Source organism: Blautia caccae (assembly GCF_040095955.1).
GTDB classification, from domain to species: Bacteria; Bacillota; Clostridia; order Lachnospirales; family Lachnospiraceae; genus Blautia; species Blautia celeris.
The window spans coordinates 1-115,343 of sequence record NZ_JBBMFP010000019.1 but is presented as its reverse complement, the minus strand read 5'-3'; the positions used below and the strand labels follow the sequence as shown (position 1 = coordinate 115,343).

At 46.4% G+C, this 115,343-nt stretch carries 100 protein-coding genes, 1 tRNA gene and 1 other RNA gene (1 of these 102 running past the window's edge); 13 read left to right on the top strand and 89 right to left on the bottom strand.

The window, feature by feature from the left end; translation table 11 throughout:
- The 8 genes from smc to WMO65_RS18940 all read right to left on the bottom strand — a co-directional run.
- Positions 1 to 3,091 carry the 5' portion of a chromosome segregation protein SMC gene (smc, locus tag WMO65_RS18975; protein WP_148393567.1) on the bottom strand. 470 nt of this gene lie to the left of the window's left edge, so the window shows 3,091 of its 3,561 coding nt (coding positions 1-3,091); it begins with the start codon at positions 3,089 to 3,091; the stop codon falls past the left edge of the window.
- Positions 3,082 to 3,792, bottom strand: coding sequence for a ribonuclease III (gene rnc, locus WMO65_RS18970; RefSeq protein ID WP_033143394.1), 711 nt, complete (start codon positions 3,790 to 3,792; stop codon positions 3,082 to 3,084). The genes smc and rnc overlap by 10 nt, the downstream gene beginning before the upstream one ends.
- 121 nt (positions 3,793 to 3,913) lie before the next feature.
- Positions 3,914 to 4,144: an acyl carrier protein gene (gene acpP / locus WMO65_RS18965; protein WP_033143383.1), complete on the bottom strand. Its 231-nt coding sequence runs from the start codon at positions 4,142 to 4,144 to the stop codon at positions 3,914 to 3,916.
- A 12-nt stretch (positions 4,145 to 4,156) separates the two neighbouring features.
- Positions 4,157 to 5,182 (bottom strand): phosphate acyltransferase PlsX, encoded by a 1,026-nt coding sequence (gene plsX, locus WMO65_RS18960; RefSeq protein ID WP_148393566.1) that lies wholly within the window; start codon positions 5,180 to 5,182, stop codon positions 4,157 to 4,159.
- A gap of 118 nt (positions 5,183 to 5,300) precedes the next feature.
- Positions 5,301 to 6,101 (bottom strand): hypothetical protein, encoded by an 801-nt coding sequence (locus tag WMO65_RS18955; RefSeq protein WP_052099689.1) that lies wholly within the window; start codon positions 6,099 to 6,101, stop codon positions 5,301 to 5,303.
- A gap of 167 nt (positions 6,102 to 6,268) precedes the next feature.
- Positions 6,269 to 6,454 (bottom strand): 50S ribosomal protein L32, encoded by a 186-nt coding sequence (gene rpmF / locus WMO65_RS18950; protein WP_018597460.1) that lies wholly within the window; start codon positions 6,452 to 6,454, stop codon positions 6,269 to 6,271.
- Between the two features lie 2 nt (positions 6,455 to 6,456).
- Positions 6,457 to 6,984 carry a YceD family protein gene (locus WMO65_RS18945; RefSeq protein WP_054352460.1) on the bottom strand — a complete coding sequence of 176 codons (528 nt, stop codon included), beginning with the start codon at positions 6,982 to 6,984 and terminating at the stop codon, positions 6,457 to 6,459.
- A 58-nt stretch (positions 6,985 to 7,042) separates the two neighbouring features.
- Positions 7,043 to 8,245, bottom strand: coding sequence for an acetate/propionate family kinase (locus WMO65_RS18940; protein ID WP_033143381.1), 1,203 nt, complete (start codon positions 8,243 to 8,245; stop codon positions 7,043 to 7,045).
- A gap of 264 nt (positions 8,246 to 8,509) precedes the next feature.
- On the opposite strand from WMO65_RS18940, the gene WMO65_RS18935 reads away from it, so the two are divergent.
- Entirely contained in the window at positions 8,510 to 9,760 is a 1,251-nt protein-coding gene (locus tag WMO65_RS18935; protein WP_148393565.1) for a tRNA(Met) cytidine acetate ligase, read from the top strand.
- Between the two features lie 22 nt (positions 9,761 to 9,782).
- On the opposite strand, the gene WMO65_RS18930 is transcribed toward WMO65_RS18935, so the two are convergent.
- The 32 genes from WMO65_RS18930 to WMO65_RS18775 form a co-directional block, all read right to left on the bottom strand.
- Positions 9,783 to 9,941 (bottom strand): FeoB-associated Cys-rich membrane protein, encoded by a 159-nt coding sequence (locus tag WMO65_RS18930; protein WP_054352493.1) that lies wholly within the window; start codon positions 9,939 to 9,941, stop codon positions 9,783 to 9,785.
- Positions 9,942 to 9,976: 35 nt separating this feature from the next.
- Positions 9,977 to 12,169, bottom strand: coding sequence for a ferrous iron transport protein B (feoB, locus tag WMO65_RS18925; protein ID WP_148393564.1), 2,193 nt, complete (start codon positions 12,167 to 12,169; stop codon positions 9,977 to 9,979).
- Positions 12,170 to 12,263: 94 nt separating this feature from the next.
- Positions 12,264 to 12,485 (bottom strand): FeoA family protein, encoded by a 222-nt coding sequence (locus WMO65_RS18920; protein WP_033143378.1) that lies wholly within the window; start codon positions 12,483 to 12,485, stop codon positions 12,264 to 12,266.
- Between the two features lie 66 nt (positions 12,486 to 12,551).
- Positions 12,552 to 12,761 carry a FeoA family protein gene (locus tag WMO65_RS18915; protein ID WP_054352457.1) on the bottom strand — a complete coding sequence of 70 codons (210 nt, stop codon included), beginning with the start codon at positions 12,759 to 12,761 and terminating at the stop codon, positions 12,552 to 12,554.
- 394 nt (positions 12,762 to 13,155) lie between these two features.
- Positions 13,156 to 14,520 (bottom strand): PFL family protein, encoded by a 1,365-nt coding sequence (locus WMO65_RS18910; RefSeq protein WP_033143376.1) that lies wholly within the window; start codon positions 14,518 to 14,520, stop codon positions 13,156 to 13,158.
- A 33-nt stretch (positions 14,521 to 14,553) separates the two neighbouring features.
- A complete protein-coding gene (locus tag WMO65_RS18905) occupies positions 14,554 to 14,826 on the bottom strand; it encodes an ACT domain-containing protein (protein ID WP_033143375.1) in 273 nt (90 codons plus the stop codon).
- Positions 14,827 to 14,853: 27 nt separating this feature from the next.
- Positions 14,854 to 15,651, bottom strand: coding sequence for an MBL fold metallo-hydrolase (locus WMO65_RS18900; protein ID WP_033143374.1), 798 nt, complete (start codon positions 15,649 to 15,651; stop codon positions 14,854 to 14,856).
- On the bottom strand, positions 15,638 to 16,240 hold the full coding sequence (coaE, locus tag WMO65_RS18895; RefSeq protein WP_033143373.1) for a dephospho-CoA kinase: 603 nt from the start codon (positions 16,238 to 16,240) through the stop codon (positions 15,638 to 15,640). Before coaE ends, WMO65_RS18900 begins: the two co-directional genes overlap by 14 nt.
- A 143-nt stretch (positions 16,241 to 16,383) precedes the next feature.
- Positions 16,384 to 19,029 carry a DNA polymerase I gene (gene polA / locus WMO65_RS18890; RefSeq protein WP_148393563.1) on the bottom strand — a complete coding sequence of 882 codons (2,646 nt, stop codon included), beginning with the start codon at positions 19,027 to 19,029 and terminating at the stop codon, positions 16,384 to 16,386.
- A 31-nt stretch (positions 19,030 to 19,060) separates the two neighbouring features.
- Positions 19,061 to 19,531 carry an acyl-CoA thioesterase gene (locus WMO65_RS18885; RefSeq protein WP_033143371.1) on the bottom strand — a complete coding sequence of 157 codons (471 nt, stop codon included), beginning with the start codon at positions 19,529 to 19,531 and terminating at the stop codon, positions 19,061 to 19,063.
- Between the two features lie 130 nt (positions 19,532 to 19,661).
- The gene (gene galT, locus WMO65_RS18880) at positions 19,662 to 21,152 is read right to left on the bottom strand and encodes a UDP-glucose--hexose-1-phosphate uridylyltransferase (protein ID WP_148393562.1); all 1,491 of its coding nucleotides are present in this window, start codon (positions 21,150 to 21,152) and stop codon (positions 19,662 to 19,664) included.
- 17 nt (positions 21,153 to 21,169) lie between these two features.
- The gene (locus tag WMO65_RS18875; RefSeq protein WP_054352456.1) at positions 21,170 to 22,339 is read right to left on the bottom strand and encodes a galactokinase; all 1,170 of its coding nucleotides are present in this window, start codon (positions 22,337 to 22,339) and stop codon (positions 21,170 to 21,172) included.
- 115 nt (positions 22,340 to 22,454) lie between these two features.
- Positions 22,455 to 23,366: an ArsR/SmtB family transcription factor gene (locus WMO65_RS18870; RefSeq protein WP_148393561.1), complete on the bottom strand. Its 912-nt coding sequence runs from the start codon at positions 23,364 to 23,366 to the stop codon at positions 22,455 to 22,457.
- 152 nt (positions 23,367 to 23,518) lie between these two features.
- Entirely contained in the window at positions 23,519 to 25,660 is a 2,142-nt protein-coding gene (locus WMO65_RS18865) for a DUF6449 domain-containing protein (RefSeq protein ID WP_033143367.1), read from the bottom strand.
- On the bottom strand, positions 25,635 to 26,537 hold the full coding sequence (locus tag WMO65_RS18860; protein ID WP_033143366.1) for an ABC transporter ATP-binding protein: 903 nt from the start codon (positions 26,535 to 26,537) through the stop codon (positions 25,635 to 25,637). The genes WMO65_RS18865 and WMO65_RS18860 overlap by 26 nt, the downstream gene beginning before the upstream one ends.
- The gene (locus WMO65_RS18855) at positions 26,530 to 26,904 is read right to left on the bottom strand and encodes a GntR family transcriptional regulator (RefSeq protein WP_033143365.1); all 375 of its coding nucleotides are present in this window, start codon (positions 26,902 to 26,904) and stop codon (positions 26,530 to 26,532) included. Before WMO65_RS18855 ends, WMO65_RS18860 begins: the two co-directional genes overlap by 8 nt.
- 246 nt (positions 26,905 to 27,150) lie before the next feature.
- Entirely contained in the window at positions 27,151 to 27,561 is a 411-nt protein-coding gene (locus WMO65_RS18850) for an acyl-CoA thioesterase (protein ID WP_054352454.1), read from the bottom strand.
- Positions 27,562 to 27,577: 16 nt separating this feature from the next.
- On the bottom strand, positions 27,578 to 28,048 hold the full coding sequence (locus tag WMO65_RS18845; RefSeq protein WP_054352453.1) for a hypothetical protein: 471 nt from the start codon (positions 28,046 to 28,048) through the stop codon (positions 27,578 to 27,580).
- A gap of 24 nt (positions 28,049 to 28,072) precedes the next feature.
- Positions 28,073 to 29,014 (bottom strand): 2-hydroxyacid dehydrogenase, encoded by a 942-nt coding sequence (locus tag WMO65_RS18840; protein WP_033143362.1) that lies wholly within the window; start codon positions 29,012 to 29,014, stop codon positions 28,073 to 28,075.
- A gap of 67 nt (positions 29,015 to 29,081) precedes the next feature.
- Positions 29,082 to 30,404, bottom strand: a complete 1,323-nt coding sequence (locus tag WMO65_RS18835; protein ID WP_033143361.1) for an aspartate kinase — start codon at positions 30,402 to 30,404, stop codon at positions 29,082 to 29,084.
- An 86-nt stretch (positions 30,405 to 30,490) separates the two neighbouring features.
- Entirely contained in the window at positions 30,491 to 31,660 is a 1,170-nt protein-coding gene (locus WMO65_RS18830) for an aminotransferase class I/II-fold pyridoxal phosphate-dependent enzyme (protein WP_148393560.1), read from the bottom strand.
- Positions 31,657 to 32,151 (bottom strand): Lrp/AsnC family transcriptional regulator, encoded by a 495-nt coding sequence (locus tag WMO65_RS18825; protein ID WP_033143359.1) that lies wholly within the window; start codon positions 32,149 to 32,151, stop codon positions 31,657 to 31,659. The genes WMO65_RS18830 and WMO65_RS18825 overlap by 4 nt, the downstream gene beginning before the upstream one ends.
- Before the next feature lie 172 nt (positions 32,152 to 32,323).
- Positions 32,324 to 33,385, bottom strand: a complete 1,062-nt coding sequence (locus WMO65_RS18820) for a sulfate/molybdate ABC transporter ATP-binding protein (protein ID WP_148393559.1) — start codon at positions 33,383 to 33,385, stop codon at positions 32,324 to 32,326.
- Complete coding sequence (modB, locus tag WMO65_RS18815) at positions 33,382 to 34,068, bottom strand: molybdate ABC transporter permease subunit (RefSeq protein WP_033143357.1); 687 nt, start codon at positions 34,066 to 34,068, stop codon at positions 33,382 to 33,384. The genes WMO65_RS18820 and modB overlap by 4 nt, the downstream gene beginning before the upstream one ends.
- Before the next feature lie 73 nt (positions 34,069 to 34,141).
- Positions 34,142 to 35,062 (bottom strand): molybdate ABC transporter substrate-binding protein, encoded by a 921-nt coding sequence (gene modA, locus WMO65_RS18810; protein ID WP_148393558.1) that lies wholly within the window; start codon positions 35,060 to 35,062, stop codon positions 34,142 to 34,144.
- A 131-nt stretch (positions 35,063 to 35,193) separates the two neighbouring features.
- A complete protein-coding gene (locus WMO65_RS18805) occupies positions 35,194 to 36,135 on the bottom strand; it encodes an XdhC family protein (protein WP_148393557.1) in 942 nt (313 codons plus the stop codon).
- Positions 36,136 to 36,138: 3 nt separating this feature from the next.
- The gene (locus WMO65_RS18800; protein WP_148393556.1) at positions 36,139 to 37,173 is read right to left on the bottom strand and encodes a molybdopterin-binding protein; all 1,035 of its coding nucleotides are present in this window, start codon (positions 37,171 to 37,173) and stop codon (positions 36,139 to 36,141) included.
- A 129-nt stretch (positions 37,174 to 37,302) separates the two neighbouring features.
- Entirely contained in the window at positions 37,303 to 38,202 is a 900-nt protein-coding gene (locus WMO65_RS18795) for a DMT family transporter (protein ID WP_148393555.1), read from the bottom strand.
- On the bottom strand, positions 38,189 to 39,631 hold the full coding sequence (locus WMO65_RS18790; protein ID WP_306799927.1) for an MATE family efflux transporter: 1,443 nt from the start codon (positions 39,629 to 39,631) through the stop codon (positions 38,189 to 38,191). The genes WMO65_RS18795 and WMO65_RS18790 overlap by 14 nt, the downstream gene beginning before the upstream one ends.
- A gap of 195 nt (positions 39,632 to 39,826) precedes the next feature.
- Positions 39,827 to 40,255: a hypothetical protein gene (locus WMO65_RS18785; protein WP_148393554.1), complete on the bottom strand. Its 429-nt coding sequence runs from the start codon at positions 40,253 to 40,255 to the stop codon at positions 39,827 to 39,829.
- Entirely contained in the window at positions 40,252 to 40,827 is a 576-nt protein-coding gene (locus WMO65_RS18780) for a TetR/AcrR family transcriptional regulator (protein ID WP_148393553.1), read from the bottom strand. The genes WMO65_RS18785 and WMO65_RS18780 overlap by 4 nt, the downstream gene beginning before the upstream one ends.
- Before the next feature lie 426 nt (positions 40,828 to 41,253).
- Complete coding sequence (locus tag WMO65_RS18775; RefSeq protein WP_148393552.1) at positions 41,254 to 42,630, bottom strand: MATE family efflux transporter; 1,377 nt, start codon at positions 42,628 to 42,630, stop codon at positions 41,254 to 41,256.
- 715 nt (positions 42,631 to 43,345) lie between these two features.
- On the opposite strand from WMO65_RS18775, the gene WMO65_RS18770 reads away from it, so the two are divergent.
- Positions 43,346 to 43,882, top strand: coding sequence for a GGDEF domain-containing protein (locus tag WMO65_RS18770; protein ID WP_187370678.1), 537 nt, complete (start codon positions 43,346 to 43,348; stop codon positions 43,880 to 43,882).
- 389 nt (positions 43,883 to 44,271) lie between these two features.
- Here WMO65_RS18770 and WMO65_RS18765 read toward each other — a convergent pair whose 3' ends face one another.
- A complete protein-coding gene (locus WMO65_RS18765) occupies positions 44,272 to 45,954 on the bottom strand; it encodes an AAA family ATPase (protein ID WP_052099686.1) in 1,683 nt (560 codons plus the stop codon).
- Between the two features lie 489 nt (positions 45,955 to 46,443).
- Here WMO65_RS18765 and WMO65_RS18760 point away from each other — a divergent pair, with 489 nt between their 5' ends.
- Positions 46,444 to 47,376, top strand: coding sequence for a ketopantoate reductase family protein (locus WMO65_RS18760; protein ID WP_148393550.1), 933 nt, complete (start codon positions 46,444 to 46,446; stop codon positions 47,374 to 47,376).
- A gap of 311 nt (positions 47,377 to 47,687) precedes the next feature.
- Here the strand turns inward: WMO65_RS18760 and WMO65_RS18755 are convergent, their stop codons facing one another.
- From WMO65_RS18755 to WMO65_RS18745, 3 genes are all read right to left on the bottom strand, one after another.
- A complete protein-coding gene (locus WMO65_RS18755) occupies positions 47,688 to 48,125 on the bottom strand; it encodes an aspartate carbamoyltransferase regulatory subunit (protein WP_033143348.1) in 438 nt (145 codons plus the stop codon).
- The gene (gene pyrB / locus WMO65_RS18750) at positions 48,119 to 49,042 is read right to left on the bottom strand and encodes an aspartate carbamoyltransferase (protein ID WP_033143347.1); all 924 of its coding nucleotides are present in this window, start codon (positions 49,040 to 49,042) and stop codon (positions 48,119 to 48,121) included. The genes WMO65_RS18755 and pyrB overlap by 7 nt, the downstream gene beginning before the upstream one ends.
- A gap of 100 nt (positions 49,043 to 49,142) precedes the next feature.
- The gene (locus tag WMO65_RS18745; protein WP_033143346.1) at positions 49,143 to 49,532 is read right to left on the bottom strand and encodes a putative ABC transporter permease; all 390 of its coding nucleotides are present in this window, start codon (positions 49,530 to 49,532) and stop codon (positions 49,143 to 49,145) included.
- A 235-nt stretch (positions 49,533 to 49,767) separates the two neighbouring features.
- Here WMO65_RS18745 and pheA point away from each other — a divergent pair, with 235 nt between their 5' ends.
- Both pheA and WMO65_RS18735 read left to right on the top strand, forming a co-directional pair.
- Positions 49,768 to 50,898, top strand: coding sequence for a prephenate dehydratase (gene pheA / locus WMO65_RS18740; protein WP_148393549.1), 1,131 nt, complete (start codon positions 49,768 to 49,770; stop codon positions 50,896 to 50,898).
- A gap of 20 nt (positions 50,899 to 50,918) precedes the next feature.
- On the top strand, positions 50,919 to 52,217 hold the full coding sequence (locus tag WMO65_RS18735) for an ATP-binding protein (protein WP_033143344.1): 1,299 nt from the start codon (positions 50,919 to 50,921) through the stop codon (positions 52,215 to 52,217).
- 81 nt (positions 52,218 to 52,298) lie between these two features.
- On the opposite strand, the gene rnpB is transcribed toward WMO65_RS18735, so the two are convergent.
- From rnpB to secF, 17 genes are all read right to left on the bottom strand, one after another.
- Positions 52,299 to 52,649, bottom strand: an RNA gene (rnpB, locus tag WMO65_RS18730) — RNase P RNA component class A.
- A 79-nt stretch (positions 52,650 to 52,728) separates the two neighbouring features.
- On the bottom strand, positions 52,729 to 54,396 hold the full coding sequence (locus WMO65_RS18725) for a nucleoside kinase (protein WP_148393548.1): 1,668 nt from the start codon (positions 54,394 to 54,396) through the stop codon (positions 52,729 to 52,731).
- Between the two features lie 196 nt (positions 54,397 to 54,592).
- Positions 54,593 to 55,375, bottom strand: coding sequence for a Nif3-like dinuclear metal center hexameric protein (locus WMO65_RS18720; protein ID WP_118594139.1), 783 nt, complete (start codon positions 55,373 to 55,375; stop codon positions 54,593 to 54,595).
- Positions 55,372 to 56,127: a tRNA (adenine(22)-N(1))-methyltransferase gene (locus WMO65_RS18715; protein WP_181014574.1), complete on the bottom strand. Its 756-nt coding sequence runs from the start codon at positions 56,125 to 56,127 to the stop codon at positions 55,372 to 55,374. Before WMO65_RS18715 ends, WMO65_RS18720 begins: the two co-directional genes overlap by 4 nt.
- Positions 56,128 to 56,138: 11 nt before the next feature.
- Complete coding sequence (gene rpoD / locus WMO65_RS18710) at positions 56,139 to 57,263, bottom strand: RNA polymerase sigma factor RpoD (protein ID WP_033143553.1); 1,125 nt, start codon at positions 57,261 to 57,263, stop codon at positions 56,139 to 56,141.
- A gap of 40 nt (positions 57,264 to 57,303) precedes the next feature.
- Positions 57,304 to 59,088 carry a DNA primase gene (dnaG, locus tag WMO65_RS18705; RefSeq protein ID WP_033143552.1) on the bottom strand — a complete coding sequence of 595 codons (1,785 nt, stop codon included), beginning with the start codon at positions 59,086 to 59,088 and terminating at the stop codon, positions 57,304 to 57,306.
- Complete coding sequence (locus WMO65_RS18700; RefSeq protein WP_033143551.1) at positions 59,089 to 60,096, bottom strand: deoxyguanosinetriphosphate triphosphohydrolase; 1,008 nt, start codon at positions 60,094 to 60,096, stop codon at positions 59,089 to 59,091.
- 214 nt (positions 60,097 to 60,310) lie between these two features.
- Positions 60,311 to 61,144, bottom strand: coding sequence for a deoxyribonuclease IV (locus WMO65_RS18695; RefSeq protein ID WP_033143550.1), 834 nt, complete (start codon positions 61,142 to 61,144; stop codon positions 60,311 to 60,313).
- A gap of 24 nt (positions 61,145 to 61,168) precedes the next feature.
- Positions 61,169 to 61,759: a pentapeptide repeat-containing protein gene (locus WMO65_RS18690; protein WP_054352442.1), complete on the bottom strand. Its 591-nt coding sequence runs from the start codon at positions 61,757 to 61,759 to the stop codon at positions 61,169 to 61,171.
- Between the two features lie 413 nt (positions 61,760 to 62,172).
- A tRNA-Leu gene (locus WMO65_RS18685) sits at positions 62,173 to 62,256 on the bottom strand.
- Between the two features lie 82 nt (positions 62,257 to 62,338).
- The gene (locus WMO65_RS18680; protein WP_306800672.1) at positions 62,339 to 63,310 is read right to left on the bottom strand and encodes an amidohydrolase family protein; all 972 of its coding nucleotides are present in this window, start codon (positions 63,308 to 63,310) and stop codon (positions 62,339 to 62,341) included.
- Positions 63,311 to 64,404: 1,094 nt separating this feature from the next.
- Entirely contained in the window at positions 64,405 to 65,394 is a 990-nt protein-coding gene (locus WMO65_RS18675) for an aldose 1-epimerase family protein (RefSeq protein WP_054352490.1), read from the bottom strand.
- Between the two features lie 226 nt (positions 65,395 to 65,620).
- A complete protein-coding gene (gene glpK / locus WMO65_RS18670) occupies positions 65,621 to 67,117 on the bottom strand; it encodes a glycerol kinase GlpK (RefSeq protein ID WP_033143412.1) in 1,497 nt (498 codons plus the stop codon).
- A gap of 176 nt (positions 67,118 to 67,293) precedes the next feature.
- Positions 67,294 to 67,974, bottom strand: a complete 681-nt coding sequence (locus WMO65_RS18665; protein WP_148393547.1) for a D-lyxose/D-mannose family sugar isomerase — start codon at positions 67,972 to 67,974, stop codon at positions 67,294 to 67,296.
- Positions 67,975 to 68,066: 92 nt separating this feature from the next.
- On the bottom strand, positions 68,067 to 68,315 hold the full coding sequence (locus WMO65_RS18660) for a helix-turn-helix domain-containing protein (protein WP_033143414.1): 249 nt from the start codon (positions 68,313 to 68,315) through the stop codon (positions 68,067 to 68,069).
- Positions 68,316 to 68,439: 124 nt separating this feature from the next.
- Positions 68,440 to 70,431: a KUP/HAK/KT family potassium transporter gene (locus WMO65_RS18655; protein WP_148393546.1), complete on the bottom strand. Its 1,992-nt coding sequence runs from the start codon at positions 70,429 to 70,431 to the stop codon at positions 68,440 to 68,442.
- A gap of 18 nt (positions 70,432 to 70,449) precedes the next feature.
- The gene (gene secF, locus WMO65_RS18650; protein WP_118594138.1) at positions 70,450 to 72,615 is read right to left on the bottom strand and encodes a protein translocase subunit SecF; all 2,166 of its coding nucleotides are present in this window, start codon (positions 72,613 to 72,615) and stop codon (positions 70,450 to 70,452) included.
- Positions 72,616 to 73,210: 595 nt separating this feature from the next.
- On the opposite strand from secF, the gene WMO65_RS18645 reads away from it, so the two are divergent.
- A complete protein-coding gene (locus WMO65_RS18645; RefSeq protein ID WP_103732979.1) occupies positions 73,211 to 74,104 on the top strand; it encodes a SpoIID/LytB domain-containing protein in 894 nt (297 codons plus the stop codon).
- A 128-nt stretch (positions 74,105 to 74,232) separates the two neighbouring features.
- Here the strand turns inward: WMO65_RS18645 and WMO65_RS18640 are convergent, their stop codons facing one another.
- The 3 genes from WMO65_RS18640 to WMO65_RS18630 are packed head-to-tail and all read right to left on the bottom strand — an operon-like array spanning position 74,233 to position 78,495.
- Positions 74,233 to 75,186, bottom strand: coding sequence for a beta-galactosidase small subunit (locus WMO65_RS18640; RefSeq protein WP_103732980.1), 954 nt, complete (start codon positions 75,184 to 75,186; stop codon positions 74,233 to 74,235).
- Complete coding sequence (locus WMO65_RS18635) at positions 75,170 to 77,071, bottom strand: glycoside hydrolase family 2 TIM barrel-domain containing protein (RefSeq protein WP_148393545.1); 1,902 nt, start codon at positions 77,069 to 77,071, stop codon at positions 75,170 to 75,172. Before WMO65_RS18635 ends, WMO65_RS18640 begins: the two co-directional genes overlap by 17 nt.
- 56 nt (positions 77,072 to 77,127) lie before the next feature.
- A complete protein-coding gene (locus WMO65_RS18630) occupies positions 77,128 to 78,495 on the bottom strand; it encodes an MFS transporter (RefSeq protein ID WP_118594137.1) in 1,368 nt (455 codons plus the stop codon).
- A gap of 204 nt (positions 78,496 to 78,699) precedes the next feature.
- Between WMO65_RS18630 and WMO65_RS18625 the strand changes: the two genes are divergently transcribed.
- Positions 78,700 to 79,554: a helix-turn-helix domain-containing protein gene (locus tag WMO65_RS18625; RefSeq protein WP_118743686.1), complete on the top strand. Its 855-nt coding sequence runs from the start codon at positions 78,700 to 78,702 to the stop codon at positions 79,552 to 79,554.
- 176 nt (positions 79,555 to 79,730) lie between these two features.
- Here WMO65_RS18625 and WMO65_RS18620 read toward each other — a convergent pair whose 3' ends face one another.
- From WMO65_RS18620 to WMO65_RS18560, 13 genes are all read right to left on the bottom strand, one after another.
- Positions 79,731 to 80,696: a CehA/McbA family metallohydrolase gene (locus WMO65_RS18620; RefSeq protein ID WP_103731350.1), complete on the bottom strand. Its 966-nt coding sequence runs from the start codon at positions 80,694 to 80,696 to the stop codon at positions 79,731 to 79,733.
- On the bottom strand, positions 80,677 to 81,153 hold the full coding sequence (locus WMO65_RS18615) for a hypothetical protein (protein WP_103731349.1): 477 nt from the start codon (positions 81,151 to 81,153) through the stop codon (positions 80,677 to 80,679). The genes WMO65_RS18620 and WMO65_RS18615 overlap by 20 nt, the downstream gene beginning before the upstream one ends.
- Positions 81,150 to 81,848, bottom strand: a complete 699-nt coding sequence (locus tag WMO65_RS18610) for a glycerophosphodiester phosphodiesterase (RefSeq protein ID WP_054352434.1) — start codon at positions 81,846 to 81,848, stop codon at positions 81,150 to 81,152. The genes WMO65_RS18615 and WMO65_RS18610 overlap by 4 nt, the downstream gene beginning before the upstream one ends.
- Before the next feature lie 5 nt (positions 81,849 to 81,853).
- Positions 81,854 to 82,699 carry an ABC transporter permease gene (locus WMO65_RS18605; RefSeq protein WP_103731348.1) on the bottom strand — a complete coding sequence of 282 codons (846 nt, stop codon included), beginning with the start codon at positions 82,697 to 82,699 and terminating at the stop codon, positions 81,854 to 81,856.
- 19 nt (positions 82,700 to 82,718) lie between these two features.
- On the bottom strand, positions 82,719 to 83,906 hold the full coding sequence (locus WMO65_RS18600; protein ID WP_103731347.1) for an extracellular solute-binding protein: 1,188 nt from the start codon (positions 83,904 to 83,906) through the stop codon (positions 82,719 to 82,721).
- 65 nt (positions 83,907 to 83,971) lie between these two features.
- Positions 83,972 to 84,997 (bottom strand): ABC transporter ATP-binding protein, encoded by a 1,026-nt coding sequence (locus WMO65_RS18595; RefSeq protein ID WP_199687338.1) that lies wholly within the window; start codon positions 84,995 to 84,997, stop codon positions 83,972 to 83,974.
- A gap of 26 nt (positions 84,998 to 85,023) precedes the next feature.
- A complete protein-coding gene (locus WMO65_RS18590; RefSeq protein ID WP_103731346.1) occupies positions 85,024 to 85,869 on the bottom strand; it encodes an ABC transporter permease in 846 nt (281 codons plus the stop codon).
- A gap of 1,107 nt (positions 85,870 to 86,976) precedes the next feature.
- Positions 86,977 to 87,621: a Spy0128 family protein gene (locus tag WMO65_RS18585; RefSeq protein ID WP_158587359.1), complete on the bottom strand. Its 645-nt coding sequence runs from the start codon at positions 87,619 to 87,621 to the stop codon at positions 86,977 to 86,979.
- A 7-nt stretch (positions 87,622 to 87,628) separates the two neighbouring features.
- A complete protein-coding gene (gene srtB, locus WMO65_RS18580; protein ID WP_103731345.1) occupies positions 87,629 to 88,399 on the bottom strand; it encodes a class B sortase in 771 nt (256 codons plus the stop codon).
- A gap of 30 nt (positions 88,400 to 88,429) precedes the next feature.
- Positions 88,430 to 89,407 (bottom strand): DUF7601 domain-containing protein, encoded by a 978-nt coding sequence (locus WMO65_RS18575; RefSeq protein ID WP_054352430.1) that lies wholly within the window; start codon positions 89,405 to 89,407, stop codon positions 88,430 to 88,432.
- 67 nt (positions 89,408 to 89,474) lie between these two features.
- A complete protein-coding gene (lepB, locus tag WMO65_RS18570) occupies positions 89,475 to 90,023 on the bottom strand; it encodes a signal peptidase I (RefSeq protein ID WP_054352429.1) in 549 nt (182 codons plus the stop codon).
- Complete coding sequence (locus WMO65_RS18565; RefSeq protein ID WP_054352428.1) at positions 90,020 to 90,394, bottom strand: hypothetical protein; 375 nt, start codon at positions 90,392 to 90,394, stop codon at positions 90,020 to 90,022. Before WMO65_RS18565 ends, lepB begins: the two co-directional genes overlap by 4 nt.
- Before the next feature lie 33 nt (positions 90,395 to 90,427).
- Positions 90,428 to 92,059: an InlB B-repeat-containing protein gene (locus WMO65_RS18560; protein WP_103731343.1), complete on the bottom strand. Its 1,632-nt coding sequence runs from the start codon at positions 92,057 to 92,059 to the stop codon at positions 90,428 to 90,430.
- Positions 92,060 to 92,451: 392 nt separating this feature from the next.
- Here WMO65_RS18560 and WMO65_RS18555 point away from each other — a divergent pair, with 392 nt between their 5' ends.
- Together WMO65_RS18555 and WMO65_RS18550 are read left to right on the top strand one after the other, a co-directional pair.
- Positions 92,452 to 93,564, top strand: coding sequence for a tyrosine-type recombinase/integrase (locus tag WMO65_RS18555; RefSeq protein ID WP_103731342.1), 1,113 nt, complete (start codon positions 92,452 to 92,454; stop codon positions 93,562 to 93,564).
- A gap of 371 nt (positions 93,565 to 93,935) precedes the next feature.
- Positions 93,936 to 94,121 carry a hypothetical protein gene (locus tag WMO65_RS18550; RefSeq protein WP_054352425.1) on the top strand — a complete coding sequence of 62 codons (186 nt, stop codon included), beginning with the start codon at positions 93,936 to 93,938 and terminating at the stop codon, positions 94,119 to 94,121.
- An 88-nt stretch (positions 94,122 to 94,209) separates the two neighbouring features.
- Here the strand turns inward: WMO65_RS18550 and WMO65_RS18545 are convergent, their stop codons facing one another.
- Both WMO65_RS18545 and WMO65_RS18540 read right to left on the bottom strand, forming a co-directional pair.
- Complete coding sequence (locus tag WMO65_RS18545; RefSeq protein WP_054352489.1) at positions 94,210 to 95,580, bottom strand: MFS transporter; 1,371 nt, start codon at positions 95,578 to 95,580, stop codon at positions 94,210 to 94,212.
- A 20-nt stretch (positions 95,581 to 95,600) separates the two neighbouring features.
- The gene (locus WMO65_RS18540) at positions 95,601 to 97,088 is read right to left on the bottom strand and encodes a sulfatase-like hydrolase/transferase (protein ID WP_054352424.1); all 1,488 of its coding nucleotides are present in this window, start codon (positions 97,086 to 97,088) and stop codon (positions 95,601 to 95,603) included.
- A gap of 179 nt (positions 97,089 to 97,267) precedes the next feature.
- Here WMO65_RS18540 and WMO65_RS18535 point away from each other — a divergent pair, with 179 nt between their 5' ends.
- Positions 97,268 to 98,137, top strand: a complete 870-nt coding sequence (locus tag WMO65_RS18535; RefSeq protein ID WP_054352423.1) for an AraC family transcriptional regulator — start codon at positions 97,268 to 97,270, stop codon at positions 98,135 to 98,137.
- A 14-nt stretch (positions 98,138 to 98,151) separates the two neighbouring features.
- Here WMO65_RS18535 and WMO65_RS18530 read toward each other — a convergent pair whose 3' ends face one another.
- The 10 genes from WMO65_RS18530 to WMO65_RS18485 form a co-directional block, all read right to left on the bottom strand.
- Complete coding sequence (locus WMO65_RS18530) at positions 98,152 to 99,267, bottom strand: anaerobic sulfatase maturase (RefSeq protein ID WP_118594136.1); 1,116 nt, start codon at positions 99,265 to 99,267, stop codon at positions 98,152 to 98,154.
- A gap of 78 nt (positions 99,268 to 99,345) precedes the next feature.
- Positions 99,346 to 100,110: a Fic family protein gene (locus tag WMO65_RS18525; protein WP_103731340.1), complete on the bottom strand. Its 765-nt coding sequence runs from the start codon at positions 100,108 to 100,110 to the stop codon at positions 99,346 to 99,348.
- Between the two features lie 256 nt (positions 100,111 to 100,366).
- Positions 100,367 to 102,751, bottom strand: a complete 2,385-nt coding sequence (locus WMO65_RS18520; RefSeq protein ID WP_103732272.1) for a glycoside hydrolase family 31 protein — start codon at positions 102,749 to 102,751, stop codon at positions 100,367 to 100,369.
- A 66-nt stretch (positions 102,752 to 102,817) separates the two neighbouring features.
- The gene (locus tag WMO65_RS18515; RefSeq protein ID WP_103732271.1) at positions 102,818 to 104,482 is read right to left on the bottom strand and encodes a glycoside hydrolase family 13 protein; all 1,665 of its coding nucleotides are present in this window, start codon (positions 104,480 to 104,482) and stop codon (positions 102,818 to 102,820) included.
- 62 nt (positions 104,483 to 104,544) lie between these two features.
- Entirely contained in the window at positions 104,545 to 105,195 is a 651-nt protein-coding gene (gene pgmB, locus WMO65_RS18510; protein WP_054352422.1) for a beta-phosphoglucomutase, read from the bottom strand.
- Positions 105,196 to 105,209: 14 nt separating this feature from the next.
- Positions 105,210 to 107,543: a glycoside hydrolase family 65 protein gene (locus WMO65_RS18505; protein WP_103732270.1), complete on the bottom strand. Its 2,334-nt coding sequence runs from the start codon at positions 107,541 to 107,543 to the stop codon at positions 105,210 to 105,212.
- A 25-nt stretch (positions 107,544 to 107,568) separates the two neighbouring features.
- A complete protein-coding gene (locus tag WMO65_RS18500; RefSeq protein WP_103732269.1) occupies positions 107,569 to 108,402 on the bottom strand; it encodes a carbohydrate ABC transporter permease in 834 nt (277 codons plus the stop codon).
- Between the two features lie 15 nt (positions 108,403 to 108,417).
- Complete coding sequence (locus WMO65_RS18495) at positions 108,418 to 109,317, bottom strand: carbohydrate ABC transporter permease (RefSeq protein ID WP_103732268.1); 900 nt, start codon at positions 109,315 to 109,317, stop codon at positions 108,418 to 108,420.
- A 123-nt stretch (positions 109,318 to 109,440) separates the two neighbouring features.
- Entirely contained in the window at positions 109,441 to 110,790 is a 1,350-nt protein-coding gene (locus WMO65_RS18490) for an ABC transporter substrate-binding protein (RefSeq protein WP_103732267.1), read from the bottom strand.
- An 83-nt stretch (positions 110,791 to 110,873) separates the two neighbouring features.
- Positions 110,874 to 111,947 carry a LacI family DNA-binding transcriptional regulator gene (locus WMO65_RS18485; protein ID WP_225305299.1) on the bottom strand — a complete coding sequence of 358 codons (1,074 nt, stop codon included), beginning with the start codon at positions 111,945 to 111,947 and terminating at the stop codon, positions 110,874 to 110,876.
- Between the two features lie 296 nt (positions 111,948 to 112,243).
- On the opposite strand from WMO65_RS18485, the gene WMO65_RS18480 reads away from it, so the two are divergent.
- Genes WMO65_RS18480 through WMO65_RS18470 form a run of 3 tightly spaced genes read left to right on the top strand, consistent with a single transcriptional unit; the run spans position 112,244 to position 114,978 of the window.
- Positions 112,244 to 112,858 (top strand): anthranilate synthase component II, encoded by a 615-nt coding sequence (locus WMO65_RS18480; RefSeq protein WP_103733186.1) that lies wholly within the window; start codon positions 112,244 to 112,246, stop codon positions 112,856 to 112,858.
- A complete protein-coding gene (gene pabB, locus WMO65_RS18475; protein WP_118594135.1) occupies positions 112,839 to 114,194 on the top strand; it encodes an aminodeoxychorismate synthase component I in 1,356 nt (451 codons plus the stop codon). Before WMO65_RS18480 ends, pabB begins: the two co-directional genes overlap by 20 nt.
- A gap of 40 nt (positions 114,195 to 114,234) precedes the next feature.
- A complete protein-coding gene (locus WMO65_RS18470) occupies positions 114,235 to 114,978 on the top strand; it encodes an aminotransferase class IV (RefSeq protein WP_103733190.1) in 744 nt (247 codons plus the stop codon).
- Positions 114,979 to 115,343 lie beyond the last annotated feature (365 nt).

The following is a 115,343-nucleotide window of genomic DNA, read 5'->3' as shown; positions in this document are numbered from 1 at the left end:
GCATACCTGTATCCAGCTCATCTATGATCTGGAGAAGGGTCTGCTCCGCCTGTACCAGATCCGCATGCTGTGTGCTTAAGAAGGTATGGCGCTCTGACAGCTCCTTATACTCCTCAATGGCATTTACGTTCACATTGCCCAGCTTTTTGATCTCATCCCTCACGACTCCCAGTGCTTTCTTGATCTCTGTGCGCTCCAAAAGCTTGGCAGGAGCCTGCCCAAGTGCCTGGCCATAGGTCATCTCATATTCTTCCCACATATAGTTGACCTGATTCTCTTGGTTTTCCTCCAGCTTTTCTTTCTGGCTGGTGAGACGGTAGCACTCCTTGTCCAGAAGGTTCATTCTGGCGGACAGCTCATCCCGCTTGTCAAAGAAGGACTTGTGGGTGCGGTTCATCTCCTCTTTGCGCTGAAGGTACTCCTGCATTTTTGCCTCGTCCTCCACCGCTTCCTTCTCTGCCTGTCTGATAGTCTGCCGAATTTCTTCAATGTCCCTGACTTTTTTCTCCATATCGGCCTTACCGTTTTTAAGGCTGCCCTGCAGAGCTTCCATCTGGGACTGTAAATTGTCATTCTCCTCTTTCAGCCTTGACAGGTTCTCCTCCAGGAATCCCCGTTTTGATGTCAGGTTGGCAGTCTCCAGATGGGCCTGTTCCAGACTTCTGGAACGCTCTGATTCCAGCTTTTTCTTCTCGTCCAGAGTCTCCTGGTTCCTGGTGATGGCATCCTCCAGGGCTTTTTCCTGAGCCGCGCTGGTCTCCAGCTCCAGACGGATAGAATCGCTGTTCTCGGATATCTCGGCCACCTGTTTTTCAAGCTCTGCATTCTCTTTTTTCAGGCTTTCATATCCGTCTGCGATCTCCTGCTTTTTGGCTGACATAGACTGCAGATTCATGCGCACGGTGTTGTCGCGCAGATACTGCTCCTGCAGAAGTTCCGAAAGGCGTGCCACCTCATCACGGAAATGGTTTCTCTTTTCCCGGAATCCGTCCAGCTCGGCCTGCTTCTTTTCCAGATCTTTTTTGAGCAGCTCCACACTGTTCTGCAGCTCATCGATTTCTCTTCGGCGCCCCAGCAGATTGCTGTTGTTCTTAAAGGCACCGCCGGTCAGGGAACCGCCGGGGTTTAAAGACTCACCCTCAATGGTTACCATACGGATGGTATACTGGTATTTCCTGGCAATGGCAATACCGTGGTCAATGTGGTCCACCACCAGGGTCCTGCCCAGCAGATAGTTCGTCAGCCCCTCGTACTCCTTGTCCACAGTCACCAGCTCACTGGCCACTCCGATAACACCCGGCTCTTTTAATGCCGCTGCATTGGCAAACGGCTTTTTGTTTTTCATACTGGTGAGGGGAAGGAAGGTTGCCCGGCCGTACTTGTTGCGCTTTAAAAAGGTGATCAGTTCCTTGGCTGTGCCCTCATTGTCTGTGACTATGTTCTGGATGCTGCCGCCGAGAGCGGTCTCAATGGCAGTCTCATAATTTTTCTGGACTTTGATCAGATCCGCCACAACGCCCCGGATGCCCGGAACATTTTTTTTCTGCTCCATGACCCGGCGGATACTGTTGCCGTAGCCGTCATAGCGCTCTGTGATATTCTGCAGGGATTCCAGGCGGGATGCCTCCCTGTGATAGGCGGTCTGTCCGATGTCCAGCTCCCGGCTGGCTTTGGAGATCTGTGCCTGGCAGCGCTTGATCTCATCCTCGCTGTCATTACTCTGTCTGGTGAGCTTTTCTATGTTCTCCTCTATCTCCTGCTGTTCCTTCTCGTAGCGCTCTTTTGCCTCTCTTTGCTGGCCTGCCTCGCTTTTCAGGCGCAGGAGTTTCTGGTTTAGCTCTGTCTTTCTCAGGGATATCTGCTCCATCATGGCATCATAACGCTGCATCTTTCCCTTGGTAGAGGCCCGCATATTGAGGATTTCTATGATCTCATTCTTATCCTCCTCAATCTTCCCTTCCAGTTTGTGGATCTCAATAGCCAGATCCCGGAATTCTTTTTTTGCCGCTTCCTGGGCTGCCTCCGCTTTTGCAAGCCCGGCATCCAGCTCACTTTTTTCCCGGGTGTATTTCTCCGTATCTTCCCGGCGTCTGGCGATCTCGCCTTCCAGGTGCTTTACCCGCTCCCGGTACTGCTCATCACTCTGTCTTGCCGCGTGGATCTGCTCGTTTAAAACATTGATCTGACCTTCCAGCTGCTGCTTGAGAAGGGCCTTCCCGGTGGATTCTTCCCGGAACTGCTGAATCTTCTCCTCCAGTTCCTCCAGCTCCTTTTCAAGCTGCTCGTACTCGGTCTTGGTGGTCTCAAAGCTTTTGATGGTCTCCTCCAGGTCATTTTGGGCAATGGTATACTTGCCCTCCACCTCGCGAAGCTGCTCTTTGATCCGCTCCATCTCGGAGAGGAACATCTGGGTGTCCAGGCCCTTTAATTCCTCCCTTTTCTTTAAATACACCCTGGCTGTCTCGGACTGGCGCTCCAAAGGCGCAAGCTGTCTTGTCAGCTCTGAGAGGATATCGCTGACACGGGTCAGGTTCTGCTGTTCCTCCTCCAGCTTTTTAAGGGCGGAAGCCTTTCTCCGCTTGAATTTCACGATTCCGGCCGCCTCGTCGAAGAGCTCTCTTCTCTCCTCCGGCTTGCCGCTTAAGATCTTGTCGATCTGGCCCTGTCCGATAATGGAATAGCCCTCTTTGCCGATACCGGTATCGTAGAACAGCTCATTGACATCCTTTAACCGGCAGGAGGTGCCGTTCATGAGATACTCACTCTCACCGGAACGGTACAGCCTCCTGGCTATTGTGACCTCCTCATAGTCAATGGGGAGCTGGTGGTCGCTGTTGTCAAGTGTAATGGCAACGTAGGCAAATCCCAGGGGTTTTCTCGTCTCCGTGCCGGAGAAGATAACATCCTGCATATTGCCCCCTCGGAGCTGTTTGGCGCTCTGCTCACCAAGTACCCAGCGGACCGCATCGCCTACATTGCTCTTGCCGCTGCCGTTTGGCCCCACAATGCCGGTAATGCCGTTATGAAATTCAAATGTTATCTTATTGGCAAAGGATTTAAACCCCTGCACTTCAATACTCTTTAGATACATAAATCACCTTTGTCGTTTTTCAGTTTTTTGATGGCGCAGTAGGCTGCCTGCTGTTCGGCTGCCTTCTTGGTGTGGCCGCAGCCCTCACCCAGCACCTTTTCTCCCAGAAGTGCCTGCATATAGAAGGATTTGTTGTGGTCAGGTCCCTCTTCCCTAAGGAGCACATACCGCACATCCTCCTCATACCTGCCCTGTACGATCTCCTGAAGTGTAGTCTTGCTATCATAAAAGAGCTGTTTATTCTCAATATCATTCAGGATAAACCTCTGAACGAACTCTTTTGCATTAGCAAAACCGCCATCCAGGTAAATGGCGCCGATCAGCGCTTCCATGGCATCTGACACAATGGAATCTCTCCTGCGGCCTCCCGTAGCCTCCTCGCCTTTACCTAAAAGCAGATACTCACCCAGTGACAGTTCTCTTGCACAGAGCGCCAGAGTTGGCTCGCAGACCATGCTGGCACGCTTCTTTGTCAATTCTCCCTCAGGCATCTGGGAATACTTTTCAAACAAAAATTCACTGGAGGTCAGTTCCAGCACGGCATCCCCTAAAAATTCCAGGCGCTCGTTGTTTCCCACATAGGAAATTCGATGCTCATTGGCGTAGGAGCTGTGGGTCATGGCATTGATGAGCAGATCGAAATTCTGGAATTTATATCCTGTCTTTGCCTCCAGTTCCATGAGTTTTTTCAAGTTTTTCATATTTTTCCTTTCCGGGACATGTCCCGCATTTTCTGTTTTGATAAGCAAAAGAGGATGCCGCCAAACCCCCGGAAGATTCAGATTGAATCCGGCAGCCGGATTTGGGGCATCCGATATGTCATTAACCAATCAGGTTTTTAATCTCTTCCACCGCATCGCCTACAGATACGATCTTCTCCACCTGTTCTGTGGGAATCTCGATATCAAATTCCTCCTCGATACCCATGATGATTTGAAAAATGTCCAGAGAGTCGGCTCCCAGGTCTTCAACAAATGTGGTATCCATGGAAACCTCCTGTGTATCCACATTCAAAACCTCTGCTATAATCTTCTGTAATTTTTCCAGTTCCATCTCTTTTCCTCCTTACGCTTCTTCCTTTTTATCTGACGAAATGATATTCTCCCGGATCCGTTCGCTGATATTCTGCTCTTTGAACGAAATACACTGGATGATGGAGTTTTTTACCTCCGCAGACTTGGAACTTCCGTGGCATTTTACCACAAGTCCCTTGAGTCCCAAAAGCGGTGCTCCGCCGTACTCGCTGGCGTCAAAGCTTTTTAATGTGGATTTGAGGGCCGGCTTTACCAAAAGCGCGCCTATTTTGCTGCGCAGGCTTGTCATCATGCCCTGTTTCACCTTGGAGATCAGAGTGGCCCCCACGCCCTCATAAAGCTTCAGAATGACATTTCCCACAAAGGCTTCTGTCACGATCACATCCGCCGCACCGTTTGGGATTTCTCTGGCTTCAATGCTGCCTACAAAGTTAATGTCTTCACACGCTTTCAGCAGCGGATATGTTTCTTTCACCAGGGCATTTCCCTTTTCTTCCTCAACGCCTATGTTCACAATTCCCACACGGGGCTTTTTGACGCCCATAACATGCTCCATATAGATGGAACCCATACGGGCAAACTGTATCAGATGGGAAGAGCGGGCATCCACGTTTGCACCGCAGTCTATTAAGAGAGACACACCGTCTCTTGTGGGAATCAGCGGGGCCAGAGGCGCTCGCTCCACACCTTTGATCCTGCCCACAATGGTTGTCCCTCCCACCAGGATGGCTCCGGAGCTTCCTGCGGATACGAAAGCGTCTGCTTCCCCTTTCTTCACCAGCTTCATCCCCACTACGATAGAGGAATCCTTTTTGCCCCGGATCGCGGCAACCGGCGGTTCTCCTGTCTCGATCACCTGGGATGCGGGGACGATCTCAATCTTCTCCCCCGGATTGCCGCAGGCCTCCAGTTCTTTTTTTACGGCCTCTTCCAGACCTACCAGAAGCACCTTCAGGTTTGCTTTTTCTTTCACAGCGTCCACTGCACCTTTGACAATCTCTGCCGGTGCATTGTCGCCTCCCATGGCATCCACTGCCACAATTGTCATATTCTCCATATTCTGCCTCCTGTATTCTGCAGATAATTTTACCAGACATCCTTTAAAACCGCAAGAGGGCTGCTGTAAAAGAAACATCTTTTACAGCAGCCGCCTGCCATTTTTATATACCTGTCTTTTACTGCATCTTTCCGTCGCTGCCCAGATGATAGCCTTCCACATCCGTATCCACTGCCATGGAACCGTCATCCTTCAGATAATACCAGGTGCTGCCTTCCTGGTACCAGCCTTTCCTCATATACCCATGGTCATCAAAGGCATACCATTTGCCGTCGATCTCCAGCCACTGGCTCTTGGGAAATGTGCCGTCCCCGTAATCATACCACCAGCCTTTATCCGATTCTTTCCAGGTTCCGGAGGTCTTTTTCTCCTTCTTCTCTTTCTTTTTTTCCTCGGATTTCTTCTTCTCGGCGTTCTTGCTCTCTGCGTCGTCTGAGACTATGACCTCTGCCGTGTCGCTGGTGATCCCGTTTGTGGAGGAACCGATGGTGCTGGTCGCTACCACATAGTAATACATGGTCTTGGCTTCACCGGTGGGCGGTGTAAAGGTGTTCTTTGTCTCGCCCTCCACAGGGGTGCCGCCTCCGTTGGTGTTGGTCTGGCTCTGATACCACTGGTATGTGATAACGCCCTTGTCCGATGTCTTGGCCTCCACTTTCAGGGCCTCGGCCTTGTCTCCTGTCTTATAGGTAACGGAACCGCTTAAGTTTGTGGTCAGCTCCGGTTTGGCAACCTCAACCTCCGGCTCCTGGGTTTTGTTCTCGTCTTCCTCTTCACTGCTCTTCTCTGTATTGTCCGGCTTGGGGTCTGTCTTCTCCAGCACCTTGTCCATCACCTTTTCCCCGCTGCAGCCTGTCACGGCAAAAGTAAGGCATCCGACTGCAAGAAGCAGAATCCCTTTCTTTAACCATTTATTCATCCATCTTCCTCCTTTAATAGAAATGTAATGTTTTTCGTCTAATCTACGTCATACCAGTTCTATATTAACTTGTTTTTACATAAATCGCAAGGTTTTTTATAAATTTATTACAAAAATATTACAAAAAAGGCCTCCTGGTTGTCCAGAAGGCCTTTCTCATGCATGAATTATTCTTCACCCATTTTGATGATTTCTTTTTTGTTGTAACTTCCGCAAGCTTTGCACACTCTGTGTGGCATCATTAAAGCTCCACATTTGCTGCATTTTACTAAGTTCGGAGCGCTCATTTTCCAGTTTGCTCTTCTTTTATCTCTTCTTGCTTTTGAAGTTTTATTTTTTGGACAGATGGACATAGTTACACCTCCTTAAATTTGCTAAATATATCACGGATTGCTGCCATTCTCGGATCGAGGCTTTCCTGCTCACAGGAACAGGGGCCGTCATTTAAATCTTTGCCGCAATGGCTGCAGATTCCCTTGCAGTCCTCTTGACACAGGACCCGTAAAGGCCAACGGATTAAAATCTCATTATGCACTAACTGCTCAACATCCAGGCTACAACCTGTGACATAATTAATTTCATCTAAGTCTTTTATCCTGTCTTCCTCCGAAACCTTCATATCCATATCTCTTTCCAGTGCAAAGGGAAAATCCACCGGGACCTCTTTTAAACAGCGGTCACAGGGAATGGACAGAGTCACACTGCCTCTTGCTTCCAGGTGCAGAACCTTTTTGCCGGTATTCGTAATTGTAAGAATCACTGGCTCTTTGTCCTTCACAGGAAAGCTGCCCAGTTTCGATTGAAAGGAATCCATGGAAACAGGTGCTTCTATGACCTGTGTCTTTCCTTCCAGGGATAAAATTTCTGATAAATCAATTAGCATAATAGTCTCCTAATCACACCTAGTAAATTATACATAGGGATTTTCTATTTGTCAACTATTATTTCTGATTCTTGACTAATTCTGCTGTTTCCTGACAGATTGCAAGCTCTTCGTTGGTGGGAACTACGGCAACTTTCACTTTGGAATCTGCTGTGGAGATGATCATGTTCTCACCGCGTTTCTGGTTTGCTTCCTCGTCCAGAGTGATTCCCAGGTAGGAAAGGCTCTTCACAACTGTCTCACGAACCGGAATAGCGTTCTCGCCGATACCGCCGGTGAAAGCGATGGCGTCCACGCCGTTCATGGCTGCAACGTAGGAACCGATGTATTTTACAATGCGGTAGCACAGGCAGTCAACAGCTCTCTTGGCATCCGGGTTGCCCTGCTCTCTGGCTTCGTTTAAGTCACGGAAGTCGCTGGACAGGCCTTTTGACAGACCTAACAGACCGGATTCTTTGTTCAGGATGCGTACCATCTCTTTTACATCAATGTTTTCTTTTCCGCAGATGAACTCTAAAACAGCCGGGTCCAGATCTCCGGAACGTGTACCCATAACAAGACCTTCCAGAGGAGTCAGGCCCATGCTGGTATCCACACATTTGCCGTTCACAACAGCGCTGATGGAGGAACCGTTTCCTAAGTGAGCTACGATCACTTTGGAGTTATCCGGGTCAAGTCCCAGGAATTTAATGGTCTCTTTGGATACGAAACGATGAGAGGTTCCGTGGAAACCGTATTTGCGGACTTTGTATTTGTCATAATATTTGTACGGGATTGCATACATGTATGCTTTTTCCGGCATAGTCTGATGGAAAGCGGTGTCGAATACAGCTACGTTTGGTTTGCCCGGCATCAGCTCCATACATGCACGGATACCCATTAAGTTTGCAGGGTTGTGCAGAGGTCCAAGGTCACAGCACTCTTCAATAACAGAGATCACCTCGTCATTGATAATACAGGAGTCAGAGATTTTGGCGCCGCCGTGCAGGACACGGTGTCCGATGGCTTCCACTTCATCCAGACTCTTTAATACGCCTGTTTTCGGATTGACCAAAGCGTCCAAAACCATTTTGATGGCCTCTGTATGTGTTGGCATTGCTGCTTCTGTTGTCTCTTTCTCACCGCCTGTGGGCTGGTAAACCAGTCTTCCGTCGATACCGATACGTTCGCATAAGCCTTTTGCGGCCACTTCTTCTGTGTCAGAATTGATTAACTGGAATTTCAGGGATGAACTTCCGCAGTTTACTACTAATACGTTCATGTTTTTTCCTCCGTTATCATACATCTTCGCGGCCAAAATGACCACGTTTGGTATCATTATACATCTTTTCAAAAAATGGTACAAGGGTACCTGGGAAATTTACGGGGAAATTTTGTATTCTTTTCAAAACATTTTTTCATAATATGCATGTAAACAGTTGTCTGCAGCGGATGATTTTGTTATATTATAGGCATCGCACGGTCAAAAAGACGCAGACCTGAACGGACCAATGCAGCAATCACCAGAAGGGAAACGAAAAATCATATGAGCAGAATCACCGGCATAGTAGCTGAATACAATCCTTTTCACAAAGGCCATGCCTATCACTTGGAAAAAGCCAGAGAACTTACAGATGCGGACTATCTTGTTGTGGTCATGAGCGGAGACTTTGTCCAAAGGGGCGCTCCCGCCCTGTTTGACAAGTATCTGCGCACAGAGGCAGCGCTTCTTGGGGGCGCTGATCTGGTGCTGGAGCTTCCCGCCGCAAATGCATGTGCCAGCGCGGAATCTTTTGCCTGGGGTGCTGTCTCGATTCTGGAGCAGCTTGGATGTGTAAATGCGCTCTCTTTTGGCAGTGAAACCGGGGATACCCAGGCGCTCCTTTCCTGCGCCGAAGTGCTTTTACAGGAAAGTGATGTCTACCGGGAGCAGCTTCGCTCCCTCTTAAAAAAGGGGTACTCTTTTCCCGCAGCGCGCAGGGAAGCAGTGGGTGCCCTGAACCATCCGGGACTTCTGCCGGAGCTTTTGGATTTCCCCAACAATATTCTGGGCCTGGAGTATATCAAGGCCCTCAAAAGGGCCGGCAGCAGCATACAGCCAACTGCCCTGAAACGTGCCGGGGCCGGGTATCACGACGACGCTCTCACTGATTCCTATTCCAGCGCCACTGCAGTGCGGAAGCTTATACGGGATAACGATACGGAAAAAAGGACAGAATCCGTCCACTGGTCCAAACTCCTTGCAGGGGCCATGCCGGAGTCCTCTGCCCTTCTTACAGCCAGGCGCCTGTCCGCGGAGGCTCCTGTGTGGGAGGATGATTTTTCCCTGCTGCTCTGCTATCAGCTTATGCGGCTTTCCCCGAAAGAGCTGGCCGCATATTCCGATATGTCCCCGGAGCTTGCAAGGCGCATACACGCGCACCTAAACGAATTTCACAGTTATTCTCAGTTTTCCGCGCTTCTTAAGACGCGTGAGCTGACTTACACCCGCATAAACCGCGCGCTTCTCCATGTGCTTCTGGGCATAAAGGCAGAAAGGGGCTGTCCCCCGAAAGCCTCCTACGCACGGATTCTGGGGTTCCGTAAGAACGCCGGAGGACTCTTAAAAGAGATTAAGGCAAATACGGATATGACCCTTGTCACCAAGGCCGCGGATTACGGAAAACTTCTTGCCCCGCAGTCTGCGAAAAGATTTGAACAGGATCTGTTTGCCTCCAATCTGTACAGCACCGTGCGCGCACAGAAAAACGGGACAGCCTTTGTAAATGATATACAAAAGTCTCCCGTTATCCTTTGATCTGCGATCTGCATCCGCACTTCTATTTTATTTTCTGCTCTGCTGCCCCATGGCAGCAGCTGCAGTTTCCACTGCAGCTTCCGCATGTTTTGCCGGCCTTTTTGTCTTTCACGATTTTTCTCACGACCAGCCCCACTATACAGAGCAGGACCAGCAGAACCAGGATTGTTCCAGCATTCATATTCATCTTACCTTTCCGGGCGGGACAGGAGGCACTTATGCCTTCACAGCCTTCCCTGTTTTCATTTTTATGTTCCATGTATCTCCTTTTTCCTTATACGGTCTGAACAGCATATACAGGAAGAATACCACAACCAGGATCGCCGCCGCAGTACCTATACCGAAGGCTCCGCCCTCCAGCAGATGTCCGATCTGGTAAACAACCAGGGAGGAGCAGTAAGCCAGCAGTGTCTGGTATCCAATGGCAAACCAGAACCAGCCTCCATTGTTCATCTCCCGTTTGATTGCTCCCATCGCCGCAAAGCAGGGCGCGCACAGAAGGTTAAATACCAGGAAAGAGTAAGCTGCAGCTGCTGTGAAGCTGCCTGCCAGTGTCCCCCATATCTCAGCACCGTCTTCTGCCACCTCGGCAAAGCCATAGAGGATACCAAAAGTGCCGACCACGTTCTCTTTTGCCACCAGTCCGGAAACTGCTGCCACTGCGGCTTTCCAGTCTCCCCATCCAAGGGGGATGAACAGCCAGGAGATGCCTCTTCCGATACCTGCCAGCAGGGAGTTCTCCATATCCTCCACCATACCGAAAGAACCATTCTCGAAACCAAATCCCTGTGTGAACCAGATAAAGATAGTAGAGAGAAGAATCACCGTGCCTGCTTTTTTAATGAAGGACCAGCCTCTCTCCCACATGCTGCGCAGGACATTTCCCACAGTGGGCATATGGTATGTAGGAAGCTCCATAACGAAAGGCGCCGGATCTCCGGAGAATTTTCTGGTCTTTTTCAGAATGATGCCGGAGCAGATGACAGCCAGAACACCTGCAATATACGCACTGGGCGCCACCCACCAGGCCCCGCCGAAGATAGCACCTGCGATAAGCGCGATAATAGGCAGTTTCGCGCTGCACGGAATGAATGTGGTGGTCATAATGGTCATCTTCCGGTCTCTGTCATTTTCAATGGTCCTTGATGCCATGATTCCCGGAACCCCGCATCCTGTGCCGATCAGCATGGGAATAAAGGATTTCCCGGAAAGACCGAATTTACGGAAAATACGGTCCATGATAAAAGCCACACGTGCCATATATCCGCATCCCTCCAGGAATGCCAGGAAGAGAAACAGCACCAGCATCTGCGGCACGAATCCCAGTACGGCGCCTACACCGGCAACAATACCGTCCACGATCAGGCTCTGAAGCCATGCCGCGCAGTGAATGGCTTCCAGTCCGTTGTTCAGCAGTTCGGGTATGGCAGGAACATGCAGGGAGGAGAATCCCAGGAAATTCCACCCGTCAGCGAATACGCCGTCGTTCACCCAGTCTGTGGCCCATCCGCCCACAGTGGAGACGGACACATAATACACCAGTGCCATGACGAGAAAGAAGATGGGAAGGCCGAGGAAACGGTTTGTGACAATTCCGTCAATCTTATCTGAGGTGGTCATTTTTCCCCTGCTCTTTTTGATATACGCTTTTTTTACAACAGCTCCTATGTACGTGTATCTCTCATTGGTGATAATGCTCTCGGAATCATCGTCCAAATCTTTTTCCACGGAAGCGACGATGGTTTCCACGTCCGGCAGGCCGGATATGGTCTCACCGATCTTATAATCTCTCTCAAACAGCTTTACCGCGTAAAAACGTCTCTGCTCTTCCGGGATATTGCCGTCCAGCAAAGACTCGATCTCATCCAGGGCTTCCTCCACACGCTTCTGGAATCTGTGGACCGGGGCGCCTGCGCTTTTCTTTCCGGCAATGCGCACAGCCTTTTCTGCGGCTTCCCGGATACCGGTTCCCTTCAGAGCGGAAATCTCTACCACTTCACAGCCGAGCTGTCCGGACAGTTCACCGATCTTAATGATGTCTCCGTTTTTCACCACCACATCCATCATGTTCACTGCCATAATGACAGGGATGCCAAGCTCCATAAGCTGGGTCGACAGATACAGGTTTCTCTCCAGGTTCGTGCCATCCACAATATTCAGTATGGCGTCAGGGCGTTCTGTGATCAGATAATTTCTGGCTACCACTTCCTCCAGTGTGTAAGGGGACAGGGAATAAATTCCCGGAAGGTCCATGATGACTACATCCTTGTTTCCCTTCAGTTTTCCTTCCTTCTTCTCTACTGTAACACCGGGCCAGTTTCCCACAAACTGATTGGACCCTGTCAACGCATTGAACAGTGTGGTCTTGCCACAGTTTGGGTTGCCGGCAAGCGCAATTTTTACTGACATTCTCTCTTCCTCCTCTATTTCCAAAAAATACGGTTAGAAACCTCTAACCATAAATCCCAAAAAAATGCTGCGGCCGTTTTGGCGGGCAGCTTATCTACTGAATCTCGATCATCTCTGCGTCTGCTTTCCGCAGGGAAAGTTCATAGCCTCTCACCGTCACTTCTACCGGATCGCCGAAGGGCGCTACTTTTCTCACATAGACATCTGTGCCCTTGGTGATCCCCATATCCATGATCCGGCGTTTTACAGCGCCTTCCCCGTGCAGTTTAACCACCCTGACGCTCTGTCCGCATTTTACATTCCGCAGTGTTTCCATGTCTGCATATCCTCCTCTTTCTACATCACCACGCCCGTTATAAGGTGCGGCTTACATCTATTTCTATCAAACCAGGATCCTGTTGGCCATCTCACTGCTGATGGCAACTCTGGAATCCTTTACACTGACGATCACGTTTCCGCCTAACCGGGAAACCACCGTCACGTCTGTTCCTGTCACAAAGCCGAGATTCTCCAGATGGCGTCTCACTTCTTCTTTGCCGCCCACTTTTTTGATCTGCTTTGTTTCTCCTGCTGAAGCCATAGTCAAAGGCATTTTCATCACTCCTTAATTTTCCATCATCCTTACAGTTAGCTTTTTCTAACTAACTATAAGTTAGCACACACTAACACATTTTGTCAATATATTTTTTTACTTATTTTTCCTATTTGCACAAGTTCTTTTTTCTACAAGTTCCTCCAGTACACAGTCACCCGGTCCCTGGCATCTCTCACGCAAACATTTGCCCGCGTCTTTAGCGAAGACGAGATCCACCGTTTACGGAAACTTAGACACGAGGGCTCTCCCGAGTGCTCTTAGTTGGAGTTAACGGTTAGCTCGGCTGAGCGTTGCGGGTGTTTGCGTGAGAGATGCCAGGGCCCGGGTGACGTCCGCTTAGAAACAAAAAAAAGACCGCATTCCACAACCGGAACACGGCCTGACTATTTCTTTAATTTTTAAAGCTGTGAATAGGAGCCGGAATCCTTCCGCCTCTGTTTACAAACGCTTCACAGGAATACGGATTTACCGGCATGATCGGTGCATAGCCCAGAAGTCCTCCGAATTCCACAGTCTCTCCCACACCTTTTCCGATAACCGGAATCAAACGGACAGCCGTTGTCTTCTGGTTCACCATACCGATGGCACATTCATCCGCAATGATGCCGGCAATGGTGCTGGCCTTGGTGTCTCCCGGAATGGCGATCATATCCAGGCCCACAGAGCAGACACAGGTCATGGCTTCCAGCTTCTCTATGGTAAGGGCATTGGCATTGACCGCATCGATCATTCCCTGGTCCTCGCTGACCGGAATGAAGGCACCGCTTAAACCGCCCACATAGGAGGATGCCATAACGCCGCCTTTTTTCACCTGGTCATTTAAAAGCGCAAGGGCTGCTGTGGTACCTGGGGCACCTGCATATTCCACACCGATCTCATGGAGAATATCTGCCACACTGTCCCCGATGGCCGGAGTGGGTGCCAGTGACAGGTCCACGATGCCGAAGGGAATCCCCAGACGCTTGGATGCCTCCTGGGCTACCAGCTGTCCCACGCGTGTTACTTTAAAGGCCGTTTTCTTGATGGTCTCGCAGAGCACCTCAAAATCTTTTCCCCGCACTTTTTCCAGGGCTGTCTTCACAACACCGGGTCCGGAAACACCCACATTGATAATGGCATCCGCCTCTGTCACACCGTGGAAAGCGCCTGCCATGAACGGATTGTCATCCGGGGCGTTGCAGAATACCACCAGTTTGGCACATCCCAGGGAATCCTGCTCCCTGGTCGCCTGGGCAGTAGCAAGAACGATTTCTCCCATAAGCTTCACAGCATCCATGTTGATGCCTGTCTTGGAGGAGCCAAGGTTGATGGAACTGCAGACTCTCTCTGTGGCTGCCAGGGCTTCCGGGATGGAGCGGATCAGCATCTCGTCCGCCTTTGTCATACCTTTTGACACAAGCGCAGAGTAGCCGCCGATGAAGTTCACTCCCACTTCTTTTGCTGCCCGATCCAGAGTCTCTGCCAGAGTCACAAAATCCTCCGGCGCTTTGCAGGCCGCACCGCCCACCAGCGCAATGGGGGTTACGGAGATTCGCTTGTTCACAACAGGGATTCCGTACTCTCCGGAAATCTCGTCACCGGTCTTCACCAGGTTTCTTGCCAGGGTGGTGATCTTGTCGTAGATTTTTCTGTTCACCTGCTGCAGGTCAGAATCTATGCAGTCCAGAAGGCTGATTCCCATGGTAATGGTACGCACATCCAGATTTTCCTGCTCTATCATTTTGTTGGTCTCATTTACTTCAAAAATGTTAATCATATTTTTCTCTTGTCCTTTCCCGGGTTTTCCAGCTTAGATACGGTGCATTTTTGTAAAGATATCCTCGTGCTGTGCGTGGATCATAACACCGATCTCCTCACCCAGTACAGATAATTCTGCAGAAATCTGATCCAGCTTCTTCTCGGATCTGCTGGTATCTGTGATCATCATCATGTTGAAATAACCGTCAATGATGGTCTGGGAAATATCCAGGATGTTAATATTGTTCTCTGCCAGATAGGTGCAGACTCTGGCGATGATTCCTACGGTATCCTGTCCTACTACGCTGATAATTGTCTTTTTCATTATTTTCTCCTCACAGATGTATTTTTTTTATACGGTAATCAGTTCCGACGCGCAGTCCCTGTGCGCTACGGAGATTTTGAAGTCTGAGGAACACCAGGGATTTTCCCCCATGGTCACCTCTGAGCAGACGGTCTCATAAGCCAGTGCTTCGTAATTGTTCTCCCGGCTCAAATGTCCCAGCATGATCTGTTTCATTTTATCATGGAGCAGACGGCACAGAAGCCTGCCTGCTGACTCGTTGGACAGATGTCCTCTCTCGCCCAGGATCCTCTGTTTTAAGTAATAGGGATAACTTCCCACCTGCAGCATATTCACGTCGTGGTTTGCCTCCAGCAAAAGGGCATCCAGTCCCTGGAGCTGTTCCACTATGTAATCATTATACTTGCCCAGGTCCGTTGCGATTCCCACGGACTTGTCCTCATGATTCACCCTGTACCCGACAGGCTCTGCCGCGTCATGGGAAATGTTAAAGGGATGGATGTCCAGATCCCCGATGGAAAATGGTTCATCTGCCCGTATGATCCGGTACAGTCCCTCCGGCATCTTGCCCAGAGTGGTCATGCGCTGCATCTCCTCCATGGTTCCCCTGGTACAGTAGATGGGAATCTTATATTTTCTGGAGATGACGCCCAGACCTTTTATATGGTCCGAGTGCTCATGGGTGATCAGGATACCGTCACAGTCCTTTGTGGTGCGGTCAATGGTGTTGAGCCCTTCCTCAATCTTCTTGCCGCTGATCCCCACATCTACCAGGACGCCTGCGTGGTCACTGCCCACGTAAATACAGTTGCCGCTGCTTCCGCTGGCAATACTACATAGATTCATAATATGTTCTCATCCTTCGCTCAATCTGAAGATAGGTATGTGCCACATCTTCGTCGTTATATAGTAAAAAGTCACATCTGGCTTCAAACTCATCCTCGGACAACTGGTTTTCCATTACTCTTCGGGCTTTTTCCTCAGAATATCCCCTGTCCCGGCGAAGCCTTTCCATGCGCACTTCTTTTTCGCAATAAATATACCACATTTCATCATAAATTTCATCATAATTATCTTCCAATAACAAAGCTGCCTCAATAAAGAAGAATTCCGTCTCCTCTTTTTTGGACCGCTCAATCTCCCGGATGATATATTTCTTCACTGCCGGATGAATGATCTTATTGAGTTTTTCCAGCATATCTTTCTTATCAAACACAATCTGGGCGATGGTTTCCCTGTTAAGAGAACCGTCCTCATTGACGATCCAGTCCCCAAAAAGCCGAACCACCGGCTCATAGCAGGCCTGTCCGGGCATCATCAGCAGGTGTCCCACGTCATCTGCCTTTACCACCCGCGCATCAAAATGCTCCTCAATATAATTCAGTACAAAACTCTTTCCGGAGCCTACCCCTCCGGTCACACCTATGACTCTCATAACAGTTCCTCCTTTATCCATTGTACTCCCCTATGACTGTCCCCATATCCGGATCGTCACCTTCCTCACGCCGGCTGCCCGGGGATTTTCATGCCTTCGGCCTGAAAACACCTGACGGGACAGCGGCGTGTGAACAGCAGCATTTATTTCGCCTCATACCAGTTGCTGCCTGTGTGCATGTCGATTTCCAGGGATACCGCCAGGCTGGCGGCATTTTTCATCTCTTTTTCCAGAATCGCGGATACCTGTTCCTTCTCATCCTCTGCAGTCTCCACCAGAAGCTCATCGTGCACCTGCAGAAGCAGACGTGATTTTAAATGCTGTTCCTTCAGAGCTTTCCATACCCGTATCATGGCGATTTTAATAATATCAGCCGCGGTTCCCTGAATGGGCGAGTTCATGGCCACACGCTCGCCGAAGGAGCGCTGCATGAAATTGCTGGATTTCAGCTCAGGAACAGGACGCCGTCTGCCGAACATGGTGGTCACATATCCCTTCTCTTTTGCTTCGGTCACCAGCCCGTCCAAAAATCCCTTGATCTTCGGGTATGTCTCAAAATAATTCTCGATATATTGGGCAGCCTCTTTTCTGGTAATGCTCAAATCCTGGGATAAGCCGAAAGAGCTGATTCCATAGACGATTCCGAAGTTGACTGCCTTGGCGTTTCTCCTCTGCAGATCCGTCACCTCATCGAAAGGCACGTGGAATACCTGGGAGGCTGTCATACGGTGGATGTCCTGGGCCTCCTGATAGGCCTGGATCAGCTTTTCATCCCCTGACATATGCGCCAGCACACGCAGCTCGATCTGGGAGTAATCCGCGTCGGTAAACACATACCCGTCTTTTGGGATAAATACCTTCCGAATCAGCCTGCCAAGCTCCATGCGGATGGGAATGTTCTGCAGATTCGGTTCTGTGCTGCTGATACGCCCTGTAGCCGTGATGGTCTGGTTAAAGGTGGAGTGGATTCTCTCATCCGCACCGATATAGACAGCCAGCCCATCCGCATAGGTGGATTTCAGCTTTGCAAGCTGTCTGTATTCCAGAATATCTGCTACCAGCTTATGGTCAGGGGCCAGCTTTTCCAGCACGTCCGCCGCAGTGGAATATCCTGTCTTGGTCTTCTTGCCGCCAGGCAGCTGCAGCTTCTCAAATAAGATAACGCCAAGCTGTTTGGGGGAATTGATATTGAACTCCTCCCCTGCCTCCCGGTAGATCTCCTTCTCCAGCTCCTGAATCCTCACGTAAAGCTGGTCCCCATATTCTTTTAAAGCCTGGGCATTCACACGGATTCCCTCCTTCTCCATGTCAGAGAGGGTAAAGAGAAGAGGCATCTCTATGTCCGTGAACAGGTGCAGCATTTTTGTCTCCTCCAAAGCCTTTTTCAGAGGCTCCCTGCTTTTCAGGGCAACGTAAGCCATGTAGCAGACAGACAATGCTGCCTGTTCCTCCTGTTCTTTCATTCCCTTTGTATAATTCAGTTTTCCCAGAAGGTCTTCCTTCGCGGGAAGCATCTCTCCCAGGTACTCTTTTGCAATGTCATCGTAAGTGTAGGAAGATTTCAGCGGATTCAGCAGATAGGCCGCGATCCCCGCGTCAAACATCTTCGTGTGGTTCTCCAGGTTCATCTGACGCAGCATGGATTTCACATCCAGAGAAGATACCATGGCTGCCTCCTGACAGAGCATCTGTGCCTGCTCCAGCAGATAGGCCTCTGTGAGAAAACCCTGGGGCAGGAAGCAGTAGGACACAACGCGCTCCCCATCCCTGCAGGCAAGGCCCATCCCCAAAAATACACCGTTCTCCTTCAGGATATGGAGTCCCAGCTCCGGCGTTGTCCTGGCCTTTGCAAAGATCTCCTCAGCCTTATCAAGCTCTGTCACTGTTGAAAAGCTCTTCTGGGCCTCTGCCGGGGCACTGGTATCCTCAAAACGGGAAAGGAAGTTTTTAAATTCCAGCTCCTTGAAGAACTCATAGGCTTCCTGGGTGTAAAAATCCTTGATCCTGGCACTGTCCCAGTCGTAATCCACCGGACTGTCCGTATTGATAGTTGCCAGCTTTTTGCTCAAAACAGCCAGGTCATAATGCTCCAGAAAAGCGTTCTTCGCCTTGTTGGGCTTGATGTCCTCCGCATGGGCGTGGGCATTTTCCACACTTCCGTATTCCAGCAGGATCTTGGTGGCTGTCTTCTCCCCGACTCCCGGAAGTCCCGGAATGTTGTCAGAGGCATCCCCCATGAGCGCTTTCAGTTCAATGATCTGCTCAGGGCTTAACTGGTATTTTTCTTTCACGTCATCAGCGAAATAATCCTCCACTGTGGTCTTGCCGAATCTGGTCTTTGGGATTCTGATGCAGATATGGCTGCTGGCAAGCTGCAGAAGGTCCCTGTCCCCGGAGAGGACTGTGACCTCCATGCCTTTTGCCTCACTTTTCTTAGCCAGAGTACCCAGTAAGTCATCCGCCTCATACCCCTCCATGGAGATCATACAGACACCCATGGCTGCCAGCACATCCTTCATCACAGGCACCTGCTCCCTCAGCTCCTGTGGCATGGGTTTTCTGGTGCCTTTGTAGGCATCATACATCTGGTGCCTGAAGGTGGGCGCGTGCAGATCAAAGGCTACGGTCAGGTAATCCGGCTTCTCCTCCTCTATGGTCTTGAACAGGATGTTTAAAAAGCCATATATGGCATTAGTGTGAAGCCCCTCTGAGTTGGTAAGCTCCGGCAGGCCGTAATAAGCTCTGTTCAGTATACTGTGTCCGTCTATCAGCAGGATTTTTTCGCTCATCTTTATCTCCTTTATTTATCAATATCTCAACTCAATACCCTTCTATTCGCCGCTGTTTGCGAAGGGCATAGCGTTTTTCGCCGCCTTCCCACTCGGCTTTTTCCGCCTCGGTCTCCACCAGCAGGCCCGGTACCGGTATGGGATGCTGGCAGTCATCCACTGCCACCATGACCACGTAGGCACGGTTGATGATCTTTCGGATTCCCCGGCGGCTCTCCACATAGGTATCCACACGCACTTCCATGGAAGTGCGCCCCACATGGGTGATCTTTCCCCGCAGAACGATCACATCGTCCACAGAGGCACTTTCTTTAAAATTCAGGTTATCTATGGCAGCAGTCGTGATCTCGGATTCGCTGTGCCGCATGGCTACTATGCTGGCGATCTCGTCGATCCAGCCCATGAGCTGTCCGCCGAAAAGCTTTCCGTAGCCATTCAGATACTTGGGACGCATGAGATACGTCTGCTCTGTCTGGGAATCTGCTACCCTTTTCTCTTTCATACCTTGTATTCACACTCTCTTCTGTCTGTTTAGCCGGAATTTCCGGCAATATAAAATTAGTATAGCATATCTTTAACAAAAAAGACAGGCACCCGACCTGTCTTTTTTGTATCTTATTATAACCGATATTTTATAATGTGGCAAGGAATTTTCGGAATGCAGCTCTTCCCTCAGGGGTACATTTGTACACGCCTGCGTCCTCCAGCACCTTGACGAAGACCTGTCCTACCTCTTCCTGGAGAATGTCCATCACGTTGTCCTGATTGATATCCTTGTATTTGGGCAGGAAATCTTTTACCCAGTCCGCATGCTTCTGAAGCATCTCATTTTCCGCAGGGTCTCTGCCTTCCAGAATATAGGATGCCAGCAGCTCCAGCTCGTCTTTCAGTCTTGCCGGAAGTACAGCCAGCCCCATTACCTCGATCAGGCCGATGTTCTCCTTCTTAATGTGATGATACTCTGCGTGCGGATGATAGACACCAAGGGGGTGCTCCTCTGTGGTAATGTTGTTTCTCAGTGTCAGATCCAGTTCAAAGGTGTCTCCAACCTTTCTTGCGATGGGAGTGATGGTATTGTGCGGTTCTCCGTCTGTCTCGGCAAAGACAAAAGCATCCGCATCGGTGTAGCCTCTCCAGTTTTCAAGCACATGTGACGCCAGGTCAATGAGGCGCTTCTCATCCCTGTGACGGATACGGAGCACGGACAATGGCCAGTGCACAATGCCGGCCTCCACATCCTCATAACCCGGTATGGTCACACTCTCCTCCATGGGTGCTTTCGCCATGGCAAAGGTATAATGCCCTCCCTGGAAATGGTCATGGCTCAGTATAGAGCCGCCTACGATAGGCAGATCCGCATTGGAGCCCAGGAAATAGTGAGGGAACAGTTTTACAAAGTCAAAGAGCTTCACAAAGGCGTTTCTCTCGATCTTCATGGGCACATGCTGTCCGTTGAACACAATGCAGTGCTCATTATAGTACACATACGGGGAATACTGGAAGCCCCAGCCGCTGTCATTGATGGTGATGGGGATGATCCTGTGGTTTTCTCTGGCCGGATGGTTCAGACGGCCTGCGTATCCCTCATTCTCCATACAGAGAAGACATTTCGGATAGCTGCTCTGCTTTGCATTTTTAGCTGCTGCGATGGCTTTCGGATCTTTTTCCGGTTTTGACAGGTTAATGGTGATATCAATGGTGCCGTACGGGCTGTCCACCGTCCATTTTCTGTCCTTTTTGATCCGATAGCGGCGGATGTAATCGCTGTCCTGGCTCAGCTTATAGAAGAAATCCGTGGCTGTCTCCGGGGATTTATCGTATTCCTTCCAGAATTTTTCCTGCACCTGTGCCGGACGCGGCATAAGGCAGTTCATGATCTTGGTGTCAAACAGGTCGCGGTAGCCGATACTGTCTTCAATAAGGCCGCGCTTTACAGCTTCATCAAGGAGTTCACCCAGAGTTTCCTCCAGGTCCACATTCTCATACTCCTCTGCCGGTTCCTCGTAATCGTCCTGACGGAATAAATCCAGAAGCAGGTTGATGGTATAATTTCTCTCACATGCAGGCACCAGGCCTGTCTCCAATCCGTACTGCACAAGTTTTTTAATACTGTTGTTTAACATAGTATTTCCCCTTCCTGTTATCCGATTCTTCTGGCCCCGTCACCAATCTCCACTCTGTAGAAATCCGCACCGTAACCAATTTTCTTCTTATAAAAAGAGCCCACATTCCGTATAAACGCATCCACAAAGCCGTCCTCCACAATACTGACCGTACAGCCGCCAAAGCCTGCACCTGTCATGCGGGATCCCAGGACGCCGGGCTGGTTCCAGGCTGCCTCTGCCAGGGTATCCAGCTCCCTTCCCGTAACTTCGTAGTCATCTCTCAGTGAGATGTGTGACTCATTCATAAGCCTGCCGAACAGCTTCAGGTCATGCTCCCTGAGAGCCTTTTCCGCCTGTATGGTCCGCTGGTTCTCATAGACCGCATGGCGTGCACGCCTGACATGCACCGGGTCTTTGATGATCTCCTTGACCTCCTCGAAAGCCTCCTCCGTCAATTCGCCCAGTGAACGAATATTTACGATTGACTGAAGCTCCCGAAGCGCTGCCTCGCATTCCCTTCTTCTTTCATTGTATTTGGAATCTGTCAGCCTTCTTTTCTTGTTGCTGACAGAGATGAGAAGGGAAGCATTTCCCAGTTTGATGGGCACATATTTATAATCCAGATCGCTGGTGTCCAGGAAAATTGCATGGCCTTTCTTCCCCATGGCCACAGTAAACTGGTCCATGATTCCGCAGTTCATACCGCAGAATTTATTCTCCGCATACTGTCCGAAAAGGGCCATATCTGTTTTGCTCATATCCGAAAAGCCAAACAGATCTTTTAAAACCATAGCCATAAGAAGCTCTATGGATGCGGAGGAGGAAAGCCCTGAACCATTGGGAATATTGCCGCCGATCACCAGGTCAAGCCCTCTCTCCACAGGGTATCCCTTGGAGCAGAAGGTCCAGATAACACCTTTCAGATAGTTGGTCCACCCTGCCCTGTCATGATAGGCCAGGTCATCCAGGCTGGTCTCAAAAACCCCCGCGTTGCTGAAATTCTCGGAGTAAAGGCGCAGTTTCCGGTCATTCCGGATTCTCGCCGCTCCATATGTACCGTTTGTGAGGGCACAGGGAAATACATGTCCTCCATTGTAGTCTGTGTGCTCCCCGATGAGGTTCACACGGCCGGGTGAAAAATAGAAACGGATGTCGCCGTCTGCGCCAAACAGCTCGCAAAACCGGTTTTGCAGTTTTCGCTTCATCCTCCCTACCTCCTATGTTCCAATATAACTGATGCATTCTGCAGGCACATTAGTTATATTAATTTTGTTTTAAAACAATTTTCCTGTTCCTATTATAACACAGGAAATATTTTTTTCAATATTCAATCCGCATAAGGATATCCTGGGGGTAATCCCCAAAACTGCTGCCGAAGATATTGACACCGCCGATATGCTCCGCATCCTCCTTGATGCCGATACGCACCGAGATGTAAGGGCCTTCCACAAGATCATATCCGGATACCGGAACGTCGCTCACCTTCACGCCGTCCAGATACGTTCCCTCTGTATCCATCACCCATTTTTTCAGATTGCCGTACTGGGAATTCTTATCTTCCCACCAGTCCGGATTCAGCTTGCCTCTTCTGACTCCGAAGTCACTGGGACAGGCCCAGGTTCCCGCGTCCACGCCGTTGACCCACAGTGTGATGTCTGAGGGACAGTCCAGATCATAATCTGCGGTTTCTGAACACAGCTCCGCGGATATCTCCAAACGCTTTACCAGGCTTCCCTGAATCCCCGCATTGGGGAACCGGTATTCCAGATAACCGGAGGAGAACCAAACCAGCTTGGCAGTGGTCCGCCTTGGATCATAAAAGCACCGTGGCTCGTCTTCCCCGTCAATATACTCCTCATCATTGACCATGCCGCAGGTGGGCGTTATTTTATAATCCACATAATTGCCCACAGGCATGGAAATGAGTTCCTCATGCTTTTTTCCTTTTGCCTGCTGCAGATGAACCACCAGTTCCTCGTTCTGCCGGATGCAGAGCTTCATGGAGCCCCGGACCCCGGGTTTTAACTCGGTTCTGATAAGTCCTGCTTCCTCCAGTACACGGACATTTAAAGCTGCTGAGGAGGGCGGAATCTGCAGAATCTCCGCGATCTCATTGACGCACAGGGGATTTTCATCCAGAAGCTTCAGGATACGAATCCGAATCTCTGAGGCGAGCGCCTTTCCCACCAGCATCAGTTCCTTTTCATTCTCAAAGGATAATTGTCTCTTCATGTTGTTTTCCTCTTCCTTCCGCCGGATATCACTGGGGCCGGAATCATTGATATTTCTATTTTACCCTCTTTGTTCCTGCCTTGTCAACCACGACAAAGAGCTGCCGCACATGCATGCGGCAGCCCCTGTTTTTATATATCTCAGACGGTTCGTCAATCTTCGGTTTTTAAAACTTTTTTCACACAGGAAGGCGGGTTATTGCTGAGGAAAATCCCCTCTTTTGTCTCGCCCTGGCCATCCTTCCAGTAAATGCGCACACCCTTTGTATAATCCGGATAGTTGTCAAGGGCCGGATTGCTGTACTGGTCAAAAAGAGAATTTTCCAGAATTTCTTTTATATCCTTCCGGTCTGAGAAGGTGTATTCCTCCTCTTTTCCGTAGTTATCCGCTGAAACCAGTACGATTTTTTCTATCTTGTCCAAATCTTTGGCGGTATAGACCGTGCACCCTGCCTCCTCTAAAAGCTTTCTTGTGTTTACAAATCCTTCATACAGAGGAAGTGTCTGGGTCTGGGTGTCATCATAGACCACGGTTCCATATTCATATTTTTCGTTTGTTTCCCCTGTCAGACTTTCCACGTACAAAAAGCCCACCACCTGCTGTTTCGTGCTGTCCTCAAAGCTTAAGCTCTCCCATTCACTTTTGTAGGTCTTAAATATATTCTTCATCATTTCTGCAGAGGTTGTGACCTGACGGTTGGAAGAGTATATGTCCTTGAGAGATATCTCTGTGATCTTGTCCTCATCTATAAATTCCACAGGAAGAGTCTGCTCTTTGTATTCCCAGCTGTCATAAATTTTACCCATCAGGGAGACCGCCTGCTCATCCTGCTTGATCTCATAATACCGGTAGACGTCTCTTCCTGATTTTAAGTGATATTTCACACAGTAGTAGAGTACGCTCTCTCCGTCCTGCACCTTCGGAAAACCGCCGTCTTTTTCCTGGACTTCCACACCCATTTTCGCCAGATCGTAAATACTTTCAAAATCCTCGAATTTCGTGTTGTCAAGATAGGATTTCATCCGGCTGCTTCCCTGGTAATACACGGAATTGTAGGGATAGCTGTACAGACCGTTTATTTTCTCAATGTAGACAGACATATACTCTATCTTGTTCTCTTTCGGAAGATACGTGTCCATCCCCAGGACGTCAAAGCGGTAGATGACAGTTATAACTGCCAGCATTCCCAGCACCACGCCCGTGGAAAGGCGGGGGCGCAGGCTTTCTTTGATATCCATGCGGTACAGAAAATCCATGGCAGTGGACAGTACCCACGCCGAAAACACGAGGATCATAACAAACCAGATAAATACATGTGTCCCGATTCCGGAGCTGACGCCAATGGCAAACAGAATGGAAAACGGAAATACCACCGCAATCTTAATGACCGGCTCCAGTTTCTTAAAAGCGATGGCCTTGTTATGGCTCTCTGACGGCCGCAGGCGGTACACCAGGATACAGAGCAGCAGAATCACAAGTGCAAGGACCGCGCCGATCCCGCACCATACCCACGGGGTTTTTCTCTCTGTCACTCTCACTGCCTTTACCGCCTCTAAAGCAGCCATATAATAGGCATAAAGCGGTGAGAAGGTCCACCCGCCTCCATGGAAGGAAATCCTCATAAAACTGAAGCTTCCGCCATACAGCATGGTGGGCACCACAGTCTGGAAAAACCGTTCGGACATGCTTATAAAAACTTCTTTTATGATAAATCCATAGCTTAAAAAAGCAGCATATGCCATAGCCCCGGTAAACAGGTTTCCGGTAAGCGTCACAGCCAGTATGGCCACATGATAAAATACCAGAAAGAATACCATATGGGTCAGAAACGCCCCCAGTGCCAGTGAAACGGCGTGTGCGGGAAAGGTTCCCTTAACCGCTCCGGCCAGCAGTGCCAGAAGCAGGTTGATAAGATACGGTACGGCAAAGATCAGAATCCCGCTCACATAAGGCACAAAGAATATCCGTTCCCTTTTCAGAGGAAGACTGTGGTAAAAATCCGTCTTCTCCCTGGAGTACAGATAATGATATCCTGTCATTCCCAGACAGAACGCAGCAATCACCACAAAAAACAGCAGAAACACATTGTCAAACCCTGTGGTGTTCAGAAATACATCCGCCGCTTGTTTTTCCATCTCTTTCGGTTTCAGCCCCAGGGCAGCCACATTGTCCAGACGCATCATAATCTGGACCGGAAGTGTCATCAGCAGTACAAGAAATGTGACAAGAAGCCATGCGCCTCTTTCCTTCACATTCTGCATCACCATCTTAGTAAAAGAGATCTTTGATGTCATATCCCGCTACCTCCGTTTCACTGATAAAGATTTCTTCCAGGGTCAGCGGAATCATCTCCGCAAATACCGGGAACTTGCTCTCCACGATTTCCATGATCTTGTCCTTCTCCCCGCGGACAACCATGGTCATGAGGGACAGCCGCTTCTCATGCTGCACCACTTCCAGTTCCCTTAAAAGTTCTTCCTCCAGCACAGGATTCTGGATGACACACTGGATTTTATGAATGTGAAGCTTCATATCCTCCACCTCTCTTGACAAAAGGACGCCGCCTTTGTGGAGAAGTCCCACATGGTCACAGATATCCTCCAGTTCCCTTAAGTTGTGGGAGGCGATCACAGGGGTAAACTCCCGCTCTGTCACTTCATAGGCCAGTATACTCTTGGCTGCCTGCCGCATCACCGGGTCCAGACCGTCAAAGGTTTCATCACAGAAAAGATACTTTGTGCCCGCGCAGACGCCCAGAAGCATGGATACCTGGCGCTTCATTCCCTTGGAAAGGGTATGTATCTTTCTTCCGGTGTCCAGATCCAGCCTTTTTGCCAGCTCGTCAAACCGTTTCCTGTCAAATTTCGGATAGTAAACAGCATACCAGTCAGCCATGGATCTTCCTGTGGCATTCGGAATAAAATACGCACTGTCCGGCAGAAAGAAAATCTCCTGCTTTATCTCCTCCTGTTCAAAGACAGGCTTTCCGTCTATTTTAACACTCCCCTGATCCGGTTTCAGAACACCGGACAAAAGACGCAGAAAGGTACTCTTACCTGCACCGTTTGTTCCTGCCAGACCAAATATGCTGTTATCCGGAATCTCAATGTCGATGTTGTCCACTGCCTTGATCTCCCCAAAGGCTTTAGACAGATGTTCTGCTTTAATCATGGCTAACCTCCTCGTACAGCGCCGCAGTCCGGCTCACACACTCCTCTTTTGTAACGCCCAGCTCAATCCCTTCCCGAATGACGATCCTCAGCTTCTGGAAAAAGTTATCCTTCTTCTGTTCCACAAGATTCCTGCTGCCGGACACAAAATTTCCCCTTCCCTTAACGGGGTAGATATATCCTTGCTGCTCCAGGATCGTATATGCTTTCTGAATGGTATTGGGGTTGATGGACAGCTCCGTTGCCAGAGAACGGACAGAAGGCATCTGAGAGTCCGGTTCCAGCACGCCTCTTACGATCAGCATCTGAAAGCGCTCTACAATTTGTTCGTAAATCGGTTTTCGGTTCTGGTAATCAATCACAATCATAGAGTTTCCTCTTTTCTTTATTGGTCCGATTTATGTGTATCTAGTGTACTATGTGTCTTAGTACACTTACAGTATAAAAAAATTCCGCCCCCTTGTCAAGAGGAAACGGAAATTTTATTTTGTGGCTTTTTTGGCTTAAGCGGACGTCTTAGTTGCAGTTAACGGTTAGCTCGGCCGAGCGTTGCGGGTGTTTGCGTGAGAGAAGCCAGGGGCCGGGTGACGTCCGGTCAAAGAAACCCCGACATTCTATTTCACACACTCTTCCAGCATTTTATGATACCCCGGACTCCTTTTCTTCAGAGAAAGGATATTACCGTCCCTGTCAAGAAAACAGTGCTTTGAGCTTCCCACTGCCCGAACCTCCCCGGTGTCCGCGCTGCTGACCGTATATGCCAGCTCCAGCCGGATACCGTTATATTTTGTCAGCGCCACGGCAATCGCCACAGTCTCTCCGAAATGCGTCATAGTCCTGTACTCACAGGACACGGAGAGCACCGGGCTTATGATTCCCTCTGCCTCCATCCTGTCATATCCCATCCCCAGCTTCTCAAGGAAATCTGTCCTCGCCTCCTCAAACCAGCGGATATAATTGGAGTGATGTACGATTCCCATCTGGTCTGTCTCATAATACTGGGTCTTATGTCTGTAAACTTCCATATCTGCCCACTCTCTTCTACAAATTCTCAGCCTCTATATTCTGCTTATTGCGGTAAGCGCCGTACAGATACAGCCCGTGGATCACTACCCATAAGATAAAGGAAAGACTGAAAGAGCTTCTCAGCATCACAATATTGATGATATTCGATATCAGAATACACGCAAGAAGGATAATGCCCATGATAAACGGCAGCTTCTCTTTTCCCTTGATGCCGTTGAACATCATGGCAATGAGGCCTGCAGCCAGCATGGCGGCTCCCAGCACCACAGTCACCAAAACGGAAATGGTCATCTCCTGCATGGTCACTGTAATATGATTGGTCTTCTCTATCTCATCCAGTACTTCCTGGCCCTTGGAAAACAGGACATACATGGACAGCAGACCGTTTGACAGGTTCATAGCACCCATGATCAGCTCCACAAGTCCAACCCACTTCAGCATCCCGTTCTTCTTGTTCCTGTTATTCATGTTCATATATTTGTTCATTTTGCTTCCTCCTGCTGTCAGCTTCTATATGACATTCTGGGGGGTTCCCGCCTCCCAGGCTTTTACATTGCCAAAAACCGTGTGTGCGCGCTTCACCATAGCCTCTTTTGTGGCAAATGCCACATGCGGGGTGGCGATGAGGTTTTTCACCTGCAAAAGAGGATGGTCAGACGCCACCGGAGGCTCTGTCTCAAAAACATCCACAGCGGCACCTGCGATCTGCCCTGTCTGAAGGGCATTGGCAAGGGCAGTGCTGTCCACCACCGGACCTCTGGCTGTATTGATGAGTATCGCGCTCTTTTTCATGAGCGCCAGCTCCTCTTTCCCGATCAGTCCCCTGGTCTCTTCTGTCAATGGCACATGGAGTGAAATAATATCACAGGATGCCAAAAGCTTTTCAAGAGGCAGATAGACCACTCCCGGCAGTTCTTTCTCTGTTCTGCTGAAAGCAAAGACCTGACAGCCGAAAGCCCGGGCGATCTTTGCCGTGCGCATGCCGATGGCACCGGTGCCCACCACTCCGAATTTCTTGCCTTCCAGCTCCATGCCCACAAGGCCGTCCTTGGTCCCTCCCTGTCTCACAACATCGTTGCAGGGAATCAGATTTCTGTACAGCGCGATCACCATGCCGAACACCAGGTCCGCAACCGCTGCCGTGGAATATCCGGCACAGTTGCATACAGTCACACCCTTTTCCCGGCACGCGGACAGATCAATATGGTCCACGCCTGTAAATGCCACGGAGAGAAGTTTCAGCTTATCACATCCGCGGATAACCTCCCCGTTCATGGGAAGGTTGGACACCACGATGATGTCCGCATCCTTTCCCCTCTCGATCAGGGTCGCTGTATCCGTAACTTTTGTGTCATAGTATATAATTTCCACCCGGTCAGATACATATTCCCCGGCAATTGCCAGAAGCTTTTCTTTCTCCACGCCAAGCGGCTCAATGATAACCAGTTTCATGTTGTTCTTATGTCCTCTTTTCTCAATTTCAGCCTTTTCCCGGCAGTTTCGCCAAGCACGGCTATTCTTAAAGCTGTGTTGTCACAAAAATGTCGTAAATCGCCTTCACTGCCCCTTCAAAGTCCTCATTCTTCACGCCGATGATCACATTCAGCTCACTGGAGCCCTGGTCGATCATTTTTACATTGATATTGGCGTGTGCCAGTGCAGCGAAGATTCTGGCTGCGGTTCCTCTGTTGGAACGCATGCCGCGGCCAACCACCGCGATCAGTGCCAGATCAGACTCCAGCTCCATGTAATCCGGATTTACCATACGGTGAATGCCGGCGATCACCTGCTGCTCTTTCTCCGCGAACTCATCCTGATGGATAAACACAGTCATGGTGTCAATACCTGAAGGCACATGTTCAAAAGAGATTCCCTGCTCTTCCAAAACCTGCAGCACTTTTCTGCCGAATCCGATCTCGGAGTTCATCAGGGATTTTTCAATAAAGAGGGAACAGAAACCTTTTTTGCCCGCTATACCGGTGATTGTGTAAGCCGGCTTTTTGCAGGTGTCCTCCACGATCATGGTTCCCGCGTCATCCGGCGCGTTGGTGTTCCTGATATTGATGGGGATTCCGGCTTTTCGCACAGGGAAGATTGCCTCCTCGTGAAGCACGGTGGCGCCCATGTAGGACAGCTCGCGCAGCTCACGGTAGGTGATGGTGTCAATGACTTTGGGTTCCTTGATGATCCTGGGGTCTGTCACGAGAAATCCTGATACGTCTGTCCAGTTCTCATACAGGTCCACATCCAGCGCCCCGGAGACAATGGAACCGGTAATGTCAGAACCGCCCCTTGAGAAAGTCTTGACCGTGCCGTCCTCCATAGCGCCGTAAAAGCCCGGCACTACCACATACTCCATGTTTTTCAGGCACTCTCTGGTGAGACGGTTGGTCATCTCCGCGTCAAACTGTCCCTCGCCGTCAAAACGGATGATGCGGGCAGCATCCACAAACTCAAAGCCCAGGTAATCTGCCATGACCTTTCCGTTTAAGAACTCGCCGCGGGAAGCTGCGTACTCCTCGCCGATCTGTTTTTTGAAATTCTCTTCAATAAGGCCAAAATCCTCTTCCAGGGAAATGGACAGCTCCAGGCCGTCTATGATCTCCTGATAACGGCTCTTGATCTCCGAAAGAAGAGCCTGAAACTCCGCTCCCCCTTTCTCTGCTGCCTGGTAGCACTGATATAATAAATCGGTGACCTTCGTGTCAGCGGAAAAACGCTTTCCCGGTGCGGAGGGCACAACATATCTTCTGCTCTCATCCGCACGGATGATCTCGCCGACTTTCCGGAACTGTTCTGCGCTGGCAAGGGAACTGCCGCCGAATTTTACCACTTTTCTCATTTCTTTCAAATCCTCCCTGTAACTCTTTTATAAATTAAAGTATAAAACTTATAATATAATCTGATTCGCCAATTGTCCAGTATTTTCTACTTATTTTGACGTATTTTTTTCAGAAAAGCCTCAATCCTGGCAAGGGCTGCTTTCAGTTCTTCTATAGAATAGGCATAGGATATCCTGATAAATCCCTCACCGCAGTCCCCGAACGCGCTGCCCGGAACAACAGCCACCTTTTCCTCCCTGAGAAGCTCTGTGGCGAATTCTTCCGAACTCATGCCGAATTCCGAGATATCCGGGAATATGTAGAAAGCGCCTCTCGGTTCAAAGCAGGGAATCTGAAGCCGCTCCATCTCGTGAAGCAGAAAACGTCTTCTCTGGTCATAGGCCAGCCGCATTTCCATCACGTCGGAATTGCCGTTTTTCAGGGCGCTCACCGCAGCGTACTGACTTGTGGTGGGAGAGGACATGATGGCAAACTGATGAAGCTTCACCATCTGCTCCATGATCTCCTTCGGTGCCAGGGCATAGCCAAGTCTCCAGCCTGTCATGGCATAGGATTTGGAAAATCCGTTGATGACCACACATCTCTTCCGCATTCCCGGAAGGGAGGCAATGCTCACATGCCTGGAATTGTAAGTCAGCTCACTATAAATCTCATCGGAGATCACCAGCAGATCATGCTTCTCAATAATGCCCAGAAGAGCCTCCAAGTCCTCTTTTTCCATAATGGCGCCTGTGGGGTTGTTCGGATAGGACAAAAGCAGCACCTTCGTCTTAGGCGTAATGGCTGCCTCCAGCTCCCGGGGCTTCAGACGAAACGCGTTCTCAGCCTTCAAAGGGATGGTCACCGGCACGCCCCCTGCAAGCTGCACACAGGGCACATAGGACACAAACGCCGGTTCAGGGATGATCACCTCATCCCCCGATTCCAAAACAGTCCGAAATGCAATGTCAATGGCCTCGCTTCCGCCCACGGTTACCATGATCTCAGATGCCGGGTCATAGGTGAGCTGCAATCTGTCCTCTATGTATCTGCTGATCTCCTGTCTCAAAGGCATAAGTCCCGCATTGGAGGTGTAAAAGGTCTTCCCTGCCTTCAGGGAACGGATTCCCTCCTCACGGATATGCCAGGGAGTGTCAAAATCCGGCTCCCCCACGCCCAGGGAGATGGCATCCGGCATTTCGCTCACAATGTCGAAAAACTTCCGGATTCCGGATGGCTTGATCTGTTTTACTTTCTCTGTGACAAATTCTCTCATAAAGTGATCACCATTCTTCCGTCCTGCTTTTTCCTTGCAAGGTTAACTCCCTGCTCCTTATATTTTGTAAGGGTGAAATATGTAGCCGTACTCTGCACCTCCTCTATAGACGCCAGATTTTCTGAAACGAAAAGGGAGATGTCCTTGATGCTCTTTCCTCTTAAAAGCACTAAAAAGTCGTAAGCCCCTGACATAAGGTACAAGGTCTCCACCTGGGGATACTGGTAGATCTGTTCTGCTATCTTGTTGTACCCGTCGCCGCCCTGGGGTGTGACCTTCAGCTCGATCAGTGCTGTCACGGAATCATCATTTTCCTTATCCCAGTTGATGAGGGTGTGGTATCCGCAGATAATGCCCTCTTTTTCCAGCGCAGAGATCATATCCGCCGCTGTCTGCTCATCGGTTCCTGTCATGACTGCAATCTCCGCAGGGGAAAGCCTGCTGTTTTTCTCCAAAATATTTAAAACCTGTCTTCTCAAATCCTGTTCCATATAATCCTCTCCTGTCCTGCAAGGCGGTGTGTTTCCGCCTGTTTTCGTGTGCCGAAAAAATAAAAACCTGCCCGGACATTCTGCCGCGCAGGTTTGTTTTGATTGGGCATAAATGTTTTTATTAGTTTACGCCGTAATCGTTCTGTTGTCAATTATCTTCTGCTGCCCGGCCTCACGGCCTGTCTGTGAGAAGCAGCACATCCTCCGGGGAAACCCTGAGAAATTCCGGGACTTTCCCCTCCATGCCGGCCCATTTCTCCTTTGCCATTTTCCACCAAATCTGTTCGCGCCTGTCATGTCCCGGCATTCCCTTTTTCCGGATGACTACATTCATCTCAAAGGGGGATTCCACGGTCTCCACCAGTTCAGCGGGAAACGTATTTTCCCGGCTGTCATCCTGACAGGCAATAAAATAATGCGCCCGGATTCCCACTGAGGAAACCGCATCCGGTACTTGTTTCCCCGCAGTCAGCACAATTCCCCAGTCAAGCGCCTCCACGTGAGTATCATCCAGCTTTCTGGCTCTGGAAAAGTTCTTACAGCCCGTCAGACGCGCAGCAGCCACACAGCCCGGATAACGGAAGATCTCCTTTGTGGGTCCCATACGAATCTTCTCCCCGCCGTCCATAATAAGCAGATCCCCGCACAAACGGTATACCTCATCCCTGTTGTGGGTGACAAGGATCATATCCTTTTTGCAGTCCTTCAGAAAATCCAGCATCTGCACCTGGAGCTGTTCCTTCAGATAATAGTCCAGGGCAGAGAAAGGTTCATCCAGAAGCAGTGCCTCCGGCTCATTTGCCATCATGCGGGCAAGTGCTGTCCTCTGCTTCTGTCCGCCGGAGAGCTGATGGGGATACTGGTCCTCCAGCCCTTCCAACTGGAAGTTCTGTATCTGTTCCTCTGCCATCCTCTCTTTATCCTTCCCCCTGACAGCGCAGCTTATGTTCTGTTTGACCGTCATATTGGGAAAAAGGGCGTAATCCTGAAAAAGATATCCCACCTTCCTGTCCCTGGGCTTCAGGTTGATCTTCTTCTCCGAGTCAAAAAGTGTTCTGCCGTTTAATAGGATTCTCCCCTCGTCAGGCGTCACAATGCCTGCAATGCTCTTTAATGTCATGCTCTTGCCGCAGCCGGAGGCTCCCAGGATTCCCAGAAGACCTTCTCCTGTCTCAAAGCGGACCTGCAGGGAGAATCCCTTCCATCTTTTTTTGATATCCACCTGCAGACTCATGCTTTCTTTCCCCGCTTTCCGTATGTTCTCTCTTTCGCTGTAAAATAATTCATGAGGACTACCACCAGGAAGGAGACCAGTAAAATGATCATGACATATTTGTAGGCGGTATCCATATCCCCTGCTGCCACTGCGGAATAGACAGCCAGAGGCAGAGTTCTTGTCTTGCCTGCTATATTTCCCGCGATCATGGCTGTAGCCCCAAACTCGCCCAGTCCTCTGGCAAAAGCCAGAATGCCACCGCCTGCAATGCCCGGAAGCGCCGCCGGAAACATAACCTTCCAGAAGATCCGCCACTCGGAAAATCCCAGGGTCCTGGCTGCAAATATCAGGTTTTCATCCACCTGTTCCAGTGCACCCCTGGCGGAACGGTACATGAGCGGAAAGGAGATCACCACTGCCGCCAGCACGGTCGCTCCCCAGGAAAATGCGATCTTAACGCCAAAATACTCAACAAAAAAAGCCCCGATCGGGCGCCGGATTCCAAATAAATATAGGAGGAAGAATCCGGCCACAGTCGGCGGGAGAACCAGAGGCAGGGTAAAAATACCGTCCAGCACCATCTTGATCTTCTCGTTTTTGAGCCCTGCCACCAGCTTGGCTGCCGCCAAACCGATGAAAAAAACGATGACAATGGTAAGTGATGCCGTCTTAACTGATATCCATATCGGTGAGTAATCCATATCTGCCTGTCCCCCTGTAGAATAATGGCACAGCCGGCTTATGCAGACCGGCCATGCCTGAATGCTGTGATCATTATTTCACTGGTGTAAAACCATATTCCTCAAATACTGCTGACGCCTCGTCGGAGGCAAGGAAATCCAGGAAGAGCTGTGCTGCCTCCTTTTTTGCGGAGCTTGTCACAATACCTGCCGGATAAATAACCTTTTGTGCAAGGCTTCCCTCCGGTGCTTCCGCAACGACTGCCAGGCTGTCCTTCTTGGTGGCTGCGTCTGTGGCGTATACAATGCCTGCATCCGCGCTTCCCTCAGATACCCAGTTGAGTACCTCTGTCACATTGGTACCCAGACTGGCTTTTGCAGATACCTGGTCCCAGAGTCCGAGACTTGTGAGTGCCTCCCGCGCGTACTGTCCTGCAGGCACACTCTCCGGGTCTCCCACTGCCACTGTCTCCGCGTTCACCACGTCCTCAAATTTTGTGTATGCGTCCTTCTTATCTGAAGGAACCACAAGAACGATCTTGTTCTCCAGCAGATGCTTAACGGAATCCCTGTCAATCAGGTTCTCATCCTTCAGGGCAGTCATCTGTTTTTCCGCTGCGGAGAAGAATAAGTCCGCATCCATGCCGGATTCTATCTGAGTCTGAAGCTTTCCGGAACTGTCATAGGTGCCCTCCACTGTAATGTTTGGGTGCTGCTTTTGGAACATGGGAATCAGCTCATCCTTCATGGAATATTCCAGGCTGGCTGCCGCTGCCATCAATATGGTGACCGGCTCCTCTGCATCCTTTTTCTCCCCGTTATCTGTTGTCTCATCGTCTGCTGCCTTTGCCTCGTCTTTGCCCTCTGCGTCGTCCTTACTTTCTATGTTGTCCTTTGTCTCTGTCTTCGGCGCTGTTTTTTCTGCAGTTTCCTGGCTGTTGTCACTGCCGCATGCTGCGGTCATCATAGCTGACGCCAAAAAAATACCCAAAAGGCCTGCTGTTCTTTTTTTCATAGTGAATCCTCCCTGACTCTTGTCCGATCATCGTGTTATTTCCGGCTCCTTCAACACTGGCCGCAAGTTTGCTGTCCGTCAAAACTCCTGTGCACATCCCGCCCGGCGGTCGCAAAACAGCCTGCCTGCTGTCAAAGCTTTTCAAACAACACTTTTACCTTTCCGCCGCAGACCATCCCAAGGGTGGCTGCTTTGGAATTGGAAAGATCATATTCCCGGATGGAAAAACCGCCCGCATCTGAAAAGTTTCGGGCTTCTTTCACCGCAGCAAATTCTATGGGCCCGCCGCCGATGGTTCCGTATATGCTTCCGTCTCGGCATACCACCATCCGCGTAGCCTCTCCCCGGGGGGAAGACCCTGATTTTTCCACCACGGTTACCATGGTCACGGCATTTTCATCCCGGATACCCCTGAGCACTTCCTCCTCCAGGGTCTTGCGGGGATATTTGTTTTTCTCCTGAATGATCTCCGCGCAGATGCTCACACCGATCTCCGCAGGGGTCTGGGCGCTGATGGCAAGGCCAATGGGCGCATGGATCTTCCGAATCTCTTCTTCTTCCACTCCATCCTGCCGCAGCCGTTCAAAAGACATGGCAACCTTTCCCCTGCTGCCGATCATGCCCACGTAGTCTCTCTTCTTCTTCAAAATAGAACGAAGACAACGGTAGTCATCCTTGTGCCCTCTGGTCACAATAATGTAATAGGCATGTTCTCCAAAATCACGCTGCTCCAGACCCTCTTCAAAATCCATACACAGGATCTCATCCGCTTCGGGAAACCGCTCCCGATTGGCGAACTCCTCTCTCCCGTCGATCACCGTCACATGGAAATCCAGCAATTTTAAAAAGCGCACTAGTGCCAGGGAGACATGCCCTCCGCCGCAGACAACGGCCCGGCTTCTCCCGTAGAGCGTTTCCCTGTATACATGTTCCCCCGGAGGAAGCATGCGCTCCTCCCCGGTGAGTATTTTCTTCTGTCCGGCCTGTTCCCCCATAAGCGTGGTCTCAATAGTGATCTCATCTGTCTGAGCAAACAGCGCGGCGATCTGCAGATACATTTCTCTGTCAGCCATATATTATCTTCCTTTTCCGAACCCGCAGTTGGGGAAGGTACAGACATCGCAGTTCAGACATAATCCGCCCTCGCCAAGAGCTGCCAGTTCTTCTTTTTCTATCGGGTCATCCGCCATGAGCCTGGGCAGTACCAGATCAAATACGGTTCTCTTTGCATACATAACGCATCCCGGAAGTCCCACAATGGGAATACGCTTCCCGTCTTTCTTATAATAGGCCACCAAAAGCATGGCTCCCGGCAGCACCGGTGCCCCGTAGGAAATGATCTCAGCCCCTGTATCCTTAATAGCTCCCGGCGTGCGGTCATCCGGGTCCACACTCATACCGCCAGTACAGACCACCATATCCGCACCCTGCTCTATAAAGGAAAGGATCTCCTCTGTGATCTTCTCCTTGTCATCCCCCGGATACACCTGGCCCATCACTGTTGTGGGGAATTCCCCCAGCTTCTCCTCGATCACAGGACCGAAGGTATCCTGGATCAGGCCCTTGGAAATCTCGCTGCCTGTGGTCACAATACCCACCTTTTTCTCCCGATAGGGCAGGATCTGAAAAACAGGACCACCCTTCGCGGCCTCTTTCGCCCTTGTCATCTTCTCCTCCTCGATGACAAGGGGAATGATGCGCATGCCAGCCAGCTTGTCTCCCTTTTTTACCGGAAAATCACCATGGCGGGAGGCAATCATCATCTCTCCCAGGGAATTAACTGCCAGCAGTTTTTTTCTGTCTATTTTAAACAGCCCGTCTATCTGGGCCTTTAGCTCAATCTTTCCCTCTTTTATCTCCGATTCGGACATATATTCATTTTTGCAGATATCCCGCAGAATCTCGGCGCCCTCATTTTCATGGAGGATTCCCTCTGTCTTTTCCCAGACAAACAGGTGCTCCTTGCCCACAGATAAAAGTACAGGAATGTCTTCTTCCCTGACTACATGGCCTTTTCTGAACACAGGACCTTTCTTTTCTCCTTTAATGATCTGCGTGATATCATGGCAGAGAATATGTCCTGCCGCTTTTGTTGTTTCTATCTCTCTCATTTCCGCTTATCCCCGTTTTTCCCAATATTGTAAAACCGCTTTTCGGAATTGTCCGAAAAACGGTTCTTATTTTGTTTCTATTATTATACACGTTTCGCGCAATTAAAAAAGTTGTTTTGGCAACATTTTCTAATTATTTTTTTCTGCTGTCTTTCCTCTGTCTGAGAGGACCAGCCCCATAAGCACCATCACGGTTCCAAGAACAGACACCACCGATATTTTTTCGTGGAGGACAAGGACTGAAGCTGCAATGGTGACCACCGGAACCAGATACAGATAGACACTGGTTTTCACTGCGCCTACAATCTTCACCGCCAGATTCCAAGTCACAAAACAGAGGGCAGAGGCACACAGCCCCAAAAATAAAATATTTGCCAGCAGCACCGGATCTTTAAATCTGGAGAACTGCCAGCGGAAATCCATAAAGAACAGGGCCGGCAGCATAAAAAGAATGCCGTAGAAGAACACATGCCTGGTGATCTGAATGGTCTGATACCCGTAGCTGCTGATCTTCTTTATGAGCACAGAATAGCAGGCCCACACCACAGCCGCCAGAAGGGCTAGCACATCCCCTCTCGGATTCAGATGAAAGGACTTCTGCCCGTTGAAGCTGAGCAGAACAATACCTGCTATGCTGATCACAAATCCCACAAAAAATCCCATCTTCAGTTTCTCATCCCTCAGGAAAATAAATCCCAGAATGGCGGTGCAGAACGGTGCTGTCGCCACGATCACCCCCACATTTGACGCATAAGTATAGGTCAGCGCAATATTCTCCATAAGGAAATACAGGGTGACACCGCTGATTCCCGCAGCCACGAACAAAAACTCATGGCTTCTCTCTTTGATTCTCAGCCTTCTGTGATTCACCAGACAAAGCGCCGCAAAACCGATAAGGAACCGGAAAAGCAGAATTTCTATAGGTGTAAACTCGCGAAGCAGCACTTTTGTGGAAATAAATGTCGTTCCCCACACAGCCACTGTAAATAAAGCCATCAAATGACCTGCTGTCTTTTTACTCTCTTTCATAGGCTTCCCTCTCCAATTTCTTCATTCTCCACAGATAAGTGATCACAAGAGGCGCTGCAGCCGCAACCCAGGCCAGAGGGTCTGCCCAGCAGATTCCCTCAAAAGAGCCGAAATGGCGCGCGGTAAAAGCTGCCGCTGTCCTGGCTGCCAGCTCAGCCGCCCCTGCCATCATGGGTACAAAGCCAAATCCCATTCCCTGCAGAATATTTCTGTATATAAAAATGGACCCCAAAATCAGCATAAACGGCGCAATGATGGAAAAATACATCTCGCAGTACCCAAGCACGTCTGTCTGTCCGCTGTCAATGAACATGCGCACCATGTATTTGCCGAAAAAATGAAGGATCACAGTGACCAGCACGGCATACACAGCGGACATCCCTGTGGAGACCCTGGCTCCTTTTCTGATCCTTTCAAACCTTCCCGCCCCGATATTCTGTGAGGAATACGTTGCCATGGTAACACCGATGGAGATCATGGCCTGATTGATCAGCTGCATGACTTTTGTGGAGGCCGTAAAGCCGGCCACTGCCCTGGCTCCGAATCCATTGAGAGCACTCTGCAGGATCATGATTCCCAGCGCGGTAATGGAAAACTGTAGTCCCATGGGGATTCCCACCTTGATCTGAAAACGGACGGAATTTTTCTCCAGAACCCTGTGCTCCTTCTTCATATGCAGAAGCGGCACCTTTTTCACTATGTACACAAGGCACAGAATACCGGACACACCCTGGGAGATCACCGTAGCCACAGCCGCTCCCCTGGTCCCCATTTTCATGACCAGTATAAAAAACAGATCCAGGAAAATGTTCAGCACTGCCGCCAGGATCAGGAAATACAGCGGTATCCTGCTGTTTCCAAGCGCCCTTAAAAAGCTCGCCAGCAGGTTATAGAGCACCTGGGTCCAAATCCCCAGAAACACCACAAACAGATACTGGTAAGCATCCTGAAAAATCTCATCCGGGGTATTCATCAGGCGCAGCAGTCCCTTCAGCCCCGCCACGCTGACCACAGTCAGAATCACTGTGACCACAACTGCCAGCACGGAGGAGGAATAGACGGATTTCTTCATCCCGTCCATATTCCCCGCCCCGAACGTCCTTGAGGTGAGGACCGTAAATCCCGTCGTCAGCCCGTTTAAGAACCCCAGGATCAGAAACACAATACTGCCGGACATCCCCACTGCTGCCAGCGCGTTGACTCCCACCGTCCGTCCCACAATGATGGCGTCCACCATGTTATAGAGCTGCTGAAAAACATTGCCGATTATGAGGGGAATCGTAAAAGCCAGGATCAGCCGGAACGGACTGCCCTTTGTCATATCTTTTTCCATAACTGCCATAGTCTCCTTCTCTTCTATCATGTAATATTTCCGGCTGTCGGACAGGAGACGAACGGATGTTCCGTCCCTGGCACGTCTTCGGCGCATAGAAAAGTGCTCCGGACAAACCGGAACACTTTTTATAAGGCCACCTGTTTCCATCCGAACCGGTGTCTCTGCCCTTGATATGGCCGGGCATTTTAGCACACTCTGGTTCGGCATGTGCGGCAATTCGCTTGAAAGCAAGTATAGCACCAGTATTTTCAATTTTCAATCATAATCTGAAATTTATTTCCCTCTGTTTTACGCCTCCTGGGTGTTCCCTCTCATAACCCCCGCAAAATTCACCAGAAACAACCCGCCTGCCGTGAGAAGCGACGCCCCAAGCCCTGTATAAAATACAGCGATAAACACTTCCGGGCACCATCCTGACACCCGAAGCCCGATACCGAAGGTCATCATAAACACCATGATACAAAATGCCTTCTTATCAAAAAACTTCAGAAAGAACTGCTTTTCCTCCTCATATCCTGCAATCCTCACGGTATGCTTCCGCACCATCTTCCCAAACACAAAAATCTGGAACACCATATAAACCGCGGCTGACAGCAGAACATTCAGCACTCCGACATAGCTTTCGTAAACCTCCAGTCCAATCCGCAGAATATTCCCCCCAGCCACGGCCCATACGATCGCCGCGATCAGCAGCAGATAATTTTTTCTCACTTTCATCTCAAATCCTCCCGTTTCCTTCCATAAACCACACGCAGTATCAATTCCCTGAGAAACACAGCTCTGTCCGTCCCCCGCATCAGATCCTCCACCAGAAAATCCACCACAAACCTCACAAAATCCTCCGCCGAAAATCCATCACTCCAGACCTCGTCCGCCACAGCGCTGTCCCCCATAAGCACTGCCAGAAGCTCCTCTCTCATATGCCCCAGATACTCTTCCATCACCAGATGCCCCTTCTCCTTATCCCCCACAACAAAAGCATGCTCCGCCAAAAAGCCCTGTCCTTCCCCTCTGTTCTCCCCCATCCTCTCCAAAATACACTCCACAACCCCCAAAAAACTCTTCCCCTCTATCTTACTCAGCGGCACAAAGAATATCTCCTTCCACATCTCAACCACCACCGCGATCATCAGATCATTCTTCGTCGGAAAATAATTATAAATAGACCCCACCGCAATCCCACACTCCCTCGCGATTCCCCTCATACTGACCCCGTCTCCCTTCCCCACCTTCACCATCTCCCCCGCAGCCCTCAAAATCTCCTCTCTGGACGTCACAACCGTATTCACCTCAATCTCCTCCGCTCTTATATAAATTTTTTATTTTCAAACTGAACACTGTTCATTATACGCACAACTCCCCTATAAGTCAACTCCATTTTATTTTTATCCAAGTCACCCGCCCGAAGCCGCCAGGCGGTAAGAGAATGTTCCGGGGGCCTCTGTGCCTGCTGCCTCTTTGCAAAAGAGTGTTCCGCAGGAGGCTTGGACTTGCTTAGGAAAAAACAGACTCCCGGTCAAGGAGAAATTTCGGTTACCATCCGAAATTTCAGGGCAGTTAAGCTGCCCAGCCATAAAGGCTGGACAGCGGTTCTGCCCGGTTCCCTGACCGGGAGTCTGTTTTTTTTCTTAGCAAGTCTTGCCGACGAAGGCAGTCTTTTGCAAAGAGGCAGCAGGCACAGAGGCCCCCGGAACATTCCCTTCCCGCTGTCCGCCTTACCGTCTCACCCTCGCCTTCATCTCTCTCATCACTTTTCTAAACTGTACCCCAAATAAAACCCCCGTTGTCGTCACCGCCAGCATATCCGCCACCGGCTCCGCCAAAAACACCGCCATGGTCTTATCCCCAAAAAACATCGGCAATATATAAATCAGCGGTATCAACAAAATCACCTTCCGAAGCAAAGCCAGAAAAATCGACTCCTTAGCCTTCCCCAAAGCAATAAACGTCTGCTGGCACGCAATCTGAACCCCGAAAATACAGGACACCGCCATATAAATCTTCATCGCCCATTTCGTCGTCTGCGTCAGCTCCGGATTACTCGTAAAGATACCCGCAAATACCCCCGGTGCAAACATGGCCACAGCCCAGATAGCCACCGAATACACAACACAGGACCGCAGCAGCAGGAAAAACGCCCTCTTCACCCGGTCCGGATTCCCTGCTCCAAAATTATAACTCACAATCGGCTGTGACCCCTGGGTCAGCCCCTGAAGCGGCAGCATGGAAAACTGCATCACACTGGACAAGATCGTCATAGCCCCCACAGCCATATCCCCGCCATACTTCAGCAGAGAAGAGTTAAAGCAGATATTCAGTATACTCTCCGTAGACTGCATAATAAACGGCGACAGCCCCAGTGCCATACACGGAAAAAACACTCTCGGAGAAATCCTGAGATACTTTTTCTTAAGCCTGAGCGTTGTCTTCTTACCACACAAAAAACGAATCACCCACACAGCGGACACACCCTGTGAAATAATAGTTGCCAGTGCGGCTCCGCGCACCCCCATATGCATCCCGAAAATAAAGATGGGGTCAAGAACAATATTACACACAGCTCCGATCACCACACTCAGCATACTGACCGTGGCAAACCCCTGTGCCGTAATAAACGCATTCATACCAAGAGCCGCCTGCACAAACAGAGTACCCATGGCATAAATCTGCATATATGCTGTTGCATACGCAATGGTATTCTCACTTGCCCCGAACAAAAGCAGCAAATCTTTGGAAAATATCAGGAAAAATGCGGTCAGCAGCACCCCCGCTATGAGAAGTCCCATGGCACAGTTGCCCATGATCTCCTCCGCCTCATCTTTCTTTCCCTTTCCCATCATAATAGAAGAACGGGGCGCGCCGCCCATGCTCACCAGTGCCGCAAATGCGGAGATCAGCATGATCAGCGGAAAAGTAACACCCACACCTGTCAGGGCCTGTGCTCCATAACCGGGAATATGGCCGATATACATACGGTCCACCATATTGTAGAGCACATTTACCACCTGCGCTGTTATTGCAGGAACGGAAAGCCTGAATAACAACCGGCCTATCGGTTCCCTGCCTAAATCTGTCTCTTTCTTCTGTTTCATTTCTGCGCCTTCCTTACTTTATAATTTTCACTCTGTCAAAAAGCCGTGCGCACACACGGTTTTTCCCGGACAGAGTAAGTTGTTTAAAGCCAACTGTATTATATAGTAACACATCTGTATCCGTTTTTCCATATCCATAATCCAGTGCAAAATACCCGGCTGCAGAATCCTTCTTTTTGTATTTCAAATACAATCATTATCCTACCGCCCTTCGATATTCTTTTTTCAACTGTTCAAGTGTGTCTCCGAGAACCTTTCTTACGGATTATCTGCAATTAATATATTCATTTTCATTTGATATAATAAACGAAACAGTATCAAGAAGGAAAAATTATAATGACAATACAAGAGATTAGTGTCTTGATAAAAGCCAGATATATTGATCCATAATATCCGTTCAAGGACCGCTTATATTTTTTATTTGGTACAGCCGGAACAATTAGCGCAGGATCTGATGATCGTGTCTTTTTTTATGACGAATATAGCAATGAACCGAATTATTTGCAGTATTTTTTTGAATTTTTTCATGTTCCCTTCACTATTTTAGGTTACAGGCGGCATTAACTGTGGAATGATTTTTTATTTCATTCTGGGTTTGAGCGTGGCTGCGTTGATTTTAGAAGGAAAATGCAGAAATATAGTGCTGTCAGTGGCTTTGATGTTCCATGTTCTTAATCTGCATTTTGGTTTCAAATACCCGGATTTTGCATATCCTTTGAGCTATGAAGAACGCTGGATGGATACCATCTCCAGCTTTCTGATTGTGGCAGTTTTTATTATAGCGGTGATTATTATCATGACTGTAGAATATGGGAAAGAACACAAGAAGGTTGTAAGTCACGCAGAAGAATTGAATCAGCAGGCAATAACAGATAATTTGACTCAGCTATATAATCAGCGTTATTTGATGGAAAATATAAAGAAGATAGTGGAAGCACAGCATTCCCAACAAAGCTGCGTTTCCATTGTACTGTTTGATATTGATGATTTTAAAAGAATAAATGACACATACGGACATCTGCGTGGAAACCAAGTTCTATGCCGTTTGGCTGTGATACTGCAGGAAAAGGCCGGTGATAAATACATTGCCGCCCGTTACGGGGATGAAAAAATTATGTTGATACTTTCAGGCTGTACACGGGATATGGCAATGCAGTTTGCTGAAATGATACGTCTTGATGTATATCATGATGCAGTTCTTGCAGAACTGACCTGCAATCAATTCTCAGTAAGCGGAGGGGTTACACAGTAAAAATGGGGCATGTCGATTGATGATTGGATTCGACAGACTGATAAAAACCTATATGCTGCTAAAGAAAATAGAAAAAATCGAATAGAAGGTTGAATCATTCTTGATGGAAGGTATATGAAATAATAGCTTTAAATGAAAAGTTTGATGAAAAAGCAGGTAAGGCTGTCACACAAAGTTGTAACAGCCCTGCCTGTTTTTTAATATCTGTATATTCGGAAAGATAAACGTGATTTCTATGATAGGCCTGTCCCTAAATATCAATAAACGGACTGACTCGATAAGCCGCCGCTTGATACAGCTATATAGTGCCATGCCAGTTTCAAATCAGCCAAACTCGTATCCTTCCATGCGGTTATAAGGCGGCATACTTCTTCTAAATACAGGGAGGTCTATTTGGCTACCGCAACATATTTTTTAAAAAAGGCAACCCCATATTTTTCAATGTTAGTAATTCCGAGCTTAGCTAAGGCAACATCATAGTTTTTTCTCTGTATTTGCTGTAAAGCTAAGTTTTCAGCCGCCTCTGTTAGCTGCTTCATGATTTCTGGCTCACTGCCGTTCACATTCCTAAGTACCTTGAATTCAAATAAAATCCCCCGTTTTTTATTTAAGTCAGCAAGTTGCAGGTCATAACGACCATCCCCTGATTCCTGGTTAGAATATATCTTGTAATTTCCCTGTAGACAACTCAATATTCCTAAAATAAGCGCATGATAAAACCCTTCAGATGCCGTATCATAATAGCTGACATTATATAGTAAAATTTCCCGCAACTGATCCTGGATCCTTGAAGCACTGCCGGATAAAAAACTCTTCTGCACTTTATATTGGTTGACAGAAGAATCTCCTTTCACCATTTCATCAAAGATTTCTTTTCGATATACTTCTATAATTTCCTTATTAGGGATTTTTAACTTGTGTGGAAATTGCGGTTCCGGTACTTCTGCATTTGCTATACAAAGATACCCAGACATTAATAATAATGTGTAAATCGCGGATCCTTCTTCATGTACTGCCCCATATGACATGTTCTTTTCCACATATTCTTCAACGCTGTCACCATTTAGTAATGCAGTAAGATTTGACATCATCTGGGCAGATGGATTCACCAGACACTGTTTGATGATATCATTACTGCTCGTTGCTGTCCAATAAGTGCCTGGAATGCAGTCTGACGCAAAGTAATTCATAACAGACCAGGGGTTATATATTTCTATACCACCAAAGGTATACCCATCATACCACTCCATAATCTCACTCATTTTATCCTGAGCATGATAGTATTCTGCAATATCTCTCACTTCTTTTTCAGTAAAGCCAAAGCAGTCATTATAATCCTTGTCCAGCAAGGTTGCGACACGGATATTGTTCAATCCACTGAATATATCCTCCTGGGCGATTCTAAGTATCCCTGTCAAAACAGCACGTTCCAAATGGATATTATTTTTCATTCCACCGGAAAATAAATTTCTCACAAATGATACGACCTCTTGCCCAAAGCCCTTTTCATATCCCTGCAAAATCGGCGTATCATACTCATCAATCAATATAATTGGCCTGACTCCTGTTGTTTGGTGAAGGTATTCGGTCAAATCTCCAAGAGCATTCTGATAGACAACTTTCCCCGCAGTCTCGTTCAGAATCTTATCCACCTGCTTTTTTTGGTAATCATTTAATGACTCAAAATGCCCCAACAGGCTATGGCGGTTAAATTCCTTTTGTATAAGCCTGCAGATTGCCTCGTAAGTTTCTTCCCAATTATCACACTTTGCATCTTTAAAAGTAAGAAAAACCACAGGGTATTTCCCTTGATGGCTCGTATACCTCTCCCCACAGTCCCATATCTTCATGTTCTCAAAATATTTTTGGCTGCCCTGGGCTTCCTCGAAGAATGTTTTTAACATCATCATGTTCAGCGTCTTTCCAAAACGCCTGGGCCGGGCTATCAGCGCAACTTCTGACGGCTTATCCAATAATTGCTTTATCAGAAGTGTCTTGTCAACATAATAGTAACCGCCATCTATTATTTTACAAAAATCATCCGATCCGATATAAATTGTTTTATTTATCATAGAGATACCCTCTTCATATTTTACTTGTCTGGCAAACACTTTCCTGGCTATAGATTATTCCTGATTCCTGAAACGGATATTTGCCAGAATTTCGTAGTCTCCGAAACATAGCTCTTTTAAATCGTATTATTACTGCTATTATATCTGTAATCTTCTATTAGTACAACATAAAAATCCCGTTGTTTTTGCTATCATAAGCCTTACATATGCTAATTTTACCCATTCATGTAACTATCTAACAGACACTGGCCTCTGATTCTGGAAATAATTCCTTAATCGTTTGCATTTCCTGTAGAGAATCACTCCGAAATTTATATAATAAATCTTTTATTTTAGCTCGCTTTTAGAATATAAAAATTTTAGAGGCTGCGAAAATTCCCGGATAATTCAGAACTTCATAATATTTAACCACGTTTCTGATATTTCTTGCAGAACCGGCTGATTAAAGATAAAATTAAAAATAAAAATCATATTTAGGAGGACAGACATATGAAAGAAATCAAAACCGTTGCACTCATCGGGCTGGGAGCCATTGGAAGCTTTCTGGCATCACATTTAAAATACGCGCTGGAATACAACAGCCTGCGGATCATTGCCGGAGGGGAGCGCAAAAAAAGGCTGGAAAAAAACGGTATTATCGTAAATGGAGAACCTCTGTATTTTCATGTGGTATCCCCTGAGGAGGAAATGGAACCTGCTGACCTGGTCATCCTGATCACAAAAATGGGCGCGCTTCAGCAGGCTGTAAAAGATGTAAAAAACCAGGTAGGACCTGATACCATTCTCATGTGCCCCTTAAACGGGGTGGAGAGCGAGGAGGTCGTTGCCAAAACCTACGGGTGGGAACATCTGCTCTACTCCATCGCCAGAGTCAGTGTAGTGATGAAGGGAAATGAGGTCAGCTTCCGGCAGGAGAACGCGCGCTTTGAGATCGGGGAACGGGACAACACGGTGATCTCCCCGCAGGTGCAGGCCGTGAAGAATCTGTTTGACCGGGCCAATATAAAGTGTATTGTGCCGAAGGATATGGTGTATGATATGTGGCATAAGTTTATGTGCAATGTGAGCGAAAACCAGAGTGCCGCTATTCTGGGGATTCCTTTTGGGGCATGGGTAGTCAGTGAACATGCCAATGCGATCCGGGAGGCTGCCATGCGGGAGGTGGTGGCGATTGCAAACAAAAAGGGGATTCCCTTGTCCGAGGAGGATATTGTGGCCCAAAGAAAGGTGTTTCCCAGGATTCCTTATGAGAATAAACCATCGACTCTACAGGATATTGAGGCGGGGAGGAAGACAGAGGTGGATATTTTTGCGGGGGCTGTGATTCGGATGGGGAAGGAAGTGGGGGTGGAGACGCCTTTGAATGAGTTTTTTTATCATGGGATACGGGTGTTGGAGGAGAAGAATGAAGGGGTGATTTAAAATAAGGTGACGGAGGAGCCGCGCCGGATGGGGGCCGGGGGTGTGAATCTGTTGGCTCGACGCTGCGCGTCCCTCAGCTAACTGGCGTTCGCACTAAGTTCATCAGGAGAGCCTTCTTCACTAAGTGCTCACAGCCAGTGGATCTTCGGGCAGCTCCACTTAACCTCGCCAACAGATTCACACCCCCGGCCCCCATCCGGCGCGGCTCCTCCTGGTTTTTTAAGGCACTACATTCTGAAAAGAAAAAGAAAAACCTGCCTCCTCAGATGTGTTAAACTGTGAAGGCTGGTTTTTATATACTAAAAAATTTATTATTTATTGCGGCTGCCGCGGTATTTTTCTTCGCAGTATTTGCAGCGGTAGATTTCTTTTTCGGGGTCGGCCAGGATGAAGACCTGGTCTAATTCCTGTTCGATGGAGGTGATGCAGCGGGGGTTGCGGCACTGGATCACGTTGGTGATCTGTTTAGGCAGCTCCAGTTCTTTTTTCTGGACGATCTCGCCGTCTTTTATGATGTTAACGGTAATAGTGTGGTCAATGAAGCCGAGGATGTCAAGGTTCAGGGTGTCGATGGGACATTCCACTTTGATGATGTCTTTTCTGCCCATTTTTTTGCTTCTGGCATTTTTGATGAGGGCCACACAGCAGTCCAGTTTGTCAAGCTTCAGGTCTTTGTAAATGGTCATGCATTTTCCGGCTTTGATGTGGTCAAGCACCACACCTTCGTTTAAACGGCCAACATTTAACATAAGTCCACCTCCTTGAGTAGTGTGAGAATCAGTGCCATTCTGACATAGACACCATACTGGGCCTGTTTGAAATAGGCGGCTCTCGGGTCGCTGTCCACCTCTGTGGAGATTTCATTCACACGGGGAAGGGGATGCAGCACCAGCATGTCCGGTCCGGCCAGGTCCATTTTGGCTTTGTCCAGAATGTAAAAGTCTTTCATACGGACGTAATCTTCCTCGTTGAAGAAACGCTCTTTCTGTACTCTGGTCATGTAGAGAAGGTCAAGTTTCGGAAGAACTTCCTCCAGACGCTCTACTTCCTCAAATTCATGGCCGCTGGCTTTTAACACGTCCTCTTTGATATAGTCCGGTACACGAAGCTCTTCCGGAGAGATGAGGACAAATTTTACACCTGTATAACGTACTAAAGCTTCGATCAGAGAATGCACGGTACGGCCGAATTTCAGGTCTCCGCACAGACCGATGGTGATATTATCAAGACGTCCTTTTAAAGAACGGATCGTAAGCAGATCGGTCAGGGTCTGTGTCGGATGCTGGTGGCCGCCGTCTCCGGCATTGATGACAGGGATCTCAGATGCCATGGATGCCACAAGCGGCGCCCCCTCTTTCGGATGGCGCATGGCACAGATATCTGCGTAGCAGGAAACCACGCGGATGGTATCGGCAACGCTCTCGCCTTTTGCAGCGGAACTGGAATCTGCACTGGAAAATCCCAGAACCTTGCCGCCCAGACGAAGCATAGCGGATTCAAAGCTCAAACGTGTTCTTGTACTTGGTTCATAAAACAAAGTCGCCATGATCTTGCCGTCGCAGACATGAGCGTACTTTTCCGGATTCTTTTCAATATCATTGGCCAGATTCAAGACTTTATCCAGCTCTTCCACGGAAAAATCCAGCGGACTCATCAAGTGTCTCATAGATTACCTCCTGTGTATATAATTATCATCTTGTATTCCCACAGGCGCGTTCTTCCTGTGCGATTACCATGTACTATCATATACCAGTTCAGGGGTAATTTCAAGAATTATCGGACAGTATCTTTTCAAAAAAAAGCCCTGTCACAAACCACACCGGTGCGTAGTCCAGACGGATCAATCCTTTGTAATTCAGCTTCGCCTTGCTGTAGTCCCAGGGACACATATGAAAATGCTTCAGCAGCGCGCCGCTGGTCAGCTCCGCCGCAAAGATTCCCGTCATATAAATACTGCCCCGCAGAAAGGTGGAACATCCTTTCAGGCATTTGGACACCGGCCTGATACAGGCAGCCATTCCATAAATAGGGAACATCCAGATCGAGGACTGCCCGATCAGCCGGAAATCCTTTTTCTGAATGGCATGGACTCCGGTCCACAGAATCTCCATACACCAGCCGGCAGTGCCGCAGAGCAGAAAGGTATGCTTTTTCATGCTTTTTATCTCCTGTTATTTTTCTTATTATTATGGATTTCAGAAGCTCAAATTATACAAATCCGCTAAATGACACTCGCCTAGACTGCCCGGCAGGCGCACAGTTCTTTTTATAGACATGGAATACATAGAAAAGACTTGCGTACTGTAAAGTGCCGGTGTATGATAAATAATAGAAAGTCCGCCTGCAAAACCCGGGCGGATTTAATTCAAAAAACGGAGAGGTTACAAAAGTATGTTAGATTTACAAAAAATGCGTAACGACATCGATGAAATTGACACCCGTATCGTAAAGCTCTTTGAAGAACGGATGAAAATCTGCGAGAATGTAGCGCAGTTCAAGATTGAGACAGGGAAACCTGTCTTTGATAAAAGCAGGGAACAGGAAAAACTGGACTCCCTTGGCGGCAAAGCCCACAATGACTTTAACCGCTGCGGCGTGCAGGAACTGTTCCAGCAGATCATGTCCATCAGCCGCAAACGCCAGTACCAGCTTCTTCAGGAAAACGGCATGGAAGAAAAATCAGACTTTGTCAAAATAGATGGCTTGAAAAAGCAAAATGCCACGGTGGTGTTCCAGGGCGTGGAGGGTGCCTACAGTTTTGCCGCCATGCACACTTTTTTCGGAGCGGAGATCAAAAGCTTTTCTGTGGATACCTGGAAGGATGCCATGGAGGCCATCCGGATGGAAAAAGCTGACTTTGCCGTACTCCCCATTGAAAATTCCACAGCCGGTATTGTCCAGGATATTTACGACCTGCTCACAGAGTACGACCATGTGATCGTGGGCGAGCAGATCATTCCCTGTGAGCATGTGCTCATGGGACTTCCCGGCACATCCCTTTCCCATATCCACACGGTCTACTCCCATCCCCAGGCGCTGATGCAGTGCAGGGAGTTCCTGGAAAAGCACAGGGACTGGCAGCAGATGGAGTGGAACAATACCGCTGCCGCTGCCAAGAAAGTCGCTGATGAGAAAAACCCGGCACAGGCTGCCATTGCGAGCCGTTACGCGGCTGAACATTTCGGCCTCGCCGTTCTGGAGGAAGGGATCTACTCCAATGTGAACAATTCCACACGTTTTATCATTGTCACCAGGGAGAAAATCTTCTGCCGGGATGCCTGTAAGATCAGTGTCAGCTATGAACTTCCCCATGAGAGCGGAAGTCTGTATAACAGCCTCTCCCACTTTATTTACAATGGGCTGAACATGACGAAGATCGAATCCCGCCCCATTATGGAGCGCAACTGGGAATACCGCTTCTTCGTGGATTTTGAGGGAAATCTAAGTGACAGCGCAGTCAAAAATGCCCTGCGCGGCCTGAAATCCGAGGCCCGGAATCTTCGGGTACACGGAAATTACTAAAAACAAAAGAAGGAAAAACCATGAAAAACATCAATGAATGCATCCTATACCGCAATTTTGACCAGGAGGAGACACTGGAAAGCATGTTCTCCATCCTCCTGGCCTGTGAAACAAAAGACCCGTCTCTTGCAGAGTTAAGAGAACTCTTCTACCGGTGTACCGGCCAGCTTGTGGAGATGGCAGGCTCCTTTGGCTTTGCCGGCAACCTCTGGCACAATTATCTGACCTTTCTGCTGGTCAACCATGAAAACGCCTTCAGCACAGCCTGCGAGATCGTAGGCCCGGTAAAAGGCAGCATCAACGATTTTGCAAAACACGACTTTACCATATTCAAGGAACTGTTCGACTTTGACCTGACAGCTCTTGATCAGGCTTTCGGCACTTCCTGCTGTTCCCTGATTTGCGATTACACCAATGTGGATGAGAACAGCAAGCTGTTCAACAAGCGCATCCGCGACCGCATCTGTACGCTGAGCCGGCGGCTTGGCCAGGCAGAGGATGTGGAGGAATTCATGAATGATATGGTGGAATTCTATAAGGATTTCGGCGTGGGCAAGCTGGGCCTCCACAAAGCCTTCCGTCTGGAACATCTGCAGACAGAGGCCAATGCGCGCATTGTCCCCATCACAAAGATAGCCCATGTACAGCTTGATGACCTGGTGGGCTACGAGATTGCAAAGAAAAAGCTTATCGATAACACAGAAGCCTTTATCCAGGGGAAACGCGCCAACAACTGTCTTCTCTTTGGTGACGCGGGCACAGGGAAATCCTCCAGCATCAAAGCCATCCTGAACCAGTATTACGAACAGGGTCTCCGCATTATTGAGATCTACAAACACCAGTTCCAGGATTTAAACGACGTCATTGCCCAGATCAAGAACCGCAATTACAAATTCATCATCTATATGGATGACCTGTCCTTTGAGGACTTCGAGATCGAATATAAATATCTGAAGGCTGTGATCGAAGGCGGTCTGGAGAAAAAGCCGGACAATATTCTGATCTACGCCACCTCCAACCGCCGCCATCTGGTCCGCGAGCGTTTCAGCGACAAGGAGGACAGAAACGATGACCTGCACACAAACGACACGGTACAGGAAAAGCTCTCCCTGGTATCCCGCTTTGGTGTGACCATCTATTTCGGTTCCCCGGACAAAAAAGAATTCCAGGAGATCGTTACCTCCCTGGCCCGGCGAAACGGCATCACCATGGACCGGGATGAACTGCTCCTGAAAGCCAACGCCTGGGAACTCCAGCACGGCGGCTTCTCCGGCCGTACAGCCCAGCAGTTTATCGACTACCTTCTTGGACAGCAGTAACAGCAAAACGCCTGGTATGCATGCATGGCCAAAACTCCGAAGAGTTCCGGTCAGACATACATACCAGGCGTTTTTCCTTTTGTTTCAAGCAGAACTGTAAGCCGGGTTATGTCGTGAACGATCATCTGTCTAGTTCTGCTGTTGCCAGCAGACTCAAGCGACCCACCTAAAAGCGTGACGGGCAGCCACATTGCTTTTCATTCGGTCTTGCTTCGGATGGGGTTTACATATGCCCTCCCTGTTACCAGGAAGGCGGTAGTCTCTTACACTGCCCTTCCACCCTTACCAGTAAAACACTGGCGGTACATTTCTGTTGCACTATCCTTGGAGTCACCTCCACCGGACGTTATCCGGCATCCTGCCCTGCGAAGCCCGGACTTTCCTCACCTGGCCCCTTTCGGTCCTGCCAGCCGCGATCATTCATTCTACTTGACACAAACGTCATTTTAACACAGCAAAACCAATTTGTAAATAACCAAAAATGCCTGCCGCACCCATTCCCTTCCCCGGATCAGACATCAAAACAGCCGCCTCCGATAAATTCCCTGAGAATGGAGTTATGGGGCACCGCATCTGCCGGCATTCCCACGAAATAATCCAGGAATTTCAGTATCCTCTTTGCCTCATTGTACTCCGGCTCTTCCGGTGTGATCCCGAAAAGCAGGGGCTCCGCGTACATTTTCAGCACCGCCAGCTCATAGATGAGAGCGGAATTAAACATCACATCCGCAGACTCCTGATAGGGGAAAATGTACTGCTCCTCCCCTCTTCTCACGGAATTCCACATGGCGATAGTATGCTTTGCAGAGGTTCCTCTTGTCCTGGAATCCCTGACGATCCGCCTTATGAGCCTACCGTCTGTTGTGGGAATCCTGTTGTGTTCATCAATGTTGATCTGGGTCAGGGCGCTCACATATATTTTAAACTTGCTCTCCTTCGGCAGTGTCTCACTGAGCTTGTCATTCAGCCCGTGAATCCCCTCTATGACCAGAATGTCATCCGCGCCGAGCTGCAGATAATCACCCTTGTACTCTCTCTGACCGATCTTAAAATTAAAGGACGGCAGTTCCACTCGTTCTCCTCTTAAAAGTGCATTCATATCCTCATTAAACTGCCGGATATCAATGGCCTCCAGGCACTCAAAATTATAATTCCCATGCTCATCCAGCGGGGTCTGCTCCCTGTTCAGGAAATAATTGTCCACTGCAATGGGATGGGGATGCAGTCCGTGGGCAGAAAGCTGAATGGACAGCCTGTGGGAAAATGTGGTCTTACCCGAGGAGGAGGGCCCCGCGATCATGATAAACTTCTTGTCTCCCGCAGCCACGATCTGGTCTGCGATCTTGGATATTTTGCCCTCCTGGAGCGCTTCGGCAATGAGGATCAGTTCGTTTGCCCCCTGCTGCGTCACCTGTCCGTTCAAATCCCCTACGGTGTCTGTCTGCATCATCTCACCCCAGCGGCCGGACTCCTTCTGCACCTGGAATATTTTCGGCTGCGGATGAAACGGCGGCACAGTCTCCGGGTCTGTCTGCTCCGGAAGCTGGAGCACGAATCCCTCGTCGTAGGGATACAGATCAAAATATTTGAGATATCCCGTATGATTTACCATGAAGCCGTAAAAATAATCCTCAAAATCACCCAGACTGTATATGTTGACCCTGGATACCCGGCGGTACCGGAACAGTTTCTCCTTGTCATACATTCCGTGGTTGTGGAAAATTTCAATGGCCTCGTCCGTGCCCACGCTCCGCTTCAAAATGGGGATTCTTTCCTCCACAAGCTGCAGCATGTATGCCTTGACCTCAGCCAGGAATTTTTCGTCTATCTTAACATTTCCGTCGATGGTGAAGTAATATCCTGAGCTGACAGAATAATGAAGGACAGCCTTCTTTATATTTTCATGGCCTGCCACATGATAGACCGCCTTTAAGACAAGCAGGGAGGCGCTTCTCTTATATGTCTTATGTCCGATCTCATCCGCAGTGGTCACAAATTCCAGAGTGCCCGGTTTTTTCAATTTTTTATGCAGCTCACAGAGCTTGCCGTTCTTCATCACCAGCACAATGGGATATCTGGTTGTCCCCTCATACTCCTCCACGATCTTCGCGTATGGCGTGCCGTACGGATATTCTTTTGTCTTTCCCAGAATCTTTACCGCTATATTTCTGTCGCTCATAGATACCTCCTGTTCACTTATCACTTCTTTTATAATAAAGTGTCCGGTGCACCGGACTCGCCCCACCGGAATGGACCGCTTACGGCCAGTATCAAAAAACGCACCGGCTCTGCTTCGCCGGTGCATCACAGTTTAACTCCGTTATATCAGTCTATGCACTTTACAGGGCAGTTATTCTGACCCGCCCAATCTAAGTTCAAAGGACTGCACAGGGATGCCGGACTTCCATCTTGCTCACTTCCAGTTCAGGCAGCTTTTTCGCAAGCTTACGCCTCATATATTCCATAAATATATATTCGGTTCCGTAATGTCCCGCGTCAATGATACATACCCCCTGTGCCACCGCGTCAATGGCAGTGTGGTAATCCACGTCTCCGGTTATATAGACCTGTGCCTTTTTTTCCATGACATCCTTCATGAGACTCTTGCCCGAGCCGGTGCAGACAGCGGCCCGTTCCACCTCTGTATCCAGACTGCCGTAAACCGTCACATGGGGAAGCTCAAACTGTTCTTTTACAAACAGCGCACAGTCTTTCAGCGTCATTTTACAGGGAAGGGAACCGATTCTTCCGATTCCTTCTCTTCGCTCCCCCTCCTCAAAAGTCACTTCCAGCACTTCACGGTCTGTCAGCTTAAGGATATCCGCGCTCAAATCCGCCATGCCCAGAATGTCAAAGTTGGTATGCATGGCATAATAACTGATATGATTCCCGATCAGTCCAATGATCCTGCGGCCGATAAAATCCTCCGCCACCACGCGTTTCATACCGGAAAAAATCAGAGGATGGTGGGTGATCATCATATCCGCGCCGAAATCAATGGCTGCCTTCAGAGTCTCATCTGTCACATCAAGCGCAAGGAAAACTTTTTTGACTTCCCTCTCCCTGTCGCCAGCCAGAAGCCCCACATTGTCCCAGCTCTCCGCAAAGGACGGGTTATATTCTTTTTCCAAAATTTCTATAATCTCTTTACATTTCATATCTGTTGCCTCGCATGTTTCTGACAGATACCGGATATGGGCTTCTGTCCGCTGCTGTCAAGCCCAAGCGCTTTTTTAATATAAAAAAGCTCCTGTTCCAATTCCAAAAGCCGCTCTCTGCCTGTCCTGGTATCCGTGTTCTTTAAATGCTCCATGATTTTTTCCACAGAGGACTGTTCCTTTAAAAGAAACTGCTTAAGAACCGGATTCCGGTTTTTCAGAAGAGCACTGCCAAAGAGATACTCGATCTCCTCCTCATAGCACTGTTCCCCGCGTATGGCTTTCATCATGGGGTAATATTTACCGTCCTCAAACACCATATCCTCCGCCGTGATCCGGTACCCGTGGTCCAGCAGAAAATGCCGGAACCGGCCAATCTCCGACTGAGGCTGAAGAACCAGCTCCGATACGGTGTTCAGCACCTCGCTGCCCTCTGTCAGGATCTTCTCCATGAGCGGGCCGCCCATGCCGGCTATGATGACGGTATCCGCCTCACCGGCTGACAGGGCTTTTACACCATCAGAGAGGCGGGTTTCTATGTATTTTCCCAGTCCATATTCCCTGATATGCTCCTCTGCCCGAAGAAGAGGACCCCGGTTTACATCCATGGCAATGGCTCCCGGTATCCTTCCTTCCAGATACAGATAAATAGGAATATAGCCGTGGTCACACCCCACATCCGCGATCCTGCTGCCGGGTGTCACCAGGGATGCCACAGCGCGAAGCCTGTCCGAAAGCTGCACATTCTTCATACTGTTCATCCTTAATCCAGATAATCCTTTAATTTGCGGCTGCGGCTGGGGTGGCGCAGTTTACGGAGTGCTTTCGCCTCGATCTGGCGGATACGCTCCCTGGTCACATTGAACTCCTTGCCCACTTCTTCCAGTGTCCTGGCTCTTCCGTCATCCAAGCCGAAGCGCAGGCGGAGAACCTTCTGCTCTCTGTCTGTCAGCGTGTTTAAAACCTCCACTAGCTGTTCTTTTAAAAGTGTGAAGGCAGCGGCGTCTGCCGGGACAGGCACATTGTCATCCTGGATAAAATCTCCCAGATGGCTGTCTTCCTCCTCACCGATGGGAGTCTCCAGGGATACGGGTTCCTGGGAGATCTTCAGGATCTCACGGACTCTGTCCACGGACATATCCATCTTCTCTGCAATCTCCTCCGGCTGCGGCTCTCTGCCCAGTTCCTGCAGAAGCTGGCGTGACACACGGATCAGTTTGTTGATGGTCTCCACCATATGCACAGGGATACGGATGGTACGTGCCTGGTCTGCAATGGCTCTTGTGATGGCCTGGCGGATCCACCAGGTAGCATATGTGGAGAATTTATATCCTTTTCTGTAGTCAAACTTTTCCACAGCTTTGATAAGACCCAGATTTCCCTCCTGGATCAGATCCAGAAACAGCATACCGCGCCCTACATAACGTTTCGCGATGCTGACAACCAATCTTAAGTTGGCCTCTGCCAGACGTTTCTTGGCCGCCTCGTCTCCCTCTTCCATACGCTTTGCCAGCTCAATTTCCTCCTCTGCGGACAGAAGGGGCACCTTGCCGATCTCTTTTAAATACATGCGGACAGGATCTTCGATGCTGACACCTTCCGGAACGGAAAGGTCGATATTCTCCACATCTACCTCTTCCTCCTCGTCCAGGTTGATGCCGTCATCATCGCTGATGATAAAAACATCCTCATCGCTCTCCGGAATGCGCAGCACGTCAATACCGCAGGATTCCAGATAGTCAAATACTTTGTCCAGGGCGTCAGGGTCCAGGGGCATTTCCTTGAAATGGTCATTGATCTCCTGATATTCCAGGACATTTTTCTTTTTCTTTCCCAGCTCCACCAATTCCTGCAGTTTTTCGCTGAATTTCGCCATGTTCATTTCCATAAAATGTTCCATCCTCTCATTACTTAATTATATCTTTGCCTCAATCAAAAGAAATATGCAGTGTTACCTTTCCACTTTCAATTTCTTCCAGATGTTTTTTTGCCTCTACAAGTCTCTGCAGGCCTGCAATGTCCGTCGGCGCCAGAGACTGGCTCTGGTGCGCAATGCTGTCCCGTTTCATCCTGCAGACGGTTTCCCGAAGAGCGCGCCTGCGCTCCTGGTCATTTTCCAGATGCAGGGTTGCGTGAAATAAGGATGTAACTTCCTTTTGTTCTTCGCTGTCAGTGAACCGGTTCAAAAGCTTAGCCGGATTGACCTCCCCTTGTTCGTGCTGTTCAAATAAAAGTTCTGCCACCTGGTGAAACAGGGGCGTTGTAAAATCATCCGGGCCTATATAGCCCTCAATGGTGTCAAACATTTTCGGATAGGAGGTAAGCCAGGTCAGCATCAGCTTCTGGGAAGCGTCTCTGCCGTCCTCTTTCTTCTCCCGTTTCCGCTCTTTTGCAGGGGCCTTCGGTTTTGCCGAGATGCCCGTGCCTGACAGGGCCAGGTTATTCACCATGCGCCGCAGGTCTTCATAACGTATCTGGTATTTCCGGGAAATACTCTCCATGTAATTGTTACGCTCAAGTTCCTCCGGAAATTCCAGCAGTTTTTTTGCAATTGCTCTGTAAAATTCTGTTTTGTCCTCAGGGTCCGCCAGATTATACTGCCGTTCCATGACCTGTACCTCAAACAGAAAATAGTTCATAGCCTCAGAAAGCCGTTTTTCAAAAGCCTCCTGTCCCTCAGCCTTGATAAATTCATCCGGGTCCTTGTAAGGCGCCAGATTTACCACTCTGGGCTTGATGCCTGCCTCCCTGAGAATGGGAATTCCCCTGAGTGCGGCTTTCTGCCCGGCCTCATCACTGTCATAGGTGAGAAGCACTTCCTTGGTGTAGCGGCTCATAAGGCTGGCATGTCCGCTTGTAAGAGCCGTTCCCAGGGACGCCACTGCATTGGTAAAGCCTGCCTGGTGCATGGAGATCACATCCATATATCCCTCACAGACGATCAGATAGTTCTTCCTGGATTTTCTGGCAATGTTAAGCCCGTACAGGTTTCGGCTCTTGTCAAAGATCTTCGTCTCCGGTGAGTTCAGATATTTGGGCTTGGCGTCGCCCATGACGCGGCCGCCGAAACCGATCACCCGGTTATTTACATCCATAATGGGAAACATGACACGGTTCCAGAACTTGTCATGCATTCCATATCTCTCATCCGCGGAGAACAGGCCGGACTCTTTTAAAATGGCATCGGAATAGCCTTTTCCTTTCAGATACCGGTACAGGCTGTCCGAATATTTGCTGGAATAGCCAAGCCCGAAACTCTTAATGGTCTCATCCGACAATTCCCTGTTTTTCAGATACTCATAAGCCTGCCTGCCGCTCTCCTGCTTTAATTGATAATAGTAGTAGGAGGCTGCTTTTTTGTTCACCTCCAGAAGAACCGTCTTCAAATCCGCGGCAGCCCTCTGTTCTTTGGAATACTCTCCCTCCGGCAGTTTTACCCCTGCCCGCTCAGCCAGGTATTTCACAGCCTCTATGAAGGTGAAATTCTCATACTCCATTATAAAGGTGAACACATTTCCCCCTGCCCCGCACCCGAAGCAGTAATACATCTGCTTGCCGGGGCTTACGGAAAAGGAGGGTGATTTTTCATTGTGGAAAGGGCACAGGCCAAAGTAGGAGCTGCCCTTTTTCTGCAGCCGCACATAACCGGAAATGACATCCACAATGTCATTTTTCATGCGGACTTCTTCAATTATGTCATCGGAATAAAACATCTAGTAAACACTCCATCCTTTCGGAACAAAAATATCCCTGAATTTTTCCATGGAATATTGATCCGTCATACCGGAAATATAGTCACAGACAACCCGGTTCATCTCCTCACCGTCCCTAAGCAGCCGTTTATACTCCTCGGACATCTGATCCGGCTTGGTGCTGTAGTAGCCGTACAGGGCTTCCACCAGGTTCTCCGCCTTTTCCTCTTCCTCTTTCGCAACGGGATTCAGATAGACATTCTGGAACATAATGTTCCGAAGGTCACGCAGTCCCTCCTCAATCTCAGGGGACATGCGTATGGTATCTTTCCCTCTGCTGTTGTCCACAATATCATGAATAAAGGTGTTAAGCCGTTCTTTTGTGTTCTCACCCAGTAAAAGGCGCAGGGTAATGGGAATATCATCTTCTGTGATGACCCCTGCCCGCTGGGCATCATCCATATCGTGATGGATATAGGATATCTTGTCGCAGAGCCGTACGATCTGTCCCTCCAGGGTATGGGGAGAACCGCTGGTCCTGTGGTTCAGGATTCCGTCCCGCACCTCCCAGGTAAGATTGAGTCCCTCGCCGTTCTTCTCCAGACACTCCACCACTCGAATGCTCTGCCTGTAATGGGCAAATCCAAGAGGGCAGACCCTGTCAAGGGCTCTCTCCCCCGCATGTCCGAAGGGCGTATGCCCCAGATCATGCCCCAGAGCAATGGCCTCAACCAGATCATCATTCAGCCTCAGGGCCTTCGCAATGGTTCTGGCAGTCTGGGAAACTTCCAGGGTATGGGTCAGACGGTTCCTGTAGTGATCCCCCTGAGGCGCCAGAAAGACCTGGGTCTTATCCTTCAGTCTCCGAAAAGACTTACAGTGCAGGATCCTGTCCCGGTCCCGCTGGTAGACCGTCCGGATATCACACTCCTCCTCATAACGGTCCCTGCCCCTGCTGTCCCTGCTGTGGGCAGCATAAGGACTTAACAGTTCCATCTCCCTTTGTTCCATTTCCTCACGGATATTCATTCGGCAGCTCACCTTCTCTCTTCAAAAGCAAAGCCAGTAAAAAAACTTTCTCATATATATTATTACGCATAAAACAGGGATTTCCTTTTTCTTTGGCAAAAATTTCGCAATTTTTTTCTTTCCCCGCACATTCCCTCATAAACAGCAAAAATTTCCCGGCAGAGCGGCCAATCTTTTTCCTCTGCCGGGAAATTCGTGCATATCTCCCGTAATTCTACTCCATATATGCCTCTTTCAGCATGGCGATCTCCCTTGCGTATCCCTCCAGGTCGTTGGGTGTCTCCAGATAAAAGGGCAGTTTTCTCAAACTCGGGTGATTGATGATCCGCTTCATGGCCTCAAATCCAATCTTTCCCTCTCCGATTTTGGCATGTCTGTCCTTATGGCTCCCAAACCCGAACATACTGTCATTCAAATGTACCGCCTTCAGCCTGTCAAGTCCTATCACTCGGTCAAACTCTGTCAGGACACCGTCCAGGTCCCCCACAATATCGTATCCGCCGTCATACACATGGCAGGTATCCAGACACACTCCCATTTTCTCCTGAAGCTCCACCCGGTCCAGGATCTCTCTTAACTCCTCAAAGGTCCTGCCCACCTCACTGCCCTTTCCGGCCATGGTTTCAAGCAGCACTGTGGTCCGCTGTTCCTTTGAAAGAATCTCATTCAGCATCCCGGCTATATAGGTGATCCCAATCTCTACCCCCTGCTTCACATGGCTGCCCGGATGAAAATTGTAACAGTTTCCCGGCGTGTATTCCATTCTCTTTAAATCATCCGCCATGGTGTTTTTGGCAAACTCCCGGATTCCCTCATCCGCGGAACAGCCATTCAGGGTATAGGGCGCGTGGGCAAGAATACAGGGAAAATCCTGCTCCTGTGCAAGCTTCAAAAATTTTTCCACATCCTCCTCCTTTATCTCCTTCGCCTTACCGCCTCTGGGGTTTCTGGTAAAAAACTGAAAGGTGTTTGCCTGTATCTTAACCGCTTCTTTCCCCATGGCCTCGTATCCTTTGGCTGAGGATAAATGACATCCTATTGTCAGCATATAATTTCCTCCGTTTTCTCTTTATCAATACTCTATCTCAATTTCCAATCCGTTCAGCAGATTCACCACTTCCGGAAAAGAGAACCTGGCTCCGTTTAGTTTACATGACCGGATATCCATCTGATACCCGGCAGTTCCCCGCAAGTCCGCTTTTCTCAGGTCACATTTGAAAAATTCTGTTCCCTCAAGCTTACAGCCCTTCATTCTGCTTTCCTGAAGCCGGCAGTCCGCGAACATGGAATCTGAAATCTCATTTCCTGTAAAATCAAACTTTTTCAGATTCATCTCCGAAAATGTATTATACTTCAACCGACAGCCGTAAAATCCCTTTATCGGCTCAGCAAATGCACCGTCCGGCATCAGCTCTTCCCAGTGCACACCAATCAGATTACACCTGTCAAATTCCACATACTGTATCCGGGAATGGGCCTCCGCCTCCAGGCTCATCACTGTACACTTTATAAAACTGCAGCCTGAAAAAGAACAGCTGAGGAGCCTGCAAGACTCAAAGACACAGTTTTCAAATTCACAGTCTGTAAACTTATAACCCTCAAAAATTTCATCGCTTATTTTTAAATCTTTAAATACCTGAGCTTCATAATACTTTTCTTCCATAAGTCGATGCCTCTTTTACTTTCTACTGCTTTAGTTTTCTGTACCTTTAGTGTTCTGTGCCTTTCGCTTTCTGTGCTTTTCGTTTTCTGTGCCCTTAGCGTTCTGTACCTTTTCACTTTCTGTACACTTAGCGTTCTGTACCTTTCGCTTTCTGTACACTTAGCGTTCTGTATTTTGCCATCCTGTACCTTTTCTATCCTGTGCCTTATTACTCTGTCACTTCATCTACATGCTGTCATTCAAAAACAGCGGCATCTCCCATGATACCGCCGCTGTATTCCCTGCCCCTTCACGTACCTGTCCCGAATGTCTTCTGCTGTCCTGCAAAGGATCTGTTGATTCTGAAGAACTTTTCACCGGAATAACAAAAATCCGAATCTGTTTCCTCTCGGAATCAAATTCGGATTTATAAATGCGGGAGATGGGACTTGAACCCACACGATCTTGCGACCACTAGATCCTTAGTCTAGCCTGTCTGCCAGTTCCAGCACTCCCGCTTTTCTCTGTCGCTCTTTGTTATCACTTCCGAACGACAAGTGAAAGTATATCACCAAATTTCGTGTTCGTCAATACCTTTTGCTAAAAAAATCTGAATTTTTTTCTAATTTTTTCCTCTCCCTCAAAAATACGCTCTTTTAAGACACTTTCATCCTCCACACATTCCCGAAAACAGCGCCATTCATCCAGCAGTCCCTGCCCATGCGGAACCAAATAAGCACCTGCGTCGCTGCCCAATGCCATATGTACTCCCAATTCAAATCCCCTTTTGATATTATTCTTCCCCTTCTCATAAATCCCATGCAGCAGTTCATCCGAAAACCTTTCGCACCCAAACATATTTGCCACCACAGTGATCGTAGGCACCCAGACAATATCCGATTCCGCCATCATCTGCAGAGTCTCCTCCGAAACATAATTCCCATGCTCCACACTATCCGCCCCGGCCCTCACCAAATCCGCCACAGGCCCGGCCCCATTCGTATGACACATCACCGCAAACCCCTCTTCATGTGCAATATGCACCATCTCCTTCACTTCCTCAAAAGGAAGCGCCTCCCCCGTAATTCCCCCATCCGTATCAAAATCCATGATTCCCGTAGTCATGATCTTAATAAAATCCCCCCTGCGTGCTTTAACCTCCCTCACAAGCTCCGCATACTCCCTCATATTTTCAAATCCCTTCCCCACAATCCCCCCATAACACCCTTTCCTGTGTATGGCAAAAATCGGCGTCCGGTAATCAATCCCATACTCCGGCGCAATCTCCCTTGCCCTTTCCGAGACCCCCAGATAGTCCCCTCCATCCCTCACAAACGCAATCCCCTTCTCCCGATACATCTCAAAATGCCTCCGGATCACCCCTTCATCCACCCCATTCAAATGCCTCTTCACAGCCTCTTTGTAATTTACTCCATCCATAAACACATGCGCATGACACTCCCCAAACATCCTCTGCCTCTCGACAAACATCTCCTCTGCCCTTTCTGTCTCCCCAACTCCATTCACATCCTCATCTCTCATAACCCAAACATCCTCCTTTCTCAACTTCATCTCTATTTCTCTTTTCCTTCACAAACCATCTCAGCTTTCCGGCTACTATCGTCTTAACACAATCCCCCGCCAAAAGCAACCCTCATCCATACTTTCACTTCATCATCACCCGCTTATCACAGAAACTCCAGAAAACCCCGGCCCTTCCAGTGAGTCTGTCTTGCCCTATAAGAGATTACCTGCTATTCCCTTCCAATATCTTAGAATTATAGGCATTTCTGGAGATTCTGACCCGATTCTCTTCCTGTTTTACCTACTATTCATTTCTATCATTTTAGAATTATAGGTATTTCTTAAGTTTCTGTCCAACTTTTCTTCCTGCTTTACCTGCTATTCATATCTAACATCTTAGAATTATAGGTATTTCTTAAGTTTCTGTCCAACTTTTCTTCCTGCTTTACCTGCTATTCATATCTAACATCTTAGGATTATAGGTATTTCTTAAGTTTCTAACCAACTTTTCTTCCTGCTTTACCTATATTTCAATTCAACATCTTAAAATTATAGGTATTTCTTAAGTTTCTGACCAATTTTTCTTCCTGCTTTACCTATATTTCAATCCAACATCTTAAAATTATAGGTATCCCTTAAGTTTCTGGCCAGATTTTCTTCTTACTTTACCTACTATTTCAATTCAACATCTTAAAATTATAGGCATTCCTTAATATTCCACCTTTTTCTTTAACCTACCATACATTAACATCATCATTATTTCATTTCACAAAGCCTCCCCACACACATCTCAAATTCCCGCCATCCTCTCACAAGTCCCCGCCATAAATAACCAGGCGCAGGAGAGCGGATGTGGAAGGGGCCGGCAGGTGGGTTCCCCCGGAAAGGTGTTCCAGAGGAAGCTTAGTCTTACTTAGGAAAAAATGGAGTGCCGGGCAAGGAGACCATTTGGATTACCATCCAAATGGTCAGGGCAGTTGAGCCTTTCAGCCATCAGGGCTGGAAGGCGGTTCTGCCCGGTGCCTTGTCCGGCGCTCCATTTTTTTCTTAGTAAGACTTGCTGACGGCGGCAGCTTTCCGAGGGAACCCACCTGCCGGCCTCTTCCACATCCGCTCTCCTGCGCCGTCTGCCATTTCCCCCGCTATTCCACCCTAATTCCCAGTTCCACCACCTTCTTCTCCCCAGCCAATATCCTCCGAAGCGTCCCATTCTCCTCTTCCCATTTCTGCCCGTCCACATGACAATTACAAGGCTCCAGTCCCACAACATAATCCCCTGATGCCATGGACTTCCACTGGGTAAAATTCGGCAGCTCCTCTCCTGAAAACTCCACACATATCCCCATTCCAAGCGCAGGATTTTTCACCCGCACACGCGCCTTGCCGTCCTCATCAAAACGAATCTTATGATAAAACACTTCCTCCGGCAGCAGATCCACCGCTTCCCCCACAAGGTTCCACGGACGCTCTGTCTCCTTATCCTCCCCCTTCAGCACCGTTTCCACAGCCGGCACCTCGATCACACTCCCCGCATCCAGCAGCGGATATCCCACATTACAATGATACAACAGCATGAAAGGCTCATCCCCATACCCTTCATTCACATACTCATCATGGATCTTCACCTCACTGCTACCAAGCTCGGCAGAAATCGTCCGCCTCAGCACGATATTCTCCCCGAACAGCGCAGCCTGCCGCATCTCCCCCGAGATCACGATCCGATACACATCCCCGTCCCAAAAAGCATCCGCACACACATGCTCCGCCGGGGTAGAACGCAGATACCCATGCATGGGAAGCGGTGCGTCCGGGTTCAGATCCGGTCTTCCCACATTACTGGTACCACAGGTAAAAAACATGCCCCCCATGATACTTTTCTGCGCCTCAAACCCATTACTGTCAAACCTCTGCCCGTTCATAAGCCCCGGCTTGCTGAGAAAATTAAGATTCACCCCTTTATAGGACATCTCCACAATATCCAGGCACTTATCCGCAGCCACGGTAAAAGCCAGTTCCCCTGCCTTCACCTCATAAGCACGAAGGCCTGCTGCTGCACCCTCCTCAAAAGTCACCTGTCTCACATATGCCATCTGCTGCATACTTCCCATTTTTTTCATCAGATCTCTGTTCATCTTCCGCTCCCTTTCCTTTACAGCAAAAATCCCCGTCATCCGGGGACTTCTGCCTTATCCTGTTACGTTACTGTTCACTGCGTGTCCAGCAGCACGCTTCGCGATGCACAGATATGGAGCATTCCGCTCCATATCGCGCTGGCTGCCTCGGGATTTTGCTTCGCATCGCGCAGCATCCCCTTGAGGAAAACACCTCCCGGGACATTGGCTGTGAATAGTACCTCTGTTACTCCTCTTTTGCCCATCCGTAAGAACATTTCACGGCCCTTTCCCAGCCCTTCATCTTCTTATTCCGCTCTTCCATGGAGATGACCGGCTCAAAAGTCCTCTCAATCTCCCAGTTCTTTACAATCTCATTTTTATCCTTCCAATACCCCACAGCCAGTCCGGCCAGATACGCCGCGCCCATGGCTGTAGTCTCCACACACTGGGGCCTCTTTACCGGAACCTGTACCATATCTGCCTGTGTCTGCATAAGGAAATTGTTGGCGCTGGCACCGCCGTCCACCTTCAGGGAGGCCAGAGGAATGCCGGAATCCGCCTCCATTGCCCGCACCACATCATGTACCTGATAAGCCAGGGATTCCAGCGTGGCACGGATAATATGATATTTGTTCACTCCTCTTGTAAGACCCACAATGATTCCTCTTGCATACTGATCCCAGTAAGGCGCTCCCAGCCCTGTAAACGCAGGAACCACATAACAGCCGTGGGTATCCTTCACCTTCCTTGCCATGTACTCAGAGTCCTCTGCGCTGTCAATGATACGCAGCTCGTCGCGAAGCCACTGGATTGCCGCGCCTGCCACGAAGACAGAGCCCTCCAGGGCATAATTCACCTTTCCGTCCAATCCCCAGGCAATGGTGGTCACAAGCCCGTTTTTGGAAAATACAGGCTTCTCCCCTGTATTCATCAGCAGAAAACAACCTGTTCCATACGTATTCTTTGCCTCTCCTTCCAAAAAACAGGTCTGTCCAAACAGCGCGGACTGCTGGTCTCCCGCCGCTCCGGCTATGGGAATCTCCCCGCCGAAAAAGCTTGCATCCGCCATACCGTAGACACAACTGGAAGGCTTCACCTCAGGCAGCATGCACCTGGGAATATCCAGCTCCTTTAAAATCTCCTCATCCCACTCCAGTTTGTTGATATTATACAGAAGGGTTCTGGACGCATTGGAATAATCCGTCACATGGACCGCACCCTTTGTCATCTTCCAGATCAGCCAGGTCTCCACTGTTCCAAAGAGCAGCTCGCCTCTCTCGGCCCGCTCTCTGGCGCCATCCACATGGTCCAGAATCCATTTAACCTTGGTACCTGAAAAATAGGCGTCAATGATCAGGCCTGTCTTCTCCCTGAAAACCTCTGTAAGCCCCTTATCCTTCAGGGAATCACAGTATTCCGAGGTCCTTCTGCACTGCCACACAATGGCATGGTATACCGGCTCGCCTGTATTTTTATCCCAGACGATCGCTGTCTCCCTCTGGTTTGTGATGCCGATACCTGCAATATCCTTTGCCTCCACGCCCACCTTCTGCATGGCTTCCACAGCCACGCCGAGCTGCGTGGACCAGATCTCATTTGCATCGTGCTCCACCCAGCCGGGCTTTGGAAAATACTGTGTGAACTCTTTCTGGGCCACACTGATCATCTCACCCTTTTCGTTGAAAAGAATACACCGGTTGCTTGTCGTTCCTGCGTCCAGGGCCATCATGTACTTTGCCATATGTAAAAATCCTCCATGTTTTCTCTTGCCGGTACTTCCCCAAGAGCGTATCTGAACCTTGTACACTCCAGCACCGGCAGGTGGTATATTTGGGGTTTCACGAACAAAAGCTGTCCAGCCAGAAAGAATTTTTCTCTCTGGCCTGACAGCTCTTTGTCTCAATTCTCCTCGAGCATTTATTTTGCCTTGGGATATTCTGTACAGAGCAGACGGTACGGTGCCTCGTCCTCCTCTATCTCAGGAAATCTGCCGATAGGCTCATAAAAACGGTTGTCATTTTCATCGTCATTGCACATGGAAACTTCGCCTAACAGCACCGGTCCTGTGCCCGGCTCCAGCTCAAAATCATGATACATATACGGATAAACGGTGATGCTCTCACCCGGCTGCAGCTTCACCTGGGTACCTGCCGGCACGGTAAACTCCCTGCCGTCACAGTTGACTGTCACATCCGTGTCAGCGAACCGGCCGTCCTCTGTGGAGTTGTATACACGGATCAGAACGTTGCCGCCCCCTCTGTTGATAATATCCTCCATCTTGTTCCAGTGGAAATGCATGGGCGCCATCTGTTCCTCTTTTATGTACAGCAGTTTCTCCGCATAGGTCTTTGTATACTTATCCATTTTCAGGTTGCCGTTTCTTAAGGTAATGAGGGAGAATCCCACCTCATCAAACCTGCCCAGGCCGTAATCGGTAATGTCCCAGCCCAGCATATTATCACGAATCTCGTCGTACTCGCTGCCTTTTTCCTTCCAGTCTTCCGGTGTAAAATGGCAGAATGGCGGAAGTTTGAAACAGCACTTGTTGACCATCTCCTCCATCTCTTTCAGCGCTGCATTGATTTCTGAACGTTTCATAAATTCTTTATCCTTTCTGTCTCTTATCTGATTCCTATTTTAGCGCTTCCAATGGTATTTTTCAACAACAAAAAAGGATTTTTGCCTTCCCTTTATAATATATTTATCTCACTGCGGAAAGCAAACAGTTTCCAGGTCTTGATCTCCAGCGCGTCAGCCACTTTCAGCAGGGTTTCCACGGAAATCTGTGTGGGCATTTTCGGCGCCTCAATATTGCTGATATGTGTTCTGCTTATGCCCACCATCTGGGCAAGCTGTGCCTGCGTGATTCCTTTCAGTTTTCTGTAATAGGCTATATTGAGCCCCAGTTCCATTAATTGTGCATTAATATCTTCACTCATATCATTCACTCCTTTTCTACTATTTTGTAGAAAAGTGCAGTGCCTATCCATACCTTATTTATGACTATTTTCAGCATTTCAGCACAATTTGACAGTTTGCACACATTTGGCGGTGTTTTGCAGGTCAGACACGCCTTAAAGGACGCAGATTTTTCATCTTGATAAACAGCGGAACATATTCCAGGATCAGGGCAGAATTTTCCAGACCGTACCATCTGGCGGAGGAGCCGGCCACACGGCGGATGGCATATTTCAGCGAGACAGCCGCCCGCCCTGCCGGTGTAATATCGCTCTCCGGTATGAGCAGTTTCCGGATTAGGCAGAACTGGAAGCTCCCCACTTCCCCGGACCCGTAGATGGAGTATTTCGGCTCCTGGGAGGGAAGTTCATTGCTGTCAATCAGCTCCTCCACGATCTGCCGCAGATACACATTCACCCTCTGGTCCACCTTGAACCCCAGGCGGAGCTGAATCTTGAAAATATAATCCGTTTCGAAATTCTCCACCGTATACTCCCTGGTATACGGCTGGTCCGTGACCTGGATGTTGATAAACCAGTAGGCCCTGGCACGCTTTGGACGGTCCAGAACAGAATACAGAATATCCCGGTCCAGTTCCTCCACCTGTGTCTCCTTGGTAATATAGACAAGGTTATCCGTCTGGATGGGTATGCCGGTATCCGCCCTTAATCTGCCCAGCTGTCCCACAAAGTCACGGACTTTCAGATAGACTGCCTGGGAATTTTCTATGGCAGTCCCCCTGTACCACACCACCATAATCCCAAAAAGGACCGCAGCGATAAACAGCGCCACATAGCCTCCCCTTTTAAACTTGCTCAGACTGGAAAGGAAAAATGTCCCCTCCAGCCCTCCGAAAAATAACAGAAACAGCCGGGAACTCCTGTATTTTTTCCTGATCCTGTTCAGGTAAACAAACAAAAGCAGGGTCGTCATCAGCATAGTGAGCGTAATGGCCAGACCGTATGCCGCCTCCATATGGGCACTGGTCCTGAAATAAAGCACCAGCACAGAACAGGAGATCCACAGCACCAGATTGACCAGTGGGATAAAGATCTGCCCCTTGATCATGGATGGGTACACGATCTGCATATGAGGCATCAAATCCAGTCTGCTGGCCTCTGAGACCAGCGTAAAAGACCCTGTCACCAGTGCCTGTGACGCAATGACCGCGGCCATGGTTCCCAGTACAACACCCAGGGGCCGTATCTCCTCAGGCAGCATCTCAAAAAACGGGTTCATATCCGGAATGGCTCCCAGACTCTCGCTGCTTCTGTTTTTCAGCAGCCAGGCCCCCTGTCCCAGATAATTTAAGATCAGGCACATCTTAACAAAAGGCCAGCTTGCATATATATTCTGCCGCCCCACATGCCCCATATCCGAGTAAAGCGCTTCCGCCCCTGTAGTAGCCAGAAATACGCTTCCGAGAATCATAAGTCCCATCCGGTTATCCGGGCTTACCAGTATTTTCACAGCCCACAGAGGATTCAATGCCCGGAGGATTCCCGGGTCCCCCATAATATGAAAGCATCCGGCTGCTGCCAGAAAGAGAAACCACAGGGTCATAACCGGACCGAAGGCCCTTCCGATGGAGCTGGTACCTGCCTTCTGCATCAGAAAAAGGGCAGCGATGATCACAAGGGTTATGACCACGATTTTGTCCTGATCATTTCCCAGCACTTTGTAAACCCACGGAATGCTTCTGAGACCTTCAATGGCTGTGGTGACCGTCACCGCGGGAGTCAGGATTCCGTCCGCCAGAAGCGCAGCCCCTCCTATCATGGCGGGAAATACAAGCCATTTTCCGCATTTTTTCACCAGGCTGTACAGGGCAAAGATACCGCCCTCATTGTGATTGTCCGCCTGCATGGCTATCAGCACGTATTTGACGGTGGTAAGCAGGATAATGGTCCAGATGACCAGGGAAAGCGCTCCGTATATGACGACCTCCCCTGTCCCGGTGATCCCGCCGTTTCCCTCTATGATGGATTTCATCACATACATGGGGGAAGTCCCGATATCCCCGTAGACCACTCCCACAGAAATTAAAACCGCACCTGCACTGAAGGGTATCCCTGTCTCTCTCTGTGCATCCTTCATCTCAAACACCCTTTCCCTTTATTTCTTCTTTTTCTGCTTATGCTCTTCCCAGCACACCCAAAGAGGGCCTACAATATATACGGAAGAGTAACATCCGCTGATCATCCCCGCCAGAAGCGGCAGAGAAAATACCTGGATGGATTCAATATGGTAAAAAACAGAAAACAGATAAATGATAAACACGCAGGCCACAACGGTAAAGGCTGTATTGACAGACCGCCCCAGCGTCTCCGTGATGCTTCTGTCCACCAGCTTTGCCAGCGTCTCCCCTTTTTCCCTGTCCTTTTGGTTCTCCCGGATCCTGTCATAGAGAACAATGGTGTCATTGATAGAATACCCGATAATGGTCAGGGTCACGGCCACAAAGGCATCATTCACCGGAATCCTGCACACGCCGAACACAAACACCACGATGAGGATATCGTGCAGAAGTGCCGCCACAGCCGAGATCCCCGCCGCAAGCCCGGACATGGAGGAAAACCGTATCCTTATATATATGACGATAAACAGAGCGGAAAGTACAATGGCAATGACGGAATTTTTAAGCGCCTTTGCCCCGATATAAGGCTCCACCGCATACGTTTCAGAGAGCTTATACTCCTGTCCTCCCTCCGCGTTCAGTGTCTTTGTCACCTCCTGCTGTTCCTTAGGTGAAAGCCCCTTATTTCCGGCCAGCGTCACTGCCAGTTTCTGCTGCCCGCTTGCCGGGTCCCGGGTGATCTGCATGTTGGCAGGCCGTTCCAGCACGGTTTCCACCTTCTCCTTCAGCTTTTCCATATCCGCATTTCCTGTAAAGGTATATTTCAGGATAACGCCTCCGGTAAACTGTGTATCCAGCTTCATACCGTTTGCCGCGCTCAGTATGGACCCTGCAAAGAGCACACAGGCGGTAAAAAGGAAGATCCATCTGCGTTTTCCCGAAAAGTCCAGAATCTTTCTCTCCCTTTTTTTGCGGAACATGGACGGGCGTTTGAAAAATTTATACTGCACCACAGAGGTGAGCATGGTTCTGGACATCCACACTCCCGCAAACAGGTTGATCACAACACCGGTAAACAGGGTATATCCAAAGCTCAGCATAGTTCCCGAGCCGAACATCATGAGGATGACAGCCACAGCCGCTGTGGTGATGTTTCCGTCCAGCACAGAGGAAAATGCTCTCTGGTATCCATTTCTGACTGCTGCCTTTACCGATGCCCCGTGCATCAGCTCCTCACTGATCCGCTCACTTATGATAATATTGGCATCCACTGCCATGCCTGCCGAGAGGATCAGCCCCGCAATTCCGGGAAGTGTGATGGTATACTGGGGAACGGAGATAGCCAGCACCTGCAGTGCCATCTGAAACAGCAGCGTGACACAGCTCAGCACGCCGGGCAGCCTGTAGTAAAAGCTCATGAACAGGCATACCAGAACCATGGCCGCTGCCGCCGCTGTCACCATGGATGTTAATGCCCGGTTTCCCAGTGTGGGGCTGATGGTATTGTAATTACTGGTCTTCATGGAAAACGGAAGCGCGCCGGCATTGATCTTGTCGGAGAGCGCCTGGGCCTCTTCCCTGGAACCCATGCCATTAATGACAGCCTCTCCTCCTTCGATCTTCTGCTGCACCACCGGATTGGAAATCCGCGTATCATCCATATAGATACCGATATTCCTGCCCAGATTGTCCTCTGTGGCCTTTGCAAACTTCTCCGTGCCGCGCTTGTCAAAGTGAAGCTCCACCTTATACTCCCTGGTATCCTGGCTCTGCACCACAGAGCTGCCGGCAACATCCCGGCCCTCCACCAGCACTTTGTGGTCTTCATCCTGAAAGGTCAGCTTTGCTGTCTCTCCCAGCTCTGCAATGGCCTCCTCGGGATTAAAGTCCTTTTCATCGGATTTCCACGGAAACCTGACAAGGATTCTGCCCTTCTTTTTTTCCACGGTCACTTCCCGGTCCAGGATGTTTTTTGCATCCAGACGTCCCTCCATGATGTTTCTGGCAGATTCCAGTTCGTCTGCCGTAGGCTTTTTCGTGATGCCCACCGGCTCAAACACAGCCTCCACGCCGCCCCGGATGTCAATGCCGAACCGCATATTCCGGATGCCTTTGATGTCTTCTCCACAGCCGAAAAAGGCAATGAAAAGAAAGACAGCAATGATTCCCAGTGCTATCCATATATGTATTTTTTTATTTTTCATGTTTTCCCTGCTTTCTGTTCTAATTTTACGCGATCAGATAAAAGGGAAACTTCTCTTCTTTCCGTCCTTATACTGGACAATAAAAATCCGTTCCATGGGGGATTGGTTCAGCAGAAAGCTGCGCCTGAAAAAGGCATAGACAGAAGCCTTTGTCTCTCCGGAAAACAGAAAAACAAGGGCACAGGAAAGTAAAAGGGCAGACAGAGGAAGGAGCCTGAGAAAAAGATCCTCCTCTCCCTTATTTTTTCCGAAACAGAGACTTGAAAATGTCTCTTCTTTTTGAAGACCGGCGGACTGCTCTGTATGGACAGTCCGGGTAATGGCAGTCTAACCGGATACGTCTGTCGATCCTGTTCCTGCATCCCTGTTCTCCTGCCTCTGGGAAAAAATAAAAAAGAAGCACAGTACACAAAGAAAAAATGCAATACCATAACAAACACGCTGCATCTTTTTCATGATTTGCTGTCCTCCAGTCCGTAAAGCCTCATATGTTATGAGGAATCTTAGCACAAAGTATGATTTCTGTCAATCATTCCGTCACATTTTTTCGCTGCCTGCATATCCTAAACCAACGAACTGCCATGAGGTTTTACCTATGAACTATTTTCCCATAAAAGCCATGCAGACAGACCACCCGGATGAAGGCCGTCTGAGGATTTCCGTGCTCTCCGCGATCAGGAATACCCCCATTGAAAACGCCACAATAGATATTCTCTACACGGGAGAACCATCCTCTGTTATTGATGAGCTGAAAACGGATGCCAACGGACTGACACCGGAGATCACGCTTCCCGCTCCGCCCCTGGAATACAGTATGGAACCTTCTGAGTACCAGCCCTACGCAGAATACACCTTCCACATTGAAGCCGAGGATTTCGAGCCGCTGGACATTTCCGGCGCGGAGATCCTGCCTGAGGTCACTGCCCTGCAGACCGCAAGGCTCCAGGCCCAGACGCCGGAGAACACCTTTCAGAATATTGTCATTCCGGCCCACACCCTGTTCGGCACATACCCGGAAAAAATACCCGAAGACGAGATCAAACCCATGGACGAATCCGGGGAGATTGTTCTGAGCCGGGTGGTCGTGCCGGAATTTGTGGTGGTACATGACGGCGCCCCCACAGACCCCACTGCCCAGAACTTCTATGTGCGCTACCGGGATTACATTAAAAATGTGGCATCCAGTGAGATCTACGCCACATGGCCCACAGAGACGATCCGCGCCAATGTGCTGGCTATTATGTCCTTTACCCTGAACCGGGTCTACACGGAGTGGTACCGGAATAAAGGCTATGACTTTACCATCACCTCCTCCACTGCCTTTGACCACAAGTGGATGAACGGAAGGAATATCTTTGACAGCATCTCCCGGGTGGTGGATGAGCTGTTCGCTGATTATCTCTCCAGGCCTGGCGTCAGACAGCCCATTCTCACACAATACTGTGACGGACAGCGGGTGACCTGCCCGAACTGGATGACCAAATTGTAATAACCACTAACGACGATATCAATGTCCTGGTCAAAAAACGGTGCCCTGATTTTTCAGCAGGCATCCGGCTCCGCAGCGGGAAATGTGAACAGCTTTCCATAAAAAAGAATCTAAACTTTATCTACTCATTAACAAATGACAAAAGAATACTTAATATCTTCTTCTGCACTGATATGGGAAGCATCTTCCACATCACTGCCCCAGCTGTCAATTCCACCAACGCCTCTCACTGCACCATAGACACATAAAACCGTTCTTCTTGCCGGCGGCAATTCCTCATGGTGTGTTGCGTTTTCTATCTCTTCTGCAGTATAAGGCAGGCAGGAGAATGCAAATGCTTCGTCTGTTCTCTCAATTCGGAGTATCTGTGGGGAAATATCTGCTCTGCTGTTGTCAAGGCTTGTATGTCTTGTAACTTCCACCCAGTCCGTATCCATATGCATTCCACACTCCTGCGGAACAAGGTACGGTGTCAGGCTTAAATCTTTTACCTCATAGATACCTTCCGATGCTCCCGCTTTTCTGTCCGGATAAGTTTCCCCAGACAGACCTTTGTATAAATATTTTTCTGCAAGTGTCGGCATGATAAATCTCATTCCGAATGCCGGAAGCTGCGGCAGACCTTTCACACCAGCGTAATGAACCTCTACATTGATTTTTCCTGTTCCATTTACCGTATAAGTAACTTTTACTGTGGCAGAAGGATTTGTAATTGTTTCGTATGTATATCTCACGACAATCTCATCAGCAGTCACATCTCCACCATAGCAGTTATTGTCAGGAGCATACTGTTTCTGCACTACTCCGTCCATGATAACCTCTACTCCTTTACAGTCCATGAACATATCCGCTGCAAACCAGCTTCCGCTCTTGATATGGAACTTACTTCCTCTGTCATTATCGGTCAATGCTCTCCAGAAGGTCGGCTTCGGACAACGATACAGCCACTCATAGCCATTTTTCACGATGGATTCCAATCCTCCCTGCGCATAGGAAAAGATATAACCAAAACCTTCCCCATGTACGCCAAGTGTATAATCTCCATATACTACTCTTAATTTACTCTTATTTGTATAAACCATAGTAATACCTCACTTCCTGCATTGCTGGCTTTTCCTGACGGTCTGCAAATACGATTCCGTTGCCTGAAAACTCATAGTCTGATGGTCTGTCGTCAAAATCGCCACCGTACCGCAATACTTCTTTTCCTGTCACTGCATCCTTTACCAAGAGAGCCTGATCGATAAAGTCCCAGATAAATCCGCCCTGGTACATTTCATATCTGTCTATGAACTTCATATAAGTACCAAGTCCACCCATGGAATTACCCATGTCATGCATGAACTCGCACAAAAGATACGGTTTTTTCGGGTTATTGCTTAAATATTCTTCCACTTCCGCAGGCTTTGCGTACATTCTGCTCTCTATATCGGAAATCGTATCTTCATACGCCCTGTTGTAGAAGGAGCTTTCATAATGAACCAGACGTCCGTCCTGTTTTTCCTTGAAGTAGGTATTCATGGCTTCAATGTCATCGCCTGCATAAGATTCGTTACCCAAAGACCAGAACAGGATGGAAGTATGATTTTTAAAGGTTTCAAAATTGTTCCTTGCCCTGTCAATCACAGCTTCTATCCACTGAGGGATAGAGCCAGGTACATTGCAGGACGGTTCAATCGCACCGAGCTTCTGGAAAGTTCCGTGGCTTTCCAGATTGGTTTCTGCCATCACATAAACGCCTGCTTCGTCACACAGATAGTACCACGGAATCTGATCCGGATAATGGCAGGTACGCACTGCATTGATGTTGTTTCTCAGCATACAGTTAATATCAGTAACCATTTCTTCCATACCTATACATCTTCCGGTCTTGGCACTCCACTCGTGACGGTTTACGCCGGTAACGACCAGACGCTTTCCATTCAGATACATGACCTTATCGATCATTTCCAGTCTTCTGAAACCAATGTCATACGGAACAACTTCTAATAACTTGCCATTCTCGCTTCTAAGCTCCACAAACGCATGATACAGATACGGACTGTGATTATCCCATGCCTTGATGTTTTCTGCCTCTGCACTTATCTTGCCTGCAAGACTTCCATTATTTTCTTCCAGTACAATGCATTCCTCCAATATCTGCATTCCTTCCCTGTCCTTTAAAACTAAGCGGGCATTTACTTTCTGGCCTTTTGGAGCAGATACCTTCATCGTCACAGATACTTTACCGCTTGCATTGTCCTGATTTAATACCGGATGGAACCATACATCTTCCATATGAATGTCCGGTACTGCTTTTAAGGTAACATTTCTGAAAATTCCAAAAAAACGGAAGAAATCCTGATCCTCCAGAAATGCTGCGGTACTCATCTTGTGTACCTGCACCGCTAGCACATTTCCCTTTTGTCTGATATATGGTGTCAGATCAAATTCAGACGGTGTGAAGCTGTCCTCCGCGTATCCCACAAACTGACCGTTGAGCCATAGGTACATTGCCTGCTCCACGCCTTCAAAGCAGATACGGATTCTGTTGCCTGTCATTTTTTCATTTAAATCAAATCTTTTAATATAAGAGCCTACAGGATTATATTCTGCCTCCGAAAACATTCCCGCTTCATCTGCGGTACTTTCCATGCTGTAAGCTCCTCTGTGGTACTCTTTTCCTTCCCACGGATACATAGTATTGATATAACGGATATTATCATAGCCTGACAGTTCGATATGTCCCGGAACCATGATTTTGTCAAAACCGGATGCATCAAAGTTTTCTTCAAAGAAGTTCTCCGGTCTGCTCCCTACATTCCTGCTGAAAGAAAAATCCCACTGTCCGTTTAAAGACTGTGTAAGACCATTATCTTTCTTTTCCACATCTTCATAATCCGTATAGTAGCCATGGTCGCTGTGTGCGTCCAACTGATTTACCCGGAACACTTCCGGATTGTCCAACCATTTTATGTCAGCGTTCATAATTATCCTCACTTTCCATATTGCCCCTACAGTAAACTTTTTGGACTATCTTGCTATTATTTCTGCACATTTTCTTTTAACTTTTTGTTTGCGCCTTCCACATTTAAACAAGAAAGAATTACTGTAATAATAATATCAAATATGAATGGCAGCCACAGGTACATAAAATACATCATGCTGATACAGCTGGCGGGCTGAACCGCATTATCAAGGTTAATATATCCGCTTACATCAAGCATCCAGCCTGAAAGTGCAATACCAATACCTCCGCCAAGCTTTACACCTAACGAAGTACAAGAAAACATGGAACCGTCAATTCTCTTTCCGCTTTTTAAATATGTATGTTCCGAACACTGTGCAATCACAGCACTCATATCACCCTGCCACGGTCCTTCCCCAAGGGATGTAAGGACTGTGAAAAATAACATCAGCGGAATACTTCCCATATATCCTGCAACTGCTACTATCAGACGGCATACCGTTGCAAACGCATAGCTGTATTTGTTTAACTTATACATTCCTTTCATCTTTGCAACCAGGGCAGGTGTAATTGCAAGTGCAAGGATTAATGGAATATTTATTGCCCATGAGAATACGCCATACAGATTCTTATTCAAAAGCACATAAGTCATAAAATAGATACCAACATTTACCATTGCTGCACGCAGCTGCTGAAGAATGTAGATGATGCAAATCATTGCAAAATATTTATTGCTGAAAAGAAGTTTTACCGTCTGCACAAAGGAAAGCTTATCATCTTCCTCTCCCACTGGACCATCTTCTTTCAGTTCTTCATCTGGAAGCTCCTTAACAGAAAATACAGCAAGTGTATTGGTAATAACGCCCACAATACAGTATATAAATGCAATCGTTCTCCATGCTGCTGCATTGTTACCAAGCATTTCCACTGCTCCGACGGTAATGGACTGAATTACCAGGCTTGTACCAAAGGAAAACATGAAACGGAATGAACCCATCTGCACACGCTCTTTACTGTTCTTTGTTACCAGTGATGTTAATGCTGCATACGCAATATTGTTTGCTGTATAGAATACTGCGTTGAGCAAAGTATATGCGATAAAGAACCATGCGTACTGTGCGGTCTGGCCAATATTGGTAGGAATCGCAAACACTCCAAACAGTGTAATGGCACAACCAAAGAATCCATAAAACATCCATGGTCTTGCCTTACCCATTTTGCTCTTTGTTCGGTCAATCATTGTACCGAAAAATATATCTGTAACACCATCAAATAATTTTGACACTGCAATCAGTGTACCTACAATACCTGCATTTAATCCCACTGTGTTCGTCAAATAAATCATAACAAATGAGGATAAAAATGCGTATATTACATTTCCTGCAATATCTCCTGAGCCATAGCCCACCACATTATACCATTTCAGGTATCTTTTTTCTTCCATCTTATTAATATGTCTCCTTCCAACGTTTCTAGTCATGCCTTTTCTTGCTTGGATATTATAAAAAAATAAAGATATTTTTCCTATATCATAAATTGGACAAAATATGCACAAAATGGTAAAATTACGGTAAGAAAGTAAATAGTATTACAGAATTTTAGCCATTTTCAACATACATTTTTTGAAGCATCAGATAAGGAGGACCAAATGTATACCAACAAGGCATATTTAAACAATTCGCTCATCGATATAAAGGACAAAACCAAGCCCTTAATCGTTACCAGTTGCGGGACATACAAACTCTATACTCGTTCTGTTTTTTATACCTTGCGTCCCAAAGGTCGCATTGATTTTCAATTACTTTATATTGTATCCGGCAAAGCCCATTTTCACTTTAATGGAAAAGAAACGATTGTTCATGCCGGGCATATGGTACTCTACCGCCCGAAAGAACCGCAGCAATACGAGTATTACGCAGAAGATCAGACCGAAGTATACTGGGTTCATTTTACTGGCAGTAATGTTACCAATCTGCTCCGTTCTTATGGACTTACAAACGATAAAAAAGTTTTTTCCTGCGGTTCCAATCTGGAATACCAACAACTTTTTCGTGCGATGATAAACGAATTGCAAATGTGCCGGGACAGCTATCAGGAAATATTAGAAATGTATTTACGACAAATCTTTATCAAATTACAGAGATACTTCAAAACCTCCTTAAAGATAGACAATGCTCATGCTGTTGAAGAAATAGACAAGGCCGCTTCCTTTTTCAACGAACACTACAACGAGCCAATCAACATTGATGAATATGCAAAGGAACATCATGTAAGCACCAGCTGGTTCATCCGCAACTTTAAAGTATGTACGGGTTTTACACCTATGCAGTATATTCTTTCCAAGCGAATCTACAATGCAGAGATATTGCTTCAAAATCCCCGCTATAATATTGCTGAAATTTCCCGTATTATTGGTTATGATAATTCTCTTTATTTTAGCCGTATTTTCAAAAAAGCCAAAGGAATGTCTCCTTCTGAATATCGCAAAAATATAAATAGTTAAAAAAGAGGAACGGTTATCAGCAGGCAACAAGCCACGCTGATGAGCGTTCCTTCTTTTGCAATGACGGAAGGAAACCGGAACATTATGCATCCTGAAAGATTTCCTTGGGGGGATCATCAAGGAAATGATGGAAGCTGTGGGTTTCATGGACAAATCGATGTGCCACAAGATATACGTTACTCCACGTATACGGGATTCGTCAGTGCAATCCTACAGTCTTCCAATCCGTAATAGCTTCCGAACAGTTCCGCACGCAGCCATTTTTCCGGTACTCTTACCCTACGAATACAGGAAACACCTGCCGGAAATCGATCCACTTCATTTCCGTCGGCAATCAGGCGAATCTCCCCGGCGCGAACCTGCTTCTTTTCCCAGACACAAGGCAATACATCCGACTGAATCTGTAAATACAGCTCCAGTTCTTTTTCACCCGCCGGAATAATTCCCCCGCAGGGGATCGTTCTTCCTCCCGTAACGGCTTCCATAGTCAGAAGAGGGCCTGCAGTCAGGCAGATGTTTCCACCTCTGACGGCATCCATAACTGCTTTCACTGTCAACTCTTCTTCCGTTCCCACCCAGGTATAGCAGCAGGGAAGGCAGTCATCTTTATGCCAGTCCCGTCCAGTCATGGCAGTGATTCGATAGCCTTCTGACAGAAGTTTATCCCAGAGTCCAAAAGCTCGCAGACTCTGCAGACGGTGGGGCGCATAGTTCCGGCTCCATACCTCTATATAATCGGGCAGAGACCAATCCTTTATCTGAAATGCCCAGTGATATCCGGTATTAATCGGATCGGACAAGGAAAAAGGATGGGCAATGCCCACAATTCCGCCGTTTTTATGAATCGATTGGATGGCCTCGTCTATTTCATTCGGCTTTACGTCTCTCCAGTCCGTATAGCCGTTCTCCTCCAGTACCACCATGTGGCCGTAATAAGTCGTCCACTCCAGTCCGCGAACCGGAAGAATTCCCTGCTCTCTGGCCACTTCAATCAGTTCGGGTGTACCGGAGGCGGTGTTGTGATCTGTGAGGGCCAGCGCCCGGTAGCCATTCATCTTTGCAGCCTGCACCAGTTCCTCCACGGTAAAAGTTCCGTCGCTGTGACAGGTATGCGTGTGAAGCTCAACCGGATACCAACGCATCGGACACCCTCCCTTCAATAATCAGTCTACCTTCACATTTCAACGTGCAGACTGCATGCAGGTGAATCATGCCCTCCCACACTCCTGCCACCCTGGGTGGGCATACAAACCCGGGGGCAGCTTTCATCTTGGTAATCTCATGTACTTGGTTTTTCTGCCAGCAGTGAGCGTTTCCCAGATAACTCCCGTCTTTTGACAGAGAAATCGTGATTAAGTTTTTCAGAGGGCCGATGCTTTCCGGAGAAATCTGGTCATACTCCAAACCTCTTCCATCATAATATCGGCGGACAGCCCTGTCTATCATGGGGAGGCAGGCCTCCGGTTCTGTCAGTGCATCTGGTTCAAAACTGAAAAGAATCCGAATGCTTATAACCTCCTCGGGACACTCAAAAGAAAACCTCACATTGGTTTTTGAATCTTCCGGTTTCCACCGGTAACGCTCTCTGAGAAGAATCATAACGCTTTTCCTTCCCGGCGCAGCATGAGGGCCTCTTTCAGATTTCGGGTAGTGATGTTGCGTATTCCCATTCCCAGCAGCTGGCGGATTCGGACAGGTTCATTGACCGTCCAAGCGGAAATCCCAATCCCATTTTTCTTCATTACAGAAAGAAAGCTTTCATTGAGAAATTTTTCGCAGATATTTACAGTGCTGATTCCGCAATCCCGGCAGGCAGCTACCAGTTTTTCGGCTGTACTCTCCGTGCTGATATCTTTCGGATGGTACGGACCAATATCCCCGCAAATGTCCGGAATACATTCTTCCACATTCCAGTAGACCTCTACCTCCCTCCAGGAGCAGGGTTCCGCCATCCGCAGAGGTCTAACACTTCCGGAATACAGAATCTGTTCCGGGGACAGCCCGCACTCTTCTGCCAGTCTCAATACCGGCAGTTCTAGTCCATATTCTTTTAAATCGCAGTTCATACGCATTTCGGTATGCTTTCTCATAACCGTAAAAACACTCCGGAGACTGACCGCCCCGCCGTCAGTCTCATCATGGGCGATAACCAGGTTATGGTCCTTGTCCCTACGCACATCCAATTCCAGGATATCCGCAGAGGTGGTCAGTACATAATAAACAAATTCCATACTGTTTTCACAGGTTCCGTCTGCACCGGAATGTGCTGTAATCCATGTTATTTCATTCTTCACTTTATTTACTTCTCCCAATCGTTTTCTTTCAGATTTGAGTAGATATATACAGCAGCAGATACTGAGCAGATTAGGAACATGATCACAGACAACGCCGCAGACCGGTTATAGTCCATGTATCTGTTAAACTGATCATACAAGGAGATGCCCAGCATCTTCGGTGCGTTCCCTCCCATCAGGTAAGGGGTGGTAAAGGAACTCACGTTGGACATGAACACAAAAGTAGCTGCTACCACCACATCCTTTAAAGACAAGGGAAGGATCATATTCCAAAAAATTCTCAGTTTGCCAGCACCCACATCGCTGGCTGCCTCGATAATGGAATCGGGGATTCCGCTAAGGCCCGCTGCAATCATCATAGCAGCAAATGGAATATTGAACCACAGATTCATGGTGATAATTCCACTAGCGTGATACATCATTCCCATATTGATATCCACACCGAGAAGCTGTCCAATCCGGTTAATCAGGCCACTATCACGGATAATAGTAATCATGGCGTACACAGCACACATGGACGGCACAAAGCGGGGCAGAAGGTACAGCATACCAATCGTTTTGGAAATTCTTGATTTTATGAATCTCAGATACAATGCCAGCAGATAAGCTACCGCAATAGCAGTCACCACTGTCACTGCCACAATATAAAGGGTATACATCAAGTTATTTCTCTGAGCCTTGTCCGTAAAGAAATAGGTGTAATTGGCCAAGGTAAAATCTCCTGTCTCACTGTTCTGAAAGCTTTGAATCACGGCAGTCACAATCGGGTAGGCCACCGTCAGTATCACCACCAGGAATGCCGGAAGAACCATCACATAAGCCATCAAATTTTTTTTCAGATTTTTACTCATATATCAATCCTTTCCTGAATTATCCCAGTGTTCCAATCTCGCTGTCCCAGCGGGCATTGAAATCAGTTCCCAAATCTCCGATGGACATGATGCGGAAGCTGCTTACATCCAGATTCATAACATCCTCATATCCGGTCATATCCAGATTGCTTGTATCTACCAGAGGAATAGCCGCCATCTCTTTTACCAAAATCTCCTGGGCAGCGTCTGTCAGCATATAATTTATAAACACATAGGCTCCTTCCTCATTGGATCCAAACGTAGGTATTGCCAGAGACTGGAGCGAACCGGTAAATGAAGGATCAATCTGAGAAATCTTGATAGTGTCTTTCAAAGTTCCCTCTGCTCTCTGGGACAGCACCATGTCGGCCCACATAGGACAAATATCGATTTCACCCTGATTCAGCAGATCCAATGCTCCCTGGTTCTTGTTAGGGTATACAATACTTCCACCTGAAGTATACATATACGGATGCATGTCTGTCAGGAGCTGGAATCCCTTATCCCACTGTTCTTCCCAGCTGGGATCATCAGAAGTTATAGCCTCTTCAGGCAGTAAGTTGTATACAACGGTACGTGCAAAGGAATCTCCTGCTCCACCGGTTCCAGGTGCATTGTAAGCGAAACGGCCTGGATTTTCCTTCATCCAATTAACCAGCTCATCCATGGTTGCCGGCGGAGTTTCCACCACCTCGGAATCATATGCCAGAACTACAGTGGTTCCTCTGTAGGGCTGTACATAATCAGCAGCTACACTGCTCTTTCCGGATACTCTCTCCGCATTGGGAATCTTGGAATCATCCAGCTTTACAAATGCTTCCTCTCCCATCCTGGCAATTACAGCAGAAAGATCATCACCACCCAGATCTACCAGGTCATAATCCGTATCTGTCTGTTTTGCCTGATAAGCGGCAGCCAGCATATCGGTCATAGACTGAGTCCCCGTACCGCTCAGCATAAACTGCAGTTTGGCAGTATACTGATCCGCATAGTCGGAGTTATTGTTGAAATCCTCAATCAGCGCCTCATATACCTGACGTACATTATCAGAACCCGTTGCCCAGATAGTTACGGTGGATTTCTCTCCGGCTGCGGAAGCCTCGGAAGTCTCTCCCGATTTTCTAGATTCGCTGCAGCCTGCCATGCATGCTGCCAGCACACCGGCCATTGTCAGTGCCAGTAATGATTTTACTTTCAGTCTTTTCATCTCTTTCATCCTTTCTACTACAATATAAAAATACCGTTTCCTGTGCCGCTGAAATATTATGCAAATCAGGCTCTTAATGGAAACTGCGCAGACTTGCTGATAGTCAATTTCACTTTATTACCTTCCTTCTGCTGATCACCCATCTCACGATTTACATAACATTTGACTATCTCACTGCCCACCTGAACCATAAGCAGTACATAATGGCCCATCAACATAATAGTACTTACCGTTCCCTCAATTTCACCCTTTTCGTTATCCACCAGCAGATTCTCCGGCCGTACCGCGATGGTGTAATTGTCTTTCTTGATGAAGTTCATCTCTCCGATAAAGGATGCCACATGGAGAGTTGCCGGCTGATCATAGATCTCATCCGGTGTTCCCACCTGATCGAACTTCCCTTTATTCATAACCACAATTCGGTGAGAAATAGCCATAGCCTCTTCCTGGTCGTGAGTTACGAAGATTACAGTGATTCCCAGACTACTCTGGATTCTTTTCAGTTCCTCGCGCATTTGCTGACGGATTTTGGCGTCAAGTGCGGAAAAAGGTTCGTCCAGAAGCAAAAGGGCCGGTTTCAGAAGCAGGGATCTGGCAATGGCAATACGCTGCTGCTGGCCACCAGACAACTGTCCGGGATATTTTTTCTCGGTCCCGCACATGGAAACCAGCGCCAGGATCTTTCTGATATCCTCATCCATAGTTTTTTTCGGAATCTTGCGAAGCTTCAGACCGAATGCCAGATTCTCATATACAGTCATATGAGGCCACAGGTTATAGCTCTGAAAAACCATGGCAGTAGGACGGTTTTCCGGGGGCAGATTCACGATGGACTGTCCATCAATGAGAATATCGCCGGAAGTCACATCCAGAAATCCCCCAATGGTCCGGAGGATTGTGGACTTTCCACATCCGGAGGGACCCAAAAAGGTCACGATCTCGCCCTCATAAATCTTCAAGTTGATATTTTCAACGCCGTCTCCGTTATCATAATGCTTGGTCATATCTTTAATTTCCAGTTTTACTTTCCGCTTCTCTGCAGCAGTACCAGCCGCTGCGGCCTTTTCGCTGCCTGTCATCGTATTGCTCATGAATATCTTTCCTCCCAAAACTTTTCTTATTTCATCTTAAATCCACCGGCAATGGCCTCTGGTCCAATGAATTTTCTCATGAGAATAATCATCACCGCAGAGGGGATAATCAGCAAAATTGCAAATACCGCACCAATCTGAACGGCGGAACTGTCAAGCACAATTCCATACATTGCTACGGGCATGGTCTGAATTCGGGCAAGCCCCACCAACATAGTTCCCTGTGCCTCTTCCATAGACCCCAGGAAGGTATACAGCGTCGCCACCGCGATTCCCGGCATTGCCATGGGGAAGGTTACTTTAAAAAAAGTACGAATCGGGCCTGCTCCCACATCACGGGCAGCCTCTTCCTGCTGCCGGTGTACGTTGCGGAACGCGTTGGAAGGCAGCCATACCATAAACATCATGGAGTTAATCATATGGATAATAATAACGCCCGGATACGTACCCATCAGACCATATTTATAAAACAAAACTGCGATGGAAGTATAGATTCCCAGTTTCGGAAATGCATTGGTTAAAAGGAACGACAACATAAAAATTTTTCGTCCCCGATACTTAAACCTGGCAATGGAATATGCAGCCGGAATACAGAAAACCATAGAAATAATTGTGGTGGCAATGGCGACAATAAAGGACTGAATCATAGAAGATACCAGGCTCTCCTGTCCAAAAACATACCCCCACCATTCAATCCCCCACTGTTCCGGCAGGACATGCGGTACATTGTACTCATTTGCAAAAGCCAACATCAGCATGTTGAGCAGCGGACCGTAAAAAAACAGGACAAATACTGCAAGCAGGACAAATTCCAGAAATTTGCGTCTTCCCACCGCATGATAAAACCGCCGTGGATTCAACATTTTGAACATAAACTTTCTCCTCCTACACAGGCCTGAATTGAAAAACTCTTTTCAGGTCTGTGTTTCCTGTAGTTTTTAAAACAGGTAAATTCAAAAACTCCCTCAGTTCATTTGGGCGGCCTTTGAACTCACGCAGCAGAGCAGCTCCTTGGGATATCCGTAAACTATGATAACTCCCGTACTGCTCGGCAATCTAGCATATTTTTGTTAATAGCATATTAATATCAGGTAAAACGCCGATAGGTTTCCTAATATTCGGATTTTTAAAATGGTATATTCACAAAAGCCTTTTCCTGTAACTTTAGCTACCGTACTCTAAGCTGCTGCAAGATGAAAAATACATAGATGCATTTACAGAGTCACATATTCGTCAGAATGGATTTGATGCACGAAAGAGTCAATATATATGGAAAAAACGGTATAACACTGTCATGCTATACCGCTATCCTAAATTTAAAAGTATTCTTATGGAATCCCTACAAAAGGGGTTGGCAATCCTCCGGGGAGATATCTACAAAGCACAGTAACACCGGACCAGTCCGAGTAATATAATCCGCATGTAATTCCGGCACAAACTGGTAGGCATTCTTACTGTTCTATTGTAAAAGAGGAATATATCAAGTGCAACAGTTCTAAAACACTGCGGAAATATTGTTTATCTTCTTTCTTTTTCCCGTTGTACCAAATGATTTCTCCCTGCCAGCTGCTGTTTCTCCGATAATAAATGTAAATCAAATAGCTGGATTTTTCACTACTGGATCTTCCAGCTGTTCTCCTGGACTTTGTGTTCCCCGCCTCTGCCGAAACACTTTTTCTGTTTTCCTTTTGGAAATCCCGCAGCTGTTCAGGTCCATCCCACAGAAAGCTGCTCCCATCCAGTATACGGTCCATTTTTAAGACCGCATCCACCAGGCCGTTATATGCGATCTTTTTCTGCGAAGGAAAATGCTGGACCTCTCCACGCAGCTGACCATTCTTATATTCGTCTATTTTCAGGGAAAAAATCTCCATCTTTCTTTCCTCCTCCAAATACTTTTTTCTGTCAGAAAGACCAGAAGCAGTACTCGTAAAAGCACTGCTTCTGGTCAAACATAAATATCCTTTTGTTTACGCCAGTTATAATCTTTCTTTCCGCTGTTTCCGGTTATCAATACCGGCTGCCAGACAAATGCCCAAACATGAGATTCCCAGCAGACTGCCAAATAAGAACAGATGCGTGGTGTCTCCTGTCTTGACTGTATCTGCAGGCTGCTTCACCGCTGGTTTCCGAGGGGAATCCTGTTTTGGCGGCTTAGGAACCGCATCATACGTATTCTGAAATACGATATCCCGTTTTTCTCCTGTCATCCCGGCATCCGTATGTGCTGCCACTGCCGCTTCCAATCCGCCGTCTTCCGCGTTTGTCACAGTCACTCTTACATAATAAACGGTTTCATCGTAATGTCCCCGTTTATGGCTGCCGGCCTGCTGGCTGACCTTATAGCCGTATATGCCTGGGCTGCTGTAAGAAATAGCGGGAAAGGCGGATGTCCCCTCCCCTGTAATCTTTAATGTATCATCCTTTGGCACAGGAGCCTGGTCCAATGCCGAAAGTTTCACCGTATAGGTTTCATCCTGTGCAGGTATCTCACCAGACAGTTCCACACTGACAGGTATCTTTACTTCTGCATTTCCGGCTCCAAAAGCTGAAACCGGAAAAACTGTCAGACACAGAACTATAAGCATGAGCACTGCAGGAAATCTTCTGATCTTCGTTTTCATCTCCTCCTTACACTTCTGGTCCATATGGTGCCATAACCGCCAAAAGGACGGTCCTCGCTTCGGTAAACTCCGAAGAGCAGGTTGACATCGCCAGGATCTGTGAGAACTCTTTTGTGGAGCCAATCTGCTCCATAGTATCCGTATGGACATGCATGGCATTCTTTTTCACAAACTCGATCAGCCCACTGTTATCCGTCTTCCACCGCTGCGGTGTAAAGATTGCCTCCTCCGATGCTTTCACACGCAGGCAGGCAAATATCTTCAGCTTGTATGTACGGTCCGGGAGCATAAGCTCCCCGGTGGTGTTCTGGTCAAAAAACACCTGGTCTTCATACAGATCCAGATCACCAAGCATCTTATGATCCGCCATATGATGCCCGTACAGCAGGGCATACGGTTCCCGGAACTCATTGTCACATCCGGAATCCAGGAAAATACTCCCCGCCATTGCAAAGTTCCCATACACATCCGTATTAATATAACTGAGATTATCTTTCCCCTGAAGGATCGGTTGATCGATGTTTGTATGATCCAGTGTCAGCCATGCACACACATCCGGATTGACCGCCCGCAGTTCCTCAAAAGAAGCACCCCCATCTTCCGCAGTATCTGGTTTCAGCTTTAGCAGTTCAGACTGTACGTCATCCACGGCAGCATATATCTGCGCATTATCCCATAATGCATATCCGGAATAAAGCCCCGCAATAACCAGGAAAAAAATCACTGCTGCACGGACCATGACATCTGCCGTTTTCAAAAATACTTTTGAGGCTTTCATGCAGCCCTCCCTGCCTTTACCATGCTTTCATTAATCACTGATCCTGCGCTTTCTGATCACCATGATAACTGCCAGTGCCAGTGCTCCGGCAAATACTAAGATGTAAGGAAGGCTGTCCAGTTTGATTCCGGTATCGATATCGCCTTCTTTTGTGTTCGTAAATGCTGCTGTTGCTTCTGCACTACTGATGCTTCCGCTATCACCAGTCTTTTCAGTTGTGTAGCCTTCTGCTGCTGTCTCTTCCACTGTATAAGTTACTCCATAAGGCAGATTTGAAATACTGATGGTATCTCCATGTTTCAGATGGAAAACAGCAGGTTCTCCAACTTTTACCGTTGTCGGATTTTCTTCGTAAGAACCGCCTGTCACTGCATAAGAATCTGCATAATTTTTATCCTGTTCGCCTGTTAAGGTAACCTTGAAGGTAAAGTATTTATCCCGATCACCTAAGTTACCGGTCACTGTTTTGCTCACTTTTAAGGTACCAGCAGAATAGATGTTGGTGATCTCGTCAGATTTATCCGAGCCCTCATCTTCTGTATGTACGCCGGCGACCCTTAATTTTCCGTCCTCTCCCTGGATAACGGTTACGACCAGTTTGATATCTTTGCTGTAGTATGTAACACCAGCAGTCTTATTATCTGTTTCTTTCAGTGTGTAGGTATAGACACCGACTCTTTCATACACCGGAAGATTCACAGTGATTTCTGCGGTTGCACCCTCTTCTGTTGCAACACCTTCTGCAAATACTGCTCCTGTGACGGCTCCAAGTGCCGGAGCGCTGGCAGCTTCCCCATCTGTTACTACACCATCGCCCTGCTGGGTCAATGTGAAGGTTTCTGCTGGTGATATTGTCCCCTCATTGGCAGCTACATATTTTTTTGTAATCGTTACACTTGTTGCATCTGTGTTTGCAGGATCTTCTTCTGCTGCAAAAGCAGTCGTGCCCATACAGAGCATTGTCACTGTTGTAAGAAGAACTGCAAATAATTTTTTTGTCCTTTTCATAAAAAAGTACCTCCATATAAAATTTTTAATCTATATAAGCGTTTTCCGCCTATATACCACTTTAGGCTTATAGCGCCCGTCTGCGGAGGATTGTAATCACTTTCGCTTTCACATCCCCCAGTTTCACACAGCCATGATCACGGCTGTCTTCAGCCTGCGTCCGGTAGTCTCCTAAAACAAAAACGCAGCCCTTAGGAACCGTATAGGGATACTCCATCCCCTCCTTTGCATAGGTCGGGAAAAGGATCTCATTGCCCTGGACTGTCCCATTAACAAGCAGCGAGCCTGTGTCATCTAATGTGATCACATCGTTCTCTTTACCAAGGATCCGGGCGACTCTCTGCCGCCCTTCTGTCTCATAGATAACGATATCATTTTTTGATAATTCTTTTTGTAAACGGAATCCAATCAGAAGGTCTCCGTCCTTCACTGCCGGAAACATATCATTCCCCGAAGCCTGGGTGGCCAAAAACACCTGCGTAAACAGTAAAAAGCCGGTCACTGCTATTGCCAGAACCTGTCCTGACAGTCTGGCATAGCCTTTCCTTATTTCTGCCTGCTCCCGCCGTTTCCGGATGACCTGCGAGCATTCAGATGTCTGTTCGGTATGCATCATCCCTGCTCCTTTCTTCCTGATTCAGTATTCTGTTTATTCTTCTCGGAAATGAGTTCTGCCAATTGCTGTTTATATTTGCGAATCAGAGCATTACAATTTTTTGTATGCTCACGGAGCAATACATCATACCTTGTCCGCTCCGCACTGATGGCAGCTTCGTAGAGTTTATTTAATTCCTCCAGCTTTTTCCAAATCTGTGCCTCATCCACTCCGCCGATCAGGACTTTCCGAAATTTTACGGTCCGAAACCACTGTATAAGTTTCTCATGCTCACGGTTCACCGCCCGTCTATTTATATCGGTTTCTGTGCCGGTCTCCGGCAGAGTATGCTCTGTTTTCGCACTGCGGTTCTGTCTTTTTTGTTGTTTCATTATACGCTTTCCAGTCACTGCCCCTCCAACATTTTAAATGTAACGCCTTTTGCATTTACGGAAGATCAATACAGCCGTACCTGCAATGACAAGAGCGAATATCAGAATATATGGCAGGGAGTCCATATATACTCCGGTATCCGGAATAGCCTCTTTGTGATTGGTAACCGTGATCATGTTGTCATCTTTATTGATTGTAATAGCCATACTCTTGACAGCATTCTCTTTATTCCCGGACACTGAGACAGTGGATGCTCCATATTGGGCAGTGGTCACATACCCCTCTGCATTAGTCTCTGTCAATGTCAATTCCCCACTCACAGGAATACCAGCGATGGTATATGTCCCATCATTCTTCAGAGTGAACGAACCCGTCTTAACACCGGATGCATTGGTATAACTGTAAGTAAAGTTAAAGTCTTTCTGCACATCCCCCAATCCACCGGTTACTACTTTTTTAATAGTGATATCCCGTGTGGAAGGTGTATATGTATTTGTGATACTGATTTCCGGATTACTTGCCTGGGAGATAGAATACCCTAATGTCGCAACATGCTGCCAGTTACTTGTATTACCAATGATGACTTCACCGCTATCGGCGTCATAAGTAATGGTAGCTCCGTTGAGTTCAAACCCTTGCCCACTCTGGTTCTGTTCTGCAATGCTGTAAAAGTATACAGGGTTTTTCCACGGACCATTTATTTTGGTAACCTCCTCTGCAACTGCAGCTCTTTGTGATGCCGGCAGGGACTCTTTTGAAATAACAGCAACCCCGCCCTGTGTAAGTGTTGCAGCAAACAGAACATTTTGATCTCCTTCAATTTTTACCGGCCAATTAGTATGGCTGCATGTTGTCTCATGGTTTTTCACTCTAATTCCTATTTCTGCTGCCTTAACCTCAACGCTGCCTTCTCCGGTTTTTACCACATTATAATCAGAAATATTTTCGTTCTGTTCACTAACCGTATAGATGCCCGTGCCTACTCCCGTAACCTTCCAACGCCAGGTTACAGTTCCATCCTCACCCACGGTCTCCGTCCATGAATCTGTATTTTTAGTCAGCACGTACTCAGCAGTACCTGATGCTACAGTGATCTGGAAATTATCTGGAATCTGGTCTTTTTTAATTCCGACAAACTTCTTCTCAACCACTATAAAGTTGGGATCTTCCTCCGCAGATTCAGACTGTAAAACAGAAACCGATTTTTGAAGCAAAAGATCCGCAGATTCTAATGGTTCTTCCTCTTCAATCCCTTCCTCATCTAACGATGATGTATCCTGTACCTCCTGCCACCTTGCATACAGGTTTACAGCTGCGGTCTCGGTCACCCTTTTCTGGGAGAAGTCCGTGAATTTTTCGCCGTCCGTCTCAGAGTTGTACCAACCATCAAAAATACTGCCGTCCTTTTCCGGAGCGGCAGGTTCTGACAGCGCCTCCCCGTCTTGGATAATCTGACTGTCGTACAGCTCTCCTTCCGCATAAAAATTGTAGGTAATTGCCGGTGCAGGCTGCTGCACCATATTACCATCCATATCATCCGTATCATTGCCCACACTTGCAGCAAAAACGGGAACGGAAACGCTGCAGACCATTAACAAAGCGATGCAAATTGAGAAAATCCGCTTTAGTAATCTGCATTTCCCAGATGAATAATGATGATTCATACCCTAACCTCCTTATTTGTGTCTGCATATGGCAGCTATAAAGCCGGGCACTTGCTTACACATAAATTTCCAACTATTGTGCCAGTATTATCATTTTATTTTTGGCAATCATATAATTAGGATGTTGCATAATGCTCTTTCGCAGAGCTCAATACTCCATGCTTTTAGAATAACACAAAAAATCGTAATTCTCAAGGTATAATTTTCATTTTTGAGAGCTTTTTTCGGAAACTAGCCATTTTTTTAGCCTTCAGAAAGGTGTTTTCACTTTTTTTTTCCAAATAGTCGGTACAGGAGAGCTTTAACGCCGTCAAAGATGCCGTCAAACTTGACAGTCTGCAGAGGATTTTTATGTTAGGCAATGAAGGAACGTTTCAAAGGAGGTTTTTTTCATGAGCAGAAAAGGAGAGAACATTTACAAAAGAAAGGATGGGAGGTGGGAAGCACGGTATTTGAAGAAGGATGCTCTGGATGGCAGGCCTCATTACGGATATTGTTACGGAAAGACTTACAGTGAAGCGAAAGAAAAAGTCACCAAAGCCAAGATGGGACTCATTGAACGCCGGCCCGCAGTGGAACAAGACGGAAAAAAAGTCTTTTCATACTATTGCGATGAATGGCTTTTATTAAAACGGAGCAAGGTAAAAAAATCTACTTTAGTAAAATATGAAAATATGCTGGAAAATCATATCAAGCCCCAACTGGGGAGGCAGTTGGCAGAAACTTTTACAGAAGTCCAGATTGAAAGGTTCAGCCACGAATTGTTCCACAGAAAGAAACTTGCTCCCAAAACAGTAAAAGATATCCTGGTGGTCATCCATTCTGTGTTAGATTATGCTCAAAAACAGAATAGCTCCATCAAATCCCCGAACATCGTATATCCGAAGGAAAACATAAAAGAAATGCGGGTCTTGTCTTATGATGAACAGCAGCGCTTTAAAAACTATTTGCTGAATGGTATGGATACCTGTAAATTTGGTGTGTTTTTGGCATTATATACAGGACTAAGGATCGGAGAGCTTTGTGCTCTGACCTGGCAGGATCTTTCTCTCAAGGAGCATACGCTACGGGTAAGCAGGACCATGCAGCGTTTAAAACAGCCGGAAGATACACAGGGCAGAAAAACAGCGATCGTGATCGACCGTCCGAAAAGCGGAGCATCTGTACGGATCATCCCATTAAATCAGGATCTTGCAGCTCTTTGTAAAATATGGGAGGCGCAAAATCCGGCGGCTTATATCCTGACCGGGGAGAAAGGCCGTTATATGGAGCCCCGGACTTTGCAATACCGTATGGCGCATTATACAAGAGAATGCGGCCTCAGCGGAGTACATTTCCACACGCTGCGCCACAGCTTTGCGACACGCTGTGTGGAGGTTGGTTTTGAACTAAAAAGTCTGTCCGAGATCCTTGGTCATTCCAACCCACGAATCACACTGGAGCGTTATGTTCATTCCTCTTTGAGACTCAAACGTGAAAATATGGAAAAGCTGAATGGGATATAAATCCATACGCCGTCAAAAAGAGCCGTCAAAGGTTACAAAAAGATTAGAAAATCCCGCAAAACAGCGTATCTCTCGCAGAATATTGAGCTCTGCGAAATAGAGAATATATTTTTTTACACAAAGCAGGCAGATAAGAAAGAATCTATCTGCCTTTGATTCGGGAAGGTTGCCCCTAATAGATTACTGAGACGATTTGAACTCAGATCCCATCATAAAATTACTACAGATACCACACAGTTTCAATATTACGACATAGATCCCAAAGGCCGTATGAACATCAAAAAGTGTTTGAAAATTGCTTTCGGCAAGCTGTGCGTCACAATATAAGGTCCTTCTATGATAAAATGAAAATCATAGGAGGACTCTTTATAATGGCAAGACAAAAGAAACCCGTACACAGAGTGCAAATGACGGAAGGAAAACGGAACATTATTCATCAGTTTTTGGAGGAATACGATATCCAAACGACTGCCGTTTATGTCATGACAAAAGGATATGCAAAAACAGGCAGGCATATCCAAACATATCAGGATATGCCCGCCCGTTCGCAGCAGTGATTCAGTTTTTTTCTCGTTTTTGCCTCATTGCTGATTCTAATGAGTGCTAAATAAAGCGGCTCTCAAAAAAGAACCGCCTCTTCCTTTTTTACTTTGTCTCAATCGCCTTCTGTAATCTCAATTTTTCATTTGCCTTTTCTACATTTAATTGTGTTAATAGAAGAGCAACCAGGATATTGATCAACATTGGCAGCCACAGATACATAAAGTGAAGCATATTGATGCAAGACTGTGACTGAACTGCCAGCTGTCCATTAAATCCACCGAAGTCCAAAAGCCATCCAACGATCGCTGTTCCAAATCCACTACCAATTTTTAATCCCATAGATGTGCAGGAAAACATAGTTCCATCGATTCTCTTACCGTACTGCAGGAATGTATGCTCAGAACATTCAGCAACTAATGCATTTAAGTTGCCCTGCCAGGGAGCCATGCCAATTGCACCGATTGCAGTACCTGCTAACATAAGCGGAACATTTCCCATATAACCAGCAACAATTACAATTCCACGTCCTGCAGCTGCTATGAGATATCCAGAGAAGTTTAGTTTATAATATCCTTTGAATTTGGCAACCAAAGCCGGCAGGAATGCAAGACCAATGATCAATGCCAAGTTAATGGCACCGGAGAATGTCCCCAAAAGTTCTGCTTTTCCAAGTACATATGTCATGTAATAGATTCCCATGTTAATGATTGCTGAATAAGTCTGACGAAGAATATCTACTACAAGGATTACCAGGTAATATTTATTGTGAATCAACATTTTGATAGATTCGATCAGGCTGTATTTTTCTTCTGCTGTTTCTGTATCTCCATTACTGCGTTTTTCTTCTGGAAGTTCTTTTACAGAAAATACAGTAATTGTATTGGAAATCAGACCGATGATAGCATAGATGATTGCGATAGTTCTCCAACCAGAAGCTCCGCCGCCAAGTTTTTCAACAAGACCCACGGTAACTGTCTGAATGATAAAACTTGTTCCAAATGCGAACATGAAACGGATAGATCCCATCTGTACACGTTCTTTTCCATTCTTTGTAATCAGGGCTGTCAATGTAGAATATGCTATATTATTTGCTGTGTAGAATCCTGCATTTAGCAGTAAGTATGTAATAAAAAACCAGGCATACTGTGATGTCTTACCCATGGTAGTGGGTACGGAAAATGCTGCGATTAACGTGATAGCACAACCCAAATATGCCCCGAGCATCCAAGGTCTTGCCTTACCCATTTTCGTATGTGTCTTATCAATCATGGAACCAAATATAACATCTGAAATACCGTCCAATACTTTTGATGCTGCAATCAGCGAACCGATCACACCAGCATTCAATCCTACCGTATTGGTCAGATAAATCATAATAAAAGATGACAGGAATGCAAACACCACATTACCTGCAATATCTCCAGAACCATAGCCCACTTTGTTATACCATTTTAAATATTTCTTTTCCTCCATCGTATCCTCTCCTTCTCCCTCTAACATTTCTTTCTGACTGCTGATTCCATTGGAAGTCCTGTATCATAATCCAGCTGTCTTGGTTCATACTCTTCATTCTCTCTCTGCCTTGTATAACCTTCATTCTCCCAATTCGGTACAAAATCTTTTCGCCATGGCCGCAGACTCCACTGATACCCCCTGTACAGGTCTCTTGTGTTGTTCATATGTGCAATCAGCTTATCATGCATTGCATTCCTGACTTCTGTATAACTTTCATCGTTGATTAGGTTATTCATCTCATATGGATCTTTCTCCAGATCATAAAATTCATCACTGTCTAACAGATGAATGACCAGTTTATAACGTTTGGACATCACTGCTCTCATAATCTGCAAACCACCAAATCCATCATGATCAATCTCATATCTAGTAAATTCTGTGTATACTACATCATTGATTTCTTTGGATGGATCATAAATCTGCGGAAGCATGCTCTTTCCTTCCAGTAATTTCGGAATTGGAAGTGCAAAGTAATCCATGATCGTCGGAACAATATCAATATGGGATGCCATCGTGTCTACTACGCATCCCTTTACTCCGCCTTTGATGATCAATGGGATATTTGCCACTTCTTTGTATGCCGCTGCATTCTTTGAAAACAGCCTGTGTGCTCCTAACATATCTCCATGATCAGACGTGAATATGACCATCGCATGCGGTACTACTTCTTTAATCTTGTCCAATACCCGTCCAATCTCATAATCTACAAAAGAATTACATCCAAGGAATAAGGATAATCCATCAGAAGGCTGATTAATTTCATCTTCTGTCGCATGTAAATTCTTGCCAGACCAAAGCTGCTGCATTAATGGTTTCTTAGATAGATCATCCTGGAAATTAGGACAACTGTCAAACTTAAAACCATCGTACATATGATTGAACGGTTCTGGGCAGAGAGAAGGTCCATGAGGCTCGTCATAAGATACACTTAAGAAGAAGTCTTCATCTTTATACTCTTCCAGATATTTAATCGCACGATTTGAACAGCGGTGTGCATAAGTAAATTCTTCCGAAAAACCTTCTTTATATGCTTCTTTTGGATCTCTGGATTTCACTTTATCCTCATCACTTAATTCATTCAGATAAGTTTTCATATCATACCAGTAATTTGGATCCCAACCTTCTGGACATCGTCCATTTCCAAAATAATCCGAACCATCCAGGTGCCATTTACCAATGTAGCCACAATTAATGCCATTGTCGCACAGTCTCTGACCTACCGTTTTCACATTATCCCCCATAGCAATGCTGTTTGTTACCATGCCGTTGGTATGTGGAAACGTACCAGTGAAGATTGCACTTCTGGCTGGCCCACAGACTGGCTGGCAGGTATACGCATTCTCATAACGGATTCCTTCCTCAGCCAGGCGATCCAGATTTGGTGTCTTTATCCTTGGATTGCCATAGCATCCGACCATATCTTTTCTGGTTGTATCCGTCATCAGGAATATCAATTGTTTCTTCATGTTATATCCTCCTTCAATTTTACGTGTTATGGCCTATTCTGCTCATTCCTTGATTTTAATATAGTGCTTATATACCTGCATTTCCATATCTGATTTTGTGTTTTGCATGGACAATTCTGCTTTTCTATGCTATATTCTTCTTAACAAAAGGACATTTTTCAAAAGGAAGGAGGATTTTTATGATTAATGTTTCGGGGCATTTAAGAAATGAAAGACGTGCAACTGGATTTGCAGATGATTCAAGTCCATTATCAGTCAACTGTTGTGGTATGCAGGTTTTCAAAACAAAGGATTACTCTCAGAACCGTTCAGCGGGAAGAGTCGATTATCAGCTTATATATATTTACAAAGGTGCCGGACACTACTATATGAATAAGGAATGGCATGCTTTAGGTGCTGGAAATATCCTTCTTTTCCGTCCGCAGGAGCCTCAAACCTATTCTTATTATGCAAAGGAACATCCTGAAATATATTGGATTCATTTTACCGGTAGTAACTGTATAAATATCATCAATAAATACCAGCTACATAACTGCTATATCGGAGAACATATACTGCTAAAAACCCTTTTCCAGGAAACGATTATCGAATTGCAATTAAAAAAAGCATTTTTCGAAGATGTTGTCTTAAGTAATTTTCTTCAGATATTAGCCATCATCGCCCGCTCCCATCAAAAGATTCTCTCTCCATTGGAAAACGACTTTTCTATTGACCGACTTGTTATGCAGCTTCACCAACGCTATAAAGATAACTGGAGTGTTGAATCAATGGCGAAATATTGTAAATTAAGTGTCGGCTATTTTTCTCACATATTCAAAAAACGGATGGGCGTTGCACCAATGCGTTATCTTACTGAACTTCGAGTTGAAAAAGCCAAAGATCTAATTGCAACAAATACAATGTACCTGTCAGACATTGCACCTATGGTAGGTTTCCCCGATCCACTTTATTTCAGCCGGGTATTTAAAAAGACCACTGGAATTCCTCCAACAGAATTCCAGCAGTCATTGCTAACTTCGAATACTCCCGAATGGTGGTCTGAAAAATAATCGAAGCATTTTTATTATTTTTTTACCATAGCTCCCAGTTGCATGATCAACTCATACCACTGGTCAAAAAATGTTTGATATCCTTTGCAGAAATAATTTCGATACATCCCTTCATTTTCATGTGGTTCCCGATTCCGCATGCAGCCTCCACGGCATAACCTGAAATATTTACACTTCCTGCACTCTTCATCCAGCTTAAGCGAACGATCTATAAATCCGATCTGTTCACGTTTTTCATCAATCTGCGAAAGGATATCTGCATTTAGGTTGCCAAGATAAAAATCATCCATTACATAAAAATCGCACGGATATACACTTCCATCCGCCTCTACCACATACTGCACGCCACAACTTCCTCGCTGCTCACAGGATTCAGCCATATAACCTGCCGCCAGTCCCACATAATTTTCGAACTGCCGAATATATGGATGGCATCCATTTTTTAAATCCTGATACCACAATCCAAACAGTTCTGAAAGGAACTGCCCATATTGTTCCGGCGAGATTGAATATGGTGTTTTTCCATGTCCTTCTCCATATGGATCCAAACAGGCTATATATTGCTGATAATTCCAGCCTCGTTTCTTGTAGGACTGATAGATATTGTGTATACAATCTGCAACTTTCGGAGTCACTACGGTAAGAATATTATAATCCACACCATACTTATCTAGCCGTCTTGAAGTCTCTTCTACCTTCAGAAATGTTGCATTCCCCTTCTTATCATGACGCATGGAATCATGAATTTCCTGTGTACCGTCTACTGACAATCCAACCAGAAAATGATTGTCTCTAAAATACTGGCACCATTCATCTGTAGCAGCATATCCATTTGTCTGAAAAGCATTGATGATACGTACATGGCTGCGATTATACTTCTGCTGATACCAGACTGCTTTCTGAAAGAAATCCAATCCACGCAGAGAAGGTTCTCCTCCCTGCCATGTATAACTGACAACGCCTTCTGCCTGAAGCATCGTCCTTCTGATTATATTTTTCAATGTTTCTTCTCTCATAAGTCCATAAAATTTCTTCTCTCTTTTTTTGGCCTCATCACAGTAAAAGCAATAATCACATGTCATATTGCACATTCCGGATACTGGTTTGATCATTACACTTAAATTTTTCATTCGTTTATCATCCTCCAATGAATGACACTGCCACATTCATAACTCCTGCCAGAGTATGTTCTTAATATTTCCAAGGATTCATAAAATTTCATTTTCTGTTACCAGTCCTTGCTGCGCTGCCAGATGAAGGTATTTTTTTAACTCCATCTCCTCCAGCTTCATCACCATTTCATGAAAAGGCTCCAGATTTCCATGTAAATGATGTTCTTCCAAACATTTATAATACTCCTGCCTGTTCTCATTTAGAATATTAATTGGCAGTAGCCCGCCATCCATCAGCTGATAATTCATAAGAAGTCGTGCAGTACGCCCGTTTCCATCTATAAACGGGTGGATTCTGACAAATTCAGCATGTGTCCAGGCCGCAAGCTCTGTAGTTTCTAGCACACATTTATATTCCAGATCTCTATAGAAATGTTTCATTTGAAGTATCATATCTTGAGGAGACGGCGGTTCATGCTGGCTTCCTCCTATAAATACATCTCCAATACGATAATTTCCACCCGGAAATATATTCTCTACTAAAATCTTGTGTATCTGTTTCACGATTGTCTCTGACAGAGCCTTTTTATCCTTGATGCATTGCTTTATATAACGATATGCTTTGTCATGATTTATCACCTCATAAATCTCACGTAGATCTTTGCCGCCTACGGATACTTTATCACTAAGCACCAGCTTAGTATCTAAGAGGGTAAGTGAATTACCCTCTATAGCAGTCGAATTGTGTGTATACGATATACGAAACGCTTCTTCGTAATTTTCTAAATACATGGGTTCTAATTGTTCCTGTATCTCCATAAATTTATCTTTATTATGTTTTATCTTATCGATTAAATTCATCTTGCTTTCCTCCCTAATCGTATCATATCAAATATATTTCTTTATAACAATACTATTTGCATAATAGTCATTATAATAGCCAATTTACTAACCCCTATATTCATACGTTTTATATATTAATTATTTTTAGCTTTTTACAAAATATATTAATTATATATAATATATTTAACATCTAAACAAAAAGGAAAGAAGGTGATATCTTGAATAAAAACCAAACTGCCGCTCACAAGCAGTGTGAGCGGACAGTGAATTTCGTTTACTCTTCAAATGCCGTAATAATTTCCCACAGCGGCCCCATAAGTTCTTCCGGCTGGTCCATTGCCTGTAACTGTCCAAGCACATATACAGGTTTCTTTCCTGTTTCCAGCTGGCGCACAACAGATATTATGCGTGTTTTTAGATCAAACTCAATTTCAGCTTGATTCAGAAAGTCAAAAATTCTCTGTACAATCTGATTTTCCCCTTCCGCAGCCTGGTTCATTTCTATAATAACATCCTCCGTGACATCTATCTCCGGAATTTCTATCCAAGTAAAACCTGTTTCGGCACAGTATTTACTGCTGATGCCCTTTAGTTTTCTTCCTCCAGCGAGAACTTTAGGGTCACAGCCTTCTTTCATGCCCGCAAGGCAAATTCTATATGCCCTCTTTGAAGGAAGGACCTGCAGATTTCCCTGCGCTCTGTGAATCGTCAGCCGGGCATTTTCATCCCAATGGTACTGCATTTTAGTTTTTGCCCAGCTATTTTGGTCAAATTCTGCAGCATCGGAATCATCTTCCCACAGGCAGAATTCTCCGGAGTCTCCTGCGAAAACATGAAGTTCCAGGATATCTGTATTGGTCAGTTCATTGCCCGTTTCCCTGCCGTCCAGAGGTACGATGCTACCTCTTCTTGCCAACAGAGGAATCTTATCAATTCCACGGTAAAAGTCCACGTTTCTGCCACCTTCATAAGTCACGCCTGTAAAGAAGTCAACCCATATCCCATCCGGCAGCCATGCGGCAAATTTTGCCATTCCTGTACGCTTATCCACCGGTGAAGTGATAGGGCAGACTATGAGTTCTGAACCAAAATAATATTCGTTCGGCACATGATAAGCCTCCTCCTGTAATGGATTATGATAGTACATGGGCTGTATCAAAGGCATACTTTCCTGATTAGCCCGCAGATTCATGGTGTTCAGATAGGGAATCAGTTTATGGCGCAGACGCAGATATTTTTTCATTATATTTTCTGCAATAGAATTGTATCTCCAGGGCTCTTTTCCATTAAATTCATTGCAGGTGCTGTGCAGGCGCATAATAGGTGAAAACACTCCAAACTGCAGCCAGCGCACTGCAAGTTCGTCATTTTTGATTCCCTGCATATGACCGCCGATATCGTGGCTCCACCAGCCATATCCTATATTGGATGCAGTCGCGGTAAAATAAGGTTGAAAATCAAGACTTTCCCAGGTGATCACACTGTCGCCTGAAAATCCCACAGGGTAGCGGTGGCTTCCCGGTCCTGCATATCTTGAGAAGATCAGCCCACGTTTTCCACTTCTCCTGCTATCCTCATAGTGGTAATGATTCAGCACCCACAGGGGATCTAATCCTTCGATTCCTGAATTATTTCCCTGCTGCCAGTCTATCCACCAAAAATCCACCCCCTGCTTTTCCATAGGATGATGCACATAATCAAAATATCCCTTCATAAACTTCTCGTCTCCTGGCTGGAAGGGAATCGGATCTTCCTGCTCTGCCAAAACCCCCATATAATCCGCAAAAGGTTTGTAGCAGTCTTCAAAGGCTCTTATACCATCTGCCGGATGCACATTCAGCGTGACCTTCAGCCCTTTTTCATGCAATTTATCCATGAAACGCTTTGGATCAGGAAACATGTCTAAGTTCCAGGTATATCCGGTCCAACCGGTTCCGTATTTAGGATCCACATCTGTAATGTGCCAGTCCATATCTAATACAGACACGGTAAAAGGAATTTCCTCCTGTGCAAACCGATCCATCAGTCTCAGATAACTTTCTTCCGTATATTTGTAATATCTGCTCCACCAGTTTCCAAGAGCAAACTTAGGCAGCAGCGGAACTTCCCCTGTGAGAATATGGAAATCCCTCAAACATGTGATATAGTCTCTTCCATAACCAAAGAAATATAAATCCTTCCCATCAGCGTCCTCTCTACTGGCAATCCATCCATTTTCATCCAGAAGCATGGTTCCCCCATCATCCAGCAGGCTAAAGCCCTGTGCAGATAAAATTCCCGTTTCTAAAGGTATCGCACCATCAGCCCCATCCAGCGTCCTGGCCGTTCCCTTTAAATCACAAACTGCATCTCCATAATGCCATACCGGCAGGATCCCCGGAAAATTTCCGCTAATGTTAATCTTCAGTCCCACTGAAGAAAAGGGCTTTTTATTGTATGTCAACCTCAACTTAGAAGTAACGATCTTCAGTTCACAATCTGTTTCCTCCAATCGGAACTGCGGAACCGGAAAGGTACGATTTACCACTGTCTGGGTGGCCTGATCCACAAACTTCCCGCTTTCACTGTATTCCATTCTTATCAGACAGGGGGTCAGCACCGTAAATCGGTAATGTTTACCTTGTATCACTGCCTCGTTTTTGGCCTTTATGTCTCTCATACTGTTTCCTCCAAACGTCAATATATTTCCAGATAGTGTCAAAAGAGGCTGCAAGCAACAGGAAGCTTATCTAACTTTCAGATACACAGCCGCTTCGTATGGAAGCATTTCTCTGTCTTGCAACGCTCCCCCTTTATAGTTGCTGATCAAAAGCTCCGTATTCTGATCTTTCCATTCTTCTGGTATATGGAACTTAGCTTTTTCCCCTGAAAAATTCAGAATTACAAACAGCTTTTCCCCTTCAAAGTTTCTTTCATAAATATAAAGCTGTTCGTTTTCCGGTTCATACTCTTTGAAATCCCCGTAAACGGCAACTTTATTTTCTTTTCTCATACGGATAAGCCTCTGCATATAATAGAAAACGGAATCTGCATCCGCAAGCGCTTCTTTTACGTTAATCTCCCTGTAGTTGGGATTCACCTTAAGCCACGGTTTTCCTGTGGTAAAGCCTGCATTTTCTGTATCATCCCACTGCATAGGTGTTCTTGCATTATCTCTCGCACGGTAACGAATGCCATCAAGCAGTTTTTCGGGATCAGCATTTCCGTTTACCACGCGCTCTCTCCAGCAGTTACGGATTTCCACGTCATCGTAGTCCTCAATGTCGAAAGAAACATTTGTCATTGCGATTTCTTCTCCCTGATAGATATAGGGCGTTCCCTGCATGGTCATCAACATGGTATACAGCATTTTCTGGCTCTCTTTTCGGAACTCTTTATCATTTCCTCTTCTTGAGACGGTTCTGGGCTGATCGTGGTTTGTCCAGTACAGGCTGTTCCATCCTCTACCGTCCATTGCAGTCTGCCATTTACTAAAAACTCTTTTTAATTCGGAAAGAGGAACCTCTCTATAGGCCCAACGTTCCCCATCCAGGGTATCCAGATCGTCATGCTCAAACTGGAATACCATATTCAGTTCATTTTTATCATTACCTGCATATTTTAATGCCTCTTCAAGAGAGACATCTGACATTTCTCCTACGGTCATGATGTCGTATTTAGACAGCACTTCCCTGTTCATCTCATGAAAAAATTCGTGAATGCGGGGACCGTTCTGATAATTCTCAGCCCCAATCCTTCCTTGGCGCGGCTCCCCGTCCGGCAGTCCCGGTACTTTAGAATACAGGTTTGCAACATCCATGCGGAATCCGTCGCATCCCATATCCAGCCAGAATTTCATCATATCGTAGACTTCATAGCGTACTTTTTCGTTCTCCCAATTCAAATCCGGCTGCTTTTTTGTAAATAGATGGAGATAATACTGCTCTGTTGTCTTATCAAATTCCCATGCAGGACCTGAGAAATATGAGGTCCAGTTGTTTGGCTCTTTTCCGTCTTTTGCATCCCTCCAGATATAATAATCCCGGTAAGGATTGTCTTTAGATTTCCTGGATTCTATAAACCATGGATGTTCATCTGAAGTATGATTTACTACCAGGTCCATAATCAGTTTCATTCCTCTTTCATGAATTCCCGTCAGCAGCGCCCTAAAGTCTTCCATTGTTCCAAACTCATCCATAATATCCCTGTAATCAGAGATATCATATCCATTATCATCATTTGGAGATTTATAGCAGGGCGACATCCACACAACGTCAATCCCCAGCTTCTTTAGATAATCCAGCTTACTGATAACACCCTGCAGATCTCCGATTCCGTCTCCGTTGGAATCCATAAAACTACGAGGGTAAATCTGGTATACTACAGCTTCTTTCCACCATGCTTTTTCCATAATACAAAGTCCTCCTCCAAATAAACGCTCTGACAAAACCAGATATATTTCTATTCATCATTTCATTGTAAGCCATCCTCCACCGCCGTCAGTAAATCTTTAAAATTCTGAAGCTGGTAGGCGGCCAATTCTGATTTCACAGCATCACCCATTGCTGCGCAATCCATGTTTCCGTTTACTGCCGCCTGTAGTCCTGCTACTGAATCTTCCACAACCAGACAGTCTTTTGGTTCCAGCTTCATAAAATGAGCTGCTTTGAAGAATACTTCCGGATCCGGTTTTGAATTAGATATATTGTTCCCATCAGAAACTGCATCGAAATATGCGGCCAGCCCGATTCTTTCCAGAATAAAACCCGCATTTTTACTGGATGAGCCTATAGCCAGTTTTAAACCTTTTCCTTTAAGCTGATCCAAGGTTTCCTTTACTTCCAGGCTTAAATCGGCAGGTGACATTTTTCTAAGGAGTTCCTTGTAGAAGGTATTTTTTTCTTCTGCATACTTCACTTTTTCTTCCCAGGTGAGAGTCTTATGGTATTTTTCCAAAACAATGTCCAGACTCTCCATACGGCTTATCCCTCTTAGTCTGTTGTTAATGGTTTCATCAAAGTAAATTCCAAGTTTATTTGCCAGCCTTTTCCATGCTTGGTAATGATAATCATCAGTATGACAGATTACACCGTCCAGATCAAAAATGACGCCTTGATATTTCATAGTTATGTCTCTCCCTATAGATTTCTTTTAACTTTCTGCCCTGCTGCTATTGTCACCATTTCTTTTCCAAGAAGGATCGCAACATCCTTTTTCCCATTGTTTTCTACCACAACTGATTTATGATCAGCTTTGACTATGAAAGAATTCCCCTTAAAGCATAACGGAAATATAAGCCTATTCCATTTTTCCGGCAGTTTTGGAGCAATGCGCATATGCTCACCTTCCATTCTCACACCGCCGAATCCCATTACCGTACTCTCCCATATGCCGCCTGCGGATGCACTATGGATTCCTTCGTTAGAAGATTTCATCTGAGTTCCCAAATCAATGGTCAATGCTCCCTCATACAAATCATATGCCATTTTTTCCAGACCGAGATCATTTGCCAGGATTGCATGTGTAGATTTACTCAAAGAAGAATCATGAAGCGTCTTATCTTCATAAAAAATAAAATTCTTACGTTTTATTTCCTGATCAAACAATGTATCCAGAAGAAACAGCAGCATAACAGTATCTGCCTGTTTTGAAACCATATACTGATTCAGTTGTTCCGTATTGAAATCGTTGTAAATGGTCAGCACCTTATCGGAGGTCTTATACTTCGTAAGATCCAGCTTTTTTAAACTCAGAAACTGATCAGACTGAGGAATGATTCCATCCTCATTGGGGATAGGAAGGTAAATCTTATCAATACATGCTTCAATCTTTTCTTTAATATAAGAAAGATCCAATTTTTCATCCAGCTTTCGATACGATTCCGAATCTTCCTCCGAAAGCTGAGCAATAATTTTAAGAGCCTGGCTCATATTGTTGGCAGCCATATAGTTTGTGTATGTATTATTGTCCACATGTTCTTTATATTCATCCGGCCCGATAACATCAAGGATTTCATACCTATCTTTCTCTGCATTGTACTGTAACCGGCTTGCCCAAAACAGCGCCGTATCCAGAATAATTTCATAACCGTAATTTTTCATAAATTCTTTATCACCTGTAATCAGGTAATATTGTTCCACTGCATAAGCAATATCTGCGGAAATATGATGTTCAATAATTCCTGTCCAGCATTTGGTCAGCTTTCCTGTAACAACATCTGCTCCGATATACAATGGAGTCACCTCACCGTCGTCAACCCAAGCACATTCCCAAGGGTACATGGCACCTTCATAACCGCATTCTCTGGCTTTTAGGTGCGCTCCAAACAGATTCCTGTATCTGTATTCCAGCAGTGTTCTTGCTGTCTGCGGCCTTGTAAAGGTAAAATAAGGAAGAATAAACATCTCTGTATCCCAGAAAGAATGACCTTTATACCCTTCTCCCGTGAGGGCTTTTGCTCCGATTCCCACACGGTTATCATCATGCTTTACCATAATATTTAAGTGATACAACGCAAAACGAACTGCCAACTGGTCAAAATCCGCATCTCCTTCAATAAGAATATCACTTTCCTTCCAATATTCTTTCCATTTGTTTTCACTTTCCTGTTTCAGCACTTCATAACCTTTGGCAAATGCGGCTTTCAAAGCTGTCATACCATCTTTTTTCAGCGTTTCCGTAATATTTTCCGCATCCATGCCTTCATATACCTTGTCACGGGAGGTATGCAGAATGGAAATCTTCTCAAAATGAATCGATTGCCCCGCCGGCACCTTGAAGCTAAATTTATTCATCAGGGTTCTCCTTCCCATAATAGGAAGTACCTCTGCCTCCGCATCCAAGCTGCATGCCGCGTGCTGTGCAAACCAAACTCCGGATTCTGTGGTCTTTGCCAGATACTGCATGTCCCTTGCTTCATAAATTCTTCTTTTCAGGTCTTTGAAATGCTGAGAACCGCTGTTTGTCACACTACCGTCTATTCCCGTTTCAATGCTCACTGCTGCGTCTTTATCCACTGATAAACAGAGGGCTGCTGCCATCACATGTTCATCCGCCAGCGATACAATTCTCTGAAACCGGGCATTTATGGTCACACCGGAAGGGCTTGTCCATGTAAATTCACGGATAACCTCTCCATTTTTCAGGTTCATAGTTCTTTTATATGCTTTCAATTCTCCCTGGGACAGATTGATTTTATGACCGTCTATCATAATTGTCATACCAGTCATATCCGCAGCATTTGGCAGCTCTGTCACTTCTTCCCTGGAAGCTTTATTAAACGTTCCTGTAACGAATGTATTTCTTACTTCTCCTGTATATGCCTCCTCCAAAGCGTTGCGGACACCAAGATATCCGTTTCCCTGGGCAAAAATGGCTTCACATTTTCCCAAATATCTCTCATCAAAAGCGTTTTCCTGAATCAGCCAGTTTTTCAGTTCTCCGGTTCCTGCATCGTATTTCATCATATTCATAAATCGGCTTTCCTCTCTTCCTATATTAGCCTTTTACCCCTGAAGCCGCCACAGATGCCTGTACCTGTTCCTGTGCACATACATATAAAAGAATGCCTGGAAGTACGACAATTGTCAGGGCAGCGAATAATTTTGTGTAGTCATAAGAGAATGATTCCGTAAAAAACTGCAGTGCCAGCGGCAGTGTTCTGTTCTTGTCAGAAGAAGTAAGCAGGGACGCATAGAAATATTCATTCCAGTTATTCAGGAACATCAGAATCCCTGCGGTGGCAAGTCCGCTTTTTGCCAGTGGAAAATTTATCTTCCAGAATATAGTGAAAAATCCCGCTCCATCCAAAGTTGCCGCCTCATCCAGTGATTTTGGAATAGCCATAAAGGTTGATTTCAAAATAAACATAGACATGGCAAGCCCCATGGACAGATATACCAGCGTAACCCCCCAGATATTATCGTACAGATTTAACTTCATGACCAGTGAAAACAAAGGCTGAGCCTTAGACTGTGCCGGAACTAGAAGAGTAATGGTAAACAGTGCAAAAATAAGACTTTTCCCAGGAAATCTAAATTTTGCTATTACATATCCGCCCATTGCAAATATCACAAGGGAAGCAGCTGTTGATACCACACAGATCAGCGCAGAATTAATAAAGTATTGGACAAAGTTATACTTTTCAAAAATATACACAAATGCATCAAACTTGATACTGGTAGGCAGTGAAAAGGGACTTGATAAAATCTGAGCATTTGTTTTAAAGGCGGACATGATAACCCAGATAATCGGAAAAACAGATACGATAATTGTGAATATCATTACTGTATACATAAAAATTTTTATGATCTTCTTTTTCATTTTTTCCATGATGACCTTCCTTCCTTAATAAACACTTTCGTTCATTTTAAACACTCTGTTGACTATGGCTAAGATAATCAGTCCAAGTATAAACATAATCACACCATTGGCGTTGGCGTAGCCGTATTTCATATCTTGGATAGCTTTTACCAAAATGATTGGAAGGTTCATGGTATCATCTCCGGGACCTCCGGCTGTGGTGAGCGCAATCTGTTCATACATAGCTACACGGGAAGTAATGGAGCATATCACACCTGTACCAATGGCATTCCGGCAGAGCGGAAGATGGATCATACGTGTAATCTGCCAGCCCGTTGCACCATCCACTTTTGCCGCTTCTGTCAATTCTTCGGGAATAGCCATCAGGTCATTGAGTACGATCAGCGTGACAATAACCGCATAGAATAACCAGGTAAATGTAACTGCCCAGAATGCATACGGTGACTCATAAAACCACTGTATGTGAAAATCCGGGTTGATTTTGCGGATAATGTTGTTCAGAATACCCATGTCATCATTGAAAATAAATCTGTAAATCATGGCCCATGCCGCCGCTGAGATAACGTTAGGCACCATAAATACTGCACGAGTGAATTTCCATCCCTTTGGTTTGTGATACAGGATGAACGCAACCAAAACGCCGAATCCTACATGAAGCGTTCCGGCGATCAGGGACCACAAAAGTATATTTTTCAGAGAGATACGGAATGCATCATTTGTAAACATATCCATATAATTTTTTAATCCAATGAAAACTGGTGTATTAAATCCGTCCCACTTTGTCAGTGATGTATAAAATACGGTAATAATGGGTTGTAGGTAAAATATCAGAAAAATCAGAAGGGATGGGAGCAAGAAAAGATATATCCATTTATAATTTCTTCTTTCCAGCTTACTGATCTTAACTTTTTGTTTTTTGACCAAAAATTTTCTCTCCTTTCTTCTAAAACAAGCTGTCTCAAACGTGAAAATCCCTTTGGACAGCTTGTTTCCTTACAGGCAGCGATTTAAGAAATTACTCTTTTCCTGCTGCCCTTTTTCAAAATTTTACTGTTTTGCTTCCTCTGCCTTCTTTGTCAGTTCATCACAAAACTCTTCCGGTGTCAGTGTGTTGTCAATGAGTTTTGGAAGCAGCTTGCCAAATTCTGTATCGGCTACAGACGCAGGGAATACATCCCCAAGACTCGCACAATAGGTGGTTTCATCATTCATGCTTTCAGACAGTTCATATAACAAAGGAGTTTTTTTCAGTTCTGCCAAAAAGTTGTCCGAATAAGTAAGCTGAGGAGCAACCCCGCCTTCTGTCAATACCAATTCCTCAATTTCCTCCTGAGAATCACGAAATGCAAGGAACGCCTCCGCCGCTTCTTTCTCTTCATCAGTTGCTGTATTGGCTATCCAGAATTCCCCGTATGAACTGGGGTTTGCGAATGCAATATTTCCAGGATAAATGGTTGCTTTTACATCTTCACCATTAAAACCATTGCTCCATTTATCTGCTGAGCCTTCTTCAAATTCAGGTGCCATCCAAGAACCATTACAAATGACTGCCGCATTTTTGCTCATAAATGCATTTGCTGCGTCTGCATATGCTGCACCTACCGTATTTGATGACGCATTATTCTGAAGTATTGTCTGCAATTTTGCAACTCCGTTTACAAAAGCAGGAGCAGAGTAATCCCATAATTTATCATTCACACTACTGTTCAGCAGTTCAACACCGCCCTCTTCGTTTGCGATCAGAGCTGTCAGCATTAAGGCAGTTGTCCAGCCGTTTTCTGCCGTCATAAACGCTATCTTGTTGTCTCCCAAGCTGTCCACAAATTCATCAACCGTCATATCCCTGATATCCTTATCCGGAGTGTACATGGAACTGTTATAATAAAGGCCTACAGGTTTGAGCACGCTCGTTGGTTTACAGATTAATTTACCATCTACTGTACAAAATTCCCTTGATTCGGGAATCCAGTTTGCTGCTACATCTGGATTTTCCTCCGCAAATTCTGTCAAGTCGTATGCCATGTCATTGGCCAGTACAATCTGTTTGAACCACTGCGTATCAATACCGCCTGAACCTGGAGCATGCACCAGAACAGGAAGCTTATTCTGCTGGGCAAGCTGTTTGATTTTATCTGCATAAGAGGCCTGAGGAACTTCTTCAACTGTAATTTTATACTTTCCTTCATACTTTTCATTGAAACGCTCTATTTCAGGAAGAAAGAAAGTTGCTCCCACATTTTCACCAGCAAGATATGTTGGGAACTTTAATTCGATAACTCCTTTGCTTTCTTTTGCCTCTCCACCTTCTGACGTTTCATTTTTGTTGCCGCCGCATGCCGTCAGACTAAGCGCCATAACAGACGCCAATACCAATGCTGTTACTTTTTTGATTTTCATAAATTTTACCTCCTAAAGAATGTTATTTATTTCCAAAAACGTTTTTGAAAAATTATATTTTAAAAAGCAGGCTCTGCTGCTTTTTAAATATCTAATCTCTTTACTGAATCTCTTACAATAAGTTTATGAGGAACAAATATCCTGTCAGAAACCACTTCTCCATTCAGCATATCATTTAAAACTTTTATCCCCACATATCCTTTTTCCCTGATATTCTGGTTTATGGTGGTAATTCCCGGTTTTATATAGTCCAGGGTATAAAGTCCATCAAATCCCGTTACAGAAAAATCTTCTGGTACAGAGTATCCACACTCACTTACTGCTCGGCAGACACCAAGCGCCATCAGATCACTCATACAGATAAATGCGGTAGCTCTTGTTTTTTGATATTTTTCTATGTATGCTTTTGTATTTTCAAATGCTTTTGCTTCATTAAAATAGCAATCAAAAATCCCTATGTTATCTATATCTATTCTATGCTTTTCAATGGCTTTTTTGAATCCCCGGTAACGTTTATGTGTTACTTCCGCATCTTCTTTACCTTTTATTAAAACCACCTCTCTATGTCCCTGATCCAACACATAGTCTGTGATCTCTTCAAAAGCTGCTTCATCATTCGTCATCACAGTAGCAATATTTTTCCCCTGAAGCACTGTATCAATAGCAACGCAGGGAATATCCAGTCTACCTGCTTCTATTAAATATTCATCCTGTATTTTCATACCCATGATAATAACGCCCGAAAGACTATATTCACTGCACATATCCTCCAATAGTTTTTCTTTCTGCATTTTCGTGCTGATTCCATAAGTTGCTACAGTGGTTCCTCTTTCGTTCACATACTCATAAATTCCCCTGAGTATATTGCCGGTAAATTCATCCATTCTTTCATTTTTATACAAATCAGATATGATCAATGCCATATTTCTCTTTGACTTAGAGGATAGATTCTTAGCACTCTGATTTGGCACATATCCTAATTCGCGTACTGTCTTTTGAACCTTTTTTCTCGTTTTTTCATTTACATCCGTATAACCATTCAAGGCTCTTGAAACTGTACTTACAGATACACCGGCATTTTTAGCCACATCTTTAATAGAAACTGCCATATAATCACCTACAATATCGCTTTCAAAAACGTTTTCGCTTTGATGCATTTAAATATACTCCTTTCACATCTAAATGTCAAAGGGTTTTCTTGTATTTCTACAAATCATAAGGTTTTTCTTATATTTTTTACAAATTACGGTGCAATCTTTTATGTATTTTGCACAATGCTTTTCTTTTCGTCACGGACATTTTTTTATCAAAACCTGTACATGAGAAAGACTAGACAAGTTTACTAAAATCTGATATAATGAATTATCTCAATAATCGGTGTGCCCAGAAATTGGAAGACTGCCAAAAAAGTTCTTTGAAAGGACTTTTTTGGCAGTTTTTTTGGAGGAAAAAAATGTATTTAATGATTGATAATTATGACTCATTTGTGTACAATCTTGTATGTTATATGGAAGAATTAGGGGAAAAGGTAGAGTTAGTGCGTAATGATAAAATTTCTGTGGAAGAAATTGAAGATTTAGTATCCCTTAAAAGAATTGAAGGATTGATTATATCGCCGGGACCTAAAAGCCCTGAAGACTGTGGAAACTGCAAAGAAATTGTTAATAAAATGGCGGGCAGACTTCCAATCTTAGGTGTTTGCCTGGGACATCAAATTATAGGTCATGTGTTTGGAGCGATCGTTCAAAAGGGATTAAAACCCATGCATGGTAAAGTATCTAAAATAGTGACAAATCAAAAAGAATTGTTTACAGGACTTCCATTACATTACAATGTAACTCGTTATCACTCTTTAATTATCAGTGAAGAAAGCTTTCCTGATGAATTGGAGATAGATGCACGCTCAGAAGACGGAATAATTATGGGTATTCATCACAAAACATTTCCTATTTTTGGTGTGCAGTTTCATCCTGAAGCCGTGTTAACTGAATATGGTCACGAAATACTTAAAAATTATATTGAATTATGCAAAGGATGGTGGAAGATACATGAGAACTATAGTTCATAAATTAGATTTTTATGTGAAATCAGAAGATATTTTTGAGCAATATAAAAATAGAAAAATGGCTGTTTTCTTAGATTCTTCTCTTGAAAATCAACTGGGGCAATTTTCGATTATCGGCTTAGAGCCTTATTTGATATTAAAAGAAGAGGATGGAGTTTTTTATAAAAATGATGAACCGCAGTTTGAAACTTTTGAATTTGGAATGAAAAAGGCCTTACAAAAATATCAGGAAAAAAATCCAACGAAATTACCATTGGTTTCCGGTGCAATTGGTTACTTTTCGTATGACTATGGAAGAAAGTTTGAACATATTTCTACCCGTCATCCAAAAAAAATCCATATGCCGGAAGCTATGTTTGCATTTTATGATTTCTTGATTATTGATGATAAAAAAGAAAAAGCACTTTATATCACCGCAAGAGGTGAAACTAAAGATGCGGAAACAGCAATTACAGAATTGGAAAAAGAAATTAAATCTTGTAATCTTTCTCTAAAACCCCCAAAAAAATATCAACTTGCGTTATTTTCTCCAAATTTTACAAAAGAAGATTACAAAAAAGCCATTGAAAAAATGATTTCTTACATCATAGAGGGTGATATTTATATTGCAAATATGACACAGCAATTAAAAATATACAGTCAGAAAGAACCTTATGATGTCTATCGTTATTTGCGTGTATATAATCCATCTCCTTTTGGCGTCTTTTTTCAAGGAGGAGATTATCAAATTGCCTGTGCTTCACCAGAACGTTTTTTGCAGGTGAAAAATGGTAATATAGAAACAAGACCAATCAAAGGGACCAGAAAGCGTGGAGAAACAAAAAAAGAAGATTTACAGTTAAAATTAGAATTACAACAATCCTCCAAAGACCGTAGTGAGTTACTGATGATTGTAGATTTAGAAAGGAATGATTTAAATCATGTTTGTGAACCAGGAAGCGTGATAGTAACGGAGCATTTTGCAGTAGAAACTTATGCTACAGTGTTTCATTTGGTTACTACTATTATCGGTAAAATGAAGAAAACAATTCAGACTACTGATTTAATAGAAGCTACTTTTCCAGGTGGCTCTATTACCGGCGCTCCCAAAATACGTTCTATGGAAATTATTGATGAACTGGAACATGATAGAAGAAATTTATATACCGGTTCTATCGGGTACTTTTCTTTTAATGGAGATTGTGATTTTAATATTGTTATACGTACCGCTGTTTATCAAAATGATACCTATTATATAGGCGTTGGAGGGGGGATTACTTGTGAATCTGACTCAGAATTTGAATATGAAGAAACCCTACAGAAAGCAAAGGCTATTCTGGAAGCTATTGGTGATGAATAATGACAAAAGTTTTTATGCAGCATGATTTGAAAGGAGAAAAATGATAATAGCAGATGACGGATTTTTTTTTGGAATTGGTGCTTTTGAAACAATTGCAGTTAAAGATGGAGTTCCTATACTTCTGTCTCACCACTATGATCGGCTTTTGAATACTCTAAAATTTTTAAATCTTACGAATATATCCATGGATGAAATAAAGAGGGAAGTAAAAAATACCTTAGAAAATCAAGATATGCAGAAGGGAAGTAAGGTGTTAAAAATTACAGTTTCAAAAGAAAATGTACTTATTTCCACCAGGCCAAATACATACCGTAAAAAAGATTATGAAAAAGGATTTATTACAGATTATTCCGCTGTTCGGCGCAATGAAACCTCTCCTTTGACCTATCACAAAACTTTGAATTATGGTGATTGCCTAATGGAAAAAAGAAGCTTCAGGAAGAGGGGAATTCAGGAACCAATATTTTTGAATACAAAAGGAGAACTTTCAGAAGGCGCTACCACAAATATATTTTTTGTAAAGGACAAAGACATTATCGCACCACCAATGTCCTGCGGCATGCTGCCGGGAATTATTCGAAAATATATATATGATTCCTGCAAAATTAAGGAACGGATTTTAACTCCTGATATGATATTAGATTATGATGAGATGTTTTTGACAAATTCTCTGTTGGGTATTATGCCTGTAAAAAAGTTGGGCAGTCATTCATTTAAAAGCCAGGAGATTGGAAAAAATTTACTAAAAAAGTATTTATCAGAAACTGCGTCTATTGTAGAATAATAAGCATATTGTGCTATTTTTGAGCGCATGTTCCATATCGGAATCAGAATGGATTTGTTATAATTTTAATAAATATAATCACAGGCAGCTGTGAGCCAATTGCAGTATCAGCGGCCTGTGCAATGGAAAAGAGAAGGGGTGGCGCATTGCGGATATTCGTATCCTCCTATATGACGATTTTTGATAAAGGTGCCGGTAATGGCACCTTTCAGACTGTAGACAAAACGGTTCGCGATGTCATGTCCGCGAACCGTTTTTTTACCCATTTCCAGTTTTCAAATTTAAATTTTGAGACTATGAAGAAAAGTCTGTAAATAAGATTCTTCTATGATAATGAGTGGTGAAAAGTCTTAAGAATAGGCTTT

What these genes read in the sequence shown, in the direction of transcription:
- rnc (WP_033143394.1), bottom strand. Translation starts at nt 3,792, where the DNA reads ATGAAAAACTTGAAAAAACTCATGGAACTGGAGGCAAAGACAGGATAT.
- acpP (WP_033143383.1), bottom strand. Translation starts at nt 4,144, where the DNA reads ATGGAACTGGAAAAATTACAGAAGATTATAGCAGAGGTTTTGAATGTG.
- plsX (WP_148393566.1), bottom strand. Translation starts at nt 5,182, where the DNA reads ATGGAGAATATGACAATTGTGGCAGTGGATGCCATGGGAGGCGACAAT.
- WMO65_RS18955 (WP_052099689.1), bottom strand. Translation starts at nt 6,101, where the DNA reads ATGAATAAATGGTTAAAGAAAGGGATTCTGCTTCTTGCAGTCGGATGC.
- rpmF (WP_018597460.1), bottom strand. Translation starts at nt 6,454, where the DNA reads ATGTCCATCTGTCCAAAAAATAAAACTTCAAAAGCAAGAAGAGATAAA.
- WMO65_RS18945 (WP_054352460.1), bottom strand. Translation starts at nt 6,984, where the DNA reads ATGCTAATTGATTTATCAGAAATTTTATCCCTGGAAGGAAAGACACAG.
- WMO65_RS18940 (WP_033143381.1), bottom strand. Translation starts at nt 8,245, where the DNA reads ATGAACGTATTAGTAGTAAACTGCGGAAGTTCATCCCTGAAATTCCAG.
- WMO65_RS18935 (WP_148393565.1), top strand. Translation starts at nt 8,510, where the DNA reads ATGAGCAGAATCACCGGCATAGTAGCTGAATACAATCCTTTTCACAAA.
- WMO65_RS18930 (WP_054352493.1), bottom strand. Translation starts at nt 9,941, where the DNA reads ATGAATGCTGGAACAATCCTGGTTCTGCTGGTCCTGCTCTGTATAGTG.
- feoB (WP_148393564.1), bottom strand. Translation starts at nt 12,169, where the DNA reads ATGTCAGTAAAAATTGCGCTTGCCGGCAACCCAAACTGTGGCAAGACC.
- WMO65_RS18920 (WP_033143378.1), bottom strand. Translation starts at nt 12,485, where the DNA reads ATGGAAACACTGCGGAATGTAAAATGCGGACAGAGCGTCAGGGTGGTT.
- WMO65_RS18915 (WP_054352457.1), bottom strand. Translation starts at nt 12,761, where the DNA reads ATGCCTTTGACTATGGCTTCAGCAGGAGAAACAAAGCAGATCAAAAAA.
- WMO65_RS18910 (WP_033143376.1), bottom strand. Translation starts at nt 14,520, where the DNA reads ATGATTAACATTTTTGAAGTAAATGAGACCAACAAAATGATAGAGCAG.
- WMO65_RS18905 (WP_033143375.1), bottom strand. Translation starts at nt 14,826, where the DNA reads ATGAAAAAGACAATTATCAGCGTAGTAGGACAGGATACCGTAGGAATC.
- WMO65_RS18900 (WP_033143374.1), bottom strand. Translation starts at nt 15,651, where the DNA reads ATGAATCTATGTAGTATTGCCAGCGGAAGCAGCGGCAACTGTATTTAC.
- coaE (WP_033143373.1), bottom strand. Translation starts at nt 16,240, where the DNA reads ATGAGAGTCATAGGTGTGACCGGAGGGGTAGGCTCCGGAAAGAGTTTT.
- polA (WP_148393563.1), bottom strand. Translation starts at nt 19,029, where the DNA reads ATGAGCGAAAAAATCCTGCTGATAGACGGACACAGTATACTGAACAGA.
- WMO65_RS18885 (WP_033143371.1), bottom strand. Translation starts at nt 19,531, where the DNA reads ATGAAAGAGAAAAGGGTAGCAGATTCCCAGACAGAGCAGACGTATCTC.
- galT (WP_148393562.1), bottom strand. Translation starts at nt 21,152, where the DNA reads ATGTTAAACAACAGTATTAAAAAACTTGTGCAGTACGGATTGGAGACA.
- WMO65_RS18875 (WP_054352456.1), bottom strand. Translation starts at nt 22,339, where the DNA reads ATGAAGCGAAAACTGCAAAACCGGTTTTGCGAGCTGTTTGGCGCAGAC.
- WMO65_RS18870 (WP_148393561.1), bottom strand. Translation starts at nt 23,366, where the DNA reads ATGAAGAGACAATTATCCTTTGAGAATGAAAAGGAACTGATGCTGGTG.
- WMO65_RS18865 (WP_033143367.1), bottom strand. Translation starts at nt 25,660, where the DNA reads ATGACATCAAAGATCTCTTTTACTAAGATGGTGATGCAGAATGTGAAG.
- WMO65_RS18860 (WP_033143366.1), bottom strand. Translation starts at nt 26,537, where the DNA reads ATGATTAAAGCAGAACATCTGTCTAAAGCCTTTGGGGAGATCAAGGCA.
- WMO65_RS18855 (WP_033143365.1), bottom strand. Translation starts at nt 26,904, where the DNA reads ATGATTGTGATTGATTACCAGAACCGAAAACCGATTTACGAACAAATT.
- WMO65_RS18850 (WP_054352454.1), bottom strand. Translation starts at nt 27,561, where the DNA reads ATGGAAGTTTACAGACATAAGACCCAGTATTATGAGACAGACCAGATG.
- WMO65_RS18845 (WP_054352453.1), bottom strand. Translation starts at nt 28,048, where the DNA reads ATGAACAAATATATGAACATGAATAACAGGAACAAGAAGAACGGGATG.
- WMO65_RS18840 (WP_033143362.1), bottom strand. Translation starts at nt 29,014, where the DNA reads ATGAAACTGGTTATCATTGAGCCGCTTGGCGTGGAGAAAGAAAAGCTT.
- WMO65_RS18835 (WP_033143361.1), bottom strand. Translation starts at nt 30,404, where the DNA reads ATGAGAAAAGTGGTAAAATTCGGCGGCAGTTCCCTTGCCAGCGCAGAA.
- WMO65_RS18830 (WP_148393560.1), bottom strand. Translation starts at nt 31,660, where the DNA reads ATGAGAGAATTTGTCACAGAGAAAGTAAAACAGATCAAGCCATCCGGA.
- WMO65_RS18825 (WP_033143359.1), bottom strand. Translation starts at nt 32,151, where the DNA reads ATGGAACAGGATTTGAGAAGACAGGTTTTAAATATTTTGGAGAAAAAC.
- WMO65_RS18820 (WP_148393559.1), bottom strand. Translation starts at nt 33,385, where the DNA reads ATGAGTCTGCAGGTGGATATCAAAAAAAGATGGAAGGGATTCTCCCTG.
- modB (WP_033143357.1), bottom strand. Translation starts at nt 34,068, where the DNA reads ATGGATTACTCACCGATATGGATATCAGTTAAGACGGCATCACTTACC.
- modA (WP_148393558.1), bottom strand. Translation starts at nt 35,062, where the DNA reads ATGAAAAAAAGAACAGCAGGCCTTTTGGGTATTTTTTTGGCGTCAGCT.
- WMO65_RS18805 (WP_148393557.1), bottom strand. Translation starts at nt 36,135, where the DNA reads ATGGCTGACAGAGAAATGTATCTGCAGATCGCCGCGCTGTTTGCTCAG.
- WMO65_RS18800 (WP_148393556.1), bottom strand. Translation starts at nt 37,173, where the DNA reads ATGAGAGAGATAGAAACAACAAAAGCGGCAGGACATATTCTCTGCCAT.
- WMO65_RS18795 (WP_148393555.1), bottom strand. Translation starts at nt 38,202, where the DNA reads ATGAAAGAGAGTAAAAAGACAGCAGGTCATTTGATGGCTTTATTTACA.
- WMO65_RS18790 (WP_306799927.1), bottom strand. Translation starts at nt 39,631, where the DNA reads ATGCGCCGAAGACGTGCCAGGGACGGAACATCCGTTCGTCTCCTGTCC.
- WMO65_RS18785 (WP_148393554.1), bottom strand. Translation starts at nt 40,255, where the DNA reads ATGAAAGTGAGAAAAAATTATCTGCTGCTGATCGCGGCGATCGTATGG.
- WMO65_RS18775 (WP_148393552.1), bottom strand. Translation starts at nt 42,630, where the DNA reads ATGAAACAGAAGAAAGAGACAGATTTAGGCAGGGAACCGATAGGCCGG.
- WMO65_RS18765 (WP_052099686.1), bottom strand. Translation starts at nt 45,954, where the DNA reads ATGATAAATAAAACAATTTATATCGGATCGGATGATTTTTGTAAAATA.
- WMO65_RS18760 (WP_148393550.1), top strand. Translation starts at nt 46,444, where the DNA reads ATGAAAGAAATCAAAACCGTTGCACTCATCGGGCTGGGAGCCATTGGA.
- WMO65_RS18755 (WP_033143348.1), bottom strand. Translation starts at nt 48,125, where the DNA reads ATGTTAAATGTTGGCCGTTTAAACGAAGGTGTGGTGCTTGACCACATC.
- pyrB (WP_033143347.1), bottom strand. Translation starts at nt 49,042, where the DNA reads ATGAGACACTTGATGAGTCCGCTGGATTTTTCCGTGGAAGAGCTGGAT.
- WMO65_RS18745 (WP_033143346.1), bottom strand. Translation starts at nt 49,532, where the DNA reads ATGAAAAAGCATACCTTTCTGCTCTGCGGCACTGCCGGCTGGTGTATG.
- pheA (WP_148393549.1), top strand. Translation starts at nt 49,768, where the DNA reads ATGTTAGATTTACAAAAAATGCGTAACGACATCGATGAAATTGACACC.
- WMO65_RS18735 (WP_033143344.1), top strand. Translation starts at nt 50,919, where the DNA reads ATGAAAAACATCAATGAATGCATCCTATACCGCAATTTTGACCAGGAG.
- WMO65_RS18725 (WP_148393548.1), bottom strand. Translation starts at nt 54,396, where the DNA reads ATGAGCGACAGAAATATAGCGGTAAAGATTCTGGGAAAGACAAAAGAA.
- WMO65_RS18720 (WP_118594139.1), bottom strand. Translation starts at nt 55,375, where the DNA reads ATGAAATGTAAAGAGATTATAGAAATTTTGGAAAAAGAATATAACCCG.
- WMO65_RS18715 (WP_181014574.1), bottom strand. Translation starts at nt 56,127, where the DNA reads ATGAAGAATGTGCAGCTTTCGGACAGGCTTCGCGCTGTGGCATCCCTG.
- rpoD (WP_033143553.1), bottom strand. Translation starts at nt 57,263, where the DNA reads ATGGAAATGAACATGGCGAAATTCAGCGAAAAACTGCAGGAATTGGTG.
- dnaG (WP_033143552.1), bottom strand. Translation starts at nt 59,088, where the DNA reads ATGTTTTATTCCGATGACATAATTGAAGAAGTCCGCATGAAAAATGAC.
- WMO65_RS18700 (WP_033143551.1), bottom strand. Translation starts at nt 60,096, where the DNA reads ATGAATATCCGTGAGGAAATGGAACAAAGGGAGATGGAACTGTTAAGT.
- WMO65_RS18695 (WP_033143550.1), bottom strand. Translation starts at nt 61,144, where the DNA reads ATGCTGACAATAGGATGTCATTTATCCTCAGCCAAAGGATACGAGGCC.
- WMO65_RS18690 (WP_054352442.1), bottom strand. Translation starts at nt 61,759, where the DNA reads ATGGAAGAAAAGTATTATGAAGCTCAGGTATTTAAAGATTTAAAAATA.
- WMO65_RS18680 (WP_306800672.1), bottom strand. Translation starts at nt 63,310, where the DNA reads ATGAAGTTGAGAAAGGAGGATGTTTGGGTTATGAGAGATGAGGATGTG.
- WMO65_RS18675 (WP_054352490.1), bottom strand. Translation starts at nt 65,394, where the DNA reads ATGAACAGAGATCTGATGAAAAAAATGGGAAGTATGCAGCAGATGGCA.
- glpK (WP_033143412.1), bottom strand. Translation starts at nt 67,117, where the DNA reads ATGGCAAAGTACATGATGGCCCTGGACGCAGGAACGACAAGCAACCGG.
- WMO65_RS18665 (WP_148393547.1), bottom strand. Translation starts at nt 67,974, where the DNA reads ATGAAACGTTCAGAAATCAATGCAGCGCTGAAAGAGATGGAGGAGATG.
- WMO65_RS18660 (WP_033143414.1), bottom strand. Translation starts at nt 68,315, where the DNA reads ATGAGTGAAGATATTAATGCACAATTAATGGAACTGGGGCTCAATATA.
- WMO65_RS18655 (WP_148393546.1), bottom strand. Translation starts at nt 70,431, where the DNA reads ATGAAGGATGCACAGAGAGAGACAGGGATACCCTTCAGTGCAGGTGCG.
- secF (WP_118594138.1), bottom strand. Translation starts at nt 72,615, where the DNA reads ATGAAAAATAAAAAAATACATATATGGATAGCACTGGGAATCATTGCT.
- WMO65_RS18645 (WP_103732979.1), top strand. Translation starts at nt 73,211, where the DNA reads ATGAACTATTTTCCCATAAAAGCCATGCAGACAGACCACCCGGATGAA.
- WMO65_RS18640 (WP_103732980.1), bottom strand. Translation starts at nt 75,186, where the DNA reads ATGGTTTATACAAATAAGAGTAAATTAAGAGTAGTATATGGAGATTAT.
- WMO65_RS18635 (WP_148393545.1), bottom strand. Translation starts at nt 77,071, where the DNA reads ATGAACGCTGACATAAAATGGTTGGACAATCCGGAAGTGTTCCGGGTA.
- WMO65_RS18630 (WP_118594137.1), bottom strand. Translation starts at nt 78,495, where the DNA reads ATGGAAGAAAAAAGATACCTGAAATGGTATAATGTGGTGGGCTATGGC.
- WMO65_RS18625 (WP_118743686.1), top strand. Translation starts at nt 78,700, where the DNA reads ATGTATACCAACAAGGCATATTTAAACAATTCGCTCATCGATATAAAG.
- WMO65_RS18620 (WP_103731350.1), bottom strand. Translation starts at nt 80,696, where the DNA reads ATGCGTTGGTATCCGGTTGAGCTTCACACGCATACCTGTCACAGCGAC.
- WMO65_RS18615 (WP_103731349.1), bottom strand. Translation starts at nt 81,153, where the DNA reads ATGATTCTTCTCAGAGAGCGTTACCGGTGGAAACCGGAAGATTCAAAA.
- WMO65_RS18605 (WP_103731348.1), bottom strand. Translation starts at nt 82,699, where the DNA reads ATGAGTAAAAATCTGAAAAAAAATTTGATGGCTTATGTGATGGTTCTT.
- WMO65_RS18600 (WP_103731347.1), bottom strand. Translation starts at nt 83,906, where the DNA reads ATGAAAAGACTGAAAGTAAAATCATTACTGGCACTGACAATGGCCGGT.
- WMO65_RS18595 (WP_199687338.1), bottom strand. Translation starts at nt 84,997, where the DNA reads ATGAGCAATACGATGACAGGCAGCGAAAAGGCCGCAGCGGCTGGTACT.
- WMO65_RS18590 (WP_103731346.1), bottom strand. Translation starts at nt 85,869, where the DNA reads ATGTTCAAAATGTTGAATCCACGGCGGTTTTATCATGCGGTGGGAAGA.
- WMO65_RS18585 (WP_158587359.1), bottom strand. Translation starts at nt 87,621, where the DNA reads ATGAAAACGAAGATCAGAAGATTTCCTGCAGTGCTCATGCTTATAGTT.
- srtB (WP_103731345.1), bottom strand. Translation starts at nt 88,399, where the DNA reads ATGAAAGCCTCAAAAGTATTTTTGAAAACGGCAGATGTCATGGTCCGT.
- WMO65_RS18575 (WP_054352430.1), bottom strand. Translation starts at nt 89,407, where the DNA reads ATGAAAAGGACAAAAAAATTATTTGCAGTTCTTCTTACAACAGTGACA.
- lepB (WP_054352429.1), bottom strand. Translation starts at nt 90,023, where the DNA reads ATGATGCATACCGAACAGACATCTGAATGCTCGCAGGTCATCCGGAAA.
- WMO65_RS18565 (WP_054352428.1), bottom strand. Translation starts at nt 90,394, where the DNA reads ATGAAACAACAAAAAAGACAGAACCGCAGTGCGAAAACAGAGCATACT.
- WMO65_RS18560 (WP_103731343.1), bottom strand. Translation starts at nt 92,059, where the DNA reads ATGAATCATCATTATTCATCTGGGAAATGCAGATTACTAAAGCGGATT.
- WMO65_RS18555 (WP_103731342.1), top strand. Translation starts at nt 92,452, where the DNA reads ATGAGCAGAAAAGGAGAGAACATTTACAAAAGAAAGGATGGGAGGTGG.
- WMO65_RS18550 (WP_054352425.1), top strand. Translation starts at nt 93,936, where the DNA reads ATGGCAAGACAAAAGAAACCCGTACACAGAGTGCAAATGACGGAAGGA.
- WMO65_RS18545 (WP_054352489.1), bottom strand. Translation starts at nt 95,580, where the DNA reads ATGGAGGAAAAGAAATATTTAAAATGGTATAACAAAGTGGGCTATGGT.
- WMO65_RS18540 (WP_054352424.1), bottom strand. Translation starts at nt 97,088, where the DNA reads ATGAAGAAACAATTGATATTCCTGATGACGGATACAACCAGAAAAGAT.
- WMO65_RS18535 (WP_054352423.1), top strand. Translation starts at nt 97,268, where the DNA reads ATGATTAATGTTTCGGGGCATTTAAGAAATGAAAGACGTGCAACTGGA.
- WMO65_RS18530 (WP_118594136.1), bottom strand. Translation starts at nt 99,267, where the DNA reads ATGAAAAATTTAAGTGTAATGATCAAACCAGTATCCGGAATGTGCAAT.
- WMO65_RS18525 (WP_103731340.1), bottom strand. Translation starts at nt 100,110, where the DNA reads ATGAATTTAATCGATAAGATAAAACATAATAAAGATAAATTTATGGAG.
- WMO65_RS18520 (WP_103732272.1), bottom strand. Translation starts at nt 102,751, where the DNA reads ATGAGAGACATAAAGGCCAAAAACGAGGCAGTGATACAAGGTAAACAT.
- WMO65_RS18515 (WP_103732271.1), bottom strand. Translation starts at nt 104,482, where the DNA reads ATGGAAAAAGCATGGTGGAAAGAAGCTGTAGTATACCAGATTTACCCT.
- pgmB (WP_054352422.1), bottom strand. Translation starts at nt 105,195, where the DNA reads ATGAAATATCAAGGCGTCATTTTTGATCTGGACGGTGTAATCTGTCAT.
- WMO65_RS18505 (WP_103732270.1), bottom strand. Translation starts at nt 107,543, where the DNA reads ATGAATATGATGAAATACGATGCAGGAACCGGAGAACTGAAAAACTGG.
- WMO65_RS18500 (WP_103732269.1), bottom strand. Translation starts at nt 108,402, where the DNA reads ATGGAAAAAATGAAAAAGAAGATCATAAAAATTTTTATGTATACAGTA.
- WMO65_RS18490 (WP_103732267.1), bottom strand. Translation starts at nt 110,790, where the DNA reads ATGAAAATCAAAAAAGTAACAGCATTGGTATTGGCGTCTGTTATGGCG.
- WMO65_RS18485 (WP_225305299.1), bottom strand. Translation starts at nt 111,947, where the DNA reads ATGCATCAAAGCGAAAACGTTTTTGAAAGCGATATTGTAGGTGATTAT.
- WMO65_RS18480 (WP_103733186.1), top strand. Translation starts at nt 112,244, where the DNA reads ATGTATTTAATGATTGATAATTATGACTCATTTGTGTACAATCTTGTA.
- pabB (WP_118594135.1), top strand. Translation starts at nt 112,839, where the DNA reads ATGAGAACTATAGTTCATAAATTAGATTTTTATGTGAAATCAGAAGAT.
- WMO65_RS18470 (WP_103733190.1), top strand. Translation starts at nt 114,235, where the DNA reads ATGATAATAGCAGATGACGGATTTTTTTTTGGAATTGGTGCTTTTGAA.